Origin of the sequence: Oceanisphaera avium (assembly GCF_002157875.1) — a bacterium.
Lineage (GTDB): Bacteria > Pseudomonadota > Gammaproteobacteria > Enterobacterales > Aeromonadaceae > Oceanimonas > Oceanimonas avium.
Window position 1 is genome coordinate 2,582,501 of record NZ_CP021376.1, and the last position, 115,343, is coordinate 2,697,843.

Below are 115,343 nucleotides of genomic sequence, written 5' to 3' on the forward strand. Positions count from 1 at the left end.
AAGCTAAGGCTGCATAAAACACACTTCTTGGGGTTGTATGGTTAAGTGACTAAGCGTACACGGTGGATGCCTTGGCAGTCAGAGGCGATGAAGGACGTGCTAACCTGCGTTAAGTACGGATGAGCTGGTAAGAAGCGCTTGAGTCCGTAATATCCGAATGGGGAAACCCACTGCACTCAGTGCAGTATCGTAACGTGAATACATAGCGTTGCGAGGCGAACCGGGAGAACTGAAACATCTAAGTACCCCGAGGAAAAGAAATCAACCGAGATCCCCCTAGTAGCGGCGAGCGAACGGGGGCCAGCCCTTAAGCTGTGTGTGGTGTAGTGGAATGGTCCTGGAAAGACCAGCCGTAGTGGGTGATAGCCCCGTACACCAAATGCCACTTACAGTGAAATCGAGTAGGACGGGACACGTGATATCCTGTTTGAATATGGGGGGACCATCCTCCAAGGCTAAATACTCCTGACTGACCGATAGTGAACCAGTACCGTGAGGGAAAGGCGAAAAGAACCCCTGTGAGGGGAGTGAAATAGAACCTGAAACCGTGTACGTACAAGCAGTGGAAGCCCACTTGTTGGGTGACTGCGTACCTTTTGTATAATGGGTCAGCGACTTACTTTTAGTAGCAAGGTTAACCGTATAGGGGAGCCGTAGGGAAACCGAGTCTTAACTGGGCGAATAGTTGCTAGGAGTAGACCCGAAACCCGGTGATCTAGCCATGAGCAGGTTGAAGGTTGAGTAACATCAACTGGAGGACCGAACCCACTAATGTTGCAAAATTAGGGGATGACTTGTGGTTGGGGGTGAAAGGCCAATCAAACCGGGAGATAGCTGGTTCTCCCCGAAATCTATTTAGGTAGAGCCTCGGACGAATACTTGCGGGGGTAGAGCACTGTTTAGGCTAGGGGGTCATCCCGACTTACCAACCCTATGCAAACTCCGAATACCGCAAAGTACTATCCGGGAGACACACGGTGGGTGCTAACGTCCATCGTGAAGAGGGAAACAACCCAGACCGCCGGCTAAGGTCCCAAAGTCATAGTTAAGTGGGAAACGAAGTGGGAAGGCTCAGACAGCCAGGATGTTGGCTTAGAAGCAGCCATCATTTAAAGAAAGCGTAATAGCTCACTGGTCGAGTCGGCCTGCGCGGAAGATGTAACGGGGCTAAACTATGCACCGAAGCCGCGGATGCGCTCTTTATTGAGTGCGTGGTAGGGGAGCGTTCTGTAAGTCTGCGAAGGTGTGTTGTGAAGCATGCTGGAGATATCAGAAGTGCGAATGCTGACATGAGTAACGATAATGGGGGTGAAAAACCTCCACGCCAAAAGACCAAGGGTTCCTGTCCAACGTTAATCGGGGCAGGGTGAGTCGACCCCTAAGGCGAGGCTGAAAAGCGTAGTCGATGGGAAACGGGTTAATATTCCCGTACTGACGTGCATTGCGATGGGGGGACGGAGAAGGCTAAATGGGCCAGGCGTTGGTTGTCCTGGTGAAAGGGTGTAGGCAGGGTGTTTAGGTAAATCCGGACGCTCAATGCTGAGACCTGAGACGAAATCGCTACGGCGGTGAAGTCATTGATGCCCCGCTTCCAGGAAAAGCCTCTAAGCTTCAGATGCACGTGAATCGTACCCCAAACCGACACAGGTGGTCGGGTAGAGAATACTAAGGCGCTTGAGAGAACTCGGGTGAAGGAACTAGGCAAAATAGTACCGTAACTTCGGGAGAAGGTACGCTGAAACAGGTGAAATCCCTTGCGGATGGAGCGTGGGTCAGCCGCAGTGACCAGGTGGCTGGAACTGTTTATCAAAAACACAGCACTGTGCAAACTCGCAAGAGGACGTATACGGTGTGACACCTGCCCGGTGCTGGAAGGTTAAATGATGGGGTTAGCCTTCGGGTGACGCTCTTGATTGAAGCCCCAGTAAACGGCGGCCGTAACTATAACGGTCCTAAGGTAGCGAAATTCCTTGTCGGGTAAGTTCCGACCTGCACGAATGGTGTAATCATGGCCACGCTGTCTCCACCCGAGACTCAGTGAAATTGAATTTGCGGTGAAGATGCCGTATACCCGCGGCTAGACGGAAAGACCCCGTGAACCTTTACTATAGCTTGGCACTGAACATTGGCCCTACATGTGTAGGATAGGTGGGAGGCTGTGAAACCATGACGCCAGTCGTGGTGGAGCCATCCTTGAAATACCACCCTTGTATGTCTGATGTTCTAACGTTGGCCCCTTATCGGGGTTGCGGACAGTGCCTGGTGGGTAGTTTGACTGGGGCGGTCTCCTCCTAAAGAGTAACGGAGGAGCACGAAGGTTGGCTAAGTACGGTCGGACATCGTACGGTTAGTGCAATGGCATAAGCCAGCTTAACTGCGAGACGGACAGGTCGAGCAGATACGAAAGTAGGTCATAGTGATCCGGTGGTTCTGAATGGAAGGGCCATCGCTCAACGGATAAAAGGTACTCCGGGGATAACAGGCTGATACCGCCCAAGAGTTCATATCGACGGCGGTGTTTGGCACCTCGATGTCGGCTCATCACATCCTGGGGCTGAAGTCGGTCCCAAGGGTATGGCTGTTCGCCATTTAAAGTGGTACGCGAGCTGGGTTCAGAACGTCGTGAGACAGTTCGGTCCCTATCTGCCGTGGGCGTTGGATGATTGAGAGGAGCTGCTCCTAGTACGAGAGGACCGGAGTGGACGAACCCCTGGTGTTCGGGTTGTATCGCCAGATGCATTGCCCGGTAGCTACGTTCGGAATCGATAACCGCTGAAAGCATCTAAGCGGGAAGCGAGCCTCAAGATGAGTCATCCCAAGGGCTTTACGCCCTCTGAAGGGCCGTTGGAGACGACAACGTTGATAGGTTGGGTGTGTAAGCGCTGCGAGGCGTTGAGCTAACCAATACTAATGACCCGTGCGGCTTAACCATACAACACCCAAGAAGTGTGAGACCTTGCGCTCAAGAGCAACAAACAAATTATTCAGATTACCGTACTCAACAGTACGATAACCAAACATCAGGCAGAAAAATTGCTCCATGCATTTTCTGCACTTCCGCCATCCCTGGCGGTCGCTTTCCAGATACCATTTATGCCTGGCGGCCATAGCGCTGTGGAACCACCTGACTCCATGCCGAACTCAGTAGTGAAACGCAGCCGCGCCGATGATAGTGTGGCAGATGCCATGTGAAAGTAGGTCACTGCCAGGCGCCAAATTCAAAAAGCCCGACTCGAAAGAGTCGGGCTTTTTTATTGACCTTAATATTATAAAACTTAGCAGCACTTAGTCGTATTATTATTTATGCTGCACTCTTGGTGTGATGATACTAACCCCTTAACGAGGCAAAGATGCATTGGGATATTAAAGGTTGGTTTGGGCTGCATGTGCTGGCCTTATTATTATTTTTCTCGTGGTTTTTTGGCTATTGGCAAGGGATAGATGAGAGCATCTTTTGGTGGTTTAATGCCAAGCTGCTTAGCGTGCCAGGTTTTGCTTATTTAGTTGCCTTTGTGAATCAGCGCTGGATAGACGGCGCTGTGGCCTTATTAATGGCAGGCTTTGTCTTTTCTTATGCCTGGCAGCTTAAGGGGCGTGAGCGCGCTAAGATAGGATGTTTGTTAGTGCTGATGGCGGGCTGTTTTTCATTACAAGCCGCCATAGGCAGTGCGCTTCCTATCGAGCGCCCTAGTCCCACGATAGTTTATGAAAATGCTGAGCGAGTGAGCTTATTAGTGCCCAACATAAAAGGAAAAGATGCCTCGGGTGATTCTTTTCCAAGTGATCATGGGATTGGTTTTGCTACTTTTTTGCTGTTTGCCATTTATCGCTTTCCGCGTCGCTATTTATATATAGTGGCACCTTTAGTGCTTGTATTAGCGATGCCTAGAGTCATGTCCGGTGCTCATTGGTTTACTGATTTTATTTGTGGCTCTATTCCGCTGGCATTAATAACCGGTGCTTGGTTGTTTCATACGCCACTTGCCGATAAGTTTAGTGAGCTAATGATACGCCCTATTGAAAAATTATTGTTGAAGTGGCGACTACAAGGCTGAGAAGGCGTAACACATGAGGTTATGTTGTTAAATAAACATTGAGGGCGACGTTAAGTCGCCCTTTTTATTGCGCTAGCTTGATGATTAAAGTGAGGCGGGCAAAGTAAAACGCTCGCTGCAGGGCAAGATGTCATAATCAATCATTACCGTTTCATTTTCCAGATAACGGCGCAGCATATCGAGGGCACTAAACGCTAACAGGCGACGTTGAGAGAGGGGGTCTCGAAAGTGCATTTGTAGCGTTTGTACCTGACAACCTTGAGCCGTTTTCAACGCTACGGGGATGCCCTTTGGACCCGCAGCGCCAATAGCAAGAGTAAGGGGACGCGCTGAGTTATTTAACCAGTGTGCTAAGTCTTGGGCGTCATCGGGTAGACCTGCAATATAGTGGCCTTCAAATTCGCGAGTAATAGTACTGATAGTATCGGTAAGTCGCCCACCACTGGCATCTTCAAATACCATTAGATCTTTATCGATTAACATTGGACCTAAGCTGGTAGTAAAGTCCATGGTATCTCGAGCGATGAGATGAGTGCCGACCTTGGCAAGTAACTGTTGTTCGGCGTGGCGAATGGCTTCGCAGTCTTCAGTATCGATAATTAGTTTTAGTTCTATAGTAGGCAGGTTAGCGCGATAGCCAAGGGTAATACCCGTTGGCCAATCGAGGGTATCTAACTTATCGCTTAGCCCTGACTCTGATAGACCAAATAAGAAGAAGCGGCGCACTTGGCTACGACCATTTTCGCCCAATTGATGACGCAATCGTGGCAAAATTTCTTTATCCATCATGACTTTGAGCTCGGAGGGCACGCCAGGCGTAAAGAAAAAAGTGGCGCGATTTAATTTAACAGCAAAGCCGCACGCGGTCCCAACCGGATTATCCACTAGCTCAGCACCTTGAGGCAGTAGTGCTTGCTTACTATTGCTGTTAGGCATTTCTCGATTGCGGTTAGCATATTTTTGTTGCATCACCTCAAGCCAATGCTGATTGAGCACCAGACTGACTTCACCGGCTTCGGCCATAGCTTCGGCGCTAATATCGTCAGAAGTGGGCCCTAAGCCGCCATTAACGATGACTATGTCTGCCTGCTGACTACGCTGCTTAAATAGCTCAACTAAATCCGCTTTGTCATCTCCTACTGTAAAGCGGCGACGCACCTGCCAGCCTTGCTCTAATAAGAATTGGGATAACCAACCGGCATTAGTATCGGTAATTAATCCGGTTAACACTTCATCGCCTGTGCTCACCAGCTCAATAACAGGTTCCATAATAATCTTTCCTTCAAGGGTGTTAGGATGATTTTACCGTATCTTGGCCTTAGAGACATGTTAAGGATGACAAGATTAGCTACTTTGTTGTAGAGTTCTAGATGTCTAGATTTCTTAGTGTTGTTGTACTGGAGTAAGCTCATGCCTATTAGAATTCCCGATCGCTTGCCAGCGGCGAATGTGCTGTCTCAAGAAAATATCTTTGTGATGACAGAAACCCGTGCGGTGAATCAGGAAATCCGCCCGATGCGGGTACTGTTGCTTAACTTAATGCCTAAGAAAATAGAAACTGAAAATCAATTACTGCGCATGTTGTCTAATTCGCCACTGCAAATTAATGTGGATTTATTGCGTATTGACGACCGGCCCTCTAAAAATACGCCCCAGTCGCACCTTGAAAGTTTTTATCACGACTTCGAACAAATTAAAGACCAATTTTACGACGGACTCATAATTACCGGTGCTCCGCTAGGCTTAACGGATTTTTGTGATGTGGTGTATTGGGAAAAAATAGAGCAAATAGTAGCTTGGGCAAAAAGTCATGTTACTTCTACCTTATTTTTATGTTGGGCCGCGCAAGCGGGCTTAAAAATCTTATATGGTTTAGATAAACGTACGCGTTTAGAAAAATTATCTGGCGTATATGAACATCAAAATTTAGGCGGTTATGATCCGCTGGTTCGCGGTTTTGATGATGTGTTTTTGGCTCCCCACTCTCGGTATGCCGATTTTCCTATTGCTTTATTACGAGAGAAAACCGACCTTAAAATCCTCGCCGCCTCAGAGAAGGTCGGGGTATATTTAGCGGCCAGCCCTGATGGACGCCAAGTCTTTGTTACCGGCCATCCAGAGTATGACGCCCACACGCTTGATAATGAGTATCGCCGCGATCTTGAAGTAGGGATAGCACCTGTGATGCCAGAAAATTATTACCCTGATAATAACGCCACTAATTTGCCGCGGGCGACGTGGCGCAGCCATGGTCACTTATTGTTTGCTAACTGGTTGAATTACCATGTGTACCAGCTAACGCCGTATGATTTAAATACTCTCAATGCCACCGGTGAGGCCTTGACCAGAGATTAAGTCGGTGAACAACGAGATATAAAGCAAAAGGTGCGCAAGATAAGTCTAAAAAAAGCCCCTCACTTAAGTGAGGGGCTTTTTTATCCGAAGTGACTAAGCGAATAGTGACTAAGCGAGTAATGAAGTAAGCAGCGTTAGGCCTTATTGCTTCTCATAACTTACGGCTCACCTCTCACTGCATCACTCAATTGGAAAGCCGGCTTTTTCAGCGGCTTTGGCTTTATTTATCATGGGGGTAATGGTCATGCCTTGAACAATAATAGAGAACAGCACAATGGCGTAAGTCATCATCAAAATAACGTCACGCAGTTCAATATTACCATTGGCACCCAGTTTTACTCCTGCTGGGATAGACAGCGCCATTGCCAACGATAAACCGCCACGCAAACCGCCCCAAGTTAAGATCCTAATGGAGAACTTGTTGTAGCTTCTAAAGCGGCGAAAGCCAACATAAGGTAAAGAGACACTAAGAAAACGCCCCGCCAGTACGAGCGGTATGCCCCCTAGTACTAAAATCCACGCTTGCCAGTGAAACTCCACCAATAACATGGCCAGGCCAATAAGCAAAAATAACAGTGCGTTTAAAAATTCATCCAACAAATGCCAAAATTCATCCAGGTATTTTTCACTTTGCTCAGAAAAGCCGGTATAGCGTGTCCAGTTACCAATCATAATACCGGTGACCACCATGGCTAATGCACCTGACACGCCCAACATATTGGCTAAGGCAAAGCCGGCGGTAGGAATACATAAGGTCATTAATAGCTCCATGGAGCCATCATCGGTGGCACTGATCATTAAGTGCGCCATTAAGCCTAATAGACCACCAAAAATAATGCCGCCGATGGCTTCATGAGTGAATAGTGTGAGCACAGAGCCAAAGGTGGCCTCGGTGCCACTAAAGGCCACGGCGAAGATAGTTAAGAAGATAACTAAGCCAATACCATCATTAAATAAAGACTCGCCTTCAATTTGTATGGCAATTTGTTCAGGCGCCCCTAATTTTTTCACGATAGCGAGGACTGCAATAGGGTCGGTAGGGGAAATAAGCGCGCCAAATAACAGGCAATAAACAAACGATAAGGGAATGCCCGCCACTTGGGCTAAAAGCCATAATCCGCCGGCCACGACCACAGTGGAAATAAGTACGCCAAAGATAACGAGAATAAAAATTTCCCATTTTTGGCTTTTCATGGCCGGTAAATTAATGCCCAGACCGCCCGCAAACAGCAAGAACCCAAGAATACCTTGTAGCAAAAACTCGCCAAAATCGACGGTTTCTAGCGTAGTAATGGCGTGTTCTTGTAACTCTGGCCAAGTGGTTTTGCCAAGAATTAGCATTAAAATAGAAATGATTAGCGCGCCAAAAGTAATGGCAATGGTGGTTTGTATCTTCATTATGTATTGGTTGACGAAGGCGATGGTGATCGCCATCGCCGCCAAAATACATAAAGTGTAATAGACGCTCATGTGCAGGGTTCCGATGGGTTATTTTATTATAATAGCAAGCATAGTCGCGAGTCTGAGCCCGCTCAGCATATTGTGCCCTAAAGCCTAAGTCTTCACTATAAAAACTGAGCTAATTTTATGCAGTTTTAGTAATAAAAAATATTTTTATAGTCATAGACGTAGAGCGCTAGCGTTCTAATTAAGCTTTGTGTGATAACATGACGAAAGCCCACGGAACTAGGTTGTAACAGGAGTCAACAGTGTCCAGATCCCCCGTTTTTTCCCAGCTTGAACAGGCGCTAGCCGAACGCATTCTTATTATAGATGGGGGCATGGGGACCATGATCCAGTCTCACCGGCTGGATGAAGCTGCGTATCGTGGCGCGCGCTTTGCTGATTGGCCCTCTGATGTTAAAGGTAATAACGATCTGTTGGTGCTTAGCCAGCCCGAGTTAATTGCCCAGATCCACAGTGATTATTTCGCCGCGGGTGCTGACATTGTAGAAACCAATACCTTTAACGCCACTCATATCGCCATGGCCGATTATCAAATGGAATCGCTGGCGGCTGAAATGAACTTTGAAGCGGCAAAATTAGCCCGTAAAGTCGCCGATGAGTGGACTGCTAAAGAGCCCCATAAGCCGCGCTTTGTAGCAGGCGTATTAGGACCTACCAACCGTACCGCGTCTATTTCCCCAGATGTGAATGATGCGGGGTACCGTAACGTATCCTTCGATCAATTAGTGGCCGCTTATACTGAAGCGACGCAAGCGCTCATTGAAGGCGGCGCGCATCTGATCATGATCGAAACCATCTTCGATACGCTAAATGCGAAAGCTGCCGTGTTTGCTATTGAAACGTTGTTCGACACACTAGGAACTCGGATTCCGGTGATGATCTCTGGCACCATTACCGATGCTTCGGGTCGTACCTTAACTGGCCAAACTACGGAAGCCTTCTACCATTCGTTGCGCCATGCTAAGCCTATCTCTTTTGGCTTAAACTGTGCATTGGGTCCCAAAGAGTTACGCCAATACGTCGCAGAGCTGTCACGTATCAGTGAAACTTATGTCTCCGCTCACCCTAATGCCGGCTTACCTAATGCCTTTGGTGAATATGATCTTGAAGCTCAAGAGATGGCCGAGCATATTCGAGAGTGGGCAGAAAGTGGCTTCTTAAATCTAGTCGGCGGTTGCTGTGGCTCCACACCTGACCATATTCGAGTGATGGCTCAAGCGGTTGCTAACATTAAGCCGCGCGTCTTACCCGATATCAAGCCTGCTTGTCGCTTATCGGGCTTAGAGCCTTTTAATATTTTTGCCGACTCTATGTTTGTTAACGTAGGTGAGCGTACCAACGTCACCGGTTCGGCTAAATTTAAACGCTTAATTAAAGAAGAGCTTTACGATGAAGCGCTGCAAGTAGCGCTGCAGCAAGTTGAGAACGGCGCGCAAATAATCGACATTAATATGGATGAGGGCATGCTGGACTCCAAAGCCTGCATGACACGTTTTTTAAACCTCATTGCCGGCGAGCCTGATATTTCGCGGGTGCCCATTATGCTGGACTCTTCTAAATGGGAAGTATTAGAAGCAGGTCTTAAGTGCATTCAAGGCAAAGGCATTGTTAACTCCATCTCAATGAAAGAAGGGGTTGAACCCTTTATTGAACAAGCCAAATTGGTGCGTCGCTATGGCGCGGCCGTGATTGTGATGGCGTTTGATGAAGTTGGCCAAGCTGATACTCGTGAGCGAAAATTTGAAATTTGCCAGCGCGCTTATCGTATCTTAGTGGATGAAGTGGGTTTTCCGGCGGAAGACATTATTTTTGATCCTAATATCTTTGCCGTAGCCACGGGTATTGAAGAGCATAATAACTACGCGGTGGAATTCATCGAGGTAGTAAAAGACATAAAGGCCAATTTGCCCCATGCCATGGTCTCGGGGGGCGTGTCGAACGTATCTTTCTCATTTCGTGGTAATGAAGTGGTACGTGAAGCGATTCACTCAGTATTTTTATATCACGCAGTGCGCAACGGCATGGACATGGGAATTGTCAATGCAGGGCAATTAGCCATTTATGAAGATATAGAGCCCGAGCTAAAAGAAAAAGTGATTGCCGTTGTACTCAATGAAAACGAAGGTGCCACCGAAGCTTTATTAGAAATAGCTGAGCATTATCGTAACAGTGGCGGTGAAGCGATTGATCCTCGAGATTTAGAATGGCGTAGTTGGGAAGTAAACAAGCGTTTAGCGCATTCGCTAGTAAAAGGCATTACGGATTTTATTGAAGAAGACACTGAGGCTGCGCGCCTGGAAGCCGCTCGACCCCTTGATGTGATTGAAGGGCCATTAATGGATGGCATGAATGTAGTGGGTGATTTATTTGGCGACGGTAAAATGTTTTTACCGCAAGTAGTGAAGTCGGCGCGCGTAATGAAGCGCGCAGTCGCCTATTTAAATCCCTATATTGAAGCCAGCAAAGAAGTCGGCCAAACCAATGGCAAAGTGGTGATGGCTACTGTAAAAGGCGATGTGCACGACATTGGAAAAAATATCGTGGGCGTGGTTTTACAGTGTAATAACTTTGAAGTAGTCGACTTAGGCGTCATGGTGCCTTGTGAAAAAATTCTACAAACCGCCCGTGAAGTAAATGCCGATATGATTGGCTTATCGGGCTTGATTACCCCCTCCCTCGATGAAATGGTTAATGTGGCCAAAGAGATGCAACGCCAAGGCTTTACCATACCGCTGTTAATTGGTGGTGCTACTACTTCTAAGGCGCACACTGCCGTTAAAATTGAGCAGAACTATCAAGAGCCAGTGGTATATGTCTCGAATGCTTCCCGTGCCGTGGGTGTGGTACAAACGTTGTTAAGCAAAGAGAATAAGCCAGCCTTTGTCGAGCGCTTAAATAAAGAATACGACATAGTGCGCGATCAACATGCCCGTAAGCAGCCTCGTACTAAGCCCATTTCTCTTGAGGCGGCGCGTGCGAATAAAGTGGCTATCGACTGGGCTAATTACGTGCCTCCCGTGCCCGCTAAGCTGGGAGTACATGAGTTTCATAACACGCCTATTTCGGTGGTACGTGAATATATCGACTGGTCACCCTTTTTTATGACCTGGGGCTTAGCCGGTAAATACCCTCGTATCTTAGAAGATGAAGTAGTGGGTGAAGAAGCCACTAAGTTATTTATTGATGCTCAGGCTATGCTGGATAAATTTGAAAAAGACGCCACCTTGCGCTGTGCGGGTGTGATTGGTTTATTCCCTGCCAACTCGGTAGGAGATGATGTCGAGATTTATAGTGATGAGTCTCGCACGCAGGTCCTAGAGACACTGCGCTTTTTGCGCCAACAAACCGAGAAAAAAGACGGTTTTCCTAACTACTGTTTAGCAGACTATGTAGCACCTAAGGGCGTGCAGCCGGACTATGTCGGAGGCTTTGCGGTCACCGGTGGCATCGGTGAAGAAGACATCATTCGTCGTTATAAAGAGGCGGAAGATGACTATAATGCCATTCTTGCCGGCTCAGTGGCTGATCGCTTAGCTGAAGCCTTTGCTGAATACTTACACTTGCTGGTGCGCCGTGAGTACTGGGGCTATGCCGTTGATGAGCAGCTAAGTAATGAAGAGCTAGTACGCGAAAAGTATGTGGGTATTCGTCCCGCGCCTGGATATCCTGCTTGTCCCGAGCATACCGAAAAAGGTACGCTGTGGCAGTGGCTAGATGTTGAAAAACGAATTGGCATGCAGTTAACAGAATCTTACGCCATGCGCCCAGGTGCAGCCGTTGCCGGTTTTTACTTTTCTTATCCGGATACGCGCTATTTTGCCGTAGCACAAATTCAAGAAGATCAGCTGCTTGATTATGCCAAACGTAAAGGCATGAGCCGAGAGCAAGCGGAGAAATGGTTAGCGCCGAACTTAAGCGCTTAGGGGGCTCGTGTTAAGAGCAAGACGAACCTTAAGTGAAAAAGGCGCCGTGGGCGCCTTTTTATTAACCATTGGCTGCTACATTCAAGTAAAGCAAATAAATATAACGCTGGGCGCGGCATTAATGAGCGGATACGCGGTTATTGTTCGCCCTTATTATCACAAATTTAATATCAGAGCTGAATGGCTGGACAGGATCTTGCCATTCACGTAGCTTCTGCGACATTTATATCACCTAAGGGAGCCAGCCATGTTAGTTGCAAAAGGATCGAGTGCAGTCAAGTGGCTATTAGCCATGGTGTTGATGTGCTCGACGATTAGCGTGGCACAGGCACAAACTAACCCGCGTTATGCGGCTATTGTGGTTAATGCCCATAATGGCGAAGTGTTGCATGCAGAATATGCCGATGCCGCTCGCTACCCGGCGTCATTAACTAAAATGATGACCTTATATTTATTGTTTGAGGCCATGGATAATAAGTTATTAACCCTCGATACCGCCATGCCGGTATCGGCTCATGCCGCCTCTATGCCACAAACTAATATTTCCTTAAAAAAGGGCGATAAATTACGAGTGCGCGATGCTATACCGGCATTAATTGTGCGCTCCGCAAATGATGCCGCGGTTGTAGTGGGTGAGGCTATTGGGGGCACCGAGAGCCACTTTGCTGAGCTGATGACGCGCAAAGCTAAGGCGTTGAACATGAAGTCCACCACCTTTCGTAATGCCTCGGGCTTACCCAATAGCGGGCAAAAAACCACCGCCCGTGATTTATCTATTTTGTCGATGCGCTTAATGAAAGATCACGCTAAGTATTATCATTATTTTGCCACTCCTTCTTTTACCTATGGCGGGCGTATTTATCATAGTCATAATCGCTTAATCAAAAACTACCCCGGCACCGATGGCATGAAAACAGGCTATATCAATGCCTCTGGTTTTAACGTAGCCACTTCCACTAAAAAAGGGCCTCATCGCTTAGTCGGCGTAGTAATGGGCGGGCGGACTTCTCAATCGCGAGACGCGGCCATGGCGAAGCTATTAGATAAGAGCTTTATTAAGGCAGAGCAAATTGCCAAAGTCTCGCCAACAGGCGCACAACAAGCGGCGAAAGAAGTACGCCAAGATAAAGCAGCCAGCAAGTTAGTGATTAGTAGCCAAACGGTGCGCCAAGTGACTCGTCAACCGGCGAGCAAGGCGCCTAGTACGCATGCCCCCAAAGTGGTGAGCAATAACGAGTTAGATAAGCCGGCACCGGTCACACAAGTCGGCGTACCTGAAATAAAAAGTACTGAGCGCAAAGTCACTCAACTTGCGCAGGCGCCCACCTTTACTAAAGAGCAAACTTGGGCCATACAGGTAGGTTCGTTTAGAGCCATGGAACAAGCTCGAGATAGAGCCGCAGAAGCAGCCAAGCGCTTAGGTAATACTCAGCAAGCCAAAATAGCGGTAAATGAAGCCAGTGTTGGCGGGCAAACACTCTATCGCGCTCAACTAGTGGGCTTAGCGCAAGATGAAGCTAAGCAGTCTTGTGAGCATTTAGTGCGCCAAAGTATGGACTGCTTAGTGGTAAGAATGTAAGTCAGTGAGATAGCGCTATAGCTTAGCAGTTTAAAGCTCGAGCTAGGCGCTTACCCTCTTTTACCGACTCAAATGGCGGTTGATTAACGAGCCTAGGTGGCCATGAGCCATAAAAAAGGGCAACCTAAGTTGCCCTTTTTCTGAACGTCTATTTGGTTTTTCCGTAAACCTGTGCGCTCCCTGCGTTCCTTGACGTGCTCTTCCTTGTGGGAATTCCCCTTCCTCATCCCGAGGCTGTTCCTTTATATCATCCTAATACTCGAGCTTCCTTATCGAGTTCGCCTCATCATCCTAGAGGTGTTCCTATCACGCCCTGTGAAGTCCTAGCCATCTTGGCTGCCTATCATCTTGACGGGCGCCTTGCTCCTTGCCAAAACATAGTACCCTGCTTTGGCCGAGCTTGCGGCTAGATAAAACACTGTCTTTGTTATTATGGAAAATATTAGTTTGGTAAGTCTATGAACTGTAAGTGTTATTTTTAAGAGTAGGGATATTTTCTATAAATAAAAAGCGCTTAAGCTGCTTTTTATTTGAGATAAGTCTTACGCCTTTAGTGGTCAAAGGCTTACATTTTTAGCGGGCGCTGAAAATACCAGTTTACTTCTTTTGTTCATGCTCAAGCAGCCATGCTTTGCGCTCAATACCGCCGGCATAACCGACTAATTTACCATTTGCACCAATTACTCGATGACAGGGGATAATTAAGGCAATAGGGTTGCGACTATTGGCTAAGCCTACGGCGCGCACGGCGTTAGGATTATTAATGTGCTCAGCGATAAATTTATAGCTGCAATGCTGGCCATACTCAAGAGTTAATAGCGCTTGCCACACTTGATGTTGAAAAGCCGTGCCACTGGGGGCTAAGGATAAGCTAAATTGGCGGCGCTGCCCTTTAAAGTATTGATCAAGTTGCTGGCAGGCGGCGAGATGGAGGGGCGTACTCGGAGCACGTGGTGTGCCATGATCACTAAAGCGCAATTGGGTGATCACTTCTTGCTGATCGGTGCTTAGGTGAGTGCTAAGCGTAAACCAACCCAGTGGACAAGGTTGACTACACTGAGTGGGTTCGCCAGCACTGGCTAAAAAAAACGTCGACATCGCCATTCCTAAAAAATAAATAGCAGCTTAGTTCATATTTAAGCTTGGCTTGAAAGCTCGCTTAATTGCCATACATCGAAGGCGGGCTCTTCATAAGGATGTGCCTGTCGCAGCGCCTCAATAGCTGCGCTAATAAGCGTATCATGGCACACCAATTCTACTCTCACTTCAGCCACTTGCTCGAGCTGATTTACGTGTCCGATAAAAGGCTTAGCACCGGTGATAGGTTTGAACTGTCCAGTGCCTCTGGTTTCAAAACAACAGTGTTCATAGTCACCAATACGGCCTGCGCCGCTCGCAAAGACGGCCGCTTTAACGTGCTCAAGATGGCTGTCAGGTACAAAAAAGACCAACTTATACATTGAGAGACCTGCTTAACGAATGTGGAGTATAGGCACGAAAGGTGAAGAGGAACCACTCACATCATTATGAATAGCCTTGAGCTTAGTTCGTCCTCTTCACCTTTTCTTTTATTCTTAAACTTTCTTTAAAAACTGCACTGCTAATTGAATTTGTACGCCATTAACTCGCCCGCCAATGTGGCCAGGAAGACTCGCGTTGAGGCTAATATTTTTAACGGTAGTGCCACGCTTAGCAATAAAACCGGCGCCTTTTACATCTAAGTCTTTAATGATAGTGACGGTGTCGCCCGCGGCTAAGCGGCTGCCATTACTATCGAGCAGCACTTCACCCTCGTCTTCGTTATCTTCAACTTGGCCAATTTCAGCCCACTCTTGTACTGCAGGCTCTAAATAAAGCATGTCTAGTAAGTCTTGTGCCCAGCTTTCGCTCGCCGCAAGTTTATTTAAAGTACGCCATGCTAATACTTGTACCGCAGGCTCTTGGCTCCACATGCTCTCGTTTAAGCAACGCCAGTGATTGGCATCGGTGGGCGCGTCTAATTGTTGCTGACAAGTCTCACATAATAAAGCGCAGTGCTCAGCGCTATCCGATGTATAAGGCGCCACTGCCTGCACATCAAGATGGGTGCTTGCTTTACATAATTCGCAGCTATGCTCGCTACGAGTTAATAATTGTTGTTCTATGGGCATGATTAAGCTTCTCATCTCATGACTAAAAGTGAGCCGATCCTAGCATAAAACCACCTGCTTGTTGTGGTTATGACGCAAGTGCCCGACAATGTTTGATTATTATCAGACGCTGAGTAAAGGTTAAGCTGATGCCAATGCAATCTTCAAGCAGCCCGCCGCAATTACATATTGAAAATGGCCAAGTTCAGTTAATAGGCCACTGGACGTTGCGCCATTTCAATGAGCTGAGCCAACTAGCCCCTCTTACCGAAGTTGCGCCCACTGCACTGGATGCGAGTGCACTGCACGGCCTTGATACGGCAGGTGCGGCTTTGCTGATTGAAACCCTAGGTGCACAAGTCTGTCGCCAGCTATTGCCGAAGGCGAGGGGCTTATCTGCTGAGCGCCAAGCTTTATTAGGAGTGGTACTGGACGCTATGGTACAAGAAGCTCCCGCCGCGGCTACCCGTGGTCATTGGCTGGATGCTATCGCGCGCTTAGGCCAGCATGTAATGACAGGATGGCAACAATTTGTGCTCTTGCTGGGCTTTATGGGACTGACTCTCGCAAGCTTAGGGCGTAATGTATTGCGCCCCTCACAGTGGCGACTCACCGCTTTGGTGGTGCAAATTCAACAATGTGGCTTAAATGCGGTGCCGATAGTGGCCTTGCTAACGTTTTTAGTGGGTGCGGTAGTGGCTTTTTTAGGGGCGACTGTCCTTGAAAACTTTGGTGCCACTATTTATACGGTGGAGTTAGTCGCTTATTCCTTTTTACGTGAGTTTGGTGTCTTGCTCAGTGCGATCTTATTAGCAGGGCGCACCGCCAGTGCCTTTACTGCCCAACTGGGCGCAATGAAAGTGAATGAAGAGTTAGATGCGCTGCGTACCCAAGGGTTAGATCCGATGGAGCTGTTAGTGTTGCCCCGTATCTTAGCGCTGGTGCTCGCACTTCCCTTGCTCACTTTTATTGGCATGATTTCAGGGTTGATAGGGGGCGCCTTAGTTTGTTTGTTAGCGCTGGATATTTCCATTGCCCAGTATCTTACTATTTTGCAGCAAGTGCCGGTGCAACATGTTTGGGTGGGGTTAGGTAAAGCACCTATATTTGCGTTTTTAATTGCATTGATTGGCTGTTTGGAAGGATTTAAGGTGTCTGGTAGTGCGCAGTCTGTGGGAGAGCACACGACCTCCAGTGTGGTGCAGTCAATTTTTGTGGTGATCTTATTGGATGCGGTTGCCGCCTTATTCTTAATGGAGATGGCATGGTAGTCACCCCCGCCGATAATAAGCAAGCGCACGAATTACCTAAGGTGATGATTAAAGTGCGCCACTTAGCCAATCGTTTTGGTAGCCACAGTGTCCATGAAAACCTAGACCTCGATATTTACCAAGGTGAAATCATGGGGGTGGTAGGGGGCTCAGGCACGGGTAAGTCGGTTCTACTGCGCTCTATTGTGGGCTTATTGCAACCCAACGAGGGGCAAGTTGAAGTTTTTGGCCAAGATTTTTTAACCTTATCAGACCGTGAGCGTGAGCCGCTACAGGCGCGCATGGGTGTGTTATTTCAAAAGGGCGCGCTTTATTCTTCGCTGACCCTAACCGAGAATGTGGCGCTGGCTTTAATTGAACAAGCCGGCTTAGCGCGCGGCCAAGCTCAGTATTTGGCCAAGCTAAAATTGGCGCTGGTTGGTTTACCGAGCTCAGCGGCAAATAAATATCCATCTGAATTATCGGGCGGCATGATCAAGAGGGCAGCTTTGGCACGTGCGCTAGCCCTAGACCCCGATATTTTATTTTTAGATGAACCCACTGCCGGTTTAGATCCTATCTCAGCTGCCGCTTTTGATAGGTTATTATTGACCTTGCGAGATGCGCTAAATTTAACGGTGTTTTTAGTTACCCACGACTTAGATACCTTATATGCCTGCTGTGATCGAGTCGCTGTATTATCGCAAAAAAGAGTTTTAGTGGTTGATAAGCTGCCGCAAGTGGCTGATTTTGATGATGCTTGGATCCAAGATTACTTTCATGGACCTCGCGGGCGCGCCGCCCAGCAAACTGCAAGTTTGGCGGCACAAGCTCATACTAGTTGAGGATAGAATAATGGAAACGCGCGCGCATCATGTACTGATTGGCTTTTTCACCCTTGCGGTTGCGGTCGGTATTTTATTATTCAGCTTGTGGTTAGTAAAATCAGGTAACCAAAGAGACTCAAATTTATATGATATTGTGTTTCGTGAGGCGGTCAGCGGTTTAAATGTAGGCAGTGCCGTGGAATACAGTGGTATTCGTGTTGGTGAAGTAGAGCGTTTGTGGTTAGACGCTAACGACCCCAGTCAAGTATGGTCTCGAGTGCGTATCGCACGAGGCACGCCCATTAAAGTGGATACTCAAGCGCAGCTTACCCTCGCTAATATTACCGGGGCGAGTAATATCCAGCTTAGTCAAGGTTCCCCAGATAGCGCTTTATTAATCGTTGATGAAGGGCAAATTCCGGTGATCGTCGCTAAGCCTTCTTCCTTTGCAAAGTTGCGCTTAAACAGTGAAGAGTTGCTAAGCGGCTTTAAAGATTTAATCGACAATGCCAACACCTTATTTTCTAAAGAAAACAGTGCGCACTTTCAACAAGTGTTAATCAATTTAGCAGAGACGACGGGCATCCTCAGTGAGCATAAACACCACTTAGGGCAAGGTATTGCCGACTTAGTCGCGGCCAGTGAAAAAATGAAAATAACGATGGAGCATGCGGCGCGGCTATCGGCACAGTTGGAGCAGCAATTTAATAATAAGGGCGAGCGCATGTGGCGCCATGCAGATGCAAGCTTAGCGGCATTGGCGCGCAGTAGTGAGCAACTAGCGTCTTCATTAGAGACTAATCAACCGGCCATCGCTTCAGGCTTACACAGCTTAGGGGAAATAGAACCCACACTCTTACAGCTAAAAGCGACGTTAAAAACCATTAACGACCTCTCTATTCAGTTAGAGCAAGATCCTAGCGATTTTTTATTTGGCGCAGAGCGCATTAAGGAAGTTAAGCCATGAGCCTATTAACAAACAGCTTCGCTCGGACTTGTTCAATACTCTGCTTAGCAATTGCTGGGCTGGCTGCTTGCAGTGTCTTGCCTAAGGCCGAGCCTGTTGCCTATTACCGTTTACCCTCTTCCACTTTGACTCCGGCGCCTGCCTCCTTAGGGATTGCTCAAACGGTGCGTATTAAATTGCCCGATAGCAGTGGCTTATTGAACAGTAATCGTATGTTAGTGATCCCCAGTGGTAATGAGCTGAGTGCATATCATGGAGCCCGGTGGGCGACACGCTTGCCGATTTTATTTCGTGATTCTCTACTTGATGTGTGGTTGCAAAGTGGGCGTTTTCAATTTGTAATCAATGATAGCCAAGCGCTAGCGGCAGACCGTGAGCTTGGCGGCCGCTTAAATGCATTTCATAGTGAATATATTAATGGCCAGTTGAGTGTCGTTATTGAATTTGATGCGCAGTGGGTGGCGCCGCAACAGCGGCGCTTATTGGCTAGTCAGCGTTTTAGAGTGACAGAGCCTACCGCTAGTAAGGAGCTCTCGGCGGTAGTGGACGCTTTTGGTATTGCTCAAGCTCGTCTTAGCCAACAATTATTGCAATGGGCACTCGCCAGCCCGTAGGAGAAAGTGCATTGATAAGCCATGCCAAGCAAACCTTAAAAAGAGTCTTTACCCCGCCTTCTCACAGCTTATTACCTTTGGTGTTGCTAGGGTGTGTGATTGGAGTGTTTGCCGGCTTAGTCATGGCGTGCTTTATCAGTTTACTGAGCATGATTTTAGGGTGGTTAAATGGCAGCTCGTTAGAAGACTTTGAGTCTTTAGCGTGGGGCTGGCGCTTAGGCCTACCTATTTTGGGCAGTTTGCTACTTATTTTGTTATACCGCTTTACTCCCGCTTCTGCACAAACCGTAGGCCTTGCCTATGTGGTGGAGCGATTGCAATTTGGTCGCGGGCGCTTGCCACTGGCAAACACCGCTTTTCAGTTTGTGGCGGCCTTAATTGCTCTAGGCTCTGGGCACAGCGTCGGCCGTGAAGGGCCGGCTGTGCAAATGGGGGCGGGGGTGGGCAGTTGGCTAGGGCAACGTACTCATAGACCGCCCAGTCAATTGAGGTTGCTAGTAGGGTGTGGCACGGCGGCAGCAATTTCTGCGGCTTTTAACACGCCATTAGCTGGGGTGTTATTTGCCATGGAAGTGGTGCTGATGGAATACAGCATTCTTGGCTTTGCCCCCATCGTTGCTTCGGCGGTGTCCGCCTCTGCGTTTAGTCGTATTTTACTAGGCGAGCATACGGTGCTCACTCCTACTCGCCTATCGTTAGCGGACTATGGCGATATTCCCAGCTTGCTACTTACCGGGCTATGGCTTGGGCTTGTGGCTGTCATTTTTTTATATATGGTGCGGTTGTTTTTGCGCTTTCCGCTAAAAAGGCGCTCATACAAGTTGTTATTAGCAGGTGTTATTACCGGTGTGCTTGCTCTGTGGGTGCCAGAAATTCTTGGCTCTGGTTACGACACCATTAACTTGGCCTTAAGTGATCAGCTCCCTTGGCTGTTATTAGCGATGATTTTATTAGCAAAATTATTTGCTACCGCCGCCGCTATTGGCCTTGGGGTACCAGGGGGACAGATAGCGCCCATGTTAATGGTGGGGGTGTGTGCGGGCGGCTTAGCAGGCACTTTGGTACCAGGTGGATCAGAGCCTGGCTTATATGCATTACTCGGCATGGCCGCCATGATGGCCGCCGTATTGCATGCCCCTTTAGCCGCCATCGCCACTGTATTGGAATTATCCTTAAGTGCGCAGGCCATGTTTCCGGCAATGACGGTGGTGCTAACGGCAAATTTAGTGTGCCAACATGGCTTTCGCCAACCTTCTTTGATCCTCACGTTATTAAAAACCCAAGGGCGGTTAATGCACTCGGATCCGCTACGCACTGCGCTGGCGCAGCGTTACTTAACTGAATTAGCGAGCTTGCGCTTTTCTACATTAGATGCCGCCCAGCCTAATGAGATTGCTAAGGTACTGAGCCAACCCCAACCTTGGGTAGTGGTGGATTATCTTAGCCATCGTTATTTGCTAAAAAGAACGGTGCTAGAGCAGGCTTATGAGTTACAACAAGTCACGCCTGTTAAAGACGCGAACTTACATTGGCTAACCAGCCTATTAACCGCCAACCGCCGCTTAAAAGAGCTAAGTGCAGATGCTTCTTTACTAACGGCATTAAAAAACCTGCAACAAGAAGATTGTGCCGGTTTCTTATTACCTGTGGGTTATCAAGGGGTGGGCTTAGTGACACGCCGGCGGTTAGTGCGCCGACTGACCTCAGATGAACGTATTCATTAACCGTGTGCGCTGCTCATAAAAAAAGACACGAGCGGGCTCGTGTCTTTTTTATTATGATGACTGTGAGTCATAGCTTAGAGTTCTATATTAGCCAGTGCCTGTTGAGCCTGAGTTTGCCATTTTCCTGGTAAAGCTGCCGCGTGGCGTAGGCTTTTTTGCGCGTTAGCCATCTGACCTAGGCCTTGTTGAGTGAGACCTAAGTTTAACCAAGCAGGGGCTAAACTTGCATCTACCAAAGTGGCTTGATTAAACGCATTAGCTGCAGCGTCATAATCTTGCTCGGCGTGCAGAGCATTACCTAAGGCAAACCAACCGAGTGCGTTGTCTGGCCACTGCTGTGTAAAGGCTTGCCAAGCAGGAAGGGCCGCCTGACTGCCGGCGGCTTGCTCATAGGCACTTACTGCGTCTGCAGCGTGACTAGGGGTAACACTTGCGGGAAACTCCCCCGGTGCGAGTGCGACCATGGCCCAGTGCTGACTGCGCGCCCATGTGGCATTAAAGCGACTCATGCTGGTCACTTGGCGAGAGTGTTCACCACTGTGCAATAGCAGTTGCTGGCGCGCTTGATCAAAGCCAATCACCACGGCGTAATGCCAAAGTGGGGCAAACGACAAGCCTAAATTTTGCAATACCACCACCGGATTACCTGCCTCAACTTCAGTAAGTAACGCATCAAAGCTGCCATCTAAGGTAAAGCTAATGCGCTGATGACGGCGCACAGCGGCCAGCATTTCGGGCTGTACGCTGCCTTCTCGCCCAGGTAAAAATACCTGTGGGATCAAGGTGTCCACACTTACGGATTGACCGCTTGCACCCAACGCCATCGCCAGTGATGCCGGCCCGCATTGATAATCTTGCTGGCTATAAAAAGGCACGCCGGTGACAAAAGATTGGTTGGGTAGCCGTGCTTTAGCCGCGGCTGATAGTTTAGGTGGCGCTGCACAGCCACTCAGTAACAACAGCGCGCTACTGGCTAATAATAAAAAAACGCCCGCTAAGCGGACGTTTTTTAAAGGGCTAAAAAATGTCATTAGCGAGTGAAGGGGAAGACGTTAGTTAATCCCAGCAAGTCGGTAATTAATAACACGATAAATACCGTTAACAAGGCACCGATCACGGCGTTGGCACCGGCGGGCATATTATCGAGCTGATCGGCCATTTGCAGCACTTCTTGGTCAGTCATGGCGGCCACACGAGCTTCTACTTCGTTCATTTCTACGCCGTAGTTAACTAACTGCTCACGCACTTCTGTACGAGCAAGTAAGTCGTTAATGCGAGCACGCTCATTGCTAACTTGAATTGCATCCAGTGCACTTTGGGTAGACACCAATTGGCTCGGCTGCGCCTGCACCATCACGGGCATAGTGCCCATTAGCAAAGAGAGGATCAGTAATGGGTTAAGTACTTTCATTAGCTTCTTCATTTTTTGTGCTCCTGAATATAAATTGGCAGGCCAGCCACAGCGAAGTGCGGTTAGCTATATTCGATGACTATTTATTAGCTTTTTATGGCTTACTGACTAAAGCGAGTTATTGTTTAATGGCGTCATCATAGTAAATCTCTATTTAAATGAGAGAGATAGCAAGTTTTTTTGTTTCTAAGCTCCTTAAGAATTAGCATAATAAGGTTAAGCTAAGCCTTAATCATCAATAGTTTAGCCTCATATGAAGCAGCTTGCGGGATTATTGTGAGTTGCGACAACAATCGACATCATTAATAGGCTACCCCTTATTTATCACTGCTATTACTTATGGATTATCGCCTTTGCTTAGTGCTCATTTTTCTGCTCTTACCGTGCATCTGCGTATGTTATTGGTACACATAACGCTCTTAATGAGCTTAACACTTCCCGTGTTAGCTAATGCCCAGCTGCAACACCTAGATATAAAAGTGCTAGCGGTCTTAGCGCATGATAATAAGGCCTTTACTCAGGGGTTACTCTTTGACGAAGGCTATCTTTATGAAAGTACCGGCTTATATGGCCAAAGCAGTCTAAGAAAAATGGATGCTAAGACGGGCAAGGTGCTGCTGCACCGTCCGCTGGCACGAAATTACTTTGGCGAAGGGTTAGCACAGGTGGGCGAACAGTTAATTCAGCTAACCTGGCAAGAGGGTAAAGCGTTAGTTTACGATAAGTCGAATTTTAATTTACAGCGGGTAGTTTCTTATCAAGGAGAAGGCTGGGGCTTGTGTTATGACGGTGAGCAGTTATGGATGAGTGATGGCTCCGACCAGCTTCAAAGGCGAGATAGGCAGTCTTTTTCTCTTAAAGACACACTGAGCATTACGCTTAAGGGTGAGCCATTAGCGCAATTAAATGAACTAGCCTGTGTGGAGGGTGATATTTATGCCAATATTTGGCACGACCAGCGCATTGTACGTATTAATAGTCACAGCGGCGAAGTAGAAGCCATTATAGATGCCAGTACGCTAATTGCGGCTAGTGAGCGCTCTTCTGATCCCGAAGCTGTGCTCAATGGCATTGCGTATGATGCGACTGAGCAAGTCTTTTATATTACCGGCAAGTTATGGCCAAAAATATTTAAGGTACAATGGCAAGCGAGCGCTGAGCTAGATAATTAGTAGATTTTCTGTCGCGCAATCCGCGGAAAAATAGAGATAAGAGCAAAAGAAAAGCGCGATGACATAAATAAACCCCGAGCTTGCCGGCTCGGGGTTTGTTTCTTGCTAGGTACGGGGCGCTGCTTTCTCTAACATCGGCCGTAAGAAACGAGCGGTGTGTGAAGTGGCATGCTGGGCAATGTCTTCTGGCGTGCCCGTCACTAAAATTTCGCCGCCGCCGCTGCCGCCTTCGGGCCCCATATCTACAATCCAGTCTGCGGTTTTAATGACATCGAGATTATGCTCAATAATCACTACCGTATTGCCATGATCGCGTAAGCGGTGCAAGACGCTGAGTAACAGCTGAATATCTTGAAAGTGCAGGCCAGTAGTAGGTTCATCCAAGATATATAACGTCTGGCCGGTATCTCGTTTTGATAACTCTTTTGCTAACTTAACGCGTTGCGCTTCCCCACCCGAGAGCGTAATAGCAGATTGGCCTAAGCGAATATAAGATAAGCCCACATCCATTAATGTTTGCAGTTTACGGTGAATAGCGGGCACGGGTGCAAAAAACTCGCACGCTTCTTCTACCGTCATACTCAAGACTTCATGAATACTCAGACCTTTATATTTGATCTCTAATGTTTCTCGGTTATAGCGTTTGCTTTTACAGACATCACAGGGCACATACACGTCCGGCAAAAAGTGCATTTCTACCTTAATTAACCCATCCCCTTGGCAGGCTTCACAGCGCCCACCTTTAACGTTAAAAGAAAAACGCCCCGGCTTATAGCCTCGAGAACGCGCTTCTTGGGTGGCCGCAAATAACTCGCGAATGGGAGTAAAAATTCCGGTGTAAGTGGCAGGATTAGAGCGTGGGGTACGACCGATAGGGCTTTGATCTATATCCACTACTTTATCTAACTTATCCATGCCCTCTATGGTGCGATAGGGCGCGGGCTGGCTAATGGTGGCTTTATTCAACTCGCGGTGAGCGATAGGGAATAAAGTATTGTTAATTAATGTGGACTTGCCTGAGCCCGACACACCCGTCACACAGGTCATTAAGCCAAGAGGCAAGGTTAAGTCGACATTTTTTAAGTTATTGCCTGAAGCGCCAGTTAAGGTTAGCCAGTGGTCACCCACAGGTGTGCGCTGCTGTGGAATGGCAATGCTTTTTCTACCCGATAAATAAGCGCCTGTTAAAGACTCAGGGTTAGCCATCACTTCGGCGGGCGTGCCTTGTGCCACTATATAACCGCCATGGACGCCGGCGCCGGGGCCAATATCCATGACATAGTCTGCAGCTAAAATAGCATCTTCATCATGCTCGACCACAATCACCGTATTACCTAAGTCGCGCAGGTGGACAAGGGTGGTGAGTAAGCGTTCATTATCGCGCTGGTGTAAGCCAATACTGGGTTCGTCCAAAACATACATAACACCTACTAAGCCGGCGCCTATTTGGCTCGCCAAACGGATACGCTGTGCTTCCCCACCCGATAAAGTATCGGCACTGCGCGATAGTGTAAGATAGTTAAGGCCTACATTGACTAAAAAGCCTAGGCGCGCGCCAATCTCTTTAAAAATTTTATCGGCGATGTGTGCTTTTTGGCCGCTCAGCTCCATATTATTAAAAAAGTCGTGAGCCTCGCCAATGGCCATATCTGCTACTTGCGGCAAGGTATGGTTGGCAACAAATACGTTACGCGGGCCTTCTTTTAAGCGCGCACCATGGCAGCTAGGACAAGGGCGATTGCTTTGGTATTTACCCAACTCTTCGCGTACCGAGTTAGACTCGGTTTCGCGATAACGCCGCTCCATATTATGCAAGATGCCCTCAAAGGGGTGTTTACGCACTAATACATCGCCTCGATCATTCATATATTTAAAGTCGATGCTGGTGCGCCCAGAGCCATAAAGGACGGCTTGCTGGACCTCTTGCGATAGCTCTTGGTAGGGCACTTCTAAGTCGAACTGGTAATGATCTGCTAAGGATTTTAATAATTGGTAATAGTAATAGCTGCGCTTATCCCAGCCTCTAATGGCACCACCCGATAAGCTAAGTTCAGGGTTACTGATCACTTTATCGGGATCGACAATTTGTTGAACGCCTAAGCCATCACAGGTACTGCAAGCGCCTGCTGGGTTATTAAAAGAAAAAATACGTGGCTCAAGCTCTGCAATAGAATAACCACACTGTGGGCAGGCAAAGTTGGCAGAAAAGACCAGCTCGGTAGCGCTGTCTGGCTCCATGGCTACCACGGAGGCGATGCCGCCAGATAATTCAAGCGCGGTTTCAAAGGACTCTGATAGGCGTAGTTGTAAGTCGTCGCGCACCTTAAATCGATCCACTACCACTTCGATAGTGTGCTTCTTCTGGAGCTCTAAAGGGGGCGGATCTGACAGATCGCACACCTCGCCATCAATACGGGCGCGAATAAAACCTTGTGCCGCTAGGCTTTCTAGTAACTTAACGTGTTCCCCTTTGCGATCGCGCACTACGGGCGCTAACAACATGAGCTTCTCGCCTTCAGGTTGTTCTAATACCTTGTCGACCATCTGGCTGATGGTTTGCGCTGTTAAGGGCAGGGCATGGGTGGGGCAGCGCGGTTCGCCTACTCGAGCAAATAACAGTCGTAAATAGTCGTAAATTTCGGTGATGGTACCCACAGTAGAGCGTGGGTTATGGGAAGTCGACTTTTGCTCGATAGAGATGGCTGGCGATAAGCCCTCGATGTGATCCACATCGGGCTTTTCCATTAAGGAAAGAAACTGGCGCGCATAGGCCGAGAGTGACTCCACATAGCGCCGTTGCCCTTCGGCATATAAAGTATCGAAGGCAAGAGAAGACTTTCCTGAACCTGATAAGCCAGTGATGACTATCAGTTTATCTCTTGGTAAGTCCAAGCTGATATTTTTCAGGTTATGAGTGCGAGCGCCACGTACTTCAATTTTCTTCATCTGCAACTTTACCTAGCTAGCAATTCGATCGGCTAGTATGGCATTGGATCAATAGCCCGCCAAGTGTGAATAAGGATTAATCTTGACACTCTGCCCGTGCTAAACTAGGTCTCTTTGAGTTTATTTAACGGCACTGAGGACTATGAGCGACGAGCAAGGTTTTAGTCCCCGCGAGCGGCGGGCTTCTTTTACCCTAGCGGGTATTTTTGGCATGCGAATGCTTGGCCTGTTTATGATCATGCCGGTGTTTGCCTTATACGGTAAAGACTTAATCGGCTTTTCGCCTATTTGGGTGGGTATCGTTATCGGCGTATATGGCCTTACCCAAGCGGTGTTGCAAATCCCCGCGGGTTGGCTGTCGGATCGCATTGGTCGTAAGCCAGTTATTTATGCGGGCTTAAGTTTATTTGCTGTAGGCTCGGTGGTGGCGGCTATGTCGGAGTCGGTGTATGGCGTGGCCATTGGCCGAGTGTTGCAAGGCTCTGGTGCCATTGCGGGCGCCATTTTAGCCTTGGCTGCTGACATTACCCGTGAAGAAAGCCGTACCAAAGCCATGGCCATTATTGGCGTTTGTATTGGTTTATCTTTCGCAGTAGCCATGGTGCTAGGGCCAGTATTGGCCTCATTTTTTGGTTTATCTGGGGTATTTTGGGCCACGGCTCTGTTGGCGGTGATTGGTATTATTATGGTGCGTTTTATGTTGCCAGACCCTGCTCATAAAGGCCAAATCCGCGATGTGACCGCCGCTCCTGAGTTATTTGGCCGTTTGCTAAAAGACAAGCAATTGCTGCGTCTCGACTTTGGCATCCTGCTCTTACACCTTACGCTGACCGCGGTGTTTGTAGCCTTTCCCTTGACCTTGCTTGATGCAGGCTTAGCGGCCGAAAAACACTGGTGGCTTTATCTGCCGGTTCTCTTGCTGTCGTTTGTGTTAATAGTGCCGGTGCTCATTATTGGCGCCAAACGCAATTTGAATAAGCAATTCTTTCAAGCTTCTATTTTAGTGATGATGCTAGCTCTAGTGCTCATGGCAATCGGCAAGGGCCACATTGGCATCTTAGCGCTGGCTATGTTGCTGTACTTCACTGCCTTTAACTTTATGGAAGCCTCGCTGCCCGCGTTTTTATCTATGCTGGCACCGGCGGGCGCGAAAGGCACGGCTATGGGGATTTATTCTACCAGTCAGTTTTTTGGTGCTTTTTTAGGCGGCGTGTTAGGGGGCGTCTTATTCCAGTACTTAGGCGGTGTCGGCGTGTTTTTGCTAGTAGCGGCGTCCATGGGATTGTGGTTTTGGGTGGCTAAAGGCATGAGTAATGTGAGCAAGGTTAGATCTCATATTTTGCCTATCGGTGTTAGTATAGAAAGTATCGAACGTCGCGAGCAACTCCTTGCCGAGCTATTAGCTTTGCCTGGTGTGCTTGAAGCCTTGATCATCCCAGAAGAAGGGGCGGCTTATCTTAAGGTGGACGGCAATAGCTTTGAATTAGACCAAGCAAAAACTGTAATTAATCTGTAAGTGCGGAGCGAGTTATGGCCAATAGAGGCATCAATAAAGTTATCCTGATCGGCCATCTGGGTCAGGATCCTGAAATACGTTATATGCCTAACGGCAATGCGGTCGCCAATATTACCTTGGCCACCAGTGAAACCTGGCGCGACAAGCAGTCTGGCGAGCAGAAAGAAAGAACCGAGTGGCATCGGGTAGTATTTTTCGGCAAATTAGCAGAAATTGTCGGTGAATATTTGCGTAAAGGCTCACAAGTGTACATTGAAGGCCGCTTACAAACGCGTAAATGGCAAGGACAAGATGGCCAAGACAGATACACCACAGAAATAGTGGTCGATATCGGCGGTACCATGCAAATGCTAGGTGGTCGCCCGCAAGGCGGCGGTGGCCAAGGTGGGGGTCAACAAGGTGGCTGGGGCGGTCAACAACAAGGTGGCCAACCACAAGGCGGTCAAGGTAATTGGGGTGGACAGCCAGCGGCCCAACAAGGTCAAGGTAACTGGAATCAGCAAGCGGCGCCATCACAAGGCCAGCAACACCAATCGCAAAGCAAACCAGCCGCTCCTCCCGCAGCTCCTACTTACAATGAGCCACCGATGGACTTCGATGATGATATTCCATTCTAAGGCTACTCGCTTATCGAGTTAATGAAGCTTAAAACCCTGCCACGGCAGGGTTTTTTTATGAGGTCAAAGCCAGTGGCGACACTTATTTTATAGGGAAGAGTTAGCGGACATCGCCATAATAAGAGCTACAAAAAAGGCTCCTACTAGGAGCCTTTTACCTTAAGCGGTTAAGGTAACTTCTATATTATGGTGGCGCTTTAAATAAGCGGCGGCACATTCGGGACTGATACAGCGAAATATCATGTCTTGGCACCATAACAGCGCATCCATTCGACCATCGAGTACCGGTGGTGCTAACGAGGCTAATTCCACCTCAATATGTTGCTGTAAATCATCTGATAAAGTGCGAGTTATGTGTTTCATATACGTTCTCAAGCTGTGCAGAATTAAGTGAAATGAGTAGCATTTAAAACGGCTATTCAAATAAAGCGAGTAAATTTAGTACCGATAGCCTTAGCGATTAAGTACGAGTGGAAACGGCGCTTTATTTAGCTTAAAAAGTGTAATTGTTAACATCTTGTTTATCCTTAACCCATCCTAGGTATTAAAAAATGGCGTTTATTGCTACGCCTGATCTTGAGTACTTGAAACCACGTGGGTTTCACCCTGTTCCCAAGTTGCCGAGCTATCATAATCCAAGCGTGACTAAAGTATTAGTTATTTATCAATTTATTTACAATTTTGTGATCAATATGTGTTTTTGCTGTTGGTTTACAGTGTTTAAAGCACAGCCTAGAGAAAACAGGACCTAATGTAGTCCTTATTTATGACAAGATAATGAACAACAAAAACAATGAGCAGAATAAGCGTATTAAGTGTCGAATTAATTGCGCTGGTTAAGAGAGTGATATTGCCAAGCAAGATGAGGAAGCTCTGCAAAGGCGCGCGGGAATAAGTATTCACCTTTAAGTAGCGGAGCATTAATGTGCTGCCACTGTGGAGCTATGGTTATTTGCGCTTGGTTCAGCGCCTCTAATATCAGGGTAGTGCAATATAAAGGAGAGCGCTCACGCGTGGTTAATACGAAGGGCTGGCCTTGTTGTTCTAATAGCCAAGTGATAACCCGCTGTTGTTGAAAATCTGTAGTGTGTTCAAGACGCGCAATCGCAAAGTACTTGGCGAGGGCCGGGCTAATAAAATCTTCTAGCGTAGAGAGAATGACTTGATTAGGTAAGTGAGGATTATCATCGGTGGTTGCATGGATCACTAACGGCTGTGGAGTTAGGCTAACAATAACGCCGATATGGGAAAACTCCCCTTGACTCAGGGCCTCTATAATTTGGCTCTCGGGGGCACTGCCTTTTCTAAATATCCAATCGCCGAGCGCCAATGAAGGTAGCGTCGATAAATCAAATGCCAGTTCCTTTTTAGGCGTCGCCAAACTGACTACTATATAAACACTTAATGCCAGCCCTATGATTAATAGCGCCCCTGTTAAAGAGCGCCTTATTAACTTAATGGGCAATACATACATAGTGTCTTCAGGGAGTTAGATTACAGCGATACTTTCCAGCCCTGCTCGGTATCAATAAGATTAATCCGCTCAATAGTGTTAGGAGCGTCCGCGTTTTTATAGATGACGGTCGCGACTAACTTAGCGCGGCTTTTATCTTGATTATATTCTGTTTCTGAATAGGTTATTTTTTTAACCCCACCGAGCGCTTTAGCCCGAGCGCTACTTTCTTCTACTACCATGGCCAGTTTGCCATGAACCATCTCGGTTTGCTTCTCAGGCACATCCTCACCTAAGTGCAGTGTTTTCATTAAACTATCTATGTCGTCATTTAAAATAGCATGCATATATTGGTCGGCGACTTTTTCCGGACTGACATTGCCAGAGCATGCCATAACGAACAAAGCCGCTAGTAATATTAATAATCCTTGGCGAACCTTGTGCATGATAAATCCTTAACTTAACAGAAGATAAAGGCGCCTATTATAATAATAAAAAAGATAAATAAGCTGTTTTTCATCAAGTTACTGGTAACAAGATAAATAAAGAAAGCTAAGAGACGGGCTTCTCATCAATGACCGCCGCGCCAATAATATCTCCGGCTACATTGGAGGCCGTGCCCCCCATATTAAGAATGGCATCTACGCCGGCAATTAAGGCCACAATCTCTAAAGGTAAGCCAAAGAGGCTGAGCACCGCAGATAAAGTCACTAGCCCTGCTGCAGGCACTCCTGCCGTGCCAATAGAGAGCAAAGTGCCAATGACCACTATAGCAATAAAGTCAAACCAGGCTAAGTCTAAGCCCACAATATTAGCGGCAAAAACTAAAGACACGCCCATGCGCAGGGCCCCGCCATCGGAGTTAAAGATAGCGCCTAGGGGGAGGGCAAAGTTGGCAGTTTTTTCTGATATGCCGGCTTTTTTAGCCGACTGAATCGCCACCGGTAAACTGGCAAGACTACTGGTGGTGAAAAAAGCGGTGGCATAGGCTTCTTTGATGTCAGTGAAAAACCGTATCACGCCAAAGCCGGCAAGTTTTACAAAGGAGGTATAGACGAGCAGCCATAAAAAAATTAGGCCTAAATAAAAGGTTCCCGTGAACACCAACAACGACTTAAGTGTTAACCAGCTCTGTGCGCCAAAAGTCGCGGCACTAATTGCAAACACGCCAATAGGGGCATAAAGCAAGATGCCTGCTAGTATCTTATAGAATAATTCATTAAAGGCGCTAAAAAGGCGCTCTAAAAATAAGCCATGGTCTTGTAAGTTTTTATCGGTAGCATAGCTCATGGCAGACATGGCCATGCCCATAATAATAGCGATAAACAGAATGGCCATTAAATTACCACTCGCAAAGGCTGCAAACACATTGTCGGGAACTATGTCGAGCAGCATGTCTGTGGCATGAGGTAAGTGAGGTTTTTCTACTAGGGTATTAGGCAGGCTTAGTCGTAGCCCTGGGTTAAAGAGTAAGGCTAAGGATACGCCAATGCACACTGCCATGGCTGTAGTAACGGCGTAATAGAGAATGAGCTTGGCGCCGAGTCTACCCATTTGGCGGATATTCATACGGCCAATCGCTAACACCACAGTTAAAAAAATAACAGGGGTGGCGATTAAGCTTAATAAACGGATAAAAATGGTCCCTAAAGGGCGAAGCGCACCGGCTTGCTCTCGAAAAATAAGCGCCACCACAATGCCTAATAAGAAGCCCGCAGACATCTTGATTACGAGCGAAGTGGCTTGATATTTGTTCCAGATATTCATAAGCGTATAGGGGGCCTTGTTAAGCAAAGTGCAGGCTGAGGATGGCCAGCGAATAAAAAATTGACTGCCTCTATGTTAATGCGAATAGAGATATTAGCTTAATAAGCAGCAGGTTAATAAAGGCATACTACCTTAAAAAGGACGGTAAAAAGACGTTAGCGATAAAACCGTAGTCTGAGCCATGAATAGTGCGAAGATAACAGTGAAAAAAAGAGGGCGAGTTTTATTTACTCATAAAAAGTGCCGCCTAGCCGATAGCCTTCTTTTGAGTGGCGTTACAGTAGAACCAAAACTCAAACCTGACTCAGAAGTTGAATAAATTGTGTTTTAGCTTTAGGGCTAAGATAATAATGGCATAACAATTGGAAAATCTGAGCGGGTAACCTCGACAGCTCGCCGGATGTAGTGCAAGGATGCATATGAAATTTACCAATCAATTTATTACTACCATTAGCCTATGTATATTGACTGTGGTCATGATAGTGCTGATCGGTGCTGGCATTAGCTTCTACCATATGGGCTCACTCTATCAGCAGCGTCAAGTCGATACGGTGTTGCGCCTCGTCGATGAGGGCTGGCAAGCGAGCAAAGCCCAGCCTGACATCATAGATGCTTGGCTACCCAATATCTTAGAAGTCAATGGCATCATCGATTTCACGCTATTGCAAGATAAGGTGCCTGTTTATCATTCTGCGCGCTTAGATGCTGCTGCCACGGCAGGCGATGTCTTTACAATGGAATACACAGCTGCGCTTAATGCTGAAGAAAACTTAGTCGCTCGCTTAGTATTACGCCCTCCTTTTTATAATATCGATCATTCCTTTGCTTCCTTAGCGGGCATCTCGGGTGCAATTATTGTGATACTCGTTGGCTCGCTCATCATGTTGCGCTGGTTTCGGCGCCAGTTTCGCGGCGCTGAGCTGTTAGCGCTGCGCAGTGAGGCTATTTTACAAGACAAGCCCTTTCTTAGCTTTCACGATCACCGCTTAGAATGGCCGCACCAAGCTAGCCAAGCGCTAGATAAACTGGCGTTGGCGCTAAAAGATGCCCGCAAAGAGCGCAGTCGCTTCGACTCTTTTATGCGAGCCAATGTATTTCTCGATAGAAAAATAGGCATAGGAAATCGAGTTTTTTTTGATAATAGACTAGAAGCCGCTCTCAATGATCCCGCCTGCCATGGTGGCGCCTTATTATTAGTAGAAATTCAAGATTTAATGAAAATTAACTATCACTTTGATTATGAAAGAGGTGATGAGTTACTCACCGCTGCCTCTATCTATATGGGCCATTTTGTACGAGGCACGCCAGGTGCTCTGCAAGCACGCTACACCGGTAACACCTTCGCTATTTTATTGCCCAACACAGTGGAAAGTGAAGCTCAAGAAGCGGCGCGCCAACTGATGAAAGTACTACGCCGCCTTAACTGGCCAGAAGAAATGACAGATCCGGCAGTCTTTATTGGCGGTGTCTGTTTTAGTTTTGCCGAGCCGATTCAACAAATACAAGAAGAAGCCGAATTGGCACTGCGCAGTGCTGAGTTGCAAGGCGGCGAGGGTTATTTTATCTATTATAAAGGCGTGACAGAAGAAAATATGGGGAAAGGCACGGTGCGCTGGCGCACCTTGCTGACTCGAGTATTAGCGCAACAAAAAATTCAGTTGGATCGGCAAGGTATTTATATTGCGCCCCATCAAGCGCCCATTATGTATGAGCTGTTAGCGCGCATCCAAGATGAGCAAGGCCGTGAACTATCGGCGGGGCAGTTTTTCCCTATGGCAGAAAAATGCGGTCTACTCTATGAACTAGACCGCAATATTCTTTCTCAAGCACTGGCACGCTTAGCGAAAACCGAACCAGGCGTTAGCCTAGCGGTGAATTTATCGGCGACTAGCTTATTACAAAGCCAGTTTTACAAGTGGCTGTTATTTGAATTACTGCAGATACCTAAAGTTCATCTTAATAAGTTAGTGATCGACTTGTCTGAAGCCCAAGTGAGCCGCCATTTTCATGACTTAATCATCCCCTTGCGAGCCCTTAAAAAATTAGGTTGCCAGTTAGCCGTCGATCATGCCGGCCAAGATGTAGTGAGTACGCAATATGTTAAAGATTACGAGCTTGATTATCTAAAACTACATCCCAGCTTAGTGCGTGATATCGATACGAAACCCGTTAATCAGATGGCCGTTAGCAGCTTAATTGGTAATAGCGCCGGCGGGAAAACCAAGGTAATCGCTATGGGTGTGGAAACGCTAGGCGAGTGGCAGTGTTTATCGCAATTAGGCGTTTATGCCGGACAAGGTTACTTTTTTGCCTATCCGGAATTGGGCGCCGAGGGTAAGAAGGGGGGCGCTGCCTCGGCTCATGCTAGTGCCAACTTTACGGGATTATTAAGCCCTACTGCGCGCCCCTTGAAGGCCACCGGTGTGTAAAAAGACCAACTGACTGGAAGGCGGATAATAACCGGCTTTTAGATCACGAAATAAGCCTAATAAGGCTTTGCCACTGTAAATGGGCTCCAAGGGCACACCTAGCTCACGGCTTAATTGGCTAATTTCGGCGCTATCCAGCGCTGAGCATTTAGCGTAGCCACCACAGTGGTGCGCTAATCTTAATTGCCAACCGCTATCTTGTGCGGCATAGGGGCAAAGTGTAATTACCTCTTTGGCTAGCCATGAAGCGCCTTTTAATACCGCATAAGCACTCAGTTGGGTATGACTGGGCCGTTGGGAAATTAAACCGGCTAAGGTAGCGCCACTGGCAACGGGGAGGATCAGCTGGTCTATGTGACGGGGTGCCTCGCTATTAGTGGCGACTTGCATCGCTAACTCCGTCCAAATTTCGGCTACCCCCGGTAAGGCGGCCACACAACTGCCTCCTTCAGGGAGTAGCAGGTAGCCAGGATATTGAGCACTTAATTGTGCTAGCCACTGCGGGTCTTGACGCTGGCGGTATTGTTGGCGATCTACAAAGCGCAGCGCCATTCCCCAATTTTTTGCGTCCACTAACGTCGGATTGTTTTGGCTACTGGCTTCACCGCGTACTATGGCTTGTGTCGCTAGCGCCAATTCTTGTCCGATAGCAGCCAGCGCATGTAAATGATTGGAATAGGCACCGCCAAAACTTAGCAAACCTTGCGCTTTTTGTTCAATGGCGTGGCGTGTGGGGTATTTAAGCTTGCGCCATTTATTACCCGAGATCCGAACATGCAATAAATCGTCCCGTTTAACCCATAACTTAACTCGCTGCTGGTTCAGTAACGGATGATGTAAACGCTGTAATGGTGAAGGGTGCGCACTCGAGTAAAGCTGCTGCCAAGCGGATAATGCGGTCACAATCGTCAAAATGAAAAGGATTAGAGGCTAAGTTTAAGGAACTTATTAATTTATTGGAACTCATACCCGCTCTAACGCGCATTTAGCCATGCATGTTCCTTGCCAGTGGTAGGCTGCATTGATAAAGTTAGCCGCACTTTCACGCTTTCTTAATCCAAGGTTCCCTTAAGCATATGTTTAAAAAGCTAAGAGGCATGTTTTCCAACGATCTGTCGATCGATTTGGGTACGGCCAACACACTCATCTACGTTAAAGATCAAGGCATAGTACTTGACGAGCCTTCCGTTGTGGCTATTCGTCAGGAAAAGTCTGGCCAAAGTCAAAGTGTTGCCGCCGTCGGTCAAGCGGCTAAACAAATGCTAGGGCGTACGCCTGGGAATATCGCGGCCATACGGCCCATGAAAGATGGCGTGATTGCCGACTTTTATGTCACCGAAAAAATGCTCCAGCATTTTATTAAACAAGTGCACGATAATAATTTTTTCCGTCCCAGCCCGCGAGTATTAGTCTGTGTGCCTTGTGGCTCTACCCAAGTTGAGCGCCGCGCCATTAAAGAGTCGGCGTTGGGTGCCGGTGCTCGTGAAGTTTATTTAATTGATGAGCCTATGGCTGCCGCTATTGGTGCCGGTTTGCCAGTGTCGGAAGCCACCGGCTCTATGGTGGTCGATATTGGGGGCGGTACTACAGAAGTGGCCATTATCTCTTTAAATGGCGTGGTGTATTCCCAGTCGGTGCGCGTGGGTGGCGATCGCTTTGATGAAGCCATTATTAATTATGTACGCCGTAATTATGGCTCTTTAATAGGTGAAGCTACTGCCGAGCGTATTAAGCATGAAGTGGGCTCTGCCTACCCTGGCGATGAAGTGTTAGAAATTGAAGTACGCGGGCGAAACCTAGCAGAAGGCGTGCCACGCAGCTTTACGCTTAACTCCAATGAAATTTTAGAAGCACTGCAAGAGCCGTTAACCGGTATCGTCAGTGCGGTGATGGTGGCCCTGGAGCAATCTCCTCCTGAGTTAGCCTCAGATATTGCCGAGCGCGGTATGGTGTTAACGGGGGGGGGCGCCTTATTACGGGATCTGGATCGCCTACTTATGGAAGAAACCGGTATCCCAGTGGTCGTGGCTGACGATCCTCTTACCTGTGTCGCGCGTGGGGGCGGCAAGGCGTTAGAGATGATTGATATGCACGGTGGAGATTTGTTCCATTACGATTAATCATCAGGCCGAGTTACTCGGCCTCTCGCACCCTTTATAAAGTCCTACATGAAACCTATTTTTGGTCGAGGCCCTTCACTCCCTATCCGCTTAGCGCTTGCCGTGGTGGCGTCTGTGTTGCTGATTATTGCAGACGGACGCTTTCACAGCTTTAATGGCGCTAAGTTGTACCTCAATACCCTAGTTAGCCCGTTACAATACTTAGCGAATAGTCCGCGTTTATTACTGGACTCGGCTTCTAGCCAGTTAATGTCTAATCAAACGCTACTCGCTCAATCCCAGCGCTTAGAAAATGAACTGTTTTTATTACGCGATGATTTATTGCGCTTGCGCCATTTAGAGCAAGAAAATATACGCTTACGGGACTTATTAGGCTCACCGTTGCGCCACGATGCACGCCGCATGGTGGCAGAGATCATGGCGGTGGATACGGATCCTTTTTCTCATCAAGTGGTGATTGATAAAGGCAGTCTTATTGGCGTATTTGAAGGCCAGCCAGTGCTCAATGAACAAGGGGTAGTGGGGCAAGTGATTTCTGTCGGTAAAAACACCAGTCGGGTGTTGCTGATCACAGATACCAGTCATGGCATACCGGTGCGGGTCGCCCGCAACGACATTCGCGCTATCGCCAGTGGCAGTGGCCAGCTTGACCGGTTATTACTGCACAATATTACGCGCAATACCGATATTAAAGAAGGTGATGTGCTGCTAAGTTCCGGTTTGGCGGGGCGTTTTCCCGAAGGGTACCCCGTAGGAAAGGTAAGCCGCGTCGGCTATGAAGAGGGTCAGCCTTTTGCTGATATCCGAGTGCAGCCCTTTGCTGCGCTCGATAGGCTGCGCTACTTATTACTATTATGGCCCGAGCCTAAATTGAGTGATATTGAGGCGCTGACGCTTAAGACAGATAGCGCTGTCGAGGAGACTGCAACACCATGAAAACCTTCTCCTTAAGAGGGCGCTTAATTATCGCTTTAAGCTTATTGCTGGCGCTGATGCTGTCTATTTTGCCTTTACCCGATGTCATTACCCCTTTTCGCCCAGACTGGTTATTGTTAACGTTAATTTATTGGTCGATTGCGCTGCCCCATAGAGCCAATGTGGGCACAGCGTTTGTGGTCGGTTTATTACACGATTTGTTATTAGGCTCTGTGGTGGGCGTGCATGCACTGGCGTTAGTGATCCCTGTTTATTTAGCGGCATCGCAATTTCAACGGATGCGCAATTATTCAGTGTGGCAACAAGCCTTTGTGATAGCGGCACTGGCTATTTTAAATAAGCTATTGATATTTTGGGCGGCCTATATGAATCGTGATATCCAACTGGACTATCATTATTTTTGGTCCATTGTCAGTAGCATGGTGTTTTGGCCTTGGGTTTTTTTGCTGTTGCGCAATGCACGGCGCCAGTTCGCCATTTCTTAACTTAGTTCAATTAGAGAATTCCTATGTCGGCCCTAGTGTATCTAGCGTCTGCGTCTTCGCGCAGGCGCGATTTGTTAGCGCAATTGTCGGTGCCCTTTGCGTTGGTGTTGCCGCAGGTAGAAGAAAAGCAACATTTTGCAGAACCCGCCGCAGAGTATGTGCAGCGTCTCGCCCGAGAAAAAGCCACCGCCGGCCAGTTGCTCGCCGAACAAGATCTCCCCGTATTAGGAGGGGATACCATAGTGGTGCTCGATGGTGACGTATTAGAAAAACCCCTCGACCAAGCGCATGCCATGGCGATGTTGCGCCGCTTAAGTGGTCGCAGCCACCAAGTATTAACTGCCATTGCTCTGGCCACCTCAAATCGGCTCTATGAAGCATTCGTCACCACTGAGGTGACTTTTAGAGCTATTTCTGAAAAAGAAATTATCGCTTATTGGCATTCCGGAGAGCCGCGCGATAAAGCGGGCGGTTACGGTATCCAAGGCTTAGGCGGCAATTTTGTGCGTCGTATTAATGGCAGTTACAGTGGAGTAGTGGGTTTACCATTAGTGGAAACCCATGACTTACTACGGGAAGCTGGCGTTTTACTCATTTGAGGCCTTAATTTGGCGACGAACTATGTTAATTTAAACTCTACTTACTTCTTTTAAGGGCGCTATTCATGTCGGCAGAACTCATTATTAACGTGACACCTGCAGAAACCCGAGTCGCGCTGGTCGAAAACGGGATTTTGCAGGAAGTCCATGTCGAGCGCCAAGCGCGTTTGGGAATTGTCGGCAATATTTACAAAGGCAAAGTTAGCCGAGTGTTACCTGGCATGCAGGCCGCCTTTGTCGATATTGGCGGCGAGCGGGCGGCGTTTTTACATGCCTCCGACATAGTGCCGCACACTGAATGTGTGGCCAGTAAAGAGCAAGCCAACTTTCAAGTGGGTAACATCGCCGAGTTAGTGCGCCAAGGCCAAGATATTGTGGTGCAGGTGGTTAAAGACCCTCTAGGAACCAAAGGCGCTCGTCTGACTACCGATATTACTTTGCCCTCTCGTTACTTAGTTTTTATGCCAGGCAGCGCCTATGTGGGCGTTTCTCAACGTATTGAGTCAGATGAAGAGCGCGAGCGCCTTAAAGCCATAGTGGGCGAGTATGTAGATGAACAAGGCGGTTATATTATTCGTACTGCTGCAGAAGGCGTGGGCGAGAGCGAGTTAGCGCAAGATGCGGCATTTTTAAATCGCCTATGGCGTAAAATTCAAGAGCGACGCACTAAGTTATCTGCCTGTTCCATTTTGTATGAAGACTTAGGCTTAAGTTGTCGGATTGTCCGAGACTTTGTGGGCGCGGAATTGGATCGCATTCGGGTTGACTCGCGCAGTACTTGTGAAGTGTTACGGGAGTTTGTTGATGAGTTTGTCCCTGAGCTCACCGGCAAAATTGAATATTATCAAGGCGAGTCGCCTATTTTTGACTTGTTTGATGTAGAGAATGAAATTCAGCGTGCCTTAAACCGTAAAGTCGAGCTTAAATCCGGTGGCTACTTGATTATCGATCAAACCGAAGCCATGACCACAGTCGATATTAATACCGGCGCCTTTGTTGGCCATCGTAATCTTGAAGAAACCATTTTTAATACTAATACCGAAGCCACACAAGCCATTGCGCGCCAATTAAGACTGCGCAACTTAGGCGGCATTATTATTATCGATTTTATCGATATGTATGATGATGATCATAAACGCCGCGTGCTGCACAGCCTTGCCAGTGCGCTGACTAAAGACCGGGCTAAAACCAATGTAAATGGATTCTCGCAGTTAGGCTTAGTAGAAATGACGCGCAAGCGCACCCGCGAAAGCCTAGAGCATATCTTGTGTGGCGTGTGTCCTGAGTGTAATGGTCGGGCGCGAGTTAAAACGGTGGAGAGTGTGTGCTATGAAATATTGCGAGAAATTACTCGCGTAAATAAAGCTTATAAAGCCGATAAGTTTGTCGTTTATGCCTCGTTAGCGGTGGCGTCTGCCTTGCAAGAAGATGACTCTCATATGTTGGCAGAGCTGGAAGTGTTTATTGGCAAACAAGTAAAGGTAATGAGTGAGCCCTTGTATAACCAAGAGCAGTTTGATGTGGTGATGATGTAGTGGCAAGTCCTCTCAAGCGCAGTTTAAATTGGGCTTGGCTAAGTGTAGCCGCCATCGCAGCGATAATGGCCATCTTGATTACGCTGTTGCGCTTTGGGGCGCCTTGGTTAGCAAGCTGGCAACAGCAATGGATGAATCACTGGCTAAGTGAGCACCAGCTTGAGCTGCATATTGGGGCGCTGGGGATCAGCTGGCAAGATTACGGACCCGTATTGGCGGTGAAGGATGTGAGTATCCGCCAACTTAATGCCCCCACCGTTACCTTAGCGCGAGCCTTAGTGGATATTCAGCTTTGGCAAAGCCTGCGCCAATGGCGCCCTGTATTGAATGAGCTGACGCTAGAGGGCTTGCGTTTGCCCATCGCGCTAGATAAGCAAACTGGGTCCAATTCTGACTTTGACTGGCAGGGACTGCGTCATTTTGTCTTAGAAGGGGTAGAGCAGTTTTCTTTAACAGATGCCGAGCTTTGGCTAAGCCATGGTGAGCAAGCAGTGCTGCAATTGCATGTACCGGATTGGCATTGGCATAATGGCCAAGCAGAGCATCAAGGCCAAGGGTGGCTAGCCTTTAGTGAGCAGGCCGAGCAGCATTTACAGGTAGTGAGCCAATTTACTGGCAAGGCGGACAGTTTAAATGGGGCCTTATATGTGCAAGCGAACGCCGTAGATGCCTCGGATATGTTGCGCCAAATTCGCCCCGATGATGCCAATATTAATGCTGAAATTAATTTTGAATTTTGGATGCAGTGGCAACAAGGCCAACTGATTGCGGGAGTATTGGATTTAGGCGATAACCGTTTTCAATGGGGTGAGCAGCACCAAGTAGCGATTAAAGGCGGCAATTTACACTGGCAACCCACCGAGCAGGGCTGGCAATTAGCCAGTAATGAAGTGGATATCAGTGTCGATGAAGAGCGCTGGCCGAGCTGGCATTTACAAATTGACCGCCAAGCTGATCAGCTGCAAGGCTACCTCGATAAGCTGACTTTCACCGACTTAGCCTTATTAGCCCAATGGGGGGAAAGCTTTGTTCCTACCGTAGCCAAGCAATTAGCCGGAATCGCGCCCCAAGGGCAATTAACCCACTTATATTTTAATAAAGACTTGGCGCCTCACTCTGAGTCTCCAGACCTCGGCTCTTCCCCTCCTGCAACTTGGTTTTGGCAGGGTCAGCTAGAAAAGGTGAGCACTCAAGCGTTTGACTGGGCCCCCGCCACCCAAGGGCTGAGCGGCTATTTTGTGATTGCCTCCGATAGCGGTGAGCTCAATATCCAACAAGCCTCTGCCCAAGACTGGGAGTTTAACGAGGCATTTCGCGGCCCTTGGCCCTTAGAAAAAGTAGATGCTCATCTTAAATGGCAACAACAAACGCCCGAAAGCTGGTTATTATGGAGTGAAAAATTAGCAGTAGCGTCTAGCGATCTTAATTTAGAGGGGTGGATGAGCCTGCTTTTGCCCAAGCACTCCGCACCCTTACTCAGTGCCTCGGCGCGGGTCGATGTATTACGAGCCGGCCACGCTTATCGCTATTTTCCTGAACCCTTAATGGGCTCGGCACTTGTAAATTACTTACAAGGCGCCATTGTAGCAGGACAAGCCAAAGGCGCAGAAGTCATGTGGTATGGCCGCCTAAATGATTTTCCCTACCTTGACCAAAGCGGCATCTTTCAAGCAAGAGTGCCACTTCGTCACGCTGAGTTTCGCTTTGATCCCGATTGGCTACCGCTCACTGACTTAAGTTTGGACTTACTCTTTGAAAATGACAGCTTATATATGCAAGCGTCAAAAGGGCGTTTAGGCTCGGTGCAGGCCAGTAATATTTCGGCCAACATAGCGCCCCTCGATGAGCAGGCAGATCTTGAACTTAATGCGGATATTAATGGCGAAGGAGCTGCGGTCAGTGAGTATTTACAAAACTCCCCGCTTGCCTCTTCGGTGGGCGTAACCTTAGAACAAGTGCAAGTAAAGGGCCCTTTGAGTGCGGCACTGGCGCTTAATATTCCTTTAAATGGCGATGAAGTTGGCGTTAATGGCCAAGTGGACTTTGTTAATAATGAAGTGCGAGTGACGCCTCTGGATCTTCCTTTAACTAAAGTAAATGGGCGCTTAGTGTTTGATGAGCACCACACGGAATTTAGTGAGCTAACGGCGCTGTGGTTAACGCAGCCACTCACCTTATCGTATCAAGGTAAAGAAACCGCTAGTGCTTACGAGGTGGCACTAGATATTAAAGGTCAGCTACAACCGCAATCGTTAACTCCGCTTTATCCAGTATTCTCTCACCTTAAAGGTGAAGCCCCTTGGCAGGGAAAACTGCAGCTAACGCTCCCTCACCAAGGCGCATTAAATTATCGTTTTAATGCGCAGTCAGCGCTACTTGGCTTAAAGAGTGATTTGCCGGTGCCCTTTAAAAAAACCGCGGGACAAGATGCGCTGCAAAGTGAGTTAGCTGTGACAGGGGGAGCTGAACAAGCGCAGATAGCTCTACAACTGGGGCCGCAAATAAAAGGCGATGCCAAACTGGCGATTACCGAACAAGGCGCCCACGTCACCCAGTTATGGCTAGATGCCGGTGCTGGCGTAAAGCCTAGCCTGCCTCGTGCGCCGCTTGATGTAGCACTGCGCGTGCCAAACTTAGTGCTCGATGACTGGTTAGCCGTGGTGAGTGAGGTTTTACCCCAGTCTACAAGCCTTTCAGCCAGCCCAGGACTAAGCTGGCCCACTCCGTATCGAGTCGCAGCACAAGCAAGTCGAGCCCAGCTATGGCAGCAAACCTTTAATCAATTACATTTAACCCTCACTCCAGCCGAGCGCAAGCGGGCTAAGCTGACCATTGATGCTGAACAAGCACAGGGCCAGATAGCCTTTGGTGATAATGCGCCGATCACCGCAGACTTTAGTCGGCTGTGGTTAAGTCAGCAGCCCACTGCCACTACGCCTGCAACAACTAAAGAGCCTGCGGATGCTCTTACTATTAAGCCAAGCCAAGTGCCGGCGCTGCGCTTTCAGTGTGCAGATTGTCGCTGGCAACAATTAGCCCTAGGGGAGGTGGCCTTTAATTTGGCGCCACAACCGCAATTAGAGGGCGTGCAATTAAGCCAGCTCAGCCTCAATGGCCCTTTACTCCAAGCCACGGCGACCGGCCAATGGCTACAGCAAAATAGCGTGGATTTAAGCCGCTTAGAGTGGCAAAGCTCAAGCCCTTCATTGCAGCGTTTATGGCAAGCATTAGGTAAAGCGTCTCCCTTTAGTGAAACCGCTGGGCAATTAGAGGGCAAATTAAGGTGGTTAAATACCCCTTGGCAACCGCAGTTAGCCTCGATGAATGGCCAGTTAGCCGTTAAAACTGGGGCCGGAGTGTTGCGAGACCTGAACGATAAAGGAGCAGGCTTATTATCGGTATTGAGTTTAGAGTCGGTGATGCGCCGCTTACGTTTAGACTTTAGAGACGTATTTGGTGAGGGCTTTTATTTCGATAGCATTAGTGCCCACGGTGAGTTGCAGGAGGGCGTACTTTATAATGAGGATTTATTGTTAAAAGGCGCCGCCGGAGACTTGCGAGGTAAGGGCAACGTCAATTTTGTCAGTGAGCAGTTAGATTATAACCTAGAGCTTACGCCTAATTTAACCGGCAACTTGCCCGCATTAGCCGCCTTTGCGGTGACGCCAGTCGCTGGCTTATATTTGTTAGCCTTATCTAAGGTATTAGGGCCAGTAGTGGATGTATTTACTCGTATTAAATACCGAGTGACAGGCCCTATTAGTGAGCCTAAGGTGACTGAGCTTGGTCGCGATAAAGATCGTATTACCTTGCCAGAATAAACTATTAATGAGCGCTAAGCTTTGGCTCGTCCGTCTAGTATAAGGAGCACTTATGCAATTAGTGGCCCTACAAATGCATGCCAGCTCAATATGGGCAGACAATCGTTGCACCCTGGCAAGCTTACTTGAACAACTCCCCAGTGCCCGTCCCTTGTTAGTGTTATTGCCCGAAAATGCAGTGGTATTTGGCAATCGTGAAGCAGTGCTAAGTCATGCGGAATATTTAGGCGAGGGGCCCATCCAAGCACAATTTAGCGACTGGGCTAAACAGCATAATATTTGGCTAGTGGTGGGCTCTATGCCCACGCACATCGAGCACCAAGACGCTATTCATGCCACGAGTCTGGTTTATAATGAGCAAGGGCAAAGAGTAGGCCATTATCATAAATTGCATTTATTTGATGTCGATGTTGCAGACAGCCAAGGCCGTTACCGCGAGTCTGATACTTTTAGCGCCGGTGAAGAGTTATGTCTTATTGACAGTCCATTCGGGCGTTTAGGTTTATCTATCTGTTATGATTTGCGCTTTGCACATTTATACAATGCTTTACGTGAGCAAGGGGCCGAGATTTTATTGGTCCCCGCCGCCTTTACCCAAGTGACAGGACAGGCCCATTGGCAACCGCTATTACAAGCTCGCGCCATTGAAAATCAGTGTTATGTGATTGCGGCAGGACTAGTGGGCGAGCAAGGTTCGCGACCCACTTGGGGGCACTCAATGATTATTGATCCCTGGGGGGAGATAAAAGCCAGTTTAGCAACAGGATCAGGGCTTGTGACTTGTCCTCTAGATAGTGCACACTTAATGAATATTCGTCGTCAAATGCCGGTGGCAGAGCATGCTCGCTTTAGTACGACTTGGAGAAATAAATGAGTATTGAACAAATCGAGCGCAGTATTTTGGTGCCGAATGAGCTAGATATGGCGTTATTAAATGCGCAATTAGCGCGCTTAAGTCGCCACCAAATTGATTTTGCGGATCTGTACTTTCAAAACAGTGTGCATGAGTCTTGGGTACTAGAAGATGGCATCGTTAAAGATGGCAGTTATAACATAGAGCAAGGGGTGGGCGTGCGCGCCGTAAGCGGTGAAAAAACCGGCTTTGCTTATTCCGATGAATTAACGGCCAGTGCGCTAGATCAAGCCGTGGGCGCGGCGCGCGGAATTGCAGAAAAAGGGGGCGATGGGCGTTTTAAAATAGGCAAGAGTCAGATTATTACACCTCGTTATATGGCCGTTAATCCGCTAGATAGCTTAACGCGTGAGCAAAAAATTGAACTGTTGCAACAAATGGATGCCTTTGCTCGCAGCCTAGATAGTGCCGTAAGCCAAGTGATAGTGTCGATTTCTGGCGTGTATGAAGAGATATTAGTGCTGGCCACCGATGGGACACTGGCCACCGATTTGCGCCCGTTAGTACGTCTAAATTGCTCAGTGTTAGTCGAGCGCAATGGCCGACGAGAGCGGGGCGGCAGTGGGGGTGGCGCACGCTTAGGCTATGACTATTTCTTAGAAGAGATTGATGGCCAGCCCAGAGCCATGAGTTATGTTAAAGAAGCGGTACGCCAAGCCTTAGTTAACTTAGAAGCCATAGATGCCCCCGCGGGCAGCATGCCGGTGGTGTTAGGTGCCGGTTGGCCCGGCGTATTATTACATGAAGCAGTGGGTCATGGTCTTGAAGGGGATTTTAATCGCAAAGGCTCTTCGGCGTATGCGGGCCGCATCGGTGAAAAGGTGGCCTCTCGCTTGTGCACCATAGTCGATGACGGCACGCTCAGTGATCGCCGTGGCTCATTATCGGTAGATGATGAGGGCACGCCAGGTGCGTATAATGTGTTAATTGAAAACGGCATTCTTAACGGCTATATGCAAGATAAGCTCAATGCGCGGCTTATGGACATGGCACCCACGGGCAATGGTCGTCGTGAGTCTTATGCGCACTTGCCGATGCCTCGCATGACTAATACCTATATGTTAGCGGGTGAAAGTGCGCCTGAGGATATTATTAAGAGTGTGAAAAAAGGCATTTATGCGCCTAATTTTGGGGGTGGCCAGGTAGATATTACCTCAGGGCGATTTGTCTTCTCAGCCTCAGAAGCTTACCTGATTGAAGACGGTAAAATTACCGCGCCCATTAAAGGTGCAACGTTAATCGGTAATGGACCTGAGGCCATGAGCCAGGTATCCATGGTAGGCAATGATTTAGCCTTGGATGCAGGGGTTGGCGTGTGCGGTAAAGAAGGTCAAAGTGTGCCAGTGGGAGTGGGCCAGCCGACATTGAAACTTGATCAGCTAACCGTGGGCGGCACGCAATAGCCCTCGGGCAGCTATAAGTTAAAAAAGGCACCGCATCTGATGATGCGCTGCCTTTTTATTTTTTCTGACGGCTGCTAGCTTACCGCTTTTTATTCTTCTTTAATATTCGCTTTCAAATACTGAAATAGCTCGCGATAGGCGGCAGGCGGTAAGCCGGCTGCTAGCTCACGCCGCCCTGTGCGAGCCAGTTGTCGTAATTTCTGCCGATCTAACTGACGATGCTCTGCCAAAATTGCGTTTACGCCTTTATCGCCTTCTTTAATTAAGCGATCTCGCCACAGTTCAAGCTTATGGAATTTAGCATTTACCACGGCATTTTTGTGCTCAAAGCCGGCTAAGGCTTGTTGGATATCGCTAACATCTCGGCTGCGCAATAATTTACCCACATAAGACATATGACGGCGCAGGCCCTCATGCTTACCTTTTAGCCGATGCGCGAGGTTGATGGCTTCTGCTAGGTCTTCATCGAGTGGGATCTTAGCTAATTCATGAGGCTCAAGCTTAACCAAGTCTTCACCCAGCTTTCTGAGAGCTAGGCTTTCTCGCTTCATTTCACTCTTACTCACCCATTCAATTTCTTCTTCTGGCTCTTGGGCTGTGGCTCGGCGGCGCATAGGCTTTTCCGTATTAATGAACATGACATATATATTACCAGCTTCTCCCAAGGCGCGCAGGGGTCTGTTATGCTAACTGCAAACTGAGCCAGTGAAATTATTATGACCCTAGCAGATATTCAAACCGAACAGCGCCAGCTTGAGCTGGCAGTAGAGCAAGCGCTTGAGAGCGCCAAACGCTTAGGTGCCGACAGTGCAGAAGTGTCTATTAGCCGCCAAACCGGCTTATCCGTGAACACTCGAAATGCTGAACTTGAAAATATTGAGTTTAATAAAGACGGCGCACTTGGTATTGCCGTGTATCGTGATGGCCGTAAAGGCTCGGCGTCTACCTCTGACTTGCGCCCCGATGCAATTGCGCGCACCGTAGCCGCTGCGCTTGATATCTCGCGCTACACTAACCCTGATCCCTTTGCAGGGCTGGCGCCGGCTGATGACTTAGCTTGGGATGCCCCTGACATTGCCTTATGCTTTCCCGAGCAACTCACCCCTCAAGATGGCATTGAATTAGCGCTAGAGTGTGAGCAGCACGCGCTAAATCGAGACCCGCGCATTAAACAGTCAGACGGTGCTAGTTTTTCCAGTAATGTGGGTATTAAAGTCTATGGCAATAGTCATGGCTTTGTTAAAGGCTATGCAGCTAGCCGTTTTGGGCTAAGTTGTGTGTTAATTGGTGAGCAAGATGGCGACATGCAACGCGAATATGGCTATACCTCAGCGCGCAGCTTACATGATATCTGGACACCCAAGCAGGTGGCAGACGAAGCGGTGACCCGTACCTTAGGGCGCTTAGGGGCGCGTAAGATTGGTACTCAACATGCGCCGGTATTGTTTCATCCCGATGTGGCAGCTAGCCTATTTGGTCACTTTGTAATGGCGATCAGTGGCGGCAGCTTATACCGAGAGTCTTCTTTTTTACTGGATGCGCTGGGACAGTCAGTTTTTCCAAACTGGTTTGAGATTAAAGAGCGCCCCCATCTAGATAAAGGCTTGGCCAGCTCCCCGTTTGATAATGAAGGCGTGCGCACCGTTGAGCGTAAAATTATTGAGCAAGGTAAGCTGCAAACCTATTTACTCACCAGTTATTCGGCGCGCAAGTTAAACCTTGCCCTTACGGGGCACGCCGGTGGTATTCATAACTGGGAAATTGCTAATACGGGCCAAAGCTTTGAGCAGCTGCTTAAAGAAATGGGCACCGGCTTATTAGTTACGGAAATGATGGGCCAAGGGGTCAATATTGTGACCGGCGATTATTCCCGCGGTGCGGCAGGCTTTTGGGTAGAAAACGGCGAAATTGCTTATCCGGTAGAAGAGATCACCATTGCCGGTAATCTCAAACAGATGTATCAAGGTATTCAAGCGGTAGGCACAGATACCGAGTTGCGCTCTAGTTTGCACACGGGTTCGGTACTGATTGATCAAATGAAGATTGCCGGTCAGTAACGCCTTACGTTATACGTAATAAACCCAAAATACCGTCTATAAAGACGGTATTTTTGTAAGGGGGGTTGGCGTCTTTTCGTATCACGTACAGCGTACGACTTGGTCTTATTCTGCCTCGTTAAAGCGCGCGGCGACTAAGTCGGCTACCGCGTCCATGGCGGCGGCGGCGTCTTTACCTTCGGCCACTACCCGTATGGCATGACCCTGGGCAGTTTCTAGCATTAATAACCCCATGACGCTGTTCGCCGGCGCTTGCTTACCTTGGCTACACACGGTAACTGTGGCAGCAAACTGCTCGGTCACTTGCACCAGTTGCACGGCGGCGCGGGCATGAAGGCCTAGCTTATTAACGATTTGTAAGTCGCGTTCAACTTTTTGCATGTTGTTTTTCTAGTGAGCGGTGGCGCAGTTGTACGCTTTTGTCCATTTCTTTAAACGACTTAGCTAATTGCTCAACTAAGTAGACAGAGCGATGTTTACCACCGGTACACCCAATCGCCACTGTGACATAACTGCGATTGTTTCGCTCTAAGTGGGGCATCCAGGTGACCAGTAAGTTTTCGATTTGCCAAAGGTACTTAGTCACTTCCAGCTGGCTATTTAAATAGGTAGCTACCGGTTCATCCCGGCCGTTGAAAGGCCTAAGTTCATCAATCCAGTGGGGATTAGGCAAGAAGCGGGCATCAAAGACGAAGTCGGCATCTTGAGAGATACCAAATTTATAGCCAAAAGACTCAAATACCCAATTTAGCTCGCGCTCTTTCTTACCTAGAATGCGCGCGCGAATAATTTCGCTTAAGTCATGAATACTTAACTCTGAGGTATCAATACGCAAGTCAGCCTCAGAAGATAAGGGGGCCAATAAGTGCGTTTCTTCACGAATGGCCTCATCGAGCGTTAAGCTCAAGCGAGACAGCGGGTGGAGACGGCGAGTATCACCAAAGCGGCGGATCAGCGCTGCATTATCGGCATCAATAAAGATACTGGATAAATTCACGCTCTCAAGCGCGCGGACATCGTTTAAACAAGCTTCTAATTTTTCGCTGCTATCGGGGAGGTTGCGCACATCGATACTCACCGCCACTTCGCCAGGCTTATTTAAGCGCATTTTAACTAACTGGGGGAGCAGCTCTACTGGCAAATTATCGACACAGTAATAGCCTAAATCCTCAAGTACCCGTAACGCCACGGTTTTACCCGATCCAGAACGACCACTGACGATGACCAGCTGCATATCGGCTCCTTAGGAAGAGATCATGATCTGATAGAGCTCGTCGTCGCTTTTAGCTTGGCGCAGCTGCTTACAGATCTGCTTATCACTGAGCTTTTCTGCAATCAATGACAAGGTTTTAAGGTGTTGTTTACACTCTTGCTCAGGCACGAGCAAGGCAAACACTAAACTAACGGGCTGATTATCGATGGCATCAAATTCCACCGGCTCAGCAAAAGTGAGTAGCACAGCGGTGGCTTGGTTTTCATCACCAATACGACCATGAGGAATAGCAATGCCGTTGCCAATACCGGTACTGCCCATTTTTTCCCGTGCTAAAAGGCAGTCAAACAATTGTTGACTGCTAACGTTGAGGTGTTCTGCGGCGAGCTCGCTGATAATTTCCAGCGCCCTTTTTTTGCTCGAGCAAGGGACGGCACTTCGCGTGCAGTCCCTGCTTAGAATATCGGCGACTTCCATGGTTATTTTTGCTTGAGCTTCTCTTTATGTTTAATAACTTGGCGATCGAGTTTGTCGAACAAACCGTCGATGGCAGCGTACATGTCTTCTTGTTGACAAGTGGCAAAAATTTCACCACCGCTGAGATGAATTTTAGCTTCGGCAATTTGCTGTAGCTTCTCTAGCGTTAACACCACATGCACTATGGTGATGTTATCAAAATGGCGCTCGAGTTTAGCGAATTTATTATTTACATAATCACGTAATGACTCAGTGATTTCAACATGATGTCCGGTCAAGTTTATTTGCATAAGATCTTCCTTCTAGGTTCGCCCTACAGCAGGCGTTTACGCTGATTGGAAGGGGGTATGGCCAGTGACTCACGATACTTGGCTATGGTCCGTCTGGCCACTTGTATCCCCTGTTCGGCCAATAGTTGAGCGATTTTACTGTCACTCAATGGCTTTACTGGGTTCTCTGCCGCGACGAGTTTCTTAATAAAGGCGCGAATCGCAGTGGAAGAACACTCACCGCCACTTTCGGTGCCTACGTGGCTTGAGAAAAAATACTTTAACTCAAACACTCCTTTAGGAGAGTGCAAAAATTTCTGAGTAGTAACGCGAGAAATAGTCGACTCATGCATCTCTACTACTTCGGCGACTTGGTTGAGTACCATGGGCTTCATTGCCTCAGCACCATACTCAAAGAATGCCTGTTGTTGTTCAACAATACAATTAGCAACCTTGAGTAAGGTCTCATTTCTGCTTTCTAAACTCTTGATAAACCACTTTGCATCTTGAGTATGTTGGCGAATAAACTGGCCATCTGCGCCTTGCTTACCTTGTGCCATAGCGGCATAGGTTTGGTTTAATCGCACCTTAGGCAAGGTCTCTAAATTGAGCTCGGCTTTCCATATGCCTTGTTGTTTGGTCACTAATACATCGGGAATGACATATTCAGAGTTATGCTGCAATAAGGTATTACCGGGGCGCGGTTCTAGCTGTTGGATTAAAGCTAACACATCTCTTAGCTCGTCTTCTTTAAGCCGAGTAAGGCGCTGTAAGGTACGATAGTCGCGATTACCTAATAGCTCCATGTGTTCATCGATAAGCAAGAGCGCTTCGTCGAGCCATAAGGTCGTGGGCTCAAGCGCCAGTAACTGTATTCGCAAACACTCTTGTACGCTGCGCGCGCCTACGCCCAGTGGATCAAAATGCTGAATTCGCTTTAGAACCGCCGTCACTTCGTCGGCTTCTATGGCTTGGTCACCGCCATTGACCGCGGCCAAGATATCTTCTAGCTCGACGCTGAGATACCCAGCGTCATCAATCGCGTCAATAATGGCTAAGGCAATGGCCTGGTCGGTCTCACTAAAGGGCGTAAGCTGCATTTGCCATAATAAATAATCTTGCAGAGTCTCGGTGGTTTCACCCTGATAAAGCGTATCTTCTAATCCCTCAGGAACTCCCCCGGTGCCTGCCGTACCTGCAGAGGCGGTATAAATATCGTCCCACTGGGTATCCATGGGCATTTCATCAGATAGTTGATGCTGCTCCATGGCTTTATCGGTGGCCATTTGCTCGTCTTGAGCGCTAGGGAGCGGCGCTAATTCTTCATCTAACGCCGACTCGTCGGCTTCTTCTTGCTCTAACAGCGGATTATTTTCCAGTGCTAGTTGAATTTCTTGCTGCAACTCCAGACTCGACAGCTGCAACAAACGAATCGCTTGTTGCAGCTGCGGGGTCATAGTGAGTTGTTGCCCCATACGTAATTGAAGAGTTGGCTTCATAGTTGTAAAAACCCTTTCATAGCAACCAAAAGTCCTTTCTTATCAACTGCAGGGGAGGGCTGTTTTAACATCATCTAGGAGGATGCTTACAGGCTAAATTGCTCGCCTAAATAGACTTTTTTCACCTGTTCGTTAGCGAGAATTTCTGCGGGGGTGCCAGCGGCAATGCGATGGCCATGGCTAACAATATAAGCGCGCTCACACACATCAAGCGTTTCTCGAACGTTATGGTCAGTAATCAACACCCCTAAGCCACGATCACGCAAGTGCAAGATAATTTGCTTAATATCCAACACCGAAATGGGATCAACCCCAGCAAAGGGTTCGTCCAATAAAATAAAGCGCGGATCGGCGGCTAACGCGCGGGCAATTTCTACTCGTCGGCGTTCCCCACCCGATAAGCTCATGCCCTGGCTGTGGCGAATATGGCCAATGTTAAACTCTTCGAGCAGCTGTTCCATTTTTTGCTCGCGCTCATTGGCTGTTAAATTTTTACGGGTTTGTAGCACCGCCATAATATTATCCGCCACACTTAAGCGGCGAAAAATAGACGCCTCTTGAGGTAAATAACCAATACCTGAGCGGGCGCGCACATGCATAGGCTGGTGGCTAATGTCTTCATCGTCAATGGTAATGCGGCCAGCATCGCGCTGCACTAAGCCCACTATCATGTAAAAAGAAGTGGTTTTACCCGCACCATTTGGGCCTAGTAGGCCCACAATTTGACCGGTGTTAACGGTTAAGCTCACATCTGCTACCACTTGGCGGCCTTTATAGCTTTTTTGTAGACCGCGAGCTTTCAGGGTTGCCATGATTAAGGGTTAGCCTCTTTATTATTCATCTCTTGCAATTGCTCAGGCAAAAATACGGTTTTTACCCGTCCTTGATTGCCTTGACCTTGCGCCTCCATTTGCTCGCGGTCGATGTCATAGCGAATACGATAGCCGGTCACTATGTTATCGTTTTGCTTTAATTGTGCATTATTGAGCAAAGTAATGGAGCGAGTTTTAATGTCATAGGTAATCTGTTTAGCCTGAGCGTTTACCGGCTGGCCGCTGTCTAGTACTTGATAGTAAGTGGCAGGTGAGCCGTACGCGGTCATGGTTTGCAAGCCTTTATCATTACGGGTTACCACTAATTTAGCGGCGCGCACATCGAGTGTGCCTTGTTTAACGATAACATTATCGGTAAAGGTCACTTTATTGTTGGCCAGCTCCACCAATTGACTGCCTGCATCTATGGTGACGGGCTCTTTATAATCGGCTTCTTTAGCTTGAGTGGTACTCATGCTCAGCACTAATAGTGCCGCAAAGCTAAGGAGTCGTGTAGGTTGCCTGAGTATCATGCAGTAGTTCCACCGTTTGTTGATCAATCTGTCCCAGTAACCCTTGGCCGTGGGCCTGATAAGTGGGGCTGCTCAGCTGTACCGCACGATTTGAGCGTAGCTGATTATTAATAAAATCCAGTTCTAAGTATTCAGTGGTCAGGGTTTTGATCACGGCCTGAGCTTGTAAACCCTTGCCGATGACATTGCCATTTAATACGGCGTTGTCATCGGTGTTAATCATGCCCTCGTCGCCACTGAGACGCCACTGCGGCTCACCATTGGGGGTGTAAAGCAAGATAACAGGTTTTTCCATTAGGGTCATGGTGAGCGGCTCATAGTGCTCAGCATAATCGGCGTTTAAGCTTCTATACGGTAATCCTAGCTGATTAAACTGCACACTTTTTAAGTTTTTTGCAATAAAATCAGGTTGATAGTCTTGTTGACTAGCCGGCTTAGTGGCCACAGGCTTAAACCATTGCCAGCTAATAAGCGCCACTAAAAATAAACCGCCAAACGCCCATGTTTGTCGGCTCATATACTCATACCTTGGGCTTGTTCGAGTACACCTTGTGCTTCTAAAATTAGATCGCACACTTCTCGTACACAACCTCGCCCGCCTTTAAGCTGAGTTATATAATCGGCGCGCTTTCGTACCAAGGGGTGGGCATCATTAACCGCCACGCCTAAGCCACATAATGCCATTACGGGTAAGTCCACCACATCATCGCCGATATATGCGACTTGCGCAGGGCTTAAGTTAAGCTCGCTCAAGAGTTGATTAAAGCTAATACGCTTATCGGCTTGTGCTTGAAAAACATGGCTAACGCCAAGGGACGCCATGCGCTCGGTGACGATACGTGACTCACGCCCAGTGATCACCGCCACCACAATGCCCGCATTTTGCAGCGCTTTAATGCCAAAACCATCCTTAGTGTTAAAGGTTTTAAACTCTTCACCTTGATTGCCTAGATAAATTAGGCCATCGGATAACACGCCATCTACATCGCAGATTAATAGCTTTATTTGACTTAACTGGTGCCACACATTGCTAGCTATGGGGCCATACAGCTCGGATTGCTCCATTAAATTACTCCTGCTAGTAATAAATCGTGCATATTAAAAGCGCCAATGGGGCGGCGAGCGTCATCGAGCACTAAGAGACCGCTAATTTTCTTTTCTTCCATTAGTTGCACCGCCTCTGCGGCCAGCATGTTGGCGTGCACTGTGGTGCAATGGCTGCTCATCACTTTATCTATGGTGGTGGTATGCACATCTATTTTTTTATCTAAGGTGCGCCTGAGATCGCCATCAGTATAGATACCGGCTAAGGTTTGTTGCTCATCGACCACGGCGGTAAAACCTAAGCCACTGCGGCCAATTTCTAATAGCGCATCGATGATCAGGGTATTAAGCCCCACGCTTGGCACATGCTGCTCTTTATGCATGATATCACCTACTCTAAGTAACAAGCGTTTACCTAAAGCGCCGCCAGGATGGCTCAGTGCAAAATCATCGGCAGTAAAGCCACGCGCTTCTAATAAGGAGACGGCCAGCGCATCGCCCATGACTAATGCCGCAGTAGTACTTGCTGTAGGAGCTAAGCCTAAAGGACAGGCCTCTTGTTCAACGCGAGTACATAAATGCACATTAGCTTCGCGTGCCATGGTAGAGCTTGGGTTGCCGGTTAAGCAGATCAGCGGAATAGCACGGCGTTTAAGCACCGGCAATAAAGAGATAATTTCACTACTTTCACCTGAGTTTGATAAGGCCAGCACCACATCTTGTTTGCCAATCATGCCCAGATCCCCATGGCTAGCTTCACCTGGATGCATAAAAAAAGCCGGACTGCCGGTACTGGCCAAGGTGGCGGCTATTTTATGGGCGATATGACCGGATTTGCCCATGCCAGTAACAATAATTTTTCCGGGGCAGTCAAACAGTAATTGGCAAGCCTCAGTAAAGGCATGATCCAAATATTGATAAAGGCCATCGATGGCTGCCTTTTCAATATCCAGTACACGCTGGGCCGTTTTTTGATAATTAAATTGCGCAGTCATGGTGTTCTCCACGTGTTAGGCGCAGCCATTATAGAAAAGCCAAGGTCGATTAGCGACCGTCAATCACACCTCTTCGCATTAAAGAAGCCTTCAGGGTGCAAAATCTTAAAGTAATTTTAGGGAAGAAAGTCAAAAATAAGGATAGTTAAGTCACTAAATGGCGCATAAGGGGATGCTAACTTAGTCTGTGTGTTGCCGATCTCACAGGGAAACCATACAATTCCTTCTTTTCGTTGGGGAATCAGTTTGAGCCAGAACCTTGTTGAAATAAGGGATCTCTGCTTTAGCCACGGTGAGCGAACCTTATACGATGGCATCAGTCTGCAGATCCCTAAAGGCAAAATCACTGCCATTATGGGCCCCAGTGGCATAGGCAAGACCACTATGCTGCGCTTAATTGGTGGCCAAATTAAACCAAGTAGCGGTGAAATACTGTTTGATGGCCAATCTATTCCTAAGATGAGCCGCGCGCGCCTGTATCAAGAGCGCCAGCGCATGGGCATGTTATTTCAAAGTGGGGCCTTATTCACGGGAATGACGGTGTTCGATAACGTAGCTTTTGCTTTGCGTGAACACAGCGGTTTTCCTGAAGAAATTATTCGCACGCTAGTGATGATGAAGCTAGAAGCGGTGGGCCTACGCGGAGCGGCCGAGCTCATGCCCGCTGAGCTTTCGGGCGGTATGGCAAGACGCGCCGCCCTTGCGCGCGCCATTGCCCAAGACCCTGAATTGATTATGTATGATGAGCCCTTTGCCGGACAAGACCCTATCAGTATGGCGGTGTTAGTCAAACTTATCGCTGAGCTTAACCGCGCCCAAGGCTTAACTTCTATTGTGGTTACCCACGATGTAGACGAAGTCATGAGTATTGCCGATTATGCCTATGTCATCGCCAATAAAAAGGTGATCGCCGCCGGTACGCCTGAAGAATTACGCCAAGGGACTAACCCTCAACTGGTGCAATTTTTAGAAGGTGAAGCGGACGGGCCCGTGGCTTTTCATTATCCTGCTCCGGCTTTTAGGGAGTCGCTTGACCATGTTAATTAATACGATTGGCCGCTTAGGGCGTAAAGGGGTTGCCAGTCTCACTGCAGGTGGGCGCGCTGGTATTATGTTGCTGCAAGCGTTAGTCGGGAAGCCTAAACCTAAAAAACACTTGCCACTATTAGTAGAGCAGCTGCAAGTGGTGGGCGTGCAATCGGTAGCCATCATCTTAGTTTCTGGCTTATTTATAGGCATGGTATTGGCGCTGCAAGGCTATAACGTCTTGGTCGATTTTGGCGCCGAGGGCATGTTGGGGCCTTTAGTGTCACTGTCGCTATTGCGAGAATTAGGGCCGGTGGTCACCGGCTTATTGTTTGCAGGGCGCGCGGGCTCAGCGCTTACCGCAGAGCTTGGCTTAATGAAAGCCACCGAGCAGCTTTCTAGCTTAGAAATGATGGGCGTGGATCCGCTGCGCCGCGTGGTAGCGCCGCGCTTTTGGGCAGGCATGATCAGTATGCCGTTGCTGGCGTTGATGTTTAGCTTAGTGGGTATTTGGGGCGCTAAGCTGGTCGGTGTGGACTGGTTAGGGGTCGATGCCGGTGGTTTTTGGTCTGCCATGCAAGCGGCAGTCGATTTTAAACAAGACATCATGCAAGGTTTTATTAAGAGCTTAGTATTTGCCTTGGTCGTCACTTGGATTGCTTTGTTTAACGGTTATGATGCCAAGCCTACGGCGGCGGGGATCAGTCAAGCCACGACGCGTACCGTGGTTCATTCTTCTTTGGCGGTGTTGGGGCTAGATTTCGTCCTAACCGTCGTTATGTTTGGGTAAATAGTGATGAAATACAGCAAACTGGAATTCAGTGTAGGCTGCTTTATGTTAGCCGGTATCGGCGCCTTACTCTTGCTGGCTTTTAAAGTCGCAGGCATTAATGTACAAGGCCAAGGTGATACTTATACCCTTTATGCTAAGTTCGATAATATTGGCGGATTAAAAGCCCGCTCTCCTATTAAAGTGGGTGGCGTGGTCGTAGGGAGAGTCAGTGAGATTAAACTGGATGCCCAAGATCAAACGCCGGTAGTTACGCTTACCGTTAACAGCAATGCCGGTCAGTTTTCACAAAGCAGCACCGCCGCTATTCAAACTTCAGGTTTGCTTGGTGAACAATATTTAGCGCTTAGTCCAGGGTTTGTTGATGAAGAAATGGGCATCGATATGCTAGCGGATGGCGATTTTATAACTGACACTCAATCGGCGCTGGTTTTGGAAGAGCTGATTGGTAAATTCATTTATTCTATTGGTGATAAATAAGCCAAGTGCAATCTTAGGAGCCACATATGAAAAAATTACTGCTATCGGGATTACTGGTTATCGCCGGCACCTGGGCGCCATTTGCTTCAGCACTTACCTTAACTGATCCCTATCAGCTAGTGAGTGAGGTGGCACAAAATACGTTTGATCGCCTTAATAACGAACAACGTCAAATCAAAGCCGACCCTAAATATTTGCGTACTATCGTACGTGAAGAAATGTTACCGGGAGTGGATGTACGCTTTTCGGCGTTTCGCGTCATTGGTAAACAGCTTAATGACACCACACCCGCCCAGCGTGATGCCTTTGTGGATGCTTTTAGCGAGTATTTAGTGGTGACCTATGCTGATGCGCTAGCGGCTTATGATAAACAAACGCTGGATATTGGTAGCGGTAAGGTGGGCGAGCAAGAGCAATTAGTGTCTATTCCCGTGACCGTATTAGAGCCTAACAAGCCGGCGATTAAGCTTGAATTTAAGTTAAGAAAAAATAAGCGCACCGGTGAGTGGAAAGTGTTCGACATGATAGCCGAGGGCATTAGTTTATTGTCTGCTAAGCAATCTGAGCTCAGTGGCCTTATTCGCCAAAAAGGCATTGATAACGTCACTCAAGACTTATTAGATCATACCAATAAGCCGGTTACGCCCTTGGAACGTAAAGAATGAAACTGACGCAACCACTTACCCGGAACCAATTAGCTCATTATTGGAACCAACGCGAGCAATTGTTTAGCCAAGCGCGCGCCGACTTAAGTGCGGTGCAAGAGATTGACTCAATTGGCTTGGCATTTTTGGTACAGTGGAGTCAGTCCTTGGCCGCCGAGTTGCGGCCATTAACGCTAGATACGCCGCCAGCAAACTTTTTACCGCTGGTTGACCTATATGGCGTCGGCGAGTTTTTTGCGTCGACCAACAACTTTACTGAGAGCTCACATGAGTCTTAATGAACAAGTAGAACAGTTAGTGCGATCTGCTATAGCAGTGGATGAAATTTATGTGAAAAGTGAAGGCACCCATGTGCAAGTTATTGCCGTGGCGCCTGAATTTAATGAGTTAAGCCGCTTAAAGCGCGAGCAGGCAATAAAACGCCCTTTAGCTGAGCTGATTGCCGACAATACGATTCACGCCCTAACGGTGAAAACCTTTACTCCCGAGCAATGGGCTCGTGAGCGTAAATTTATTATGCCCTCCTAAGCGGGAACTCTAATGGACAAATTTAAAATTCAAGGACCTTGCCGCCTCGCCGGCGAGGTCACTATTTCCGGCGCTAAAAATGCGGCCTTGCCGATTTTATTTGGCACCTTATTGTGTGACCAAGCCATTACGCTGTCCAATGTCCCTAAGTTAAAAGACGTAGATACCACGCTGCAACTCTTAGCTTCCATGGGACTAACTGTGGTAGAGCAGGGCGGTAGCTACGTTATTTCCGGCGCGGTTAATAGTCATATTGCCCCTTATGAGCTGGTACGCACTATGCGCGCCTCTATTTTGGCACTGGGGCCGTTAGTGGCTCGTTTTGGCCAAGCGGATGTATCTTTGCCTGGCGGCTGTGCCATTGGCGCACGTCCGGTGAATTTACATATTCACGGCTTAGAGCAAATGGGCGCCGAAATTCAGGTAGAAGATGGTTATATTAAAGCGCGCGTCGATGGCCGCTTAAAAGGCGCACACATCTTAATGGACATGGTGAGCGTCACCGGCACCGAGAACCTAATGATGGCCGCTGTGTTAGCCGAAGGGCGCACCACCATTGAAAACGCCGCTCGTGAGCCGGAAGTGGTCGACTTGGCTAACTTTCTAAATACGCTAGGCGCTAAAATTCAAGGTATCGGTCAAGATACCCTGATTATTGATGGTGTAGAGGCGCTACACGGGGGTGAATACAGTGTACAGCCAGATCGCATCGAAACCGGTACCTTCTTAGTGGGCGCGGCGGTCACCGGGGGGGATATTACATGTCGTAATACCGACCCGCATTTATTAGAGGCGGTGCTGGTTAAGTTAAAAGAAGCTGGCGCTGAAGTAACCACGGGTGAAGATTGGATCCGAGTTAATATGACGGATCGCCTATTAAAACCAGTTGATATTAAAACCGCCCCTTATCCGGCGTTTCCTACCGACATGCAAGCGCAGTTTACCGTGCTTAATGCGGTCGCTAAGGGAGTGGGGCATGTCACTGAAACTATCTTTGAAAACCGCTTTATGCATGTGCCGGAGCTTAATCGCATGGGTGCCACCATTGAGTTACATGGCAATATGGCGATTTGTGGGGACACTGAGCAATTAACGGGTGCGACTGTGATGGCAACCGATTTGCGCGCCTCTGCAAGTCTAGTGTTAGCGGGCTTTGTCGCTCATGGCACCACCATAGTGGATCGTATTTATCATATCGATCGCGGCTATGAAGTGATTGAAGATAAGTTGTCTGCACTCGGCGGCAAGATAGAACGCATCAAAGATTAACATACCGCTGCCAGCTATCAGTTGAGATAGAGTGTGCAGTAGTAGCGCTAAAAAGGGCCCAGATGTCATACATCTGGGCCCTTTTTGTGTTTGGTTCTGACTGACAGCTTACGGCTTAAAGCGGCCCATAGGGCTGACGTTAGCGCAACCGCTGAAAGCGTTTATCTTCTTCAATCTTAATGGCTAAGGTCATGATTTTACCCTTGCGTAATAAGGTCACTTTTATAGTGGCTCCGGGCTTAGTTTCGGCAATTTTATCCATAGCGTGGCGAGTATTAAGAATAGGTTCACCATCTAATTTAAGTAATACATCTTCTACTAATATGCCGCCTTTAGCTGCAGGGCCCGTTTCATTTAAGCCCTCTACATATAACCCCGTACGATCGCCCATTTTTAATAGCTGCGCCATCATAGGGGGGATATCGGCACCACTAATACCTAAATAGCCGCGGATCACGCGACCATGGCTAATTAATTCTTGCATAATGCGCTGGGCGAGTGCGTAGGGAATAGCAAAGTTAATACCATAGCTTTCTTGATGAGCCAGACTTTGAAAAGAAGCGGTATTAATGCCAACCATTTCACCGTACACATTAATTAAGGCGCCGCCGGAATTCCCCGCATTAATGGCAGCGTCGGTTTGTAATAAATCTTGGCGGCCGTTGCTATCTGGGCCCATGCTCGATAAGCCAGAGCGCCCAGTGGCACTGATAATACCTTGAGTAATGGTTTGTCCCACGTTATAGGGGTTACCGATGGCCAACACGATATCACCCACTTGCGGCGCAAGCTCCGTATCTTGTGGGATCACCGGTAGTTGGGCGGCATTAATTTTTAACACGGCTAAGTCGGTGGGCACATCAAAGCCGGTGACTTCGCCATTGAGAATTCGACCATCTTGTAGCGCTACTATCACTTGGTCCGCGTCAGCTATCACATGGTAGTTAGTTAGCACATAGCCTTGGCCATCCATAATAACGCCCGAGCCTAAACTGGTGGCACTGAGCTCAGAGGAGATTTCACCCCGTTGAAAGCTACGAGTGTAAATATTAACCACCGCAGGGCCGGCGCGATTGGCGGCATAAGAAAAGCTTGAGACGCCCACTTGCTGATTACGCCACCAGTGCTCAAAGGGCTGGCTTTTAAGCTGCGGGAAAATGATTAATAGCAAAGCCGCCATGACTATCCCAAGGACAATGGCTTGAACAAAAAACTTAAACGAAGCAAAAAAGCGCATAAATAACAAAGCAAATAGCAAAAGAGGCCTAGCATAACATAAACCAAGAAATCGAACTGTTAGCCGTTAGCGATAAGCGCTCAATCATCAATAATGTGGAGCGAGCAAGATACTATTAAATATTTTAGCGAGGGGGGTGGCAGTAGCCATAAAAAAGCAGCGCTAGGCGCTGCTATTAATAGCTACAACGTGACGCTATTTTTTAATTATCTTAATACTAAGTAAATAGAAGATTGGCCGCGCTGAATATTGAGCGCAATGACCTCGGGCTTGGCTTCAATAATTTTTCGCAAATCATTTAAGTCTGTGATGCGTTTGCGGTTAACACCAATGATGACATCATTTTTTTCTAAGCCAGAGCGGGCGGCGGGGGAGCGGGGCGCTACTTCAGTAATTTTTACGCCTTTCACCTTATCTTTGGCCGTAGTTTTAGCCAGCGTTGCGCCCTCTAGTGCTTCATTTAGGGTATCAGCGGACAAACTTTCATCTTCGCTATGGGCCAAGGTCACTTTTGTTTCTTGTTTTTTACCATCGCGAAAAATACCCAAGGTGACGGTTTTATCTGCGCCCATAGTGGCGACTTTAGCGCGCAGCTCAGCAAAAGAACGGATGGCTTTACCATCGAGGCTAATAATAATATCGCCGGCTTTTAGGCCCGCCTCAGCCGCCGATGAGCCTTCTAACACCTGACTCACAAAAGCACCATGCTGACTACGATAACCAAAGGTGCGGGCTAATTCAGAGGTCAGCTCGCCACCCATGACGCCTAGCACGCCGCGGCGCACTTCACCAAATTCAATAATTTGATCGATTAAGCTTCTCACCATGTTGGCAGGAATAGCAAAACCAATACCAATATTGCCACCATTTGGCCCTAAAATCGCGGTGTTAATGCCTACTAACTTACCTTCTAAGTCCAGCAAGGCACCGCCTGAGTTGCCGGAGTTAATGGCAGCATCAGTTTGAATAAAGTTTTCTAAGTTTTCCACATTTAAGCCAGAGCGACCTAGGGCACTAATAATACCCGAGGTTACCGTTTGGCCCAGTCCAAAAGGATTGCCGATAGCGATAGCAAAATCGCCTACCCGCAGTTGATCAGAGTCGGAGAACTCAATTTCTACTAAATCTTTGGCATCTACTTTTAGTAGCGCAATATCACTTTGCTTATCACTGCCAATAAGCTCAGCTTCATATTCTTGACCATCGATTAGAGTAATTAAAATTTTATCAGCATCAGAGATAACGTGATTATTGGTGATCACATAGCCTTTTTTCGCATCTATGATCACCCCAGAGCCGAGGGCTTGAAAAGGACGCTCTTGTACTTGCTGGCCTTGCATCTCAGGGCCGAAGAAAAAACGAAAAGGCTCGGGTAAAGCTTGGCGACTCACTTTATTACCCGACACGGAAATATTAACTACCCCCGGTGATACTTTTTCTACGACTGGCGCTAAGCTTCGAATATCATTGGCAGCGCTTAGTGGCAGTGCAGCTTGCGCGGTGGGGATCACTGCCAAGCTAATACTCAGTGCTAGGACAGATAATAAAGGGAGTCGAGATTTCATGCACATGCTCCTAAAAGTCTAACTGGATAACTAACGATTAATAAAAGTAAAAGCCAACAGAAAAGTGTGATTTGAGACTATATAACACGCTAACTAGTTCCATATTCTCTACTAATTAACACGATAAGCGCTTGGCATGCCACTTTTGTGTGGGTGGGCTACGCCATATGGAAATTAAGCCACCGATTAGCTAAGTGTCTCTATTTACATAAAATCAGTACACTAGTAAGTCCCTCACTTAAATTAATGATGCCGCTGATGAGCCCTCAACAACGATATCAGGCGGACTTAGCTCGTCCTGATTTTATGCAAGATGATACCCAAGCGCTAGCAGTGCAGCATTTGCAGCGGCTGTTTAACGACTTGCAAAAGCCGCAACCTGTGGCGCCTAAGGCGAGTTTTTGGCAAAAAATAACACAGCAAAGCCCGCCTCGCCCACAACCGGTACAAGGCGTGTATTTATGGGGAGGAGTCGGGCGCGGCAAGACTTATCTTATGGACACTTTTTATGACTGTTTACCCTTTCCTAATAAGTTAAGAGTACATTTTCATCACTTTATGCAGCAAGTGCATCAAGACTTAACTGAGTTGCAAGGCCAAGCAGACCCACTGCAAGCAGTGGCGGCGCAAATTGCGGCGCGCACCCGTATTATTTGTTTTGATGAGTTTTTTGTGTCCGATATTACGGATGCCATGATTTTGGGAACCTTATTCGAATATTTATTCGCTGAAAGTATTACCTTAGTGGCAACCTCTAATATTCCTCCCGATGACTTATACCGCCATGGCTTACAGCGTTCACGTTTCTTACCCGCCATTGCCTTAATTAAACAACATTGTGCTGTGTTCAATGTGGACTCAGGCGTTGACTATCGTTTGCGTACTTTACAACAAGCCAATTTATATCATTGGCCACTCAACGCCGAAGCTGAAGCCGCATTAGCGCAGTACTTTGCTCAATTAAGTAGCGGTGATATTAGCTGGGAAGAAGAGATAGTCATTAATCACCGCCCGTTAGTCACGCTGGCGCGCAGTGAGGGAGTGCTATATATAGAGTATGAAGAGCTGTGTTGTACGCCACGCTCTGCAAACGATTATATTGAGCTAGCTCGGCGTTATCATACGGTCTTGCTAGCCAATGTGGTGAGTATGGACGCACAAAGTAGTGATGCTGCGCGCCGCTTTATAGCCTTAGTGGATGAGTTTTATGAAAAGAGGGTCACGTTAATTATCTCAGCGGCGGTGCCCATGGCTGAACTTTATCAAGGCGGGCAACTCGAATTTGAATTTAAACGTACCTTATCGCGACTCATTGAAATGCAATCTCATGAATATCTTGCCAGAGAGCCCCTTAGTTAGTCACAATAGCCGCCCCCGTATCAGGGCATGATGCGAGGAAGGGGTTGGGCGAGCTTACTCTTTTTAATGGGCATTGAAATTAGTAGGTGATTATTACGGCAACTTTACCTATAATCGCCCAGCCCACGTTACACTGCTGTCTAACGGACGGCATCACTGTAAACAGACTGATACTCGAAGGGGTATGTGTTTGCTCGTGTTTTGCGCAAGTGCGCAAGTGTATAATTCATCTAAGTATTTTGGGTTAATCCATGAAAACTTTTGTTGCTAAGCCAGATACCGTAAAGCGTGACTGGTATGTTGTTGATGCAGAAGGCAAAACTCTAGGTCGTTTGGCCACTGAGATTGCGCTTCGTCTGCGTGGTAAGCATAAGCCGGAATATACTCCGCATGTTGACTGTGGCGATTACATCGTTGTAGTAAATGCTGAGAAAATTCAGGTAACCGGCAATAAAGCCGAAGGCAAAATTTACTATTCTCACTCCGGTTTCCCGGGTGGTTTGAAGTCAATTAGCTTTGAAAAACTGATTGTTCGCAAGCCTGAGATGGTGATTGAGTCTGCCGTTCGCGGCATGCTGCCTCGTGGCCCTCTGGGTCGTGCTATGTTCCGTAAGATGAAAGTCTTCAGCGGTGCTCAGCACAACCACGCTGCGCAACAACCTCAAGTACTGGACATCTAAGGCGGGATTAGGCAAATGGCAGAAACTCAATACTACGGTACCGGTCGTCGTAAAAGCTCAACGGCTCGTGTATTCGTAAAACCAGGTAGCGGTAACATCGTTATCAACAAACGTTCATTAGATCAGTATTTTGGTCGCGAAACTGCCCGCATGGTAGTTCGCCAGCCATTAGAATTGGTTGAGATGACAGAAAAATTTGACCTGTACATCACCGTTGCTGGTGGTGGTATTTCTGGTCAAGCTGGCGCAATTCGTCACGGCATTACTCGTGCTCTGATGCAATTCGATGAGACCCTGCGCAGTTCATTGCGCAAAGCAGGCTTTGTTACTCGTGACGCTCGTAAAGTGGAACGTAAGAAAGTGGGTCTGCATAAAGCACGTAAACGCCCTCAGTTCTCCAAGCGTTAATTGGGACTGCGTTTTACAACAAAAGCCCGGGGTTTACCCGGGCTTTTTTATATCTCAAAACGCGATTATTTGGCGATATCAGTTTTTGTTTTAAATAAAAAGCCTTTTGATCACAAATCATTTACTGCCACTTCCCCCAGTCCTTGTAAAAGAAGGCATTTTTCTTTAGAATTTCAGGGTTTTTTGTGGCAATTGAAACCATAATATCCGCCGCAGTTGTCACAGCCGTCTCGAAGCATGGAAAAAAACAATAACGCGCGGAGACCAAATGGGAGAGTTTTTGGATGAGCAATGCGCCAGTTAGTACCGGTCGCCGCAGATTTCTGACCTGGTCCACTACCGTAGTGGGTGGGGTAGGAGCTGCTTTTGCCGCTGTACCTTTTATTGCTTCATGGAATCCCAGCGCAAAAGCGAAAGCTGCCGGGGCTCCAGTGGAAGTAGATATCAGCAAAATTGAACCGGGTCAGTTAATCCGTGTAGAGTGGCGAGGAAAACCCGTGTGGGTGGTCCGTCGTAACCAAGCTACGCTTGATTCATTGACCAAGCTTGATGAACAACTGCGAGACCCTCATTCAGAGGAACCTCAGCAGCCTGATTACGCACAGAATGAATACCGCTCAATTAAGCCTGAGTTATTGGTGACAGTAGGTATTTGTACTCACCTAGGTTGTTCGCCAACCTATTTACCAGATTCATTTGGTGAACAAGTTAAGGGCGTAACCGCGGGTTTCTTCTGTCCTTGTCACGGTTCCAAGTTTGATATGGCTGGGCGCGTTTTCAAAAGCGTACCTGCTCCGTTAAACCTGGTGATCCCCCCCTATTACTATGTCAACGATTCCACGATTTTAGTGGGCGAAGACGGTGAAGGAGCCTAAGTATGCTGGGTAAATTCGTAAACTGGATCGACGAACGGATCCCGATGACGGCGACCTACAACAAGCACGTAGGTCAGTATCCGGCACCGAAAAACTTTAACTTCTGGTATTTCTTCGGCTCCCTAGCCATGTTAGTGCTGGTTAACCAACTGCTAACGGGTGTGTGGTTAACGATGAACTACAACCCCTCTGGTGAGGGCGCATTTGCCTCTGTTGAATACATAATGCGTGATGTGGAATACGGCTGGTTGCTGCGTTATATGCACAGTACTGGTGCCTCTGCTTTCTTCGTCGTTGTGTATATGCACATGTTTCGCGGCCTGATTTACGGCTCTTACCAAAAGCCCCGTGAATTGCTGTGGCTGTTCGGTATGTTAATCTTCTTGGTATTAATGGCCGAAGCCTTTATGGGCTACTTGCTACCTTGGGGACAGATGTCGTACTGGGGTGCACAGGTTATTATCTCACTCTTCGGTGCTATTCCGGTGATTGGCGATGATTTAACGCTGTGGATCCGCGGTGACTATGTTATCTCAGGTGCCACACTGAATCGTTTCTTTGCCTTACACGTTATCGCCTTGCCGTTAGTGTTAGTGATACTGGTGTTCTTACACATAGTAGCGCTGCACGAAGTGGGTTCAAACAATCCAGATGGTATCGATATTAAGAAAGTAAAAGACGAAAAAGGCTGGCCAAAAGATGCGATTCCGTTCCACCCTTACTACACAGTGAAAGACGTAGTCGGTGTCGCTGGCTTCTTGTTCATCTTTGCCTTCTTTATCTTCTTTATGCCTGATGGTGGTGGCTATTTCTTAGAAGCACCAAACTTTGAAGCGGCAAATAGTTTGAAGACACCAGAGCACATAGCTCCGGTATGGTACTTCACACCTTTCTACGCCATCTTGCGCGCGGTTCCTGATAAGCTAACGGGTGTTATCTTAATGGGGCTGTCGATTGTGGTGTTGTTCTTGCTGCCGTGGTTAGACCGCTGCAAGGTGCGCTCATTCCGCTACCGTAGCAAGCTGCATTTATTGAACATTACTCAGTTTGTAATCTGCTTCTTTATCTTAGGCGTGTTAGGTACTTTGCCTTCTACTCCGGTGTTGACGCTGGTTGCACAGATATGTTCATTAGGCTACTTCGCTTTCTTTGTACTGTTGTTCTTCTACAGTAAAAACGAAAGAACTAAGCCGCTGCCAGAGAGGGTCACATTCTAATGAAGAAGTTAATCATTGCTGTACTCGCCTTGCTGCCTGCCGTGGCTTTTGCCTCAGGGGCGGCTAAGCTAGACAAAGCGAATTATGACTTGAGTGACCAAGCCTCATTACAAAATGGCGCTAAGTTATTCATGAACTACTGTGCAGGTTGCCATAGTACTCAGTATCAGCGCTATAATCGCGTGGCTGAAGACTTGGGTATTCCTGAAGAGGTGATGCAAGCCAACCTTAATTTTACCGGTGTTGCAATTGGGGATTTAATGAAAAACTCTATCCCTGAAAAAGATGCAGCCGAATGGTTTGGTGCACCACCGCCGGATTTAACACTGGTAGCACGCGTGCGTGGTACTGACTGGTTATATACCTATTTGCGCTCTTTCTATAAAGACGAAAGTCGCCCATTTGGTGTGAATAACACAGTGTTTCCTTCGGTAGGTATGCCTCATGTCTTGGAACCTTTACAAGGCGCAACCACGGTTAAATTGGAAACTCGCACCATTGATGGTGAAGAAGTAGAAGTACCAGTTGGGATTGAAGTGGCCGGCAACGGTGAACTGAGTCCTGATGAATATGATGCCGCTGTGTTAGACATAGTGAATTTCTTAGCTTATTCTGCTGATCCGGTTAAGTTAGAACGTCATCGTATGGGTTACTGGGTACTGGGCTTTTTAGTTATCTTCTTTATCTTCGGTTACCTGTTGAAGAAAGAATACTGGCGTGACGTACACTGATTAGACATCGTCTAAGCTAACCTTGGAGACGGCAATGAGGCAAAACGCTTCATTGCCGTTCCTGTTTATGATTTATGGAGGATCTAATGGCAGTTGCGGCTAATAAACGCTCTATCATGACGCTATTTTCGGGTGCGGAAGATATTTACAGCCATCAAGTACGTATTGTATTGGCGGAGAAAGGGGTGAGTGTAGAAATCACTCAAGTAGAATTAGATGCCCTTCCTGAAGATATGCTCGAGCTCAATGCTTACGGAACGCTACCGACTTTAGTCGATCGCGAGCTAGTACTGTATGAGTCTGACATTATCATGGAATACTTGGATGAGCGCTTTCCTCACCCGCCTCTAATGCCAGTTTATCCGGTCGCGCGGGGCAACAGTCGCCTAATGATGCACCGTATTAAACAAGACTGGTATTCATTGGTAGAGCGCATTCAGCGTAATGAAAAAGCCGATGAAGCTCGCAAAGAGTTGCGCGAGGCCTTATTGGCAGTAGCACCGGTATTTGCTGAATATCCTTACTTTATGAGTGAAGAGTTTAGCTTGGTGGATTGCTACATGGCGCCGCTATTATGGCGTTTGCCATCGCTCGGTATTGAGCTTTCTGGACGGGGTGCAAAAGAGCTGAAAGGCTACATGATACGTTTGTTTGAGCGTGAGTCGTATCAAGCTTCAATGACGGAAGCTGAGCGCGATATTGGCGGTAAGATTTAATTATGGAGAATCTGACACCCAGCCGTCCTTATTTGTTGCGTGCCTTTTATGATTGGTTATTAGATAACGAGCTGACTCCTCATTTATTGGTGAATGCCGTTATTCCTCATACTGAGGTGCCGCAGCAATATGTAAAAGATGACCAAATTGTGCTCAATATCGCACCGTCAGCGGTTGTTGGTCTACATATGGATAATGATGCGGTGAGTTTCAGCGCACGGTTTGGCGGCTCGCCCTTTCAGGTTTATATACCGATGGCAGCCGTGGTGTCGATTCAAGCGCGAGAAAACGGTGCTGGCACCTTTTTCCCGCCTGAAGATGCTTATGATGCTTGGTTAGAAAGTGTAGATGCCGATGAGGCACTAGATAGCCTGTCAACCACTGAGCCAGAGGATCCACCCACACCGCCTAAAAAAGGTAAGCCAAACTTACGAGTCGTTAAGTAGCCACTTGGCTTTATTATTTAAAAACGCAGCCAAGGCTGCGTTTTTTTATGCTACTAAGTTAATGAGTCTTTAGGGCGCGGCTTGAATAAATTCAAACACGGTAATAACCCGTTTTACACCAGACACATTTCTTGCCAGTTTAACGGCGATATCTGCTTCTTTTTGGGTCACTAAGCCAATCAAGAATACCTCGTGCGCTTCAGTGACCACTTTTACTTTAGTGCCATCGATATTTTTTTCTGCTAATAGCGTACTTTTAACCTTCGAAGTTAACACTGAGTCTTGGCTACGCGCAGTAATATCCAGCGGGGGAGTAATACGCAACTCATTAAACACCTCTTCCACACCCGGAATATCTTTCACTATTTCTTCTGCCTGTTGGCTTAACTCCGGAGTAGGCGTTTGCCCAAGCAGTAAACTTTTACCTTTAGTGGTGATCACGACCACTCGGCTTTTTTCCGCTAGAGGTTGAGTGGTGCTTAAGCGGTGAGTGGCGCGTACATCTATGGCATGATCACTGACTTGCGTGGACACTGCGCGTCGGTCGGTCAGTGAAGCTACGCCAGTGCCGGCACCGGCTAACAGTACGCCAGCACAGCCTTGTAATAATAAAGAGAGTGAGAGAGTGGTGATTAATTTAGCTTTCATGAGTCATCTTCTTCTTGAGGAAAGAGAGTGCGATCAATTAAGTCACACAAACAATGTAAGGTGAGTAAGTTCACCTCATGAATACGGGGCGCGCGTAGTGCCGGGACGCGAATTTCTACATCGTTAGGGCCCAATAATCCAGCGAGCTCGCCGCCGTCTTTACCCGTAAGCGCCACTATGGTCATATCCCGGCTCAGCGCGGCTTCTGCGGCTTTAATTAGGTTACGGCTATTGCCCGTGGTAGAGATAACGACTAAGACGTCACCTTCTTGGCCGAGGGCGCGAATTTGGCGGCCATAAGCTTCATCAAAGTGCTGGTCCACCGCAATCGCGCTAATACTGCTGGTATCGAGTGTTAAGCAAATTGCTGGCAGTGCAGGGCGCTCTGTTTCGTAGCGGTTAATCAACTCGCTAACAAATAATTGTGCTAGGGCATTAGAGCCGCCGTTGCCACACACCAGTAACTTATTGCCATTTAATAAGCACATCACCATCATTTGGGCTGCCGCTAAAATATCATCGGGTAAGGCTTCGGCTGCCGCAATTTTGGTTTGAATGCTCTCGGTAAAGCTGGCTTTAATCTCGTCTTGCATAGTTGATCCTTAAAAGGCGTTTTCTAGCCAATGAAGTGCAGAGCCTTCAAAGGCGATCACATCAAAGCGACAAGCTTGAGCGGCCTCATTGAGACGCTGAGCTTGCATGTAATTTAAGGCGGCGCGGCGCAGTTTTTGTTGTTTCGCAGGCGTAATTGAGGCCAGCGCGCCGCCAAAATCTGCTTGACGACGATAACGCACCTCAATAAAGACTAAGGTGTCGCCACTGGCCATAATTAGGTCTATCTCGCCCAGCTTGCACCAATAATTACGTTGTATTAGTACCAAGCCTTGCGCTAATAAAAACTGCTCAGCTTGGTGTTCAAATTCGTCCCCTACCTCTTGGCTAGATGGGAGGCGGTGGCGCTTATCTGGCGTTTTGTTTGAGCTCTTCTTTAAGTTCAGCTTCCAGCTCAGGGTCGAGGCTAAAGTCTTCCCCTGCTGCATCAGGTGCTGCCATGCCTTCGATTTGCCAGTCGCCATCCTGATACTCCATCCATTGTAAGCGCCGCTCAATGACCCCTTGTTCATTAACGCTAAGATCACCGGTTAAACCAGGCACAGCACCACCTTGAGTGCTGAGCTCTGGCAGGCGAGGGAGTAAACTTAGCGCATCATAACCCAGTGCAAATAGCCGTAGCCAAGAGCTACTACTATTGGGCCATTGTAGCTCGACTGTGGCTCTTAGCGGGTCTTCTTGGTCAAAGATCCAAGGCATGTCTGCCAACATCACGCCATTAAGCTCTTTCATCGGTGCTTGCCCACCTGGAATAAAGCTGCGCGAAGTGACGTAGGTAGGGAGGCGTTGTTTGCGGCTATCTCGTACAAAGTCAAAGTAGGGCAAAATAAAGCGCGTTTCAGTGGCGTTAGAGGCCATAAATACTGAGTCGATAGCGCCACTGGCGATAGCATCGCCGTCAGTATTTTTGGGGGCTGAGGTATTGAGTGCGCGGCGCACATCCGCTTCTATGGCTTGCTTACTACTAAAGTAAGCGACGCGTGCCGGCTGGCCACTGAGTTGTTGCCAGCGACGGTTAAATTCGGCTGCACTGCGTTTACCTAAGGCATTACCAGGAGCAAAGACTAAAGGTTGACGATGGCCTTGCTCCCACAGATGCAGTGCGCCTTCTGCCGCTTCACTTTCCGGAGATAAGGCAAAGTAATAGCGATGCGCTAACTCTTGGTTATTAGGCGGGCGATTTAGCGCCAACTGCGGCATGGCGGGATCTAATATATCCAGTGCCGCAATATTATCTTTTAGTAATGGACCAATAATAAAATCGGCGCCTGCACTTTGTAGCTCTTGGTAAAGCCGACTCATGTCTGTGGCGGTATCAAAGAAGCTCAGGGTAGAGCTTTGACCTTGATGCGCCTGCAAAATGCCATTACGAATGGCGTCCGCTTGGCTGGCTAACTGACCACTTAAGGGCAGTAACACCGCAATATGGCTTGGCTGATAAGTAGTGAGCGTGGGCGTGCGCTCTAAATCCTCTGGCAAATAATATCCTCCAGGGTGCTTGGGATAACTGCTACGCCATGAATTGAGTTGCCAATCGCGCTGTTTGTTATTGCTAGTGGGGGAGTTTAAAATCGCCATTAAGCGTAACCAACCCTGAGTATCGTCTTGATACTCTTCGTTTAACGCCTCATGTAAGCTTTCGCTAGAGAGCGGCGCGAGTAGCGCATAAATACGCTCTAGGTTCGCCTGCTGTCTTGCTCCTGCTAATTTCTCATGCCGTGCTACCAACATATCGGCGGCGGCAATGGGCTTATGTTGTTGCTCAAAGCGATGGGCTTGTTGTAAAAAATAATAATTTAGCGCACTGGGCTTAAGCGAGTCGCGGTTAATCGCTTCTAAGAGCTGCTGTGCTTGCTGGGCATCATTATTTGCCAGTGCTAGCTCTGCTGCGAGTAAATCAATAACGGGAGTTTGCTCTGGCGTGGCTGAGCTTCGTAATTGGGTGAGCTGTTTAGTGGCTTTTGCTAGCTCCTTTTCTTGTAACCAAGTGCGAATGGCGAGTACCTGCCAGCTAAAGGCATCCTTTGGCGAGGCCTTGTGCGCATACTTAAGATATTGCTCAGCACTTAATTCCAGCGTGCCAAACATCTTAGGCGGCGCATCTGGTAGGGGTTGTGAAACCATGCCGCTGCCACAGGCGAGCAGTAAATATGAAAGCACCATGGTGCATAATAGCCGTGATACACTCTTGCGTTGATGTAATGTAGCCAATCCCTTTCATCCCAAGCTGTGCCATTCTACTCCCTATATTAATAGGGCCATGACGGTGAAACAATTACTTGACAGGAGTCCTCATGAGCCAAGCCGCTGCACTTTATATAGTGCCAACCCCTATCGGAAATTTGAATGATATCAGCCAGCGTGCACTGGATACATTACAAGAGGTTGATTTAATAGCCTGTGAAGATACCCGTCATACGGCCAAACTGCTATCTCATTACCAGATTAATACCTCCACTTGGGCCTTGCACGATCATAATGAACAATATAAATCCGAACAGCTAGTGGCGCGGCTCTTGGATGGACAACGTATCGCCTTAGTCTCAGACGCGGGTACGCCGCTGATCAGTGATCCTGGTTATCACTTGGTCAATCGGTGTCGTGAAGCGGGCATTCAAGTCATCGCACTGCCTGGTCCTTGTGCGGCGATCACGGCGTTATCTGCTGCAGGCTTACCCACAGATCGCTTTGCTTTTGAAGGCTTTCTACCCGCTAAAGAAAAAGCGCGGCTAGATAAAATTGAACAATTAAAAGAAGAAGGCCGCACCTTAATTTTTTATGAGTCGCCGCGACGCTTAATTGATAGTGTGGCCGCACTAGTAGCGGTGTTGGGCGACGACCGCCAAGTGGTGGTGGCCCGAGAAGTGACGAAAACCTTTGAGTCTATTCACAGCTTACCCGCTGCTGAAATGCTGACATGGCTTAAGCAAGACAGTAACCGTAGTCGTGGAGAAATTGTCTTGATGGTCGCCGGCTATCGAGCCAGCGTTGAAGATGAGTTAGCAGCTCCTGTGCTGCGCACGCTGCGTTTATTGTGTAGTGAGCTGCCGTTAAAGAAAGCCGCCGCGCTCACCGCCGAGATCCATGGCTCAAAGAAGAATGCATTATATAAGTACGGACTAGAGAACGGGCTTTAATAACGCTCTACGTTATCCGTTAAATAAATTGGGTGTGAGTGGGGACGTACAGCTTATTTCGTATGGCATATAGCAGCCAGAAGAGCTAGCGTCAGCCTAATGGCTAGTGTACAATCCGCGCCGGAGTTAGCTGGATAATCGCTGCTTTGTCGTTGTGCCTTTGGGCATACGGGCGAAGGGGAGGAAAGTCCGGGCTCCATAGGGCAGGGTGCCAGGTAACGCCTGGGGAGCGCGAGCTCACGACCAGTGCAGCAGAGAGTAAACCGCCGATGGCCTTCGGGCACAGGTAAGGGTGAAAGGGTGCGGTAAGAGCGCACCGCGCGGCTGGCAACAGTTCGTGGCACGGTAAACTCCACCCGGAGCAAGACCAAATAGGCCTCCATGGGCGCGGCCCGCGCTGGAGGCGGGTAGGTTGCTTGAGCCAGTGAGCGATTGCTGGCCTAGAGGAATGATTATCACTCGAGCTTGCTTGAGACAAAACCCGGCTTACAAGCTAACTCCACCTACTTTTAAAACGCAGCTTCGGCTGCGTTTTTTCATTATGTCGTCCTATTCGCGCTTTATGGGGTTATTAGAACCCAACTGAGACCCAAGAACCGCACGAATACACAACCTGACTCTTTTCAGGGTCTTTTTCTATTTAGCTTGCTTGAAATGCCTCCCTTGCCTCCTTACAATCTAGCGAAGTGGGGAAAAGTGGTTTTTGTGGAACAAACTGGTCTTTAAGGACTCATAATGCTGCGTGGTACACACGCCATCAGCCTAGACAGCAAAGGCCGCTTGGCAATACCGACTCGATATCGAGAAAAATTTCGCGAAGAAGCGGACGGTATTTTAGTGTGCACGGTAGATATCTTTGAACCCTGTTTGTTGCTCTATGCTCTTTCTGAGTGGGAGCAAATAGAAAAAAACTCCGCTTACTTTCTCGTATGGACCCTCAAGAGCGGCGGCTGCAACGGGTATTGCTTGGCCATGCCAGCGAATGCGAATTAGATAGCCAAGGACGTTTATTAATTCCCAGACCCTTGTGCCAACACGCAGGGCTGGAAAAGAAAATTATGCTGGCGGGGCAACTCAATAAGTTTGAAATTTGGGATGAGCGGCGCTGGCAACAACAAATTAGCGATGACTTGCAGCTTCTTCCTGATGAAGACTGGAATACATCCGCACGACTGCGGGATTTTGGGTTATAACATGAGCCAACAACACACACATATTACGGTTTTGCTACACGAAGCGGTGGCTGGCTTAGACATTAAACCTGATGGTATTTACGTAGATGGCACCTTTGGCCGCGGTGGCCATTCTCGCCACATCCTCTCTCAATTAGGTCCAAATGGGCGCTTATTCGCCATTGACCGCGACCCGCAAGCCATAGCTGAAGCCGCCACTATTACTGACCCGCGTTTTAAAATTCTCCATGGTCCTTTTTCTCAGCTGGCGAGCATGATGGCCGAGCTGGGCTTAACGAAAAAGATTGACGGCGTTCTGTTGGACTTAGGCGTTTCTTCTCCACAGTTAGATGAAGCAGAGCGGGGCTTTAGCTTTCAAAAAGATGGTCCGCTAGATATGCGCATGGACACGACCACGGGGCAAAGTGCGGCACAATGGTTAGCCGAGGCCAGCGAAGATGATATTACGTGGGTATTAAAAAATTACGGTGAAGAAAAATTTGCTCGTAAAATTGCCCGCGCTATTGTCTTTGATCGCGCGACTGAACCCTATACTCGCACGCGAGCTCTGGCACAAATGATAGCGCGCGTCAGCCCCAGTAAAGATAAACACAAACATGCGGCTACGCGAAGTTTTCAAGCGATCCGTATTCATATTAATGGTGAGCTCGAGGAGATTGGACAAGCACTGGCCGGCGCACTGGAAGTATTAGCGCCCCAGGGGCGCTTATCGGTGATTAGTTTTCACTCCTTAGAAGATCGCATCGTCAAGCGCTTTATTCGCAAGCACGAACAAGGCCCAGAGCTCCCTCCTGGATTACCGCTCACCGAAGCTCAATTATCGACAGGGCGCTTATTAAAAAGCCTCGGTAAAGCGCAAAAGCCGACTCGTGAAGAAGTGGCCGCTAACCCTCGCTCTCGTAGCTCAGTACTGCGGGTGGCAAAGCGCTTGGATAATGAGCAGTGAGAAGCGCTAGAGTGAATCTTGCCAAAGAAATTGGCCAAGACTTATTACGCTATAAATGGCTGTTATTATTAGCCGCTATTACCATTGGCTCGGCACTCATCGTGATTGTGATCACTCAAGGAACGCGCCAGCTCACCAGTGAATATAACGAGCTCATGGCTGAGCAAGACCGGCTGGATATTGAATGGCGTCATTTACTGTTAGAGCAAAACACACTAATGGAGCACAGCCGCATAGAGCTGCTAGCACGAGATAAACTGGGTATGAAACGACCTGCCCCGGCCGAGGAAAAACTGGTGGTGCAACAATGAGACGGCGCAAGCAAGCTAAAAAAGAGCCGCTTTTAACGAGCTGGCGCTTCCTAACCGTCTGTGCCTTTATTGTGGTGGCGTTTGCCTCCTTATTTGCTCGCGCAGCTTGGATACAAGTGGTGTCGCCGGATCGGTTGCGCATGGAGGGCGATATGCGCTCCTTGCGCACCGCCGTAACCAGCACTACGCGCGGCATGGTAATGGATAGGAACGGGGAAGAGTTAGCGGTATCGGTACCGGTACAAGCGGTATGGGCAGATCCTAAACAAGTGCATGGTGAGCAGAGTTTAAAAAAAGAACAAGCTTGGCAGGCGCTAGCGGATGTATTGGGCGTGCCACGAGAAAAATTACTGAAACAGGTAGAAAACCCTAAGCGTCGCTTTGTTTATTTACAGCGCCAAGTTACGCCAGCGGTGGCAGAATACATTAGAAAATTGCGTCTACCTGGGGTTCACCTGCGCCCCGAAGAACGGCGCTTTTATCCCACTGGGGAAATTAATGCCCATATGGTGGGCATGACCAATATCGATGGTAACGGCATAGAAGGCATTGAGCGCAGTTACAATGACTGGCTAACGGCACAAGCGGGCGAGCGTCGCGTTCGCAAAGATAGAACAGGGCGCATTATTGAAGACTTAGGCGTGGTGTCAGAAGCGCGCCAAGCCAATAATATTCAGCTGAGTATTGATCAACGCATCCAAGCCTTAGCCTATCGCTCGCTAAAGCGTGCCAGTGAGTATTACCGTGCCACTTCTGCCTCTCTGGTATTAATTGATGTAAAAAGCGGCGAAGTCTTGTCCATGGTCAATAGCCCGTCATTTAATCCTAATAACCGTGGCCAGTATCAAAGTTTTCGCGCGCGTAATCGCGCGGCGACCGATGCTTATGAGCCCGGCTCTACTTTAAAGCCGCTCATTGTAGTGAGTGCCTTAGAAAACGGCGTGGTCAATGCTAATTCTATTATTGATACCAGTCCGGGCTGGATGCGCCTTGGCGGCAAGCGGGTGTCAGATACGCGCAACTTAGGCCCAATTAGCGTAGAAACGGTGTTAATGCGCTCTTCTAATATGGGCATGGTACGAATGGCATTACAAGAAACGCCAGAACAGTTAATCGACACCTTATATCGCTTTGGGTTGGGAATTGACTCGGGTACCGGTCTGGTGGGCGAAAGCCCAGGCTTAGTGCCGCAGCGTCGTCGCTGGTCAGATATTGAAAAAGCCACCTTATCCTTTGGTTATGGCTTAACAGTAACGCCCTTACAGCTAGCGCAAGCGTACGCCGTTATCGCCAACGGTGGCGTGCGGTTTCCACTCAGTATTCTTAAGCGAGAACAACCCCCTAAGGGGGAGCAGGTTATCCCTAAACAGCACGCCGACTCAGTACTCAAGATGTTAGAAGCTGTGGTAGGCCCGGGCGGGACTGCAGGGAACGCCGCTATTCCGGGCTATCGTGTGGGTGGCAAAACGGGTACCTCGCGCAAAGCTATCGCCGGCGGTTATGGTAACGATTACGTAGGCTTATTTGCCGGCGTGGCGCCCATTAGTGATCCGCGACTGGCTATGGTGGTAGTGATGAATGAGCCACAAGGTGATCAATATTATGGTGGGCAAGTGGCGGCGCCGGTGTTTGCTGAGGTGATGAGTGGCGCGCTGCAATTAATGAATATTCGCCCCGATGGTGCCAAAGATGAACAATTTAACTTAGCAGGTCAGGAGGCAAAACGTGTCCCTCACACTTAGAGAGTTAGCCCAAGCGCTAGGACACACGGCGCCGGCCATTCCTATCACTGCGATCACACTAGATAGCCGGGCCGTGGTGCCTGGCTGCTTATTTATTGCCATTCAAGGACAAGTGCAAGATGGGCGGCAATATATAGAAACAGCACTCGCCCAAGGCGCCGCCGGCGTATTAGTTGAGGTAGCGCATCCCGAGCAAGCAGGCCTAGTGGCTGATGATCCTCGTTTACTGAATGTCTATCAGCTCGCTCAGCAGGTGTCTTTGTTAGGTGGGTTATTTTATGGCGATATGTCTGCTGCTTTGCCAGTAGTAGGCGTGACCGGCACCAATGGTAAGAGCACAGTTAGCCAAATTATTGCTAATTGGAGCGACTTGTTGGGCACTCCTGCTGGGGTAATGGGCACCCTAGGTAATGGCCTTTATGGCCACTTAACGCCGGCAATAAATACCACCGGCTCGCCTTTAGCGATCCAAGCGCAACTGGCTGCTTTACAAAGGGCGGGTGCCAAGCGAGTGGCGATGGAGGTCTCTTCTCATGGCTTGCATCAACACCGAGTGGCAGCACTGCAGTTTAAGGTGGCCGTGTTCACTAATCTCAGTCGTGATCACCTAGATTATCACGCCACTATGGCAGAGTACGCCGCGGCTAAGCGCCAATTATTTGAATTGTGTCAGCAGGCACGGGTGATAAATGCCGACGATCAGCTGGGTCGTCGCTGGTTGGTACACTATCCCGATGCCATTGCTTATAGCTTGCATGGACGGCTGAGTGATTTTAGCGGTAAACAAATTGTCGCGGAAACGGTGCGCTTTTCTGGCGATGGCATGCAAGTGACCATTAACTCTGATTGGGGCAATGGTGTATTATTCGCCCCCCTGATGGGCAGCTTCAATGTGGCTAATCTATTGGCCGCCATGGGCGCGTTATTAGCGTTGGGCGAGCCCTTTGAGCGATTATTAGCCACTGCGGCGCAATTATCGGGCATAGAAGGGCGCATGGAGTCATTTCGCGCCCCGCAACAGCCGTTAGTGATTGTAGATTATGCTCATACGCCCGATGCCTTAGAGCAAGTACTAAACGCCTTGCGCCAGCACTGCCAAGGTCAATTATGGTGTGTAGTGGGTTGTGGCGGAGACCGAGATAAAGGTAAGCGCCCGCTAATGGCCGCCGCCGCCGAGCAAGGGGCAGACTGCGTGGTACTGACTGAAGATAATCCTCGTACTGAGTCGGCCAGCAATATTATTAACGATATGCGCCAAGGATTAAGCGCGCCAGACTCAGTGCCGGTGGTGCACAATCGAGCCGACGCTATTGCTTATGCTATCGCACAAGCAAGCGCGGACGATATTATTTTAGTGGCCGGTAAAGGCCATGAGGATTACCAGATAGTGGGCAGCGAAAAAATACATTATAGCGATCGCGAAACGGTCGCGGCGTTATTGGGAGCGAATTTATGATAGCGCTAACATTAAGCCAAATAGCTGACGCCTCCGGCGGAGAGCTACGCGGAGCAGACCGCTTAGTAACGCGCGTGACGACTGACAGCCGACAGCGACTCAGTGCCGGCACGCTATTTGTCGCCTTAACAGGCGAGCGTTTTGATGGTCATGACTTTGTCGCTGATGCGCTAGCGCAAGGCGCTGATGCCCTATTAGTGGAGCGCTGGTTAAGCGTGCCCGATACGGTGGCCCAAATAAAGGTCGCCGATGCGCGGTTAGCGCTGGGCGTGCTAGGAGGCTTAGTTCGCGAACAAAGTAGCGCCAAAGTATTAGCCATTACCGGCAGTTGTGGCAAAACCACGGTAAAAGAAATGGCCGCCTCTATATTGCGCCAAAAAGGCCAAGTGCTGGCCACCGAAGGTAATTTAAACAATGAAATCGGCGTGCCTCTTACCTTATGCCAGCTCACCGCAGATACAGATTTCGCCGTTGTTGAGCTAGGAGCGAACCATGTGGGTGAAATCGCTTGGACCAGTTCTTTAACCCAACCTCATGTGGCCATTATTAATAATGTGGAAGCCTCACACTTAGAAGGCTTTGGCTCTTTGGAGGGGGTGGCACAAGCGAAAGGGGAAATCTATTCAGGCTTAGTAGAAGGCGGGGTAGCCATTGCTAATGGTGCCAGCCCCTTTTGTAAGCTGTGGAAAGAACACTACCCCTTAGTTTATTTTGGTGAGCATAAAGCGTATCAGGCACGAGATATTCAATTAGACAGAGCCGGCTGTGCACAATTTCGCTTGCTCACCCCTCAAGGTGAGGTAGCCATTAAATTGCCACTTCCGGGTAAGCATAATGTGGCAAATGCGCTAGCCGCCGCGGCAGGCACCGAGCAACTAGGGGCCAGCTTAAGCGATATTAGCCAAGGTTTAAGTCAGTTTGCGTCGTCTGCAGGGCGCTTGCAGGTATGGACGCGACCCGGCTTGACGGTGTTAGATGATACATATAACGCCAGTGTGGCTTCTGTACTTGCAGGTTTAGACACCCTAGCTAGCTTGCCTGGTTTTCATATCTTTGTGTTTGGCGATATGGCCGAGCTTGGCAGTTATAGCAAAGCCATGCATAGCCAAGTGGGTGAGCACGCCAAAAAACTCGGTATTGACTGCGTATTAACCGTAGGTAAAGACAGCCAATTTACGGCGCAAGCGGCACAAGGGCGACATTTTGTCGATAAACAACAATTACAGACAGTGTTATTTGAGACGCTGGCTCAACAACATAAGGTTGTGGTTTTGATTAAGGGTGCACGTAGTGCGCGCATGGAAGACGTGGTACGCGCGATACAGGAGAAAAGTCCATGCTAGTTTGGCTGGCGGAGTGGCTGACTCCTTATTTCAGCTTTTTTAACGTATTTTCTTACCTAACTTTTAGAGCCGTTATCGCCATTTTAACTGGCTTAGTCATTAGTCTGTGGGTGGGGCCTTACTTAATACGACGACTACAACAGCTGCAAATTGGCCAAGTAGTACGCGACGATGGCCCTGAGTCACATTTTAGTAAGGCTGGCACGCCCACTATGGGCGGCCTAATGATCCTTATTTCTATTTTTGGCACCGTATTGTTATGGGCGCGCCTAGATAATCCGTATGTATGGATAGTGTTGTTTGTTTTAGGTTCTTTTGGAGCCATCGGTTTTGTCGACGATTATCGCAAAGTGGTACGCAAAGATACCGATGGCTTGATTGCCCGTTGGAAGTACTTTTGGCAATCCATGGCGGCCCTTGCCGCGGCGCTAGCGGCTTATATCATCGCTAAAGACCCCGCCCAGACCCAATTAGTGGTGCCCTTTTTTAAAGAAGTGATGCCGCAACTGGGTTTATTTTTTATTATTTTGAGTTATTTCGTGATTGTCGGCTCTAGCAACGCCGTTAACTTAACCGATGGTTTAGATGGCCTCGCTATTATGCCGGTGGTGATGGTGGCGGCAGGCTTTGCCTTAGTGGCGTGGGCCACCGGTAACGTTAACTTTGCGGCGTACTTGCATATTCCTTATGTGGCCCATGCGGGTGAACTCACCGTGTTTTGTACCGCCATTGTCGGTGCTGGTTTAGGCTTTTTATGGTTTAACACCTATCCCGCTCAAGTCTTTATGGGGGATGTAGGTTCATTAGCGCTAGGCGCGACCTTAGGTGTTATTGCAGTGTTGGTGCGCCAAGAGTTTTTATTGGTGATCATGGGCGGGATCTTTGTGATTGAAACGCTATCGGTCATCTTACAAGTCGGCTCTTATAAGCTGCGCGGCCAGCGTATTTTTCGCATGGCGCCCATTCATCATCACTATGAGTTAAAAGGTTGGCCTGAGCCGCGAGTGATTGTGAGATTTTGGATTATCACGCTGATGCTGGTACTGATTGGCCTCGCTACCTTAAAGGTAAGATAAGCATGTTGCCTAAGCGGATCCTTATTCTAGGGCTGGGGCAAACTGGTATTTCAGTTTTGCATTATTGTCTGGCGCACCATATCACTCCGATAGTGATGGACACCCGCGACTGCCCACCTGGTGCTGAGCAATTACCGGCCCATGTTGAGCGCCATTTTGGTGCTTTGTCATTAGCGCCTTTATTAGCGGCTGAGCTCATAGTAGCAAGCCCCGGCGTGCCCTTGGCCACGCCTGAGTTACAGCAGGCGCTTGAGGCGGGGGTGGAGATTATTGGTGATATTGAGTTAGTAGTGCGAGCGCTTGCCACTCGCCACGTTCCCATTATTGCTATTACCGGCTCCAATGGTAAAAGCACCGTTACTACCCTAGTAGCCGAGATGGCCGCTCAAGCAGGCATTAAGGTGGGTATGGGGGGCAATATTGGCACTCCGGCACTGGAGTTACTGGCGGACCAGCCGCAGTTAGTGGTATTAGAGTTATCAAGTTTTCAGCTAGAAACTACGCCCAGTTTAGCCACGTTAGGGGCCACTGTGCTTAATATTAGCGAAGACCACCTAGACCGCTATCGCGACCTTGCTCATTATCGCGATACGAAACTGACGATTTATCAAGATACCCAATTAGGTGTATTTAATCGTGAAGACACTCAAACTCAGCCGCCTAAGAAAGTGGCAAGCGTCAGTTTTGGCTTGGATGAAACTCACTATGGGCGCACAGAGCAGGACGGCCAATTATGGCTAAGTCGAGCAGGTCAGCCGTTGTTTCCGGTTTCTGAGCTAAAAATATTAGGTAGTCATAACCAACTTAATGCACTGGCGGCGATGGCCTTGAGTGATCAAGCAGGCATCTCTTGGCCAGCGCAAGAGGCGGTCTTGCGCCGCTTCAGTGGCTTAAAACATCGCTGTCAATTTGTAGCCGAAAAAAAGGGCGTGCGCTGGGTAAATGACAGTAAAGCCACCAATGTGGGGGCGACCTTAGCGGCAATTGATGGGCTTGCTGAGAGTGCAAAGCAAGGACGTTTATGGCTGATTGTCGGCGGCCAAGGTAAAGGCCAAGATTTTTCTCCTTTGATGGCGGTCCTTAAGAGCAAGGTGGCAGCCATGGTGTGTTTTGGGCAAGACCAAGCGCAATTATTGGCGCTCGCTGCTAACACTCACGCTGTGACTAACTTAGCGCAGGCTGTTACATGGTGTGCTGAGCAAGCCACAGCGGGCGATACGGTATTATTTGCCCCCGCCTGTGCCAGTCTTGATATGTATGGCAATTATCAGCTGCGCGGTGAGCACTTTATTACGCTGGTGGAGGCGCTATGAAATGGCCTACTTTTGGTAGCAACTGGTTACTGCGCCCCTCAATTGGCCTTATTTATGATCGTCAATTAGTGATTTTATCGCTGACCTTAATGGCCATCGGTTTAGTTATCGTCTCTTCGGCCTCCATTGCCGAGGGCATTAATGTAGGTAATGACCCTTTTCATTTTGTGAAGCGCCACGGAATTTTTTTGGTTATTTGCTTAGTGCTCAGTGTGTTTATTTTACAAGTCTCCATGGATCGTTGGCAGCAGTTTAATACCGCGCTGTTATTGTTTTCTATTGTGCTCTTAGTACTGGTATTAGTGTTAGGTCGTGAAATAAACGGCAGTCAGCGCTGGTTACCCTTAGGGCCATTAAACGTCCAGCCTGCAGAAATCGCTAAGCTGGCACTGTTTACTTTTTTGGCCGGTTATTTAGTGCGCCGCCAAGATGAAGTGCGTGGCCAATGGAAGGGCTTTATTAAGCCGCTGGCGGTGATGGGCATCTTGTCGGTGTTATTGCTATTACAGCCCGACTTAGGCTCGGTGGTGGTATTATTTGTGACCACACTGGGTATGTTATTTTTAGCGGGCGCTCGCTTAAGCCAGTTTTTAAGCTTAGTGGGCTTAGGTTTGGCTTTATTATTATTTTTGGTTATTAATGCGCCTTATCGGATGCGCCGTGTCACCTCTTTTTTAAATCCTTGGGAAGACCCCTTTGGCAGTGGCTACCAGTTAACTCAATCCTTAATGGCGTTTGGGCGCGGAGGATGGTTTGGCGAGGGCTTAGGGAATTCTATTCAAAAGTTAGAATACCTTCCAGAAGCCCATACTGACTTTGTGTTTGCCATCTTAGGCGAAGAGCTTGGCTTTAGCGGTGTCATCATAGTGTTATTACTGCAAGCATGGTTAGCCTTTAAAGCGCTGCATATTGGCCAAAAAGTATTATTAGGAGGGCGCCAATACGAGGGCTATTTAGCCATGGGCATTGGCATTTGGTTTAGTTTTCAAACTGTGGTCAACGTAGGGGCGGCGTCTGGCATGTTACCCACTAAAGGCCTAACGTTGCCCTTAGTCAGTTATGGTGGCTCGAGTCTGTTAGTGATTAGCACGGCGGTGGCGATTTTGCTGCGCATCGACTTTGAGTGGCGCCGCGACAATATGCAAGCAAGACAACGGGAGGCGAGTTAGTGTCAAATAGTGCTGCTCAGTCTCCCAAAACTTTATTAGTGATGGCCGGTGGTACCGGTGGCCATGTGTTTCCAGGGTTAGCTGTGGCGGACTTGCTGCGAGACCAAGGCTGGGACATTCATTGGTTAGGCACGGCTGAGCGCATGGAAGCGCAGTTAGTGCCACAACACGGTTATCCGCTACACACTATTGCGATTGCTGGCGTGCGCGGTAATGGCTTTAAGCGTAAGCTATTCGCTCCTTGGCATATTTTGCGAGCGACTTGGCAAGCGCGCGCTATTTTAAAGGCTGTGAAGCCGCACGTGGTGCTTGGGATGGGCGGTTTTGCTGCTGGCCCTGGGGGCGTGGCAGCGTGGCTTATGGGTATCCCATTAGTATTGCATGAGCAAAACGCGGCAGCTGGCATGACCAATAAGCTATTAGCCCGCTTAGCAAAAAGCGTGTTAATAGCTTTTCCTGGCCCTTTTGCTAAGCGCAAGCAAGTGCAGTTAGTAGGTAATCCGGTACGCGCCGAAGTATTAGCGTTACCGGCACCTGAGGCGCGCATTTCGCTAGACCCGCAGCCGTTGCGTTTATTAGTGGTGGGCGGCAGCTTAGGCGCAAAAGTATTAAATGAAGTCGTGCCCTTAGCCGTTGCTCGGGCAGGTAATGTCATAGTGCGCCACCAAACGGGCAAAGGAAATAGCGAAGCGGTGCGCGCTCACTATCAAGACTTAGGGTTAGTCGCCCACGTGAGTGATTTTATTCAAGATATGGCGAGCGCTTACGCCAGTGCCGATATAGTGGTGTGTCGCGCGGGCGCCTTAACGGTGTCTGAAATTGCCGCCGCTGGCGTGGGCGCCATTTTTGTACCGCTGCCCCATGCAGTTGACGATCATCAAACTAAGAACGCGGGCGTGCTTGCCCACTCAGGTGCCGCTATTTTAGTGGCACAAACTGAACTTACCCCCGATTTTTTGGCCGAACAGCTGCACCAGCTTAGCCACAATCGAGCGCGCTTATTATCCATGGCCCAACAGGCACGTGCGCTTGCTATTACTGATGCCGCCGAGCGGGTCACCGCGCAATTACAAAGCGTTGCAAAATAAATGAGAGAAAGGCATGACCAAAGTTGAACTAGCAAAACTTCGCAGCACAGTTCCCGAAATGAGACGAGTGCGTCGCATCCATTTTATCGGCATCGGTGGTGCCGGTATGGGCGGTATTGCCGAAGTGTTGGGCAATGAAGGTTATGTGATCTCTGGCTCCGATATTGCTTATAACCCCGTTACCGATCGCTTAACTGCTAAAGGGGCCAAAATCTATTTAGGTCATGCCCCGAGCAAGTGGCCGATGTCAGTGTGGTAGTTATTTCGAGCGCTATTAAAGAGGATAACCCCGAGTTAGTGGCGGCCAGAGAGCTGCGGATCCCGGTGGTGCGCCGCGCGGAAATGTTAGCTGAGCTAATGCGCTTTCGCCACGGTGTAGCGGTAGCCGGCACCCATGGCAAAACCACCACCACTAGTTTAATTGCCAGTATTTATGGCGAAGCGGGGCGCGATCCGACTTTTGTTATTGGCGGCTTACTCAATAGCGCTGGCTGTAATGCACGCTTAGGCTCTAGCCGCTATTTAATTGCCGAAGCCGATGAAAGTGATGCTTCGTTCTTACACTTACAGCCCATGGTTTCGATTGTGACCAATATTGAAGCGGATCACATGGACACCTACGGCGGTGATTTTAGTAAGTTAGAAGCGACCTTTATCGACTTTTTACATAACTTGCCCTTTTATGGCTTAGCGGTGTTATGTGTAGACGATGAGGTGGTACGTGAACTCATGCCGCGCATTAGCCGCCAATGTGTCACCTATGGTTTTGCCCAAGATGCCGACTATCGCATTAGCGATTTTAGCCAAGAACGAGATAGTTGTCGCTTTAGCGTATCGCGCCCCGATGGTCGCTCGTTAGCGGTAAAACTAAATTTACCAGGGCGCCATAATGCCCAAAATGCGACGGCCGCTATTGTGGTCGCTTGCGAGGACGGCGTAGCGGATGAGGCTATTTTAGCCGCGTTAATTAAGTTTGAAGGCGTGGGTCGTCGTTTTCAACAATATGGCGAATTTGCTACCGGTCGCGGCTATGCCAAGTTAGTGGATGACTATGGCCATCACCCTAGCGAAGTGCGCGCCACACAAAATGCGGTCCGTGCGGGTTGGCCAGAACGACGCTTAGTGACCATTTACCAACCCCACAGATACAGTCGAACCCGTGATCTGTACGAAGATTTTGTTGATGTATTATCAAAAACCGATGTACTGATCTTGCTTGAGGTGTACAGTGCGGGCGAAACGCCAATTCCGGGTGCGGATAGTCGTGCCTTATGTCGTTCTATTCGTAGCCGTGGCAAGATGGAGCCTATTTACGTGGCCAGTCCTGAAGAAGTACCGCACGTGCTGGCCGAGTTATTGCAAGATGGTGACTTAGTGCTAACCCAAGGGGCTGGCAATGTGGGCAGCTTAGCGCGCACTTTAGGCCAATTAGAATTATCGATCGCTGCAATGCAACAAGGAGAGCCCGCGTGACATCATTTGGTAAAGTAGCAGTATTATTTGGCGGGCATGCAGCAGAGCGCGAAGTGTCATTACGCTCGGGAGCGGCCGTGTTAAAGGGGCTGCGCAATGCGGGTGTGGATGCCCATGGTATCGATACCAAAGACTATGCGCTAGCTGAGCTTAAAACCGAGGGCTTTGAGCGAGCTTTTATCGTGGTACATGGCCGGGGCGGGGAAGATGGTGCGCTGCAAGGGGCATTAGAATATTTAGGTCTGCCTTATACAGGCTCGCGCGTGCTTGGCTCGGCACTGGCCATGGATAAAATCCGCACCAAACAAGTCTGGAAAACCTTAGACTTACCCACTGCAGAGTTTAGCGTGGTGCATCGTGGCCAGTTTAAGGCTGAAGATGCGAGTGCGCTATTGGCCAAATTTGCCGGCCCTATTTTTGTAAAGCCTGCTAATGAAGGCTCAAGTATTGGCATGACTAAGGCGGTAGATGCACCTACCTTAATCGCCGCCATTGAAGAAGCGTTTAAATTTGACGCACAAGTGCTGTTAGAGCGCTTTATCGATGGCGAGGAATATACGGTGAGTATTTTAGGCGAGCAGGCATTGCCCGCTATCCGTTTGCGTACCACTCATGATTTCTATGATTACTCGGCTAAGTACCAATCCGGTGATACTGAGTACTTATGCCCTTGTGGTTTAAGTGAAACTGAAGAAAAAGCACTGGGCGAGCTGTGTGTCGCCGCCTTTAAAGCGGTGGATGCCAGTGGTTGGGGACGCGTAGATGTGATGCGTGACAGCCAAGGTAACTGGTGTTTATTGGAAGTGAATACGGTCCCTGGCATGACTGAAACCAGTTTGGTGCCCAAAGCGGCTAAAGTAGCCGGCTTATCGTTTGAGCAATTAGTGGTGGCGGTGCTGGAGCAGGCATACTGATATGACCTCTGCCGCAACCCGCACTAGGCTGGCGTTTTTTGGTGGCTTAAGTTTTTTCTTAGTGGTGCTGTCAGCGCTGCTTTGGGGCTTGTGGCTAGTCGTGCTGTGGATGACCTCGGCAAATCAATTGCCCGTTAATAATTTAATGATCCAAGGGGAGCACCGTTATCTAAGCCGTGAGATGGTGCGCGACTCGGTATTAGAGCTGCCCGGCATTGGCAATTTTTTTGCGCTAGAGGTAGATCAGGTCCAACAACAGTTGCAAGCGCTGCCGTGGGTTTATCAAGCATCGGTGCGCAAACAATGGCCGGACACGGTGCGAGTCTATATAGTCGAGCAGCAACCGGCGGCACGTTGGAACTATAACGCCTTGCTGAATGAATTAGGTGAAGTCTTTCAAGCGACGCTAGAAGAAGCAGATTTGGTGTCGTTATCGGGACCAGATGAAGAGTCGGCACGAGTATTAGCCGAATATAAGCAAATAAAACAATATTTACAGCCAAAGGGTTATGGCATTGAGCAGATTCACTTAACACCACGTCGCTCATGGGAACTGACTCTAGATAACGGCATAACTTTATTATTGGGCCGCGAGAATATAGCGGCACGATTACAACGATTTGTTGATGTCTATCCAGATATTGATGAGCGCGAACGAGTAGCCTATCTCGATTTGCGCTACGATACTGGGCTGGCAGTGGGATGGAAGCAGGACGAAGAGACGGATAATGACCAAAAGCGCGGAAAGAAACCTGATCGTCGGGCTTGATATCGGCACGGCTAAGGTCACAGCTCTGGTAGGCGAATTACTACCAGACGGCGATTTGAACGTTATCGGCATTGGCAGCCATTCTTCAAAGGGAATGGACAAAGGCGGCGTTAACGATTTGGAGTCAGTGGTTAAATCACTGAAACGAGCCGTAGATGAAGCAGAAATGATGGCAGACTGCCAAATCACTTCTGTCTACCTTGGCCTATCGGGTAAGCATATCGAATGTCGTAATGAAACGGGCATGGTACCCATCTCTGATGAAGAGGTGACTCAGGAGGACGTAGATAACGTCATTCATACTGCCAAATCAGTACGCTTATCAGATGAACACAGGGTGTTGCATGTATTGCCTCAAGAATACTCCATCGACTTTCAAGAGGGGATTAAAAACCCCATTGGTTTGTCGGGCGTGCGTATGCATGCCAAAGTGCACTTAATTACCTGCCATAACGACATGGCGCGTAATATTGAAAAGTGTGTGGAGCGCTTAGGTTTGCGTGTCGACCAGTTGATCTTTAGTGCCCTAGCCTCAAGCTATGCGGTATTAACCGATGATGAAAAAGAATTAGGGGTGTGCGTGGTCGATATTGGCGGCGGCACCATGGACATGGCGGTCTTTACCGGCGGCGCGCTGCGCCACACTAAAGTGATCCCCTACGCAGGCAGCACCGTCACCAGTGACATTGCTTATGCGTTTGGTACACCTCCTTTAGATGCGGAAGCCATTAAGATCCGCCATGGTAGCGCCTTTAGCCGTTTGGTCAGTAAAGAAGACACCATAGAAGTGCCAAGTGTGGGTGGTCGTCCGGCGCGTAGTTTACAACGCCAAACCTTGGCGGAAGTGATAGAGCCGCGCTATAGCGAGTTATTGGGCATGATTAACCAAGAGTTAAGCAAAATCCAAGGCGAGCTAAAAAAAGCCGGGGTGAAACACCAACTGGCGGCCGGACTGGTCTTAACCGGTGGTGCGGCACAAATTGAGGGATTGGTAGAGTGTGCCGAGCAAATATTTCAATGCCAAGTACGCATCGGCCAGCCTGATGGCGTTAAAGGTTTATCAGATTACGTTGAGACACCTGTGTATTCCACGGCCGTAGGTTTGCTCCATTACGGTAAGGAGCATCAGTCAATGCCTCAGCAAGACTATAATGGCAAATCCAGTTTTGGCTCTATTTTTAAACGTATGGGCAACTGGTTGCGTGGCGAATTTTAAGCTTGTGGACCTAGCCCCTGGCACTCAGTCCCAAGAAAAGCGGAGAGACTCTTATGTTTGAATTGATGAATGATCACGAGCAGGAAGCGGTAATTAAGGTGATCGGCGTGGGCGGTGGCGGCGGTAATGCCGTTGAGCACATGGTTCGCGAAAAGCTAGAGGGTGTGGAGTTTCTAGCCATCAACACCGATGCTCAAGCACTGCGTAACTCCAGTGCCGATAGCACGCTACAAATTGGGGGCGAGATCACCAAAGGCTTAGGCGCTGGTGCTAATCCGGAAGTAGGGCGCGACGCCGCCATAGAAGATAAAGACGCGATTCGCGAATTGCTTAATGGCGCGGATATGGTGTTTATTGCGGCCGGTATGGGCGGCGGCACCGGTACCGGTGCGGCACCCGTAGTAGCAGAGATTGCGAAAGAATTAGGTATTTTAACCGTCGCGGTCGTGACCAAGCCGTTTGCCTTTGAAGGTAAAAAGCGTTTGAGTTATGCCCAGCAAGGGATTGATGAGCTGGCCAAACACGTCGACTCTTTAATTACCATTCCTAACGATAAGTTATTAAAAGTTTTAGGCCGCGGTATTTCACTATTAGACGCGTTTCGTGCAGCGAACGATGTGTTATTGGGTGCGGTACAAGGTATTGCCGAGCTAATTACTCGTCCTGGCTTAATTAACGTCGACTTTGCTGACGTGCGTACCGTAATGCGAGAAATGGGTACCGCTATGATGGGTACCGGCACCGCCACCGGCGAAGATAGAGCCGAAGAAGCCGCCGAAAAAGCCATTTCTAGCCCCTTGTTAGAAGATGTGGACTTAGCTGGCGCGCGCGGTATTTTGGTTAATATCACCGCCGGTTTAGATATGACCATTGAAGAGTTTGAAACGGTAGGTAATGCCGTTAAGGCGTTCGCTTCAGAAAATGCCACCGTCGTGGTGGGTACCGTATTAGACCCAGAAGTATCTGATGAGCTGCGCGTCACCGTCGTCGCCACGGGTATTGGTGCTGAGCGTAAACCCGATATTACCTTAGTAAAATCGGGCACCAGTAATCGTGATGATAATGGGATGCGCCAAGTGGAAGCACCACGGGAAGAGCAGCCCGGTAAAATGGTGGTTAACGCGGATGCCACGCAAGCTAAGTCAGATATGGACTATTTAGATATACCGGCATTTTTGCGTAAACAGGCCGATTAACTCTGCAGCCTTTTAAAGGGTCTAATTTGCGGTGAGCAATTATTATGCTAACATATTGGACCACTTGAATTTGGTTGGGATCTGGCCTTTAGTGCAGACTCGTGGCAGATAACTACTGGCGGACAATCTTATGATTAGACAACGAACGTTAAAGAATACCGTGCAGGCCACCGGAATCGGCCTGCATTCCGGCCATAAAGTACAAATGACCTTTGTACCGGCGCCGGCTAACACAGGTATCGTGTTTCGTCGTACGGATCTGAGCCCGCAGGTCGATATTCAAGCCGATGCGGCTTTAGTGAAAGACACTATGCTGTGTACCGCGCTAGTCAATGAAGACGGCGTGCGGGTATCGACTATAGAGCATTTATCTGCCGCCCTTGCAGGGCTTGGCATCGATAACTTAATTATCGAAGTGGATGCCCCCGAAGTGCCGGTAATGGACGGTAGCTCTCATCCGTTTATTTACCTGCTGCAATCGGGAGGAATTCACGAGCTGAATGCCTTAAAGCGCTTTATTCGTATTAAGAAAACAGTACGCGTTGAAGATGGCGATAAATGGGCAGAATTAAGACCCTATCATGCCGGCTTTAAGATGGACTTGACCATCGACTTCGATCACCCGGTGTTTGAAGGTCAAAGCCAACATTTGGTACTGGATTTTTCGGGTGCTGCCTTTGTTAAGCAGTTAAGCCGCGCTCGTACATTTGGCTTTATGCGCGATATTGAATATCTGCACTCGCAAAACTTGGCGCTGGGCGGCAGTTTAGAAAATGCCGTGGTGTTAGATGAGTATAAAGTGTTAAACGAAGACGGCCTGCGCTACCCCAATGAGTTTGTGAAACATAAGATGTTAGACGCCATTGGCGATCTATACATGTGTAATCACAGTATTTTGGGTGAGTTTTGCGCTTATAAAACCGGCCACGCTCTGAACAATACCTTATTGCGCGCTATGTTAGCCGATGCCGAGGCCTGGGAAATCGTCACCTTTGATGAGCAAGATTCTCAGTCACCGATCCGCTACTACGACACCGCCTTTAGCCCTGCTTAAATGTTATTAAGACTCGCCAGCCTTAGCTGGCGTGTTTTTTTGTTTCCTCGTCCTATTTCTTAAGCACACCTTCTTATGCAAAAAGCCCCCGCTCTTACCAAACAAACTCGCTTTGCTTGGTCTTTAACGCCTTGGTTATGCTTAGCACTAATTAGCACGCTACTGGCCGCGGTATTTTTTTATAGCCAGTGGCAAAGCAGTCAGCGCCAACAGCAGCTGTTAACCAGCCAACTCGCTCAGCAAAAACGTATTCAACAGCGAGAGCTTACCCGTATTGGCCAGCGTTTAGGTCAATTACAAGCGCAAGTAAGCCAAGTGAGTCAAATGAGTCATCGCTTAGTCAGTGACTATGATTTAATGGACGAGTTACCAGTAGCTCGCCTTGATACTAATTTATTACAGCGCCCTTTTAATGGCTTTGCCGATCTTAACCAAACCCTAAGCCAAGTCATGGCGCACACTCAAGAATATGGCATTACGCTGGTAGCACTTGAATCTATGCTATTGAATCTCCATATCAATGAAATCACGCAAGTCCAAGGACATCCCGTTCCTGGCACCAGTGAACTGAGTTCAGGGTTTGGCAAACGCAGTGATCCCTTTAGTGGACGAGCGCGTTGGCATCGCGGTTTAGACTTTAGAGGTAAAATAGGCGAGCCTATTGCTGCCACGGCCGCCGGTGTAGTGAGTGTATCTGAGCACCATAAAGACTTTGGTAATATGGTTGAAATTAACCACGGGCAGGGGTGGATTACCCGCTATGCCCATCTTGATAGTCAGTTAGTTGAAGTGGGTGAGTATGTCGAGCAAGGGCAGCTCATCGCACGTATGGGACGCTCTGGTCGTGCTACCGGCGTGCATTTGCATTACGAAGTGTTAAAAGGCAATAAACAGTTGAATCCAGCGCGATTTATACTTAATTAGATCTCGGTCCCCACTGGGGCTTTCTCTTTCATCAGCAAAATTGGCCAAACATGATCACTAAACTTTTTACCATGATAATTGGTAGCCGTAACGACAGAAGCCTCAAGCGCATGCGCAAAGTGGTGGATGAAATTAATGCCATGGAGCCTAAATTTGAGGCCTTGTCCGATAGCGAGTTACAAGCTAAAACTGTTGAGTTTCGCCAACGCCTAGAACAAGGTGAAACCTTAGAAGAACTCCTTCCCGAAGCTTTTGCTACTGTGCGTGAAGCCTCACGCCGTGTCTTTGAAATGCGCCATTTCGATGTGCAGTTAATTGGCGGCATGGTGTTACATAACAATCAAATTGCCGAAATGAAAACCGGTGAAGGTAAAACTTTAACCGCCACCTTGCCGGTCTATCTTAATGCGCTCACTGGGCGCGGTGTGCATGTGATCACGGTGAATGATTATCTGGCGCGTCGTGACGCAGAAGCTAACCGACCGTTATTTGAGTTCTTAGGCTTAACTGTTGACTGTAACTTAGCCGGTATGGACTCGAGCGAAAAGCATGCCGCGTATGCCGCCGATATTACTTACGGTACCAATAATGAGTTTGGCTTTGATTACCTACGGGACAACATGGCCTTTTCTCCGCAGCAGCGCGTACAACGTCCTTTATATTATGCGCTGATTGATGAAGTGGACTCGGTTTTAATTGATGAGGCGCGTACACCATTAATTATCTCAGGTCCGGCAGAAGACAGCTCAGAGCTTTATATTCGCATTAATACCTTGATCCCAAAGCTGGTTAAGCAAGACGAAGAAGACACCGAAGATTACATCGGTGATGGCCATTACACGGTAGACGAGAAAAACAAACAGGCGCTATTAACGGAAAACGGCCAAATTTTCGTTGAAGACGAATTAAAGCGCATGGGGTTAATTGAAGAGCATGACTCTTTATTCTCAGCAGGCAATATTACGCTGTTAGCTCATGTGAATGCGGGCTTGCGTGCTCATACATTATTTGAGCGCAACGTCGACTACATCGTTCAAGATGATGAAGTGATTATCGTGGATGAGCATACGGGTCGTACTATGCCTGGGCGTCGTTGGTCAGAGGGCTTACACCAAGCCGTTGAAGCGCGCGAAGGGGTGAAAATCCAAAATGAAAACCAGACCTTAGCCTCCATTACTTTTCAAAACTTCTTTAGATTATATGAAAAGCTGGCCGGTATGACTGGTACCGCAGATACTGAAGCTTTTGAATTTCAACATATTTACGGTTTAGATACGGTGGTGATCCCTACTAATAAACCCATGGTCCGCAACGACATGGGCGATTTAGTGTATTTAACAGCCCCTGAAAAATATTTAGCCATTATTGAAGACATTAAAGGCTGTGTTAAACGGGGCCAGCCGGTGCTCGTGGGTACCGTCTCTATTGAAAACTCCGAATTACTATCAGGCATCTTAGATAAAGAAGGCATCGCTCACCGAGTCCTTAACGCTAAATTTCATGAAAGTGAAGCGGAAATTATTGCCGAAGCCGGTCAAGCGGGAGTGGTCACCATAGCGACCAACATGGCCGGTCGGGGTACAGATATTGTGCTAGGTGGCAACTGGCAGTCAGAAATCGATAAGCTAGAAGCGCCGAGTGCGCAGCAAATCGCCGATATTAAAGCGGCGTGGCGCATTCGCCACGATGAAGTGATTGCTGCGGGTGGCTTACATATTATTGGTACCGAGCGCCATGAATCTCGCCGTATTGATAACCAGCTGCGCGGTCGTGCCGGTCGTCAAGGTGATGCCGGCTCTAGCCGTTTCTACTTGTCGATGGAAGATGCTTTGATGCGTATTTTTGCCTCAGATCGGGTTACCGGTATGATGAAAAAATTAGGCATGGAAGAAGGCGAAGCGATTGAACACCCTTGGGTGAGTCGCGCCATTGAAAATGCTCAGCGCAAAGTAGAAACCCGTAATTTCGACATTCGTAAAAACTTATTAGAATTTGATGATGTTGCTAACGACCAGCGTAAAGTTATCTATGAACAGCGTAATGAGCTGTTAGATGCCAGCGACATTAGCGACACCATTGCCTTGATCCGTGAAGACGTTATTAATGGCATTATCGATGAGTATATTCCTCCTCAATCATTAGAAGAGTTGTGGGATGTGCCAGGACTTGAGCACCGTTTGATGGCTGATTTTGGCTTAGAAGCGCCAATCGAGGCTTGGTTAAAAGAAAACGATAAGTTACACGATGAGCAAATTCGCGACCAAATACAGGCACTCGCTGCACAAGCTTATGCCGATAAAGAAGCGGTAGTGGGCGCGGAAGTGATCCGCCAATTTGAAACCTCAGTCATGCTGCAAACTCTAGACACCTTGTGGAAAGAGCACTTGGCGGCCATGGATCATTTACGCCAAGGTATTCATTTACGAGGTTATGCGCAAAAGAACCCTAAGCAAGAGTACAAGCGCGAGTCTTATGAGTTGTTTACTCAGTTGCTGGAAAATCTAAAGCGCGAAGTGGTGAGCATTTTGAGCCGAGTGAAAGTACAAAGCCAAGAAGAAATTGCCACCGCAGATGAACAACGCCGTGAAGCAGCGGAGAGTTTGCCACAAAGTTACAGCCATGCTTCGGCAGATAATTTATTAGAAGATGAGACGGCGACTGCGACTGCGGGCGCGGCTGAGCCTAATACTTTTGTGCGCGAAGGCCAAAAAGTAGGTCGTAATGACGCCTGCCCTTGTGGTTCCGGTAAAAAATACAAGCAATGTCACGGTAAATTAAATTAAATTAAATTAAATATATCGCAAAAACTTAATGCTTGTGAGTGAATAAGGCCGCCTATTAAAGGCGGTCTTTTTTTGCGGGCGCTTTGATCAAAAACAAGCCACTAGTGCGCTAAAAAAGTTAGGGTTTAGTCATACATATTACTAAATAAAATATTAAGGAAGTCGATATAAGTATAACGAATAAGAATTTTAACTAAGCCTTAGCTAACGGAGTGCTAAATTTTGAAAAACTTAACCTTGAAAGCGTTGATCCGCTTGGTGTTCTTGGTAGTGCTAGCGGTCGCTATGATATTTGGTGTTGCCTTATATCTGTTATTGCAATCCCAACAAAGTGTTAGCCACACTCAAGAATCTCGGTTTCAGTCTTTTAACGCCAGTAATATGATGCGTATGTACTCGCTTGAGCTTTCTAATGATATTCGTAACTATGTCGTTACCGCCAACCCTGAAAAACTAAAAACTTACCAAGACACCATGGCCATGACCTTGGGCGAAAAACCAAGAGCAGGGGGCTGGCAGATTTCAAACCAAGCCATGTTGGCAGAATTGCCAGTGGATGCTTCTGAATTAGCTTTGCTTGAGCAAGGCCGCCGCGGCACTGTGATGCTAGGTGAGCTGGAGAAAAAAGCGATTGCACTAATGCAAAATGGCCGTGCCACTGAAGCTCAACAATTAGTGTTTGGCCCTGAGTATGATGAAGGTCGTCACTTAATGAGTAATTCGGTCAATATGGCGATTGCCGACTTACTCCAGCGCTTAAATACTCAGTTAGAGCAAGAGCAGCAGCGTAACCAACAAATGGTGACCTTGATGATTACGTTAGTGGTGGGTTTAGTGGCATTAAGTCTGCTACTGGGCTGGACGCTGAAGCGCTCGGTATTACAACCGCTTGGCGCAGAGCCCAGTGAAATGGAGCGCGTCGCCACCGCTATTAGTGAAGGAGATTTAAGTTTAACCTTTAATGCTAACGCCACGGGTGTTTATGCTAATTTGCAGCACATGGCGGAAAAGCTGCGCGAAGTGATTGGTCATATTCATCAATCTAGCCAAAGCTTATCTACGGCGGCTGAAGAAACCTCCGCTATTTCCTTACAAACCAGTGCTAATATCGGACGCCAACAAACCGATACCGAACAAGTGGCGGCGGCCATAAATGAAATGTCTGCCACGGTGCAAGAAGTGTCTCACAATACCAGCTTAGCGGCGTCTTCGGCACGCTCTGCTAACGAAGCAGCCGAGCAGGGGAAAGTAGTAGTGCAACAGACGGTACTGTCTATTAGCCAACTTGCTGATGATGTGCAAGCAACCGGTCAAGTGGTGCAATCTTTAGCCGATAGCAGTCAAGAAATTAGTACTGTGGTCCAAGTTATTCAAGATATTGCCGATAGAACTAACTTATTAGCCCTTAACGCCGCCATTGAAGCGGCACGAGCGGGAGAACAGGGCCGAGGTTTTGCGGTCGTGGCGTCAGAGGTACGTGATCTTGCCGAGCAAACCCAGCAATCCTCACAAGTGATTGTGACCACTATTGCTAAGCTACAAAATGATGCTAAGCAGGCTATGTTAGCCATGCAAAGTGGCCGCCAGCAAGCGGAGCTCACCGTTAGTCAGGCCCATGAAGCCGAGCAGGCGCTTAATCTCATTAGTGCCGCCGTGCAAACCATTAATGACATGAATACCCAAATTGCCACCGCCGTAGAGCAACAGGCCACGGTCACGGAGGACATCAGTCGTAACCTCACCACCATTCAAGGAGTAGGCGAAGAGACCGCCAGTGGTGCCGAGCACACCGCCAGTGCCAGTCGTGAGCTATCAGAGCTTGCCGCGGGGCTACAACAACTCGTCCAAGGCTTTCGCTTAGAGACTACGCTACGTAACGCTTAGGGTGAGTATTGATTATTTAACGCCCTCGGTAGCAATGCCGAGGGCGTTTTTATTTCAAGGCTTATAAGTGAAGAGCAAACCTGTTTTGTGGACGAGGTATGACTTTTTATAAATACCTCTTAAGTATTTATTCTCACCGCCGATAGGGTGATTGCACGCTATAGAGCTAAGCAAACGCCATTAAAAAGTCTTTAAAAACAACAACTAATCTAAGTTATTGTTATTAGTGGATTTTAAAGTCAAGTTTATGCCATCCCTTGCTCTGTAATACCTGATTTGGTCTATCTCGTCTAAGTATTTTTGACAGGTGATTGACCATAGAACTTTCTCCCTCGAGATAGGCTAATTATTACTATGTATAAAAATTTAACCCTTAAGATGGTGATCCGCTTGGCGTTTATTGTGTTATTCGCGCTGGCGTTAATACTCAGTGGCTCGCTGTATTTGCTATTGCAATCTCAGCAAGGAGTCAACAACGCTAAAGACGATCTCTTTAACTACTTTAATAACGCTGGCATGGTGCGTTTATATTCTACGGAGAAATCGACTGCACTTCGTGACTATGTGGTCACGGGTAATGCCGAGCAACTGGCAGTCTATGAAAAAGCCGATGCGGTAGTAGAAGGGCGTTCTAAACGAGTAGATAATAATACCATTTCTGACACAGATATGTTGGCGAAAATGGACTTAACTACCGCGGAGCGCAGCATCCTAGAGCGCGGACAAAAATCCATTGTTATCATGGATAAGATGGAAAACGAGGCCATCACATTAATGAGAACAGGCCGCCAACAACAAGCCCAAGATATATTGTTAAGTGCAGAATACGATGCCGAGCGTTTAATAGCCGTAAACACGGTGGATGAGTTTATTGATACTATGCTCGGCCGTTTATACGGCACTGTGGCATTAGAAGAGCAACGTAATAGCACCATGGCCGGAGTGATGGTGGCGGTAGTGGTGGCTTTGATTATCTTTAGCTTATTCTTAGGCTGGGTGTTAAAGCGCTTAGTACTTGTGCCCTTAGGTGCCGAGCCTAGTGAAATGGAGCGGGTAGCTAACTCCATTGCTAATGGGGATTTAAGCTCACAGTTTGCAGCTAATGCTTCAGGTGTGTATGGCAAGTTGCAACATATGAATAATAATTTGCGCGAGCTGATTGGCCATATTCATGAGTCCAGTAATAGCTTGTCGGCAGCCGCTGAGCAAACGTCGGCGATTTCATTACAAACTAGTGCTAACTTAAATCGCCAGCAGCAAGATACTGACCAAGTAGCCGCCGCGATTAACCAGATGTCGGCTACCGTGCAAGAAGTGTCTCAAAACACCTCGCTGGCAGCGTCTTCAGCGCAGTCTGCCAATGAAGCGGCTGAACAAGGGCGTAGCGTGGTACAACAAACAGTGACCTCCATTAGTCGTTTAGCCGATGATGTGACCGCAACTGGGCGTGTGGTGCAGTCATTAGCCGATAGCAGTAGCCAAATTAGCTCAGTGGTAGAAGTGATCCAAGAAATTGCCGATCGCACAAATTTATTGGCGTTAAACGCCGCAATTGAAGCTGCACGCGCCGGCGAGCAAGGTCGTGGTTTTGCGGTGGTGGCCTCTGAGGTGCGCAATTTAGCAGAGCAAACGCAGCATTCTTCTCAAGAGATAGTGACCACCATTGCTAAGCTCCAAGAAGATGCTAAGCAAGCCATGACTGCCATGACCGGTGGTCGACAGCAGGCGGAGCTTACCGTCGGCCAAGCGCAAGAAGCAGAGCAAGCGCTGGAGATGATTAGTGGGGCGGTACAAACTATTCATGATATGAATACGCAAATTGCCACCGCCGTTGAAGAGCAAGCGACGGTAACAGAAGACATTAGTCGCAACTTAACGACTATCCACGAATTAGGCGATGAGACCGCGGCAGGAGCGAACCAAACAGCCACCGCCAGTGGCGAGCTCACCCAACTTGCCGCGCGCTTACAACAACTGGTACAGGGCTTTAAACTAGAAGCCCATGAACCCAGCGGCCGCTACCTTGGCTAAGCACGACTTCTGTTAGTGGTGTTGATAAATTAAGACCCAGCCGTTTCATTAGCGACTGGGTCTTGTTCATATTAGGGGTGCTCAGTATACTGCCGACTCTCAAAATGCGGGATGTTCTGATGTTAAAGCTATTGCGGATCTTAATCTTGGCGCTGGCCATGGTGGCGGTGTTTATCTTAGGCACTCTTATTTGCCTAGTACGCCCTCGTCATCCTAATAACGTTTACTTGCTAGGACGCTTGTTTAACCAAGCCTGTAAAATTATTGGGCTGCATGTCACCTTTCGCGGTTATGAACACGCAAAAAATATTAAATCGGCGGTGTATATCGCCAATCATCAAAGTAACTGGGACATAATTGCGCTAACCGGTGCGGTGATGCCGCGCACTGTGGCCATTGGGAAGAGCAGTTTATTTTGGATCCCCTTATTTGGTCAGTTATTTTGGCTTAGTGGTAACTTGCTAATTAACAGAGAAAATAAAGCCAAAGCGGCCAGTACTATCGGCACTGTAGTGGACAAAATTCGCCAGCAAAATATGTCGATTTGGATGTTTCCAGAAGGCACGCGCAGCCAAGGTAAGGGCTTATTGCCGTTTAAAACCGGTGCCTTTCATATTGCATTGCAAGCGCAAGTGCCGTTAATCCCTATTGCCTGCTCTAGCTACTTTGGCCAAGTGGACTTAAACCGTTGGGATAATGGTGAGCTTATTGTGGAAATTATGCCGCCCATTGCCATTGAAGGATATGATGCGCACCAAATTCGCGACTTGCTAAAGCATAGTCGCAAACTATTAAGTGAGCGCATCGATGAGCTTGATCAAGAGGTGCGCCGTCCTACTTAAATGAAAGAGTGTATTTTGCTTCACCCTTAACTGGTTATTGAATTATCGGCCAAGGAGCCTGTTATGACTGAACTGCAACATTGGCAAGATGAAACCCATGAGATTATTGCCTCATTATTAGAAGATGGCAGTAAAGCGGATGCGCTTTATACCTTAGAGCATCATTTCTCTGGGCTAGACTTCGACAAGCTGGAAAAAGCCGCTCTGGATTGCTTTAAGCTAGAATATGAAGTGACTGATGCCGAAGAAATCGTGATTGAAACCGGTGAAACACTGCTTAGTTTTGATGCCATAACTCAAGGGACGCTAGAGGCTGAAGCTATTATGCTACAAGTAAAACAGCTGCTGGCCATCGCCGAAAAATATGGCCTTGAATATGATGGCTGGGGCACTTATTTCGAAGAGTAATATTGCTTCGCCACGGAATACACAAAAAAGAATATACTCGCTAATTTTTACTCATTTAGCTTGCAAACAAGGAGTGCTTAGTTCTGTGTATTCTGTGGCAAAAAATATTTTCTTATTGTTATTTTTTCTTCCTTAATAAACACTGCCATAGCCTCATAGTTTTAGCATAAGCGTGATTTCACAATCATCATGGCCGGTGTTACCTAAACGAGGGCAGGGGCGAAAGCCTAATTTTTGATATAAATGCAGTGCTTCAGGTAAAATCGCCGTAGTTTCTAGATAACAGCATTGATAACCGCGCTCTTTAGCCTTAGCTAACACCCCTTGTGCTAATCGCTTTCCTAAGCCTAAGCCCCGAGCTTCGTTTAATAAGTACATTTTTTGTAGCTCACACACAGTTGGCTCCCCTATTAAGGGAGCAAAGCCGGCTCCGCCTACTATTATTCCGCTTTTATTAATGACTAGCCAATACTGTGCCGCTGGCGCTAGGTAAAGCTCACTGAGCCGGTCAAGACTGGGGTCTGCGACGCTATAGCCTTTTTCTGCACTCAGTCCATACTCAGCCGAGACGGCGCGAATAACCTGAGCTAAGGCGGCGTTATCGGCCTCCCTTAAGGCACGCAAAAAGTAATTATCAATTAACGGGATAGGTGTGGTTGTTGTCATCATCTCTTCTTAAATAATGAATAGTGTCATTGGGTAAGCTAGTAATAAGTCATGCTATAGTGAGCTAAATTAGGGGCTAAGGAGCGCGTATGTATCCCCATTATGAACCCGATCCCTATGTCTTATTATGGGATGAATATAAGTATCGTCATGATCATATATGGCAAAAGCTATTTCAAATTACCATAGCGGTAGTCGTGCTTGGCGCCGTGCCGTATTTAAAGCCAGAAATTGGTCAAGTGTTAGGGAACTGGATCCTAATTGCGCCTTCATTAGGCTGTATGCTGACACTTATCACCTTGGTATTAATGCATTTTGAACTAACCTTATTTGCAAAAATTGCTGCAGCCCATCGTTTGCATCAAGAACAACAAGGGTTACTTAATCACAGTAAACATAACTATTTTCGTTACATGGTGTTGGTTTACGTGAGCTTTTTATTGTTAGTGAGCATTGTAAATGTATTAGTAATCCGCAGTCTGTGGCTAGACTCTGTTGTGTAATGGCAAGCTTTGCGCACAAAGTTTCGCGACAGTGCCAGTCTTAACATGGGTTAAACATAAGGTAATTCCAGTTTAAAGCCGATACACTAAAATAGTTAAAGTACCACACTCACCCAGAACAGGAGTAATTCCTATGATTAGCAGCAAAAAATTAGCAGCGATTACATTGGCCTCCACCTTACTCTTTGGCTTAAGTGCGTGCAGTAATATGTCAGAACGCGATCGCAACACGGCCATAGGTGCAGGTGCAGGGGGCGTAGCCGGTGCCGTATTAACGGGCGGTAGTACCATGGGTACCTTAGGTGGTGCAGCTGTGGGTGGCGTCATCGGTAACCAAGTTAAAAAATAAACTGATCTTATAGGCGTGTTTTACTAACACGCCTTTTTTATGTTTATTATCTTGCTTGTACCCTGAATAAAAAATACCGCGGATAAAAAAACCGACCTCAAGGTCGGTTTTTTGTTATTAATAAATGGCGCGCTTACAAGCTGGCAATCTGTTCTTGCTGAGCCACAAGCTTAGCCAAGACCGCTTTATAATCTTCTAGCTTACCTTGTTCAATTGCCACTACCGCCGCGGGTGCCTTTGCCACAAAGCCGGCGTTATTGAGTTTGCCCTCAAGGCGTTTTATTTCACTATGAGTTTTATCTAGCTCTTTTTGCAACCGCGCCAGCTCCGCTTCTTTATCGATAAGACCCGCCATCGGTAATAGCAATTCTGTCTCACCAATTAACTGCTTGGTGGAGGTAGGCGCGGCTTCATCAGAGCTTAAGTGAGTAATGGCATCAAGCTTGGCCATGGCTTTTAAGAAAGCTTCATTCTCATGAGCACGGCGCGCATCATCACCCGCAGGACGCAATAGAACCGATAATGCCTTGCTGGGTGCTAAGTTCATCTCGGTGCGCAAGTTACGAATAGATACGATAAAGCGCTTCACCCACTCCAAATCTGCCATAGCATCGGCATCTTCCAGTGAGGCATCGGCCTGTGGATAAGCGGCCAGCATAATACTGTCGCCACCGCGATTAGCCAAGGGCGCCACGCGCTGCCAAATTTCTTCGGTGATGTAGGGCATAATCGGGTGCGCTAAGCGCAATAGTGTTTCTAACACTTCGATCAAGGTCTTGCGTGTGGCACGCTGCTCAGACTCTGAACCATGCCACAACACCGGTTTTGTCAGCTCTAAATACCAGTCGCAAAACTGATGCCAGATAAACTCATACAGCGCATTAGCAGCTCGGTCGAAGCGATAGTTATCGAGCGCTTCTCGCACTTCGGTAATGGTCACTTGCAGCTGTGCTTGGATCCAGCGATCCGCCAAAGAATAGCTTAACTCGCCGCTTTTACCTTCGCTATGAGTGCCGCAATCTTGCTCTTCGGTACTCATCAACACGTAGCGCGAGGCATTCCACAGTTTATTACAAAAACTCCGATAACCATCTAAACGGCGCATATCCCAGTTAATATCACGCCCTGTTGACGCCATGGCGGCCAGCGTAAAGCGCAGCGCATCGGTACCGTGGGCTTCAATTCCTTCGGCGAAGGTAGAGCGGGTATCTTTTTCAATCTTAGCAGCAAGCTGGGGTTGCATCATATTGCCAGTCCGCTTGGTCACTAACGACTCAAGGTCGATACCGTCAATCATGTCTAACGGATCCAAGACGTTACCCTTAGATTTTGACATCTTATCGCCGTTTTCATCACGAATCAGACCGGTGACATACACGGTTTTAAAAGGTACCTGCGGTTTGCCATTTTCATCTTTAATAAAGTGCATGGTCATCATGATCATGCGCGCTACCCAGAAGAAAATAATATCAAAACCGGTAACTAACACGCTGCTGGGATGAAAAGTGGCTAAGTCGGGTGTTTTTTCAGGCCAGCCTTGAGTAGAGAAGGTCCACAGTGCCGAGCTAAACCAAGTATCAAGCACATCTTCGTCTTGGTTGAGTACTACATCGCTTGCTAGTTGATAGTTAGCGCGCACCTCGGCTTCATCACGTCCCACATAGACCTTACCCTCGCTATCATACCAAGCAGGAATACGATGGCCCCACCAGAGCTGGCGCGAGATACACCAATCTTGAACATCACGCATCCACGAGAAATACATATTCTCATATTGTTTAGGTACAAATTCAATTTCACCGTCTTCCACCGCTTTAGTGGCCACTTCGGCAAGCGGCGCGGCGCGTACATACCATTGGTCGGTAAGCATGGGTTCAATGGGCACACCGCCGCGATCGCCATAGGGCACCACTAAGTCATGATCTTTTACGCTATCGAGTAAGCCTAGCTTATCTAATGCCGCTACTATGGCTTTGCGAGCTGCATAACGCTCCAGACCCTGAAACTCCGCCGGTAAAGCATCGCTATAGATATCGCTTACTTCACCTTTAGTGGTGAAGACTTCTGCCTGCTCACGAACATGAGCATCTAAAGTGAGGATATTAATCAGTGGCAACTGATGGCGCTTGCCCACTTCTGCATCATTAAAGTCATGAGCGGGGGTAATTTTCACACAACCCGTGCCTTTTTCCATGTCCGCATGCTCATCGCCGACAATGGGTATACGACGAGCCACTAATGGTAAGTCGATAAATTTACCAATCAGGCTTTGGTAGCGCGGATCGTTAGGATTTACCGCCACGGCGGTGTCACCAAGCATGGTTTCTGGACGAGTGGTAGCCACTACTAAATAGTTTTTACCCTCACTGGTAGTGACACCATCGGCCAACGGGTAGCGAAAGTGCCACATGTGACCATTAACATCGCGGTTTTCTACTTCTAAGTCTGAGATGGCGGTATTAAGCTTAGGATCCCAGTTCACTAGGCGCTTGCCGCGATAAATTAAGTCTTCTTGGTACAGCTGCACAAACACTTCTTTAACTGCATTTGATAAGCCCTCGTCCATAGTGAAGCGCTCGCGCTCCCAATCTACGGAAGTACCAAGGCGGCGCAGCTGCTGAGTAATAGTGCCACCGGACTCTTTTTTCCAATCCCAAATTTTATCGATAAAGGCCTCACGACCGTAATCGTGGCGTGTTTTATCTTCTTCAGCGGCAATTTTACGCTCTACCACCATTTGCGTGGCGATGCCGGCGTGGTCGGTGCCTACTTGCCATAAAGTGTTTTTGCCTTGCATGCGCTGGTAGCGGATCAAGGTATCCATAATGGTATCTTGAAACGCATGGCCCATGTGCAAGCTACCGGTTACGTTGGGTGGCGGTATCATAATGCTGTAAGCGGGTTTGCTGGTATCGCCATGAGGCTTAAAATAGCCCTTATTTTCCCATTGCTGGTACATGGCTTGTTCGATAGCCGTGGGATTAAATGTTTTTTCCATGATGTTATTCGTCTTGAGTTTGGGAAGGGACGGGGGCGGTGGTAAGGCTAAAACCCGCTTGGCGGTAAGCTTTAAAGCGCTCGCGCGCCGCCTGTTTGCCGGCGTCATCAACAGGCACTATATCTACTAGCTGCTTAAAGCGACGGGCGAAATCTGGCGCACTGGGCGCCAGATTAATTAATACCGCTCGCCCTTGTTTGGGCGCTTGCCAGCCAATAACGACTTGCGCGCCTTGCGGTGGGCCCTCACCTTGTAAATTGTGAGCAATAAAACTATCGCTGGGCTGTTGCCACAAGGCTTCATCCAAGGCTTCAGCCTGTTGTTTATCTTGAGCATGAATAAATACGCCTAGGCCTTGGCGATAAAAATCGCCAGTAAGCGTACACACCCAGTTAATCAGTGCTTCTGAGTCTGCGTCTTGGAGTAAATAAAAACAGCCTTGGCTCATGCTCACTCTTCAATATTGTTGACGCCGGCCCGATTCAATAAAAACTGGGTCAACAAGGGAACAGGACGACCGGTTGCGCCTTTATTTTTACCGCTCACCCACGCAGTACCCGCCACATCTAAGTGTGCCCATTGGTACTTCTTGGTAAAACGGCCCAAGAAGCAGGCAGCGGTAATAGCTCCGGCTGGGCGCCCACCAATATTGGCCATATCGGCAAATGGACTTTCTAATTGTTCGTTATATTCATCGCTCATCGGTAAGCGCCAAGCGCGATCGCCGGCTTGTTCCGAAGCATTAAGTAATTCATGGGCCAATGGATTGTGATTAGCTAGCAGTGCTGAGGTGTGATGCCCCAATGCGATAATACAAGCACCGGTGAGTGTGGCAATATCCACCACCACTTCTGGTTCATAGCGCTCAACGAAGGTGAGTGCGTCACACAATACTAGGCGGCCTTCGGCATCGGTGTTTAACACTTCGATAGTTTGACCCGACATACTGGTTAAGATATCGCCGGGGCGATACGCATTGCCATCGGGCATATTTTCACAGCCTGCTAACACGGCTACTACGTTAATGGGCAGCTGTAATTCGGCCAGCGCTTGCATGGTTCCTAACACAGAGGCGGCGCCCCCCATGTCGTATTTCATTTCATCCATGCCCTCGCCAGGCTTTAGCGAAATGCCACCGGCATCAAAGGTTAGGCCTTTGCCGACTAATACAATAGGGCGAGCCTCCGGCTCAGGATGACCTTTATATTCAATGATCGACATCATGGCTTCGTTGCGCGAGCCGCGCGCCACTGCCAAATAAGCATTCATGCCAAGCTCAGCCATTTCTTGCTCGCCAACGACACGAGTGGTGATGTTATCCCAAGCATCTGCTAATTGGCGCGCTTGCGAGGCTAAATAAGCGGGGTTACATACGTTAGGTGGCATATTGGCAACATCGCGACACACTCTTACGCCACGAGCGATAGCCAGCCCGTGAGCAACGGCGCGCTCACCTATGGGCAGTTCGCGACGCGTAGGCACATTAAATACCATTTTGCGCAAGGGACGGCGCGGCTCGGCTTTATTGGTTTTAAATTGGTCGAAACTATATAAGCTGGCTTTAGTGGTTTCTACCGCTTGGCGCACTTTCCAATAGGTATCGCGCCCCTTGACGTGCAGCTCAGTTAAAAAGCACACTGCTTCCATTGAACCGGTATCATTAAGCGTGCTAATGGTGTTGCGAAGAATTTGTTTATACTGACGCTCGTCGAGTTCGCGCTCTTTGCCACAGCCTACCAGTAATACGCGCTCGCTGAGCACGCCCGGCACTTGATGTAACAGCAGCATTTGTCCGGCTTTGCCTTCTAAATCGCCGCGGCGTAATAAGGCACTCAAGTAACCGTCGCTGATTTTATCCAGCTGCTCGGCAACAGGAGATAACCGGCGGGGTTCAAACACGCCGACCACGATACAGGCACTGCGCTGTTTCTCGGGGCTACCACTTTTAACACTGAACTCCATGGATTCTCCTACCGCTTGAAGACAATGAGCGTTAGATCAAGGATAATGATGATCGTCGCAAAAATATGCAGATTTTCGCTACCTAAAGATGCGAAAATCATGATTTTACGCTTATTCTTAAGCGTTTCCATTGAAAAGACAAGTTAACACTGGGATTTACGGTGATTGCATTTCGCTATTTGTTTTGGGAAACCCTAAAAACGCAGCTTGCTGTGTTATTTGTGCTGCTGCTCATTTTTGTTAGCCAAAATTTTATTGAAGTCTTGGGCGGCGCGGCCAGTGGCACCATACCCGCAAGCCTAGTGGGGCGTTTATTGCTATTGAATATGCCCGATATGGCTACGCTAATGTTCCCCATTAGTTTATTTTTGGGCATCTTATTTACTCATGGCAAGCTCTATGCCGAGAGTGAGATGACGGTGATGCGCGCGGTAGGCATAGGACCGGGCAAAATAATGACACTCACGCTGATTTTGGCCTTGTTTTGGACCACAGCGGCGCTGGCTAACTCGCTCTGGCTTAATCCGTGGTCTAAGGCGCAAATCTATCAAATTCGCGAACAAGTAAAAGCAGACTCAGGTATTTCTTTACTTCGTCAAGCGCGCTTTATGAATTTAGATGGCGGGCGCGTGGTCGCTTATATTGAACAGCTTAACCCTGAGGGAGAGGGCAGCAGTCTTAATCGATTATTTGTGGTGCAACGTGGCCAAACAGAACAAGCACCCAGTATTGTGGTGGCTAATAGCGGGCGCTTTCAAGAGCGTGATGGCGGGCAATGGCTCACCTTAGATGAAGGGCACCGTTACAGCGGTCTACCAGGAACGCGTGCTTTTGATATTTCTGAGTTTGATGAATATAGCGCTTTTATTAGAACCAGTGAAATAGGTGAGGTAGAGCGTAAAGAGGCAGCAAAAGACAGTCGAGCTTTAAGTGCGTCGCCGGATTTGATTGATAAAGCTGAGTTGCAATGGCGGATTGCGCTACCTCTTTCAATGCTGGTGTTAGTGTTATTAGTGGTGCCACTGGCGGTGATCAATCCGCGCCAAGGACGCTACGCTAAATTATTACCGGCGATTTTACTGTATTTGGCGTATTTCTTATTACAAAGCGCTTCCCGTTCGGCGGTAGAGGCGGGCAGTTTAGCGCTTTATCCCGGTTTGTATACGGTTCCTTTAGTCTTTTTATTCTTGGTGGCGGTGCCGCTTAATCTTAGAGAAACCGCGTGGTGGAATCGCACTCGCGAAAAAATTAAACGTAAAAAGGCTGCCTAATGTTCACAATTTTTGACCGCTATATTGGCCGCACCGTGTTAATGGCGATGTTATTATGCGAGCTTACCTTAGTGGGCTTGTCAGCCATTATTCGCTACGTTGAGCAGCTAAGAAGCGTGGGCGAGGGCACTTACACCTTATTATCCGCTTTTTACTATGTCTTGCTCTCAATGCCTCAAGAAATAGTGTTATTTTTTCCTATCGCCGCTTTGCTGGGCGGTCTTATTGGTTTAGGCCAGCTGGCAAGTAACAGTGAATTAGTGGTAATGCAGTCGGCGGGGCGCTCGCGCTTTAATATCGTCGTTAGTGCTCTTAAAACTACCTTACCCTTGATGTTAGCTATTATGTTGGTGGGTGAATATGTGGCACCCGTGGCTAAGCTCGCCTCCGATGATCTGCGTAGCCAAGCTAAGTCTGGCGGTCAGGTGGTGTTATCAGTGTATGGCGTGTGGGCCAAAGATAATGAAGCCTATATCAATATTGCCCAAGCCAAGCGCGATGGCACCCTAACCGATGTCACCTTGTATTATTTTGAAGACAGTACCCATTTAGCGCGTATTACTCAGGCTAAAAGTGCCACTTACCAAGACTCCTATTGGCAATTAAGCCAAGTGACGGACACCTTGTTTAATGATGGGCGCTCGATTGAAACTCAATATCAAGACAGTAGAGACTGGCATACCAGCTTAACGCCCGACAAGTTAGGAGTGGTGGCCATAGATGCTAATGAGCTATCTATGCGTGGCTTATGGGAGTACACCGGCTATTTAGCAGATAATGGGCAAGATGCAGGCTTATATGAATTAGAGTTTTGGCGCAAAGCCTTACAGCCCATTATGGTCATTGCTATGCTGCTGCTTGCTTCTTCCTTTGTCTTTGGTGCGCTGCGCAGTGTGACTATGGGCGCGCGTTTATTGCTAGGTATCTTATTTGGCTTTGGTTTTTATGTAGCCAACCAAGTGTTTGGCCCGATTAGCTTGGTTTATCATGTGCCCCCTGTCTTAGGGGCCTTAGGACCGAGTTTGCTATTTATTGGTATTGCTTTGGCGTTACTGAATCGCAAAGCCTAACTCGGTGTGGAAACGAGTGAGTGTAAATACTGAGGTGAGAAGGGAAAAGACGCACTCACCCCTCGCCCTCTCACTCTGGCTGCTTATCTAATAAGCGTTTATTCAATTCCTTGCTCATCACTATCATTTCGCAGTCGGCAATTTTATCTTGCAGCGCTAATTTTTGGCGAGGATTAAACAATAGCCAAAAATTACCTAAGCCTAGTAACGCGGCTCCCGCTCGAATAACACACTGTGCTAAACGCAGCCGAGTGCCATCGGTATTTTGTACTCGTAAGCGCCAAGCACGCATGCCAAGCGTTTGGCCGCTAGTACGCCAAAACCAGCAATAAAAAAATAACCCCACTGCTAATAGACACAGCTGGTAGCTACGACTGGCACTGAGTAGCGCTGCGGTGTCTTCATGATCGCCTAAGCTTATCCAGCCTAATTGTAAGGCGAGCAGCGTGGCGCCAAAATAGACAAACCCAGTGAGCATCAACAAAGAGATCAGCACTAAAAAATCATATAACCATGCTGCTAAACGGCGCATTAAGCCTGCACGTGGCAGGTTGATATAATCAGAATAAGCAAACACCAGCGATTACCGCCCTATTAGGTAGGAGAAGAAGAGCGCATTCTAGCAAATGTGGCTAAGCGCGGTCATATTTGTCTTTAATAAGTAGAAAGTTACGGGGAGTGAGTAATTTATGTGCGATCAGTTGGGGTAAGTGAATAATCTGCTTGCGGCCTGCGCGCTAATACGTATAATTCACCTCGTTCCCAAGGGAAGCAAGTGGCAATGGGCTTAAGCAACGTTTTTAGCAAGTAAGCCTTGCTGGTAAGTAAAATTTGGCGGTGTGGTGAAATTGGTATACACGACGGATTCAAAATCCGTTGCCTTCGGGCGTGGCGGTTCAAGTCCGCCCACCGCTACCAAATTATAGAGAAAGCCGTCCTTTGGACGGCTTTTTCGATCTTCCTCATCTTTATTATTCCCTTTATTACATCTATCCCTTTTCTATTTATCTTATCCATGTGTGGTTTTTCTCAGTAGTTAAGGTATTGCCTTTATCTCGACGCGACTATTCAATTACCTACTTAGGTAGGTAATTGACAATCAGCTTACGACTTAGGTACTCGCGCTTTACACGAGCTGTTATATCTTCCTTACTAAATCATAGTCGTGCTCAGAACCTCATTTATTTACAAATACATTGAGCGCCCAAATAAATAAGACCCCTGTTCATTTAAACCCACTCGTTAGCGCTGTATTTTTAAGCAGAGCTAAAGGGAGAGAGTGAATAAAAGAATGAGTAACTAGATTTTTTAGGTCGTTACAGCGTATCGCTAGCTAAAATAACAAAGGGCTGATTAGGCTGGGCTTTAAACTGGCCTTCATAGCCGTAGGCCTTTTCTTCTAAAGGCGCTTGGCGATAACCATAGTGCAGCACTTCGCTAATGTAGCGTTCTATAAATGCACTTGGGCCTAGCGCTTGCCATTGTAATACGTGAATAAGCTCATGAAAGTGCACGCTCAGTTGTGCTGCTACTTTTGGCTTTATGTAGTAAGTATCATTGAGCGTGATGCCTACTGCGGTGGGGCTTAGTAGTTGAGTTAGTCCTAAGTGAGCTACTTGACTAATGGGTGGGCTAGGAAGTTGGCTAGTGATGACGAAGCCTGCCTTAGTGAATAGCTCGGGTTCAAAAAACCCAGAAAAATGGCGGCTTAACTGCTGGCAGCTATGGCGCAGCGACGCGTGTGCTGCATTGGTGTTGTTAACCCAGTCTAAAATATGATTAATCATTCTTTCTCACTACTAATAAATAGAGGCTTGTTATGCTTTAATTTACTAGGAGATATCTTCACTCGACTGATAACAATAATCTACTAAGGAAGTGATTAATGGCTAAAAAAAATAGCTTTTTCAGGGAATTTCGACAATTTGCCGTTAAGGGCAATATGATTGATTTAGCGGTGGGTGTCATTATCGGTGGGGCTTTTAGCAAAATTATCGACTCACTGGTACGCGATGTATTTATGCCGGTGATTAACTTTATTTTAGGCGGTGATGTCGACTTTTCTAATAAATTATTGGTGCTACGGGCGCCACAGGGTTACACAGGCTCCGAAACCCAAGAAGCGCTCAGTGCCGCTGGCGCCATTGTCTTGTACTGGGGTAATTTTGTTACTGTGTTTATCAATTTTATTCTCTTGGCTTTCGTGGTCTTTATTATGGTGAAGATGATTAATCGCATGCGCCAATCATTACACCATGAAGAAAAGACCGCCACCGTGGCACCTGCACCACCGCCAGAAGATATCCAACTGCTGCGTGAAATACGCGATGCACTACAAGATAAGTCTCAGCCACCGGTAAAATAACAGGCACTGAGTAAAAAAATCCTGCGAGGCGGGATTTTTTTATGGCAGTTATTTTTTGCCTAAGTGCTAAAACGTGCGGTGTCGCCCACTGAGGTCTTTTTTTGGATGGTAGTGCCAACACAAATGATGATTATATTTTAATAAAAATAACAGCCACGCTGCTTTGTGCTGGTTCTCTAATCCCGTAAAATAGTCTGTTTTTTATATTATGGTCTGCTTTATGACCAAAACCTATTCTTAGTAATGCTTTAAGCGCGTTACTAATTTATGCCATACAGAGTGCATGACATGCTAAAACCCGGAACGCGCGTTACCGTCCTTATAAAAGAGCTGACGGATAAAGGAGATGGCATCGCTTACCTAGAGGGACGACCTTTGTATGTAGCAGGGGCGTTAGTAAATGAGCGCGCAATAGTGATGTTAACGCAAATAAAGCCTAATTTTATGCAAGGAAAATTAGAGCAGCTTATTGCTTCTGATCCACAACGCCAAGCTGATTTTTGTATCTACCAAGCCTGTGGCGGCTGTCAGCTTAGAGTGCTCGGGTATCAAGCACAGCTAGCGCTTAAACAACAATTATTAATCGATGTGTTACACACGCATCAATTAGCGTGTCCGGTAGCCAGTACCTTGGGCATGGCTGAGCCGTTTCATTATCGTAATAAGGCACAGTATGCAGTGCGCCCAGGAGCACAGATTGGTTTTTACGCCAAACTCAGCCATCAACTTATTGATATTAAAGAATGTGTGGTTCAAGCACCGATCACCTCTTTGGTGGTCGCTCAGCTTAAGCTGTGGATGCAAACCGAGACAGTAAGTGCTTATAACGAACTAACAGAGCAAGGCTGTGTGCGCCACATTATGATCCGTAATGGTATTAATAGCGGACAAGTGATGGTGGTGTTAGTGGTTAACGAACTCCTGACTGAGCATGAGCGTGCGTCGCTGCTGTTAGCGCTGCAAAACATTGTTGGCCTAACGAGCGTAATGCTCAATATTAATAAGGCAAAAGGAAATCGCGTCCTTGGCGATACGACGCATTTGTTATGGGGAAAATCTGAAATTATCGATAGTTTAGCTGGGCTTAAGTTTGCTATCTCTGCTCAGTCTTTTTATCAAATTAACCCTAAGCAAACTGAAGCTCTCTATCAAGAGGCGCTGCGCTTAGCCGCACCTCAACCTCAGGATATCGCTTTTGATCTTTATTGTGGTATCGGTACCATTAGCTTGTTTTTAGCACCAAGGGTAGGGCAAGTTTATGGCATTGAAGTGGTTGCTGAAGCTATTGTTGATGCTAAAAAAAATGCACAACTAAATGGTTTGTCTAACCTTGAGTTTTATACTGGTAAAGCGGAACAAGTTGTACCTACGTTATATTCTCAAGGGATCAAGGCTGATTTAGTAATAGTGGATCCGCCGCGTAAGGGCTGTGATACAACCTTGCTGGCCACACTCGTTGCCATGCAGCCTAGTCGGTTAGTGTATGTCTCTTGTAATCCTAAAAGCTTAGCGCGCGATCTAGAGTGGTTAACGCACCAAGGCTTTACCTTAGAACAAGCCACCCCTGTCGATATGTTTCCTCATACTATGCATGTAGAAGCTGTGGTCTTACTCACTTGGCAAGGAAGAAAATAAAGCATTGATCTTTTTGTTAATGATAACTATTATCATGTGCATCAAGAGGGAGGAGAACACATATGGTAATGCTATTAGTAGTGGGCTGGTTATTGATGGCGTGGTGGATCCCAAGCTCTGCTATCACGTTATGGTTAAGTGCAGGCTTTGCGCTATTTGCACTACTATTAGCGCTGCCGTCGGTGAGTCGACACTGGTATTGGCTACCTGTGGGCGGGTTAGCAGGGCTGGGGATGGCAATGGGCATGATGCTTACGGAGCAAACAATCTAAAGGCTAATGCTAGCTCTGTTGGACATTAAAAAATCGGCTTGAAGGCCGATTTTTTATGGCGTAGTTAAAAAGCAGTATTAACGATTCACGGCTCGATAGATCTTAAATTTGCCATTAGCGGCAATGGTCTCGCAGTGACCGAAGCTTTTCTCAATGAGCTCGGGGTAAGGTAAGAAGGCGTTAGCTACTAAGGTAAGCGAGCCGCCTGATACTAAGTAATGCTTTGCTGAGCTTAATAGTGACTCAGTCGTATGAAAGAACGTTTTAAGACCCGCATGAAAAGGTGGATTCGCCACAATATGGTTAAAGGTGCCGCTCAATTGGTTTAAGCCATCAGAAGCATAGATGTTAGCGCTTAGCCCATTCGCTGCTAAGGTTAAACGAGTGGCTTCTAAAGCAAGCGCACTAATATCAATACATTCTAGCTCCAGCTCCGGTTGACGCTTTAGGAGATGGGCTCCTATCACTCCAGCCCCACAACCAAAGTCTAACACGCGTCCTTGAAGCTGAGTTATATTCTCTAGCAGTAAGCGTGAGCCTGAGTCTAAATGACCGGCACTAAACACCCCTGGCAATGTACAAATTTTTAACTGCTCTTGTTCAAGCTGATAGCCGCTTAGCCATTCATCTAGCTTAAAGATAGGAGCAGGGCGCATTAGCTCTGCTTGATATAAACTAGCACGGCGCGCGCTGTCTAGCTTATTAACCTGCTCGCAGTAAGGAGCCAGTAATTTAGGCGCGGATTTTACGCCTCCTTTATTATCACCGGCCATAAACAACTGCGCGCCAGGGCTAAGCAACGGCAAACAGGCCGCTAATAAATATTCAGCTTCGGCTTTTGCTTTTGGCATCAATAATAACAGGCCTGTGGCATCCTCAATTTTTTCAGGGCAAACGCCAAATTCTATTGCGCACTGGCCTTGATTTTTTTGCCACTGATAGTAGCGAAAGTCAGTGGTGAAAATATGCGGAGCAGGCCCTGCTTGAGCGAGCATGCCGGGCAGGTTATCTTCGAGCAAACCACACACCAGTAGCGGTTGTTCGCTAAGTACATCCAAGTTGCGTGCCAGCATTTCGCTAACTGGGGTTAAGGCCTCAAACATCTTGCGCTCCACGTTAAATTATTTGATCCGGCATTATACATACCTAAGGTACTCTTGACATTTGTCGGGCATTAGCAAAAGATGCACTCAAGGTCTTTTTCAGGTGACGCAGATGCTATTTATAGTCAAACGTAAACAGGGTAAACCGCTAACACGAAAAGCGCTAGCCACAGTTGCGTAACCGATGCCTGATCTTCTTTTAAGACAAGATGTTTTCAAACCCCGGTAATGCAACAGCAGCCGGGGTTTTTTATTTAAAATTTATCATCCTCTAACCAGGAGAAGGAGTTTCCATGTTTCGCGGTTCTTTAGTTGCCTTATTAACCCCCTTCGATGGCAGCCGCATTGACGAGCTGGCATTGCGTCGTTTAGTCGATTGGCACATTGCAGAGGGAACTCATGGTCTAGTGCCGGTGGGCACCACAGGTGAAAGCCCTACTATGACTCCTAAAGAGCACTGTCGAGTCATTGAGATAGTGGCCGAACAAGCAGCAGGACGAGTACCTGTTATTGCGGGTGCTGGCTCAAATAACCCGCTTGAAGCTATTGAGTATAGTAATTGTGCTGAACGAGTCGGTGCAGATGCAACTTTGCATGTGGCTGGTTATTATAATCGTCCCAATCAAGATGGTTTATTTGAGCATTTCAAGATGCTGCACGATGCCACTAAACTGCCGATTATTGTTTATAATATTCCACCGCGCGCTGTCGTCGATA

General features: G+C 48.0%; 103 protein-coding genes, 1 tRNA gene, 2 rRNA genes, 1 other RNA gene and 2 pseudogenes (1 of these 109 cut by a window edge). 72 read left to right on the forward strand and 37 right to left on the reverse strand.

The window, feature by feature from the left end; translation table 11 throughout:
• Positions 1 to 39 precede the first annotated feature (39 nt).
• The 3 genes from CBP12_RS11920 (at position 40) to CBP12_RS11930 (ending at position 4,055) form a co-directional block, all read left to right on the forward strand.
• A 23S ribosomal RNA gene (locus CBP12_RS11920) occupies positions 40 to 2,932 on the forward strand.
• Positions 2,933 to 3,096: 164 nt separating this feature from the next.
• Positions 3,097 to 3,211: ribosomal RNA gene (gene rrf, locus CBP12_RS11925) — 5S ribosomal RNA — on the forward strand.
• 139 nt (positions 3,212 to 3,350) lie between these two features.
• Positions 3,351 to 4,055, forward strand: coding sequence for a phosphatase PAP2 family protein (locus tag CBP12_RS11930; RefSeq protein WP_086964699.1), 705 nt, complete (start codon positions 3,351 to 3,353; stop codon positions 4,053 to 4,055).
• 84 nt (positions 4,056 to 4,139) lie between these two features.
• On the opposite strand, the gene CBP12_RS11935 is transcribed toward CBP12_RS11930, so the two are convergent.
• The gene (locus tag CBP12_RS11935) at positions 4,140 to 5,324 is read right to left on the reverse strand and encodes a CinA family nicotinamide mononucleotide deamidase-related protein (RefSeq protein ID WP_086964701.1); all 1,185 of its coding nucleotides are present in this window, start codon (positions 5,322 to 5,324) and stop codon (positions 4,140 to 4,142) included.
• Positions 5,325 to 5,465: 141 nt separating this feature from the next.
• On the opposite strand from CBP12_RS11935, the gene metA reads away from it, so the two are divergent.
• Positions 5,466 to 6,410: a homoserine O-acetyltransferase MetA gene (gene metA / locus CBP12_RS11940; protein WP_086964703.1), complete on the forward strand. Its 945-nt coding sequence runs from the start codon at positions 5,466 to 5,468 to the stop codon at positions 6,408 to 6,410.
• A gap of 180 nt (positions 6,411 to 6,590) precedes the next feature.
• Here metA and CBP12_RS11945 read toward each other — a convergent pair whose 3' ends face one another.
• The gene (locus CBP12_RS11945) at positions 6,591 to 7,880 is read right to left on the reverse strand and encodes a cation:proton antiporter (RefSeq protein WP_086964706.1); all 1,290 of its coding nucleotides are present in this window, start codon (positions 7,878 to 7,880) and stop codon (positions 6,591 to 6,593) included.
• A 239-nt stretch (positions 7,881 to 8,119) separates the two neighbouring features.
• On the opposite strand from CBP12_RS11945, the gene metH reads away from it, so the two are divergent.
• Positions 8,120 to 11,800 (forward strand): methionine synthase, encoded by a 3,681-nt coding sequence (gene metH / locus CBP12_RS11950; protein WP_086964709.1) that lies wholly within the window; start codon positions 8,120 to 8,122, stop codon positions 11,798 to 11,800.
• Positions 11,801 to 12,047: 247 nt separating this feature from the next.
• Positions 12,048 to 13,379 carry a D-alanyl-D-alanine carboxypeptidase gene (locus CBP12_RS11960; protein WP_086964714.1) on the forward strand — a complete coding sequence of 444 codons (1,332 nt, stop codon included), beginning with the start codon at positions 12,048 to 12,050 and terminating at the stop codon, positions 13,377 to 13,379.
• A gap of 597 nt (positions 13,380 to 13,976) precedes the next feature.
• On the opposite strand, the gene CBP12_RS11965 is transcribed toward CBP12_RS11960, so the two are convergent.
• The 3 genes from CBP12_RS11965 to CBP12_RS11975 all read right to left on the reverse strand — a co-directional run bounded on the left by CBP12_RS11965 (position 13,977) and on the right by CBP12_RS11975 (position 15,529).
• Positions 13,977 to 14,477, reverse strand: coding sequence for a methylated-DNA--[protein]-cysteine S-methyltransferase (locus CBP12_RS11965; protein ID WP_086964717.1), 501 nt, complete (start codon positions 14,475 to 14,477; stop codon positions 13,977 to 13,979).
• 38 nt (positions 14,478 to 14,515) lie between these two features.
• Positions 14,516 to 14,839, reverse strand: a complete 324-nt coding sequence (locus tag CBP12_RS11970; RefSeq protein ID WP_086964719.1) for a Nif3-like dinuclear metal center hexameric protein — start codon at positions 14,837 to 14,839, stop codon at positions 14,516 to 14,518.
• A 114-nt stretch (positions 14,840 to 14,953) separates the two neighbouring features.
• Complete coding sequence (locus CBP12_RS11975; RefSeq protein ID WP_086965566.1) at positions 14,954 to 15,529, reverse strand: PhnA domain-containing protein; 576 nt, start codon at positions 15,527 to 15,529, stop codon at positions 14,954 to 14,956.
• Between the two features lie 128 nt (positions 15,530 to 15,657).
• Between CBP12_RS11975 and CBP12_RS11980 the strand changes: the two genes are divergently transcribed.
• The 5 genes from CBP12_RS11980 to CBP12_RS12000 are packed head-to-tail and all read left to right on the forward strand — an operon-like array spanning position 15,658 to position 20,890.
• Positions 15,658 to 16,779, forward strand: a complete 1,122-nt coding sequence (locus CBP12_RS11980; RefSeq protein ID WP_086964721.1) for an MlaE family ABC transporter permease — start codon at positions 15,658 to 15,660, stop codon at positions 16,777 to 16,779.
• A complete protein-coding gene (locus CBP12_RS11985) occupies positions 16,773 to 17,603 on the forward strand; it encodes an ABC transporter ATP-binding protein (RefSeq protein ID WP_086964723.1) in 831 nt (276 codons plus the stop codon). Before CBP12_RS11980 ends, CBP12_RS11985 begins: the two co-directional genes overlap by 7 nt.
• Before the next feature lie 10 nt (positions 17,604 to 17,613).
• Positions 17,614 to 18,552 carry an MlaD family protein gene (locus CBP12_RS11990; protein ID WP_157420105.1) on the forward strand — a complete coding sequence of 313 codons (939 nt, stop codon included), beginning with the start codon at positions 17,614 to 17,616 and terminating at the stop codon, positions 18,550 to 18,552.
• A complete protein-coding gene (locus tag CBP12_RS11995) occupies positions 18,549 to 19,166 on the forward strand; it encodes an ABC-type transport auxiliary lipoprotein family protein (RefSeq protein WP_086964727.1) in 618 nt (205 codons plus the stop codon). The genes CBP12_RS11990 and CBP12_RS11995 overlap by 4 nt, the downstream gene beginning before the upstream one ends.
• The gene (locus CBP12_RS12000) at positions 19,145 to 20,890 is read left to right on the forward strand and encodes a chloride channel protein (protein WP_086964729.1); all 1,746 of its coding nucleotides are present in this window, start codon (positions 19,145 to 19,147) and stop codon (positions 20,888 to 20,890) included. The genes CBP12_RS11995 and CBP12_RS12000 overlap by 22 nt, the downstream gene beginning before the upstream one ends.
• 74 nt (positions 20,891 to 20,964) lie before the next feature.
• Here the strand turns inward: CBP12_RS12000 and CBP12_RS12005 are convergent, their stop codons facing one another.
• Both CBP12_RS12005 and CBP12_RS12010 read right to left on the reverse strand, forming a co-directional pair.
• The gene (locus tag CBP12_RS12005) at positions 20,965 to 21,921 is read right to left on the reverse strand and encodes a PA2778 family cysteine peptidase (protein ID WP_086964731.1); all 957 of its coding nucleotides are present in this window, start codon (positions 21,919 to 21,921) and stop codon (positions 20,965 to 20,967) included.
• Entirely contained in the window at positions 21,921 to 22,313 is a 393-nt protein-coding gene (locus CBP12_RS12010) for a PA2779 family protein (RefSeq protein ID WP_086964733.1), read from the reverse strand. The genes CBP12_RS12005 and CBP12_RS12010 overlap by 1 nt, the downstream gene beginning before the upstream one ends.
• Positions 22,314 to 22,582: 269 nt before the next feature.
• On the opposite strand from CBP12_RS12010, the gene CBP12_RS12015 reads away from it, so the two are divergent.
• A complete protein-coding gene (locus CBP12_RS12015; protein WP_232455071.1) occupies positions 22,583 to 23,473 on the forward strand; it encodes a glutaminyl-peptide cyclotransferase in 891 nt (296 codons plus the stop codon).
• Positions 23,474 to 23,578: 105 nt separating this feature from the next.
• Here the strand turns inward: CBP12_RS12015 and uvrA are convergent, their stop codons facing one another.
• Positions 23,579 to 26,419, reverse strand: coding sequence for an excinuclease ABC subunit UvrA (gene uvrA / locus CBP12_RS12020; RefSeq protein WP_086964735.1), 2,841 nt, complete (start codon positions 26,417 to 26,419; stop codon positions 23,579 to 23,581).
• Positions 26,420 to 26,561: 142 nt separating this feature from the next.
• Here uvrA and CBP12_RS12025 point away from each other — a divergent pair, with 142 nt between their 5' ends.
• Positions 26,562 to 27,935, forward strand: a complete 1,374-nt coding sequence (locus CBP12_RS12025) for an MFS transporter (protein ID WP_086964737.1) — start codon at positions 26,562 to 26,564, stop codon at positions 27,933 to 27,935.
• Between the two features lie 14 nt (positions 27,936 to 27,949).
• Positions 27,950 to 28,552: a single-stranded DNA-binding protein gene (gene ssb / locus CBP12_RS12030; RefSeq protein WP_086964739.1), complete on the forward strand. Its 603-nt coding sequence runs from the start codon at positions 27,950 to 27,952 to the stop codon at positions 28,550 to 28,552.
• Positions 28,553 to 28,711: 159 nt separating this feature from the next.
• Here ssb and CBP12_RS12035 read toward each other — a convergent pair whose 3' ends face one another.
• From CBP12_RS12035 to CBP12_RS12050, 4 genes are all read right to left on the reverse strand, one after another.
• The gene (locus tag CBP12_RS12035) at positions 28,712 to 28,915 is read right to left on the reverse strand and encodes a hypothetical protein (RefSeq protein WP_086964741.1); all 204 of its coding nucleotides are present in this window, start codon (positions 28,913 to 28,915) and stop codon (positions 28,712 to 28,714) included.
• Positions 28,916 to 29,375: 460 nt separating this feature from the next.
• Positions 29,376 to 30,026 carry a YiiX/YebB-like N1pC/P60 family cysteine hydrolase gene (locus CBP12_RS12040; protein ID WP_086964743.1) on the reverse strand — a complete coding sequence of 217 codons (651 nt, stop codon included), beginning with the start codon at positions 30,024 to 30,026 and terminating at the stop codon, positions 29,376 to 29,378.
• 20 nt (positions 30,027 to 30,046) lie between these two features.
• On the reverse strand, positions 30,047 to 30,451 hold the full coding sequence (locus CBP12_RS12045; protein ID WP_086964745.1) for a nuclear transport factor 2 family protein: 405 nt from the start codon (positions 30,449 to 30,451) through the stop codon (positions 30,047 to 30,049).
• A 106-nt stretch (positions 30,452 to 30,557) separates the two neighbouring features.
• The gene (locus CBP12_RS12050; protein ID WP_086964747.1) at positions 30,558 to 31,772 is read right to left on the reverse strand and encodes a dicarboxylate/amino acid:cation symporter; all 1,215 of its coding nucleotides are present in this window, start codon (positions 31,770 to 31,772) and stop codon (positions 30,558 to 30,560) included.
• 419 nt (positions 31,773 to 32,191) lie between these two features.
• On the opposite strand from CBP12_RS12050, the gene CBP12_RS12055 reads away from it, so the two are divergent.
• Positions 32,192 to 34,201, forward strand: a complete 2,010-nt coding sequence (locus tag CBP12_RS12055; protein WP_086964749.1) for an EAL domain-containing protein — start codon at positions 32,192 to 32,194, stop codon at positions 34,199 to 34,201.
• On the opposite strand, the gene CBP12_RS12060 is transcribed toward CBP12_RS12055, so the two are convergent.
• A complete protein-coding gene (locus tag CBP12_RS12060; protein WP_086964751.1) occupies positions 34,160 to 35,104 on the reverse strand; it encodes a 1-aminocyclopropane-1-carboxylate deaminase/D-cysteine desulfhydrase in 945 nt (314 codons plus the stop codon). The genes CBP12_RS12055 and CBP12_RS12060 overlap by 42 nt on opposite strands.
• 173 nt (positions 35,105 to 35,277) lie before the next feature.
• On the opposite strand from CBP12_RS12060, the gene CBP12_RS12065 reads away from it, so the two are divergent.
• The 8 genes from CBP12_RS12065 (at position 35,278) to tldD (ending at position 46,013) form a co-directional block, all read left to right on the forward strand.
• Complete coding sequence (locus CBP12_RS12065) at positions 35,278 to 36,321, forward strand: rod shape-determining protein (RefSeq protein WP_086964754.1); 1,044 nt, start codon at positions 35,278 to 35,280, stop codon at positions 36,319 to 36,321.
• 48 nt (positions 36,322 to 36,369) lie between these two features.
• Positions 36,370 to 37,257, forward strand: coding sequence for a rod shape-determining protein MreC (gene mreC / locus CBP12_RS12070; protein WP_086964756.1), 888 nt, complete (start codon positions 36,370 to 36,372; stop codon positions 37,255 to 37,257).
• On the forward strand, positions 37,254 to 37,742 hold the full coding sequence (gene mreD / locus CBP12_RS12075) for a rod shape-determining protein MreD (protein WP_086964758.1): 489 nt from the start codon (positions 37,254 to 37,256) through the stop codon (positions 37,740 to 37,742). The genes mreC and mreD overlap by 4 nt, the downstream gene beginning before the upstream one ends.
• Positions 37,743 to 37,765: 23 nt before the next feature.
• A complete protein-coding gene (locus CBP12_RS12080; protein ID WP_086964759.1) occupies positions 37,766 to 38,341 on the forward strand; it encodes a Maf family protein in 576 nt (191 codons plus the stop codon).
• A 65-nt stretch (positions 38,342 to 38,406) separates the two neighbouring features.
• A complete protein-coding gene (rng, locus tag CBP12_RS12085; RefSeq protein WP_086964761.1) occupies positions 38,407 to 39,876 on the forward strand; it encodes a ribonuclease G in 1,470 nt (489 codons plus the stop codon).
• Entirely contained in the window at positions 39,876 to 43,697 is a 3,822-nt protein-coding gene (locus CBP12_RS12090) for a YhdP family protein (protein WP_232455072.1), read from the forward strand. Before rng ends, CBP12_RS12090 begins: the two co-directional genes overlap by 1 nt.
• A 52-nt stretch (positions 43,698 to 43,749) precedes the next feature.
• Positions 43,750 to 44,571, forward strand: a complete 822-nt coding sequence (locus CBP12_RS12095) for a carbon-nitrogen hydrolase family protein (RefSeq protein WP_086964763.1) — start codon at positions 43,750 to 43,752, stop codon at positions 44,569 to 44,571.
• The gene (gene tldD, locus CBP12_RS12100) at positions 44,568 to 46,013 is read left to right on the forward strand and encodes a metalloprotease TldD (protein WP_086964765.1); all 1,446 of its coding nucleotides are present in this window, start codon (positions 44,568 to 44,570) and stop codon (positions 46,011 to 46,013) included. Before CBP12_RS12095 ends, tldD begins: the two co-directional genes overlap by 4 nt.
• A gap of 89 nt (positions 46,014 to 46,102) precedes the next feature.
• Here the strand turns inward: tldD and yjgA are convergent, their stop codons facing one another.
• The gene (gene yjgA / locus CBP12_RS12105; RefSeq protein WP_086964767.1) at positions 46,103 to 46,627 is read right to left on the reverse strand and encodes a ribosome biogenesis factor YjgA; all 525 of its coding nucleotides are present in this window, start codon (positions 46,625 to 46,627) and stop codon (positions 46,103 to 46,105) included.
• A gap of 102 nt (positions 46,628 to 46,729) precedes the next feature.
• Here yjgA and pmbA point away from each other — a divergent pair, with 102 nt between their 5' ends.
• Positions 46,730 to 48,070: a metalloprotease PmbA gene (gene pmbA / locus CBP12_RS12110; RefSeq protein ID WP_086964769.1), complete on the forward strand. Its 1,341-nt coding sequence runs from the start codon at positions 46,730 to 46,732 to the stop codon at positions 48,068 to 48,070.
• 105 nt (positions 48,071 to 48,175) lie between these two features.
• Here the strand turns inward: pmbA and CBP12_RS12115 are convergent, their stop codons facing one another.
• From CBP12_RS12115 to CBP12_RS12160, 10 genes are all read right to left on the reverse strand, one after another.
• Positions 48,176 to 48,451, reverse strand: coding sequence for an HPr family phosphocarrier protein (locus CBP12_RS12115; RefSeq protein WP_086964771.1), 276 nt, complete (start codon positions 48,449 to 48,451; stop codon positions 48,176 to 48,178).
• Positions 48,438 to 49,304: an RNase adapter RapZ gene (rapZ, locus tag CBP12_RS12120; RefSeq protein ID WP_086964772.1), complete on the reverse strand. Its 867-nt coding sequence runs from the start codon at positions 49,302 to 49,304 to the stop codon at positions 48,438 to 48,440. Before rapZ ends, CBP12_RS12115 begins: the two co-directional genes overlap by 14 nt.
• A gap of 9 nt (positions 49,305 to 49,313) precedes the next feature.
• A complete protein-coding gene (gene ptsN, locus CBP12_RS12125; RefSeq protein WP_086964773.1) occupies positions 49,314 to 49,760 on the reverse strand; it encodes a PTS IIA-like nitrogen regulatory protein PtsN in 447 nt (148 codons plus the stop codon).
• Positions 49,761 to 49,762: 2 nt separating this feature from the next.
• Complete coding sequence (hpf, locus tag CBP12_RS12130) at positions 49,763 to 50,050, reverse strand: ribosome hibernation promoting factor (RefSeq protein WP_086964774.1); 288 nt, start codon at positions 50,048 to 50,050, stop codon at positions 49,763 to 49,765.
• Between the two features lie 23 nt (positions 50,051 to 50,073).
• Complete coding sequence (locus tag CBP12_RS12135; protein ID WP_086964775.1) at positions 50,074 to 51,528, reverse strand: RNA polymerase factor sigma-54; 1,455 nt, start codon at positions 51,526 to 51,528, stop codon at positions 50,074 to 50,076.
• A gap of 86 nt (positions 51,529 to 51,614) precedes the next feature.
• Positions 51,615 to 52,340 (reverse strand): LPS export ABC transporter ATP-binding protein, encoded by a 726-nt coding sequence (gene lptB, locus CBP12_RS12140; protein WP_086964776.1) that lies wholly within the window; start codon positions 52,338 to 52,340, stop codon positions 51,615 to 51,617.
• 2 nt (positions 52,341 to 52,342) lie between these two features.
• A complete protein-coding gene (gene lptA, locus CBP12_RS12145) occupies positions 52,343 to 52,873 on the reverse strand; it encodes a lipopolysaccharide transport periplasmic protein LptA (RefSeq protein ID WP_086964777.1) in 531 nt (176 codons plus the stop codon).
• The gene (gene lptC / locus CBP12_RS12150; protein ID WP_086964779.1) at positions 52,842 to 53,390 is read right to left on the reverse strand and encodes an LPS export ABC transporter periplasmic protein LptC; all 549 of its coding nucleotides are present in this window, start codon (positions 53,388 to 53,390) and stop codon (positions 52,842 to 52,844) included. The genes lptA and lptC overlap by 32 nt, the downstream gene beginning before the upstream one ends.
• Positions 53,387 to 53,938, reverse strand: coding sequence for a 3-deoxy-manno-octulosonate-8-phosphatase KdsC (gene kdsC / locus CBP12_RS12155; RefSeq protein WP_086964781.1), 552 nt, complete (start codon positions 53,936 to 53,938; stop codon positions 53,387 to 53,389). The genes lptC and kdsC overlap by 4 nt, the downstream gene beginning before the upstream one ends.
• Positions 53,938 to 54,912, reverse strand: coding sequence for a KpsF/GutQ family sugar-phosphate isomerase (locus tag CBP12_RS12160; protein ID WP_086964783.1), 975 nt, complete (start codon positions 54,910 to 54,912; stop codon positions 53,938 to 53,940). Before CBP12_RS12160 ends, kdsC begins: the two co-directional genes overlap by 1 nt.
• Positions 54,913 to 55,158: 246 nt before the next feature.
• Here CBP12_RS12160 and mlaF point away from each other — a divergent pair, with 246 nt between their 5' ends.
• From mlaF to murA, 7 genes are read left to right on the forward strand one after another with little or no spacing between them, the layout of a single operon-like run.
• Positions 55,159 to 55,959, forward strand: coding sequence for a phospholipid ABC transporter ATP-binding protein MlaF (gene mlaF, locus CBP12_RS12165; RefSeq protein WP_198341810.1), 801 nt, complete (start codon positions 55,159 to 55,161; stop codon positions 55,957 to 55,959).
• Positions 55,949 to 56,728, forward strand: a complete 780-nt coding sequence (gene mlaE, locus CBP12_RS12170) for a lipid asymmetry maintenance ABC transporter permease subunit MlaE (RefSeq protein WP_086964785.1) — start codon at positions 55,949 to 55,951, stop codon at positions 56,726 to 56,728. The genes mlaF and mlaE overlap by 11 nt, the downstream gene beginning before the upstream one ends.
• Positions 56,729 to 56,734: 6 nt before the next feature.
• A complete protein-coding gene (gene mlaD, locus CBP12_RS12175; RefSeq protein WP_086964786.1) occupies positions 56,735 to 57,208 on the forward strand; it encodes an outer membrane lipid asymmetry maintenance protein MlaD in 474 nt (157 codons plus the stop codon).
• Between the two features lie 26 nt (positions 57,209 to 57,234).
• Positions 57,235 to 57,873, forward strand: a complete 639-nt coding sequence (gene mlaC, locus CBP12_RS12180; protein WP_086964788.1) for a phospholipid-binding protein MlaC — start codon at positions 57,235 to 57,237, stop codon at positions 57,871 to 57,873.
• Positions 57,870 to 58,151: an STAS domain-containing protein gene (locus CBP12_RS12185; protein WP_086964790.1), complete on the forward strand. Its 282-nt coding sequence runs from the start codon at positions 57,870 to 57,872 to the stop codon at positions 58,149 to 58,151. Before mlaC ends, CBP12_RS12185 begins: the two co-directional genes overlap by 4 nt.
• Positions 58,141 to 58,401 carry a BolA family protein gene (locus CBP12_RS12190; RefSeq protein WP_086964792.1) on the forward strand — a complete coding sequence of 87 codons (261 nt, stop codon included), beginning with the start codon at positions 58,141 to 58,143 and terminating at the stop codon, positions 58,399 to 58,401. Before CBP12_RS12185 ends, CBP12_RS12190 begins: the two co-directional genes overlap by 11 nt.
• A gap of 12 nt (positions 58,402 to 58,413) precedes the next feature.
• A complete protein-coding gene (gene murA / locus CBP12_RS12195; protein WP_086964794.1) occupies positions 58,414 to 59,670 on the forward strand; it encodes a UDP-N-acetylglucosamine 1-carboxyvinyltransferase in 1,257 nt (418 codons plus the stop codon).
• A 139-nt stretch (positions 59,671 to 59,809) separates the two neighbouring features.
• Here murA and degS read toward each other — a convergent pair whose 3' ends face one another.
• Together degS and CBP12_RS12205 are read right to left on the reverse strand one after the other, a co-directional pair.
• A complete protein-coding gene (degS, locus tag CBP12_RS12200; protein WP_086965575.1) occupies positions 59,810 to 60,907 on the reverse strand; it encodes an outer membrane-stress sensor serine endopeptidase DegS in 1,098 nt (365 codons plus the stop codon).
• 206 nt (positions 60,908 to 61,113) lie between these two features.
• Positions 61,114 to 62,472 carry a Do family serine endopeptidase gene (locus tag CBP12_RS12205; protein ID WP_086964796.1) on the reverse strand — a complete coding sequence of 453 codons (1,359 nt, stop codon included), beginning with the start codon at positions 62,470 to 62,472 and terminating at the stop codon, positions 61,114 to 61,116.
• 258 nt (positions 62,473 to 62,730) lie between these two features.
• Here CBP12_RS12205 and zapE point away from each other — a divergent pair, with 258 nt between their 5' ends.
• From zapE to CBP12_RS12245, 8 genes are all read left to right on the forward strand, one after another.
• Positions 62,731 to 63,831: a cell division protein ZapE gene (gene zapE / locus CBP12_RS12210; RefSeq protein ID WP_086964798.1), complete on the forward strand. Its 1,101-nt coding sequence runs from the start codon at positions 62,731 to 62,733 to the stop codon at positions 63,829 to 63,831.
• A 251-nt stretch (positions 63,832 to 64,082) separates the two neighbouring features.
• Positions 64,083 to 64,511: a 50S ribosomal protein L13 gene (rplM, locus tag CBP12_RS12215; protein WP_086964800.1), complete on the forward strand. Its 429-nt coding sequence runs from the start codon at positions 64,083 to 64,085 to the stop codon at positions 64,509 to 64,511.
• A 15-nt stretch (positions 64,512 to 64,526) separates the two neighbouring features.
• On the forward strand, positions 64,527 to 64,919 hold the full coding sequence (gene rpsI, locus CBP12_RS12220; protein ID WP_086964802.1) for a 30S ribosomal protein S9: 393 nt from the start codon (positions 64,527 to 64,529) through the stop codon (positions 64,917 to 64,919).
• A 284-nt stretch (positions 64,920 to 65,203) separates the two neighbouring features.
• Positions 65,204 to 65,794, forward strand: coding sequence for a ubiquinol-cytochrome c reductase iron-sulfur subunit (gene petA, locus CBP12_RS12225; RefSeq protein WP_086964804.1), 591 nt, complete (start codon positions 65,204 to 65,206; stop codon positions 65,792 to 65,794).
• Between the two features lie 2 nt (positions 65,795 to 65,796).
• Complete coding sequence (locus CBP12_RS12230; RefSeq protein ID WP_086964806.1) at positions 65,797 to 67,011, forward strand: cytochrome b; 1,215 nt, start codon at positions 65,797 to 65,799, stop codon at positions 67,009 to 67,011.
• A complete protein-coding gene (locus tag CBP12_RS12235) occupies positions 67,011 to 67,742 on the forward strand; it encodes a cytochrome c1 (RefSeq protein ID WP_086964808.1) in 732 nt (243 codons plus the stop codon). The genes CBP12_RS12230 and CBP12_RS12235 overlap by 1 nt, the downstream gene beginning before the upstream one ends.
• Positions 67,743 to 67,828: 86 nt before the next feature.
• On the forward strand, positions 67,829 to 68,458 hold the full coding sequence (gene sspA, locus CBP12_RS12240) for a stringent starvation protein SspA (protein WP_086964810.1): 630 nt from the start codon (positions 67,829 to 67,831) through the stop codon (positions 68,456 to 68,458).
• 2 nt (positions 68,459 to 68,460) lie between these two features.
• Positions 68,461 to 68,904 carry a ClpXP protease specificity-enhancing factor gene (locus tag CBP12_RS12245; protein ID WP_086964812.1) on the forward strand — a complete coding sequence of 148 codons (444 nt, stop codon included), beginning with the start codon at positions 68,461 to 68,463 and terminating at the stop codon, positions 68,902 to 68,904.
• 69 nt (positions 68,905 to 68,973) lie between these two features.
• Here CBP12_RS12245 and CBP12_RS12250 read toward each other — a convergent pair whose 3' ends face one another.
• The 4 genes from CBP12_RS12250 to CBP12_RS12265 are packed head-to-tail and all read right to left on the reverse strand — an operon-like array spanning position 68,974 to position 72,288.
• On the reverse strand, positions 68,974 to 69,552 hold the full coding sequence (locus tag CBP12_RS12250) for a BON domain-containing protein (RefSeq protein WP_086964814.1): 579 nt from the start codon (positions 69,550 to 69,552) through the stop codon (positions 68,974 to 68,976).
• Positions 69,549 to 70,145, reverse strand: coding sequence for a D-sedoheptulose-7-phosphate isomerase (locus CBP12_RS12255; protein WP_086964817.1), 597 nt, complete (start codon positions 70,143 to 70,145; stop codon positions 69,549 to 69,551). Before CBP12_RS12255 ends, CBP12_RS12250 begins: the two co-directional genes overlap by 4 nt.
• Positions 70,146 to 70,154: 9 nt before the next feature.
• Entirely contained in the window at positions 70,155 to 70,592 is a 438-nt protein-coding gene (locus tag CBP12_RS12260) for a YraN family protein (RefSeq protein WP_086964819.1), read from the reverse strand.
• Positions 70,513 to 72,288 carry a penicillin-binding protein activator gene (locus CBP12_RS12265; protein ID WP_157420107.1) on the reverse strand — a complete coding sequence of 592 codons (1,776 nt, stop codon included), beginning with the start codon at positions 72,286 to 72,288 and terminating at the stop codon, positions 70,513 to 70,515. Before CBP12_RS12265 ends, CBP12_RS12260 begins: the two co-directional genes overlap by 80 nt.
• A gap of 170 nt (positions 72,289 to 72,458) precedes the next feature.
• On the opposite strand from CBP12_RS12265, the gene rsmI reads away from it, so the two are divergent.
• The 24 genes and pseudogenes from rsmI (at position 72,459) to rraB (ending at position 100,432) form a co-directional block, all read left to right on the forward strand.
• Entirely contained in the window at positions 72,459 to 73,301 is an 843-nt protein-coding gene (rsmI, locus tag CBP12_RS12270) for a 16S rRNA (cytidine(1402)-2'-O)-methyltransferase (protein ID WP_086964823.1), read from the forward strand.
• 122 nt (positions 73,302 to 73,423) lie between these two features.
• Positions 73,424 to 73,806: RNase P RNA component class A (gene rnpB, locus CBP12_RS12275), an RNA gene on the forward strand.
• Between the two features lie 230 nt (positions 73,807 to 74,036).
• Positions 74,037 to 74,494, forward strand: a pseudogene (mraZ, locus tag CBP12_RS13860) (division/cell wall cluster transcriptional repressor MraZ).
• A gap of 1 nt (position 74,495) precedes the next feature.
• Positions 74,496 to 75,440: a 16S rRNA (cytosine(1402)-N(4))-methyltransferase RsmH gene (rsmH, locus tag CBP12_RS12285; protein WP_086964825.1), complete on the forward strand. Its 945-nt coding sequence runs from the start codon at positions 74,496 to 74,498 to the stop codon at positions 75,438 to 75,440.
• The gene (gene ftsL, locus CBP12_RS12290) at positions 75,437 to 75,751 is read left to right on the forward strand and encodes a cell division protein FtsL (RefSeq protein WP_086964827.1); all 315 of its coding nucleotides are present in this window, start codon (positions 75,437 to 75,439) and stop codon (positions 75,749 to 75,751) included. Before rsmH ends, ftsL begins: the two co-directional genes overlap by 4 nt.
• A complete protein-coding gene (locus CBP12_RS12295; protein WP_086964829.1) occupies positions 75,748 to 77,493 on the forward strand; it encodes a penicillin-binding transpeptidase domain-containing protein in 1,746 nt (581 codons plus the stop codon). The genes ftsL and CBP12_RS12295 overlap by 4 nt, the downstream gene beginning before the upstream one ends.
• A complete protein-coding gene (gene murE, locus CBP12_RS12300) occupies positions 77,477 to 78,949 on the forward strand; it encodes a UDP-N-acetylmuramoyl-L-alanyl-D-glutamate--2,6-diaminopimelate ligase (RefSeq protein WP_086964831.1) in 1,473 nt (490 codons plus the stop codon). The genes CBP12_RS12295 and murE overlap by 17 nt, the downstream gene beginning before the upstream one ends.
• The gene (locus CBP12_RS12305; RefSeq protein WP_086964833.1) at positions 78,946 to 80,292 is read left to right on the forward strand and encodes a UDP-N-acetylmuramoyl-tripeptide--D-alanyl-D-alanine ligase; all 1,347 of its coding nucleotides are present in this window, start codon (positions 78,946 to 78,948) and stop codon (positions 80,290 to 80,292) included. The genes murE and CBP12_RS12305 overlap by 4 nt, the downstream gene beginning before the upstream one ends.
• On the forward strand, positions 80,286 to 81,368 hold the full coding sequence (gene mraY, locus CBP12_RS12310; protein WP_086964835.1) for a phospho-N-acetylmuramoyl-pentapeptide-transferase: 1,083 nt from the start codon (positions 80,286 to 80,288) through the stop codon (positions 81,366 to 81,368). Before CBP12_RS12305 ends, mraY begins: the two co-directional genes overlap by 7 nt.
• 2 nt (positions 81,369 to 81,370) lie before the next feature.
• Positions 81,371 to 82,681 carry a UDP-N-acetylmuramoyl-L-alanine--D-glutamate ligase gene (gene murD, locus CBP12_RS12315; protein ID WP_086964837.1) on the forward strand — a complete coding sequence of 437 codons (1,311 nt, stop codon included), beginning with the start codon at positions 81,371 to 81,373 and terminating at the stop codon, positions 82,679 to 82,681.
• Positions 82,678 to 83,850, forward strand: coding sequence for a cell division protein FtsW (gene ftsW / locus CBP12_RS12320; protein ID WP_086964839.1), 1,173 nt, complete (start codon positions 82,678 to 82,680; stop codon positions 83,848 to 83,850). Before murD ends, ftsW begins: the two co-directional genes overlap by 4 nt.
• Positions 83,850 to 84,938 (forward strand): undecaprenyldiphospho-muramoylpentapeptide beta-N-acetylglucosaminyltransferase, encoded by a 1,089-nt coding sequence (gene murG, locus CBP12_RS12325; RefSeq protein ID WP_269765819.1) that lies wholly within the window; start codon positions 83,850 to 83,852, stop codon positions 84,936 to 84,938. The genes ftsW and murG overlap by 1 nt, the downstream gene beginning before the upstream one ends.
• Positions 84,939 to 84,951: 13 nt before the next feature.
• Positions 84,952 to 86,411: pseudogene (murC, locus tag CBP12_RS12330) on the forward strand (UDP-N-acetylmuramate--L-alanine ligase).
• A complete protein-coding gene (locus CBP12_RS12335; protein ID WP_086964841.1) occupies positions 86,408 to 87,325 on the forward strand; it encodes a D-alanine--D-alanine ligase in 918 nt (305 codons plus the stop codon). Before murC ends, CBP12_RS12335 begins: the two are co-directional and overlap by 4 nt.
• Before the next feature lies 1 nt (position 87,326).
• The gene (locus CBP12_RS12340) at positions 87,327 to 88,094 is read left to right on the forward strand and encodes a cell division protein FtsQ/DivIB (protein ID WP_086964843.1); all 768 of its coding nucleotides are present in this window, start codon (positions 87,327 to 87,329) and stop codon (positions 88,092 to 88,094) included.
• Positions 88,054 to 89,310, forward strand: coding sequence for a cell division protein FtsA (gene ftsA / locus CBP12_RS12345; RefSeq protein ID WP_086964845.1), 1,257 nt, complete (start codon positions 88,054 to 88,056; stop codon positions 89,308 to 89,310). Before CBP12_RS12340 ends, ftsA begins: the two co-directional genes overlap by 41 nt.
• Positions 89,311 to 89,363: 53 nt before the next feature.
• Entirely contained in the window at positions 89,364 to 90,506 is a 1,143-nt protein-coding gene (gene ftsZ, locus CBP12_RS12350; RefSeq protein ID WP_086964847.1) for a cell division protein FtsZ, read from the forward strand.
• A gap of 130 nt (positions 90,507 to 90,636) precedes the next feature.
• The gene (gene lpxC / locus CBP12_RS12355) at positions 90,637 to 91,560 is read left to right on the forward strand and encodes a UDP-3-O-acyl-N-acetylglucosamine deacetylase (RefSeq protein WP_086964849.1); all 924 of its coding nucleotides are present in this window, start codon (positions 90,637 to 90,639) and stop codon (positions 91,558 to 91,560) included.
• A 75-nt stretch (positions 91,561 to 91,635) separates the two neighbouring features.
• Positions 91,636 to 92,484 carry a M23 family metallopeptidase gene (locus CBP12_RS12360; protein WP_086964850.1) on the forward strand — a complete coding sequence of 283 codons (849 nt, stop codon included), beginning with the start codon at positions 91,636 to 91,638 and terminating at the stop codon, positions 92,482 to 92,484.
• A 50-nt stretch (positions 92,485 to 92,534) separates the two neighbouring features.
• The gene (gene secA / locus CBP12_RS12365; protein ID WP_086964852.1) at positions 92,535 to 95,267 is read left to right on the forward strand and encodes a preprotein translocase subunit SecA; all 2,733 of its coding nucleotides are present in this window, start codon (positions 92,535 to 92,537) and stop codon (positions 95,265 to 95,267) included.
• 222 nt (positions 95,268 to 95,489) lie between these two features.
• Complete coding sequence (locus CBP12_RS12370) at positions 95,490 to 97,151, forward strand: methyl-accepting chemotaxis protein (protein ID WP_232455076.1); 1,662 nt, start codon at positions 95,490 to 95,492, stop codon at positions 97,149 to 97,151.
• A 354-nt stretch (positions 97,152 to 97,505) separates the two neighbouring features.
• Positions 97,506 to 99,182, forward strand: coding sequence for a methyl-accepting chemotaxis protein (locus CBP12_RS12375; protein WP_086964856.1), 1,677 nt, complete (start codon positions 97,506 to 97,508; stop codon positions 99,180 to 99,182).
• 119 nt (positions 99,183 to 99,301) lie between these two features.
• Positions 99,302 to 100,024 (forward strand): 1-acylglycerol-3-phosphate O-acyltransferase, encoded by a 723-nt coding sequence (locus CBP12_RS12380; RefSeq protein WP_086964858.1) that lies wholly within the window; start codon positions 99,302 to 99,304, stop codon positions 100,022 to 100,024.
• A gap of 72 nt (positions 100,025 to 100,096) precedes the next feature.
• Positions 100,097 to 100,432 carry a ribonuclease E inhibitor RraB gene (gene rraB / locus CBP12_RS12385; RefSeq protein ID WP_408634977.1) on the forward strand — a complete coding sequence of 112 codons (336 nt, stop codon included), beginning with the start codon at positions 100,097 to 100,099 and terminating at the stop codon, positions 100,430 to 100,432.
• 153 nt (positions 100,433 to 100,585) lie between these two features.
• Here rraB and CBP12_RS12390 read toward each other — a convergent pair whose 3' ends face one another.
• Positions 100,586 to 101,101, reverse strand: coding sequence for a GNAT family N-acetyltransferase (locus tag CBP12_RS12390; RefSeq protein ID WP_198341811.1), 516 nt, complete (start codon positions 101,099 to 101,101; stop codon positions 100,586 to 100,588).
• 86 nt (positions 101,102 to 101,187) lie between these two features.
• On the opposite strand from CBP12_RS12390, the gene CBP12_RS12395 reads away from it, so the two are divergent.
• Entirely contained in the window at positions 101,188 to 101,601 is a 414-nt protein-coding gene (locus CBP12_RS12395; protein ID WP_086964864.1) for a hypothetical protein, read from the forward strand.
• A gap of 133 nt (positions 101,602 to 101,734) precedes the next feature.
• A complete protein-coding gene (osmB, locus tag CBP12_RS12400) occupies positions 101,735 to 101,950 on the forward strand; it encodes an osmotically-inducible lipoprotein OsmB (RefSeq protein ID WP_086964866.1) in 216 nt (71 codons plus the stop codon).
• Positions 101,951 to 102,083: 133 nt separating this feature from the next.
• Here the strand turns inward: osmB and CBP12_RS12405 are convergent, their stop codons facing one another.
• From CBP12_RS12405 to pepA, 3 genes are read right to left on the reverse strand one after another with little or no spacing between them, the layout of a single operon-like run.
• Positions 102,084 to 104,948: a valine--tRNA ligase gene (locus tag CBP12_RS12405; RefSeq protein WP_086964869.1), complete on the reverse strand. Its 2,865-nt coding sequence runs from the start codon at positions 104,946 to 104,948 to the stop codon at positions 102,084 to 102,086.
• A gap of 4 nt (positions 104,949 to 104,952) precedes the next feature.
• Positions 104,953 to 105,396 carry a DNA polymerase III subunit chi gene (locus CBP12_RS12410; RefSeq protein ID WP_086964871.1) on the reverse strand — a complete coding sequence of 148 codons (444 nt, stop codon included), beginning with the start codon at positions 105,394 to 105,396 and terminating at the stop codon, positions 104,953 to 104,955.
• 2 nt (positions 105,397 to 105,398) lie between these two features.
• On the reverse strand, positions 105,399 to 106,910 hold the full coding sequence (gene pepA / locus CBP12_RS12415; protein ID WP_086964873.1) for a leucyl aminopeptidase: 1,512 nt from the start codon (positions 106,908 to 106,910) through the stop codon (positions 105,399 to 105,401).
• A 161-nt stretch (positions 106,911 to 107,071) separates the two neighbouring features.
• On the opposite strand from pepA, the gene lptF reads away from it, so the two are divergent.
• Together lptF and lptG are read left to right on the forward strand one after the other, a co-directional pair.
• Complete coding sequence (gene lptF, locus CBP12_RS12420; RefSeq protein ID WP_232455077.1) at positions 107,072 to 108,181, forward strand: LPS export ABC transporter permease LptF; 1,110 nt, start codon at positions 107,072 to 107,074, stop codon at positions 108,179 to 108,181.
• Complete coding sequence (gene lptG / locus CBP12_RS12425) at positions 108,181 to 109,251, forward strand: LPS export ABC transporter permease LptG (protein WP_086964875.1); 1,071 nt, start codon at positions 108,181 to 108,183, stop codon at positions 109,249 to 109,251. The genes lptF and lptG overlap by 1 nt, the downstream gene beginning before the upstream one ends.
• Positions 109,252 to 109,321: 70 nt before the next feature.
• Here the strand turns inward: lptG and CBP12_RS12430 are convergent, their stop codons facing one another.
• Positions 109,322 to 109,828, reverse strand: coding sequence for an RDD family protein (locus CBP12_RS12430; protein WP_232455078.1), 507 nt, complete (start codon positions 109,826 to 109,828; stop codon positions 109,322 to 109,324).
• 256 nt (positions 109,829 to 110,084) lie between these two features.
• Between CBP12_RS12430 and CBP12_RS12435 the strand changes: the two genes are divergently transcribed.
• Positions 110,085 to 110,169, forward strand: a tRNA-Leu gene (locus CBP12_RS12435).
• Between the two features lie 398 nt (positions 110,170 to 110,567).
• Here CBP12_RS12435 and CBP12_RS12440 read toward each other — a convergent pair.
• A complete protein-coding gene (locus CBP12_RS12440; RefSeq protein WP_086964877.1) occupies positions 110,568 to 111,038 on the reverse strand; it encodes a hypothetical protein in 471 nt (156 codons plus the stop codon).
• Between the two features lie 98 nt (positions 111,039 to 111,136).
• Between CBP12_RS12440 and mscL the strand changes: the two genes are divergently transcribed.
• From mscL to CBP12_RS12455, 3 genes are all read left to right on the forward strand, one after another.
• Positions 111,137 to 111,616: a large conductance mechanosensitive channel protein MscL gene (mscL, locus tag CBP12_RS12445; protein WP_086964880.1), complete on the forward strand. Its 480-nt coding sequence runs from the start codon at positions 111,137 to 111,139 to the stop codon at positions 111,614 to 111,616.
• Positions 111,617 to 111,904: 288 nt separating this feature from the next.
• Positions 111,905 to 113,251: a 23S rRNA (uracil(1939)-C(5))-methyltransferase RlmD gene (rlmD, locus tag CBP12_RS12450; protein ID WP_086964882.1), complete on the forward strand. Its 1,347-nt coding sequence runs from the start codon at positions 111,905 to 111,907 to the stop codon at positions 113,249 to 113,251.
• Positions 113,252 to 113,313: 62 nt separating this feature from the next.
• Positions 113,314 to 113,523 (forward strand): hypothetical protein, encoded by a 210-nt coding sequence (locus tag CBP12_RS12455; RefSeq protein ID WP_086964884.1) that lies wholly within the window; start codon positions 113,314 to 113,316, stop codon positions 113,521 to 113,523.
• A gap of 77 nt (positions 113,524 to 113,600) precedes the next feature.
• Here the strand turns inward: CBP12_RS12455 and rsmC are convergent, their stop codons facing one another.
• Positions 113,601 to 114,626: a 16S rRNA (guanine(1207)-N(2))-methyltransferase RsmC gene (gene rsmC / locus CBP12_RS12460; RefSeq protein ID WP_086964886.1), complete on the reverse strand. Its 1,026-nt coding sequence runs from the start codon at positions 114,624 to 114,626 to the stop codon at positions 113,601 to 113,603.
• Between the two features lie 293 nt (positions 114,627 to 114,919).
• Here rsmC and dapA point away from each other — a divergent pair, with 293 nt between their 5' ends.
• Positions 114,920 to 115,343: the start of a 4-hydroxy-tetrahydrodipicolinate synthase gene (gene dapA, locus CBP12_RS12465; RefSeq protein ID WP_086964888.1), read on the forward strand. 449 nt of this gene lie beyond the right edge of the window; only the first 424 of its 873 coding nucleotides appear in the window; its start codon is at positions 114,920 to 114,922; its stop codon lies off the right edge, out of view.

Coding starts and splice junctions, on each gene's coding strand:
- CBP12_RS11930 (WP_086964699.1), top strand. CDS start 3,351: ATGCATTGGGATATTAAAGGTTGGTTTGGGCTGCATGTGCTGGCCTTA.
- CBP12_RS11935 (WP_086964701.1), bottom strand. CDS start 5,324: ATGGAACCTGTTATTGAGCTGGTGAGCACAGGCGATGAAGTGTTAACC.
- metA (WP_086964703.1), top strand. CDS start 5,466: ATGCCTATTAGAATTCCCGATCGCTTGCCAGCGGCGAATGTGCTGTCT.
- CBP12_RS11945 (WP_086964706.1), bottom strand. CDS start 7,880: ATGAGCGTCTATTACACTTTATGTATTTTGGCGGCGATGGCGATCACC.
- CBP12_RS11960 (WP_086964714.1), top strand. CDS start 12,048: ATGTTAGTTGCAAAAGGATCGAGTGCAGTCAAGTGGCTATTAGCCATG.
- CBP12_RS11965 (WP_086964717.1), bottom strand. CDS start 14,477: ATGTCGACGTTTTTTTTAGCCAGTGCTGGCGAACCCACTCAGTGTAGT.
- CBP12_RS11970 (WP_086964719.1), bottom strand. CDS start 14,839: ATGTATAAGTTGGTCTTTTTTGTACCTGACAGCCATCTTGAGCACGTT.
- CBP12_RS11975 (WP_086965566.1), bottom strand. CDS start 15,529: ATGCCCATAGAACAACAATTATTAACTCGTAGCGAGCATAGCTGCGAA.
- CBP12_RS11980 (WP_086964721.1), top strand. CDS start 15,658: ATGCCAATGCAATCTTCAAGCAGCCCGCCGCAATTACATATTGAAAAT.
- CBP12_RS11985 (WP_086964723.1), top strand. CDS start 16,773: ATGGTAGTCACCCCCGCCGATAATAAGCAAGCGCACGAATTACCTAAG.
- CBP12_RS11990 (WP_157420105.1), top strand. CDS start 17,614: ATGGAAACGCGCGCGCATCATGTACTGATTGGCTTTTTCACCCTTGCG.
- CBP12_RS11995 (WP_086964727.1), top strand. CDS start 18,549: ATGAGCCTATTAACAAACAGCTTCGCTCGGACTTGTTCAATACTCTGC.
- CBP12_RS12000 (WP_086964729.1), top strand. CDS start 19,145: ATGGGCACTCGCCAGCCCGTAGGAGAAAGTGCATTGATAAGCCATGCC.
- CBP12_RS12005 (WP_086964731.1), bottom strand. CDS start 21,921: ATGACATTTTTTAGCCCTTTAAAAAACGTCCGCTTAGCGGGCGTTTTT.
- CBP12_RS12010 (WP_086964733.1), bottom strand. CDS start 22,313: ATGAAGAAGCTAATGAAAGTACTTAACCCATTACTGATCCTCTCTTTG.
- uvrA (WP_086964735.1), bottom strand. CDS start 26,419: ATGAAGAAAATTGAAGTACGTGGCGCTCGCACTCATAACCTGAAAAAT.
- CBP12_RS12025 (WP_086964737.1), top strand. CDS start 26,562: ATGAGCGACGAGCAAGGTTTTAGTCCCCGCGAGCGGCGGGCTTCTTTT.
- ssb (WP_086964739.1), top strand. CDS start 27,950: ATGGCCAATAGAGGCATCAATAAAGTTATCCTGATCGGCCATCTGGGT.
- CBP12_RS12035 (WP_086964741.1), bottom strand. CDS start 28,915: ATGAAACACATAACTCGCACTTTATCAGATGATTTACAGCAACATATT.
- CBP12_RS12040 (WP_086964743.1), bottom strand. CDS start 30,026: ATGTATGTATTGCCCATTAAGTTAATAAGGCGCTCTTTAACAGGGGCG.
- CBP12_RS12045 (WP_086964745.1), bottom strand. CDS start 30,451: ATGCACAAGGTTCGCCAAGGATTATTAATATTACTAGCGGCTTTGTTC.
- CBP12_RS12050 (WP_086964747.1), bottom strand. CDS start 31,772: ATGAATATCTGGAACAAATATCAAGCCACTTCGCTCGTAATCAAGATG.
- CBP12_RS12055 (WP_086964749.1), top strand. CDS start 32,192: ATGAAATTTACCAATCAATTTATTACTACCATTAGCCTATGTATATTG.
- CBP12_RS12065 (WP_086964754.1), top strand. CDS start 35,278: ATGTTTAAAAAGCTAAGAGGCATGTTTTCCAACGATCTGTCGATCGAT.
- mreC (WP_086964756.1), top strand. CDS start 36,370: ATGAAACCTATTTTTGGTCGAGGCCCTTCACTCCCTATCCGCTTAGCG.
- mreD (WP_086964758.1), top strand. CDS start 37,254: ATGAAAACCTTCTCCTTAAGAGGGCGCTTAATTATCGCTTTAAGCTTA.
- CBP12_RS12080 (WP_086964759.1), top strand. CDS start 37,766: ATGTCGGCCCTAGTGTATCTAGCGTCTGCGTCTTCGCGCAGGCGCGAT.
- rng (WP_086964761.1), top strand. CDS start 38,407: ATGTCGGCAGAACTCATTATTAACGTGACACCTGCAGAAACCCGAGTC.
- CBP12_RS12095 (WP_086964763.1), top strand. CDS start 43,750: ATGCAATTAGTGGCCCTACAAATGCATGCCAGCTCAATATGGGCAGAC.
- tldD (WP_086964765.1), top strand. CDS start 44,568: ATGAGTATTGAACAAATCGAGCGCAGTATTTTGGTGCCGAATGAGCTA.
- yjgA (WP_086964767.1), bottom strand. CDS start 46,627: ATGCGCCGCCGAGCCACAGCCCAAGAGCCAGAAGAAGAAATTGAATGG.
- pmbA (WP_086964769.1), top strand. CDS start 46,730: ATGACCCTAGCAGATATTCAAACCGAACAGCGCCAGCTTGAGCTGGCA.
- CBP12_RS12115 (WP_086964771.1), bottom strand. CDS start 48,451: ATGCAAAAAGTTGAACGCGACTTACAAATCGTTAATAAGCTAGGCCTT.
- rapZ (WP_086964772.1), bottom strand. CDS start 49,304: ATGCAGCTGGTCATCGTCAGTGGTCGTTCTGGATCGGGTAAAACCGTG.
- ptsN (WP_086964773.1), bottom strand. CDS start 49,760: ATGGAAGTCGCCGATATTCTAAGCAGGGACTGCACGCGAAGTGCCGTC.
- hpf (WP_086964774.1), bottom strand. CDS start 50,050: ATGCAAATAAACTTGACCGGACATCATGTTGAAATCACTGAGTCATTA.
- CBP12_RS12135 (WP_086964775.1), bottom strand. CDS start 51,528: ATGAAGCCAACTCTTCAATTACGTATGGGGCAACAACTCACTATGACC.
- lptB (WP_086964776.1), bottom strand. CDS start 52,340: ATGGCAACCCTGAAAGCTCGCGGTCTACAAAAAAGCTATAAAGGCCGC.
- lptA (WP_086964777.1), bottom strand. CDS start 52,873: ATGATACTCAGGCAACCTACACGACTCCTTAGCTTTGCGGCACTATTA.
- lptC (WP_086964779.1), bottom strand. CDS start 53,390: ATGAGCCGACAAACATGGGCGTTTGGCGGTTTATTTTTAGTGGCGCTT.
- kdsC (WP_086964781.1), bottom strand. CDS start 53,938: ATGGAGCAATCCGAGCTGTATGGCCCCATAGCTAGCAATGTGTGGCAC.
- CBP12_RS12160 (WP_086964783.1), bottom strand. CDS start 54,912: ATGACTGCGCAATTTAATTATCAAAAAACGGCCCAGCGTGTACTGGAT.
- mlaE (WP_086964785.1), top strand. CDS start 55,949: ATGTTAATTAATACGATTGGCCGCTTAGGGCGTAAAGGGGTTGCCAGT.
- mlaD (WP_086964786.1), top strand. CDS start 56,735: ATGAAATACAGCAAACTGGAATTCAGTGTAGGCTGCTTTATGTTAGCC.
- mlaC (WP_086964788.1), top strand. CDS start 57,235: ATGAAAAAATTACTGCTATCGGGATTACTGGTTATCGCCGGCACCTGG.
- CBP12_RS12185 (WP_086964790.1), top strand. CDS start 57,870: ATGAAACTGACGCAACCACTTACCCGGAACCAATTAGCTCATTATTGG.
- CBP12_RS12190 (WP_086964792.1), top strand. CDS start 58,141: ATGAGTCTTAATGAACAAGTAGAACAGTTAGTGCGATCTGCTATAGCA.
- murA (WP_086964794.1), top strand. CDS start 58,414: ATGGACAAATTTAAAATTCAAGGACCTTGCCGCCTCGCCGGCGAGGTC.
- degS (WP_086965575.1), bottom strand. CDS start 60,907: ATGCGCTTTTTTGCTTCGTTTAAGTTTTTTGTTCAAGCCATTGTCCTT.
- CBP12_RS12205 (WP_086964796.1), bottom strand. CDS start 62,472: ATGAAATCTCGACTCCCTTTATTATCTGTCCTAGCACTGAGTATTAGC.
- zapE (WP_086964798.1), top strand. CDS start 62,731: ATGAGCCCTCAACAACGATATCAGGCGGACTTAGCTCGTCCTGATTTT.
- rplM (WP_086964800.1), top strand. CDS start 64,083: ATGAAAACTTTTGTTGCTAAGCCAGATACCGTAAAGCGTGACTGGTAT.
- rpsI (WP_086964802.1), top strand. CDS start 64,527: ATGGCAGAAACTCAATACTACGGTACCGGTCGTCGTAAAAGCTCAACG.
- petA (WP_086964804.1), top strand. CDS start 65,204: ATGAGCAATGCGCCAGTTAGTACCGGTCGCCGCAGATTTCTGACCTGG.
- CBP12_RS12230 (WP_086964806.1), top strand. CDS start 65,797: ATGCTGGGTAAATTCGTAAACTGGATCGACGAACGGATCCCGATGACG.
- CBP12_RS12235 (WP_086964808.1), top strand. CDS start 67,011: ATGAAGAAGTTAATCATTGCTGTACTCGCCTTGCTGCCTGCCGTGGCT.
- sspA (WP_086964810.1), top strand. CDS start 67,829: ATGGCAGTTGCGGCTAATAAACGCTCTATCATGACGCTATTTTCGGGT.
- CBP12_RS12245 (WP_086964812.1), top strand. CDS start 68,461: ATGGAGAATCTGACACCCAGCCGTCCTTATTTGTTGCGTGCCTTTTAT.
- CBP12_RS12250 (WP_086964814.1), bottom strand. CDS start 69,552: ATGAAAGCTAAATTAATCACCACTCTCTCACTCTCTTTATTATTACAA.
- CBP12_RS12255 (WP_086964817.1), bottom strand. CDS start 70,145: ATGCAAGACGAGATTAAAGCCAGCTTTACCGAGAGCATTCAAACCAAA.
- CBP12_RS12260 (WP_086964819.1), bottom strand. CDS start 70,592: ATGCAGCAGGGGAAGACTTTAGCCTCGACCCTGAGCTGGAAGCTGAAC.
- CBP12_RS12265 (WP_157420107.1), bottom strand. CDS start 72,288: ATGGTTTCACAACCCCTACCAGATGCGCCGCCTAAGATGTTTGGCACG.
- rsmI (WP_086964823.1), top strand. CDS start 72,459: ATGAGCCAAGCCGCTGCACTTTATATAGTGCCAACCCCTATCGGAAAT.
- rsmH (WP_086964825.1), top strand. CDS start 74,496: ATGAGCCAACAACACACACATATTACGGTTTTGCTACACGAAGCGGTG.
- CBP12_RS12295 (WP_086964829.1), top strand. CDS start 75,748: ATGAGACGGCGCAAGCAAGCTAAAAAAGAGCCGCTTTTAACGAGCTGG.
- CBP12_RS12305 (WP_086964833.1), top strand. CDS start 78,946: ATGATAGCGCTAACATTAAGCCAAATAGCTGACGCCTCCGGCGGAGAG.
- mraY (WP_086964835.1), top strand. CDS start 80,286: ATGCTAGTTTGGCTGGCGGAGTGGCTGACTCCTTATTTCAGCTTTTTT.
- murD (WP_086964837.1), top strand. CDS start 81,371: ATGTTGCCTAAGCGGATCCTTATTCTAGGGCTGGGGCAAACTGGTATT.
- ftsW (WP_086964839.1), top strand. CDS start 82,678: ATGAAATGGCCTACTTTTGGTAGCAACTGGTTACTGCGCCCCTCAATT.
- CBP12_RS12340 (WP_086964843.1), top strand. CDS start 87,327: ATGACCTCTGCCGCAACCCGCACTAGGCTGGCGTTTTTTGGTGGCTTA.
- ftsA (WP_086964845.1), top strand. CDS start 88,054: ATGACCAAAAGCGCGGAAAGAAACCTGATCGTCGGGCTTGATATCGGC.
- ftsZ (WP_086964847.1), top strand. CDS start 89,364: ATGTTTGAATTGATGAATGATCACGAGCAGGAAGCGGTAATTAAGGTG.
- lpxC (WP_086964849.1), top strand. CDS start 90,637: ATGATTAGACAACGAACGTTAAAGAATACCGTGCAGGCCACCGGAATC.
- CBP12_RS12360 (WP_086964850.1), top strand. CDS start 91,636: ATGCAAAAAGCCCCCGCTCTTACCAAACAAACTCGCTTTGCTTGGTCT.
- secA (WP_086964852.1), top strand. CDS start 92,535: ATGATCACTAAACTTTTTACCATGATAATTGGTAGCCGTAACGACAGA.
- CBP12_RS12375 (WP_086964856.1), top strand. CDS start 97,506: ATGTATAAAAATTTAACCCTTAAGATGGTGATCCGCTTGGCGTTTATT.
- CBP12_RS12380 (WP_086964858.1), top strand. CDS start 99,302: ATGTTAAAGCTATTGCGGATCTTAATCTTGGCGCTGGCCATGGTGGCG.
- CBP12_RS12390 (WP_198341811.1), bottom strand. CDS start 101,101: ATGATGACAACAACCACACCTATCCCGTTAATTGATAATTACTTTTTG.
- CBP12_RS12395 (WP_086964864.1), top strand. CDS start 101,188: ATGTATCCCCATTATGAACCCGATCCCTATGTCTTATTATGGGATGAA.
- osmB (WP_086964866.1), top strand. CDS start 101,735: ATGATTAGCAGCAAAAAATTAGCAGCGATTACATTGGCCTCCACCTTA.
- CBP12_RS12405 (WP_086964869.1), bottom strand. CDS start 104,948: ATGGAAAAAACATTTAATCCCACGGCTATCGAACAAGCCATGTACCAG.
- CBP12_RS12410 (WP_086964871.1), bottom strand. CDS start 105,396: ATGAGCCAAGGCTGTTTTTATTTACTCCAAGACGCAGACTCAGAAGCA.
- pepA (WP_086964873.1), bottom strand. CDS start 106,910: ATGGAGTTCAGTGTTAAAAGTGGTAGCCCCGAGAAACAGCGCAGTGCC.
- lptG (WP_086964875.1), top strand. CDS start 108,181: ATGTTCACAATTTTTGACCGCTATATTGGCCGCACCGTGTTAATGGCG.
- CBP12_RS12440 (WP_086964877.1), bottom strand. CDS start 111,038: ATGATTAATCATATTTTAGACTGGGTTAACAACACCAATGCAGCACAC.
- mscL (WP_086964880.1), top strand. CDS start 111,137: ATGGCTAAAAAAAATAGCTTTTTCAGGGAATTTCGACAATTTGCCGTT.
- rlmD (WP_086964882.1), top strand. CDS start 111,905: ATGCTAAAACCCGGAACGCGCGTTACCGTCCTTATAAAAGAGCTGACG.
- CBP12_RS12455 (WP_086964884.1), top strand. CDS start 113,314: ATGGTAATGCTATTAGTAGTGGGCTGGTTATTGATGGCGTGGTGGATC.
- rsmC (WP_086964886.1), bottom strand. CDS start 114,626: ATGTTTGAGGCCTTAACCCCAGTTAGCGAAATGCTGGCACGCAACTTG.